This is a genomic window from Rhizobium sp. P28RR-XV, assembly GCF_012641385.1.
Classification (GTDB): Bacteria; Pseudomonadota; Alphaproteobacteria; order Rhizobiales; family Rhizobiaceae; genus Rhizobium.
Map to the genome: position 1 here is coordinate 56895 of NZ_JABAIG010000015.1, position 96606 is coordinate 153500.

A 96606-nucleotide genomic window follows, 5' to 3' on the forward strand; every position below is an offset into this window, starting at 1 on the left:
TGGGCTGAGCGCTACATGCTCAGCACACTGGATCTGATGAGCCGTCGCCGTGACATTCTGCGACAAATTACTCTTTTCGTGGCAGGGCGCATCGAAAGCCATCAGGTCACCCGACTCTATTTCGAGCGAAGCGCGGCCGCGTACCATCGCTACCTTGTTGGTCGTCACTATCTCAATCGACTGACGCTTCCGAACCTACGGCGCTCGCGGAAGGAACTGAAAAGCGCCTTACAGGAAGACGCAAATTTTGCGCCGGCCTTGAGTTCGATTGCGCGAACCTATTCAAAGGAATGGCTTCTAACCGCCCGCGGCGATCTCGATCTTCTGCAGGCTGCGGCGGAATACGCCACACGCGCCATCGAGGCTCGAAGAGACTCGGCGGATGGTTACCGCGAACTGGGGGTTGCAAAGCTTCTTATGGGGGCAATAGATGAAAGCGTGCAGGCGTTGGAAGTGTCTGAAACGCTTAGCCCCAATTATGCCGACATCATCGCCGACCACGCCGATACGTTGAATCATTTTTCGCGGCCAGACCTTGCATTGCAGAAGCTCGAACGAGCGATCGAGCTTAATCCATTGACTCCGGACTCCTATTTATGGACTGCGGCAGGAGCCAGCTATAGCCTCGGCAATTTCGAGGGTGCACTCGGGTACATTGACGAGATGGTCGACGGCGATCTCGCGGACCGGCTTTCGGCGGCAAGCTGGGCAATGCTCGGCGATGAAAAGAAGTCGCGTTTCTTCGTGCGTCGGGCTCTTGAGGCAAATCCTCAATTCGATATCGATAAATGGCTAACTATCGTTCCATTCAAGGAACAATGGCAAAAGGACATTTATCGGGAAGGCCTAAAGAAAGCAGGATTCTAGTTCTTTAACAGAAAGGAATTATCGGAATGGCAAAAGTTGTCGTGATCGGCGTCGCCGGTGAGCATGGTCTTTGGGTTGCGGATCTTGATGCGGGGACGGTCACACCATTGCCGCATGCAGCAACCGGACATCTGAGGACCGTCGTTGACCTCCGGGGGGCTGGAGCCTCCGTGATTAAGGGGGTTGATGTGGCGATCGCGGTGAGGTCCACGGCGTCTGTCGCGAGCGGCCATATGGAAGGCTAGTAAGGGGGGCTTTGCCAAGCTGCGCGCCATCATGTGTTACTTTCGGAAACTCCGCGCCGATCGCCGTCCATAGGCCTCTACCTGTCGCACCACGTTTCGCCGCTCTCCTATCGCTGAGTCCAGAAATGGGCGCCCGAGACCGAGAAACGATTGCGCTGTCAACGAGCTGGCGTGTCGATGAAACCTTGTGAAAGTTCGCGGTAGATGGACATATCTATACCGAGCCGTAGACAAGTTCGGCAACACGATCGATTTCTATCTGTCTCCGACGCGTATTTCTGGACTAAGCGCCTTGACAGAAGCCGTCGCTCTGCTCGCATGGAATCTCGATGGTCAGGCCGCGTAATAGCAGAGACAATAGGATATTTCAAACCAACCGGAATTTTTGTAACAGGGCCCGAATTCCTTCGTCTCCATCGTTAAGGCCTAGCGTAGTATTAGCCTACCGAAAGTAGCATTCTCGTAGAATCGGTGTGCGCTCTTCTGCTTGTTGACGTAGCACCATCAGCAGCATTGTGCCTTATCCTTGCCATTCGGGCGCAAAGTCGGTGCTTGCCAAAATCGGTCGTCCGTTCAATTTCGCTGCTGCGGCTGTCGGATGCTTTCCTTGGCGCCGCATCCGCGCATAACGAGCAGGCGGCGCGCCCGCATGGCGGGCAAAGGCAATGCTGAAGGTGCTTGCGGAACTGTAGCCCACGCGCGCGGCAACCTGATCTATGCTGAGTTCGCGCTCGCACAGCAATCGCTTCGCCAGCGCCATCCGCCAAGTCAGCAGATACCCCAACGGCGGTAGGCCCACGGCGCGACCGAAACGTGCAAAGAAGGCCGAGCGCGATAGAGCTGCTTCGGCGGCCAGTTCCGCCACGGTCCAGGGATATTCGGGCCGTGCATGGAGGGCGCATAGCGCGGCCGCCAGGCGATTGTCGGCAAGGCCACGGGCCAGGCCAGGTACGGAGGACCCGGTCTCGGCGCCGCATCGCAAAGCTTCGATCAGCAGCACCTCGAGCAACCGCTCGAGCATGAGTTCACGCGCCGGACGCCGCGCCCGGGTCTCGTCGCCGACCAGCTGCATCAGCGTCGCGAGCCGGGGCTCGCGCGCGAGAACCATCTGTGGCAGGAGCGGCACGAGGAGTTCCGCGTCAGCCGAACCAAAGCTGCAGTGACCGATCCGCATCCGCAGCTCGGCGGGTCCGTTCTTGCCGCCGACGCGAAAACAGCCCTCACTGATCTCGATCGGTCTCGTCGTCACTCCGTCCGGTGGCGCGTTGAGGCTTTCATTGATGAGATCATGCATTGCTGGCACCAGCACGAAATCGCCGGCCTCCAACACCATGAATGGCTGCCCGTTTATCGACACTCGGCAGCACCCCTCCAGCACCGCGCAATAAAATGGCTGGCGCGTCATTTCACGATGGATCCTCCAGGAGCCGGCGCACTCCACCAGTTTGGAGAAACGCGCGGTTGGCTGGAGCAGTGTTACGATCTCGGCGAGCGGATCAACGGTCATTACAGGACTTTCGCCAATGAAATTCATACTCTGAACGATATCAAGTCCTGTGGCGACAATCTACCTTCTGGGCGGTTTCAACATTTTTCCGGAGTTCCCCATGTCTACGATCCTCATTACCGGCTGCTCTTCCGGCTTCGGCCTGGAGACCGCACGACTGTTTCTCGATCGCGGTTGGAATGTCATCGCGACGATGCGTGCGCCCCGCGCCGAGTTGCTGCCCTCCTCCGATCGCCTGCGCATCCTGCCGCTCGACATCACCGATCCCGACAGCATTAGCAGGGTCATTGCGCAGGCCGGTGTGATCGACGTTCTAGTCAACAATGCCGGCTTTGGGGCGCCAGCGCCAATCGAGTTGACCGCGCCCGAGACATCACGTTCTTTGTTCGAGACCAATATGCTGGGCACGCTTGCGATGGTCCAGGCGGTCCTTCCAGCTTTCCGCAAGCGCCAAGCAGGCGTTATCATCAACGTCACCTCGACGGTTACGCTCAAGCCGCTGCCTCTCATTGGCGTGTACCGGGCCAGCAAAGCCGCGGTTAACGCCTTCACTGAATCGCTGGCGATGGAAGTGGAGCCATTCGGCGTGCGCGTTCACATCGTCCTGCCGGGCCGTTCCCCCGAGACGCGATTCGGCGACAATGCACGGCCGCATCTGCGCGGTCTTGATCATCCCGCCTATGCTCCGATGATCGAGCGCTTCGTTGCGAGCGTCCGCGACAGCTCCGGTCCGGTGACCCATGCACCCGACGTGGCAGAAGCGATCTGGCGGGCAGCCACCGATCCATCCACCCCGCTGCGTATCCCCGCTGGGGCCGATGCCGAAGCATGGATGGCTGAGGCAGGCTAATTACTCGGCACCGCGATTGGCGCAGCCGTTCCCCATCATCACCCGCGATCAGGTTAAATACGCTAAGCCCGATCCTGACCTCTTCATTGCGGCTGCCGAAGCTTTGGGCGTGTGGATTGAAAACTCCGTCGTCATCGGCGACAGTGTGTGGGGCATGCTGGCGGCCACCCGCTGTAGGGCACTGGATGTCGGTCTTTTAAGCGGCGGATATGGCCGCGAGGAATTGCGCGACGCCGGGCCCATGCAGATCTACGAGGACCCCGCCGATCTGCTCTATCACAACGACGAGGTCGGAGGCCGACGGTAGTTTGCACAAGGTTCAAGGTCCCGCCAAGGATGCACCGGTCGCTCAGCTGAGCTTTCCGCCAGCGGAAAATCGCGCACTTGCGCTGGGCGAGGTGCACGCCCGCCCCTTCGTGGCGGTGTCGTCCCCGCGCATCATCTTGCAGCTCGCCTTCCTGATGGATGCCGGGCAGGCGCCGCACAACGAGCTGATCGAGGAGTTGGCGCGCGCGCAGGGTGTTCCCGTACCCGACCGAGAAACCCGTCATTGCGCGATCCCCTGGGGCTGCGGAACCCTGCGCTGGGAGCGGCATACGGAATTCTCCACCTGGTTCTGGGATGGCCCGGCCATGACGGAATTCGGCGAACCCATGCCGCTTCATCCCTTCGGCGGCAGCTTTCGGCCACCGGGCAAATTCATTTCCGGCATTCGACTGGAGATTTGGCCTGATGGCGCGCAGGCGACAAAAGCAATCACAACCTTCGGGCCGACGAGCCTCTGTCGCAGCCGTGTTCGCGAAGGGGCCGCTGAGGTTGCCACCGACTTCCGACAGGATGGCGACGGGCTGACCCGAATATTGATCGTCGACAAGGGATTGACCGACCTGGGGCGCGGCGCGCTCGTCCAGTGTCTTTTGGACATCGAAACGTATCGCACCCTGGCTATGCTGGCGCTTCCGCTCGCTCAGACGCTCTCTCCGGAGATACGAAGGATCGAGGAAGGCCTGAGATCCGTCACCCAGAAGATGCGCGACCAGGCATGGAAGGACGCGGATGATACGCTTGGGGAGATCAGCCGTCTTTCCGCCGAGCTGGAGGCGAATGCCGCGCAATCCCTTTATCGGTTCGGCGCGAGCAAAGCGTACGATTCCATTATCGGAGAACGCATCGCCTCCCTCAATGAAGAACCTCTCGGAGGCGAGACGCTTGGCACCTTTCTTGAGCGAAGGCTTGCGCCTGCCATGCGGACCTGCAAATCGGTCGAAGAGCGACAGCAATATCTGTCAATGAAGCTGTCGAGGACCACCGAGCTTTTGAGAAGCTGGGTCGATGTTGGGCTTGCCAGGCAGAACACCGCGCTTCTGGCCTCGATGGATAAACGAGCCAAGCTCCAGCTTCGTCTGCAGCAGACCGTCGAAAGCCTTTCGGTGGCTGCGATCTCCTATTATGTCATCGGACTGGCAAGCTATCTGGCGAAAGGGCTAGACCATTCGTTTTCCCAGCCCGTGTCCACCGTCGGTATTGCCGCAGCGGTGCCTTTCGTGGTGATCATTGTGTGGTTCTTCGTCAGGAAAATACGACGCCATCACAGCGACGATTGAGCACCCCCTTTCTGCCTGCCGCCTGCCGGCAGCCACAGTTGCGACCTCAGTGATGCAATAAGAGGCGGCCGATTATTCGAAATATATGCGCCAACTGCAGCAGGCAGAGGCGGACAATACGCAAGACGCCACTCGGCATTGCACTTCGTCCGGCCTATCCGCGGCCAGCCCGGAACGCTATCGAGACCCTGAGGTCAGTCGCTCCCGCAGTTGGCCGACATCGCTCGCTTCGACCGGCTTGGCGGCGTTGCCCCAGCTGTTGCGGATATAGGTGAGCACGTTAGCGACGTCGTCATCGCTCAGGTTCCACGCAAAAGACGGCATCGCCGGACCCGTTGGTGCGGCATCCGTTGCACCGGCCCTGCTTCCTGCCAATACCACCCGCATCAGGCTGGTGGCGTCATCTCCGTTGACAAGCGGCGCCTTTGCAAGCTGCGGGAAAAGTTTCGGCACGCCTTCCCCGTTCGGCGTGTGACAAGCCGAACATCGGTCAGCGTAGATCTCCCTGCCCGCGACCATGCGGGCGTCGGTTGCAGCGAGCGCGGCCGGAGATTTCGCATCGGCTCCCGCGCTCTCCTTCAGATAGGTAGCCACAGCCTTGAGATCAGCATCCGTCCAGTGACGACTGGAGTTTTCGACTTCTTCAGCCATCGGTCCCGATGCTGTGTCGAAGCGGTTGGTGCCAGTCTTCAGATAAGTGATGATGTCCTCATCTGTCCACGCCCCGATACCCTTGTGGGGGTCTGCCGTGATATTTGGCGCATACCAATCTTGCAGTGTGGCACCCGTTAGAAAATCGCTGTTCTCGTCACCGCCGAGAAAATTCTTCGGTGTGTGGCAAGTGCCGCAATGACCGAGCCCCTCAACAATATAGGCGCCGCGGTTCCAATCTACCGACTTTTCCAGGCTGGCCTTGAATTCACCCTTCTCGAAGTTGAGGGCGTTCCAGACCGATAGGCTGGCTCTGACGTTGAACGGAAACGGCAGCTGATTGGTTTCGACCTGGTTTTTCACGGGCTCCAAGGTTTGCAGATAGGCGTAGATGGCTGCGTTGTCCGTCTTTGTGACCTTCGTATAGGCCGTGAACGGCATTGCGCCATAGAGATGATATCCGCCCTTGCCCTGCCCGTCGGACATAACCTTCTGGAATTCTTCTTCGGTCATGTTCCCGATGCCGGTTTCAGGATCGGGGGTGATATTAGCGCCGACGAGAGACCCGAAGGGCGTCTTCAGCACAACACCGCCGGCAAATGGCCTTCCCCCCGGAACAGTATGGCATGCCGCACAGTCGCCGACTGTCGCCAGATAACGCCCCTTCTCGATCTGCTCGAAAGAGTCCTCGCGTGGGGATTGAGCGGCGGCGGAACTCCCGATAAGCGCGAGAGCGCCAGCCGCAATCAAAGGAAGATGTCTCATGCTCGCACCAAAGGACCCGGATTTTTCAGATATTGCGTTCGAATTGCGTTCGCTGCCTTGAACGCCAGGGCGCCCACCGTTCCGGTCGGGTTGTAGCCGGGATTTTGCGGGAAAGCGGAAGCGCCGACGACAAAGAGGTTCGGAACGTCCCAACACTGAAGATACTTGTTGACCGCGCTGGTCGTCGGATCCGCGCCCATCACGAATCCGCCGACCACATGGGACGATTGATAAGGTGCAGTATTCCAGTGGCCTTTGGCGGGGTTCGAAACTACCTGCTTTGCTCCCATGGCACGGGCGATTTCGGCGACCTTGTCGGTACAGTAAGCAGCCATCTTCAGATCATTCTGGGGGAAATCAAAGGTCATCCTAAGCAACGGCCGTCCGAGACGATCGGTGTAGGTCGGATCGAGGGAAAGATAATTGGTACGGGTCGAATAGCTGGATGCCTCGCAGCCTACAGACGCAGTCGACAGGTAGTGCTTGACTGTCGCCTTCTTCCATTCCGCCCCCCATCTGGGCGTACCTGGAGGCGTCGGGCGATAGCCGATCGGGGCGGCACCGATCGGCGTGATGCGGACACTGCCGCCACCGAAAAAGCCAAGGCCCGAGTGGTCGAAGTTGTCGTTGTTGAACTCGTCGATACCCATGCCCACCGCACCGGCACCAATAAATGGATTGAAGTTCTTATCGTCAAAGAACATCTGCACGCCGTTCGCCGTCTGGTAGGCGTAGTTGCGTCCGGTCGTGCCGACATTAGATGCCGGATCGTAGGGCGTTCCGACCCCCGACAGTAGCATCAACCGCACGTTTTCGAAGGTGAACGCGGTGACGATGACTAGTTCTGCCGGCTGCTCCCATTCCTCGCCGGAGGCGTCCACGAAAACAACGCCGATGGCGCGCTTGCCGGTGGAATCGAGGGTCACGCGCAGGACTTCCGAATTCGTGCGCGCCGTGAAGTTGGATTTGCGAATCAACGCGGGAAGGATAGTGGTGACGGCGCTCGCCTTGGAATAGTTGGCGCATCCGTAGTTGGTGCAGAAGCCGCAGAAGGTGCAAGGTCCCATCGTAACGCCGAGTGGATTCGTATAGGGCTCGGAAATCAGCGCCGACGGCACCGGGAACGGCTTATAGCCCAAATTGCGGGCAGTCTCGGCAAACAGTGTCGGACCATAGGGCTGCTTTAGCGGCCGGGTTGGATATTCGCTCGAGCGAGGACCTTCGAAGGGATTGCCGCCATCCTGGATGTTGCCGCCTAGGTTACCGGCCTTTCCGGAAATGCCTGCGATCTTTTCGAAGGCGTCGTAGAACGGTTCCATCTCGCTCCAGTCGGTACCCCAATCCTGCAAGGTCAGCTCTTCTGGAATGGCGCTTGCACCATATCGTTCAGCCAGATGGCTCTTCAGGCGGAACTCTTCTGGTTGGAAACGGAAGGTGATGCCGGCCCAATGATTGCCCGCGCCACCCGTCCCATTGCCCGGATGGAAAGAGCCCCAGTTGCGCATCGGCAGCGCCGTCTGCGAAGGGTTGTTGCGTACGGTGATGGCGTTCTGCGCCGTGCGGACCATGAGATCCTGCCGCTGAGCGTAGCGGAGCTCGTCTGCGGCGGACGCCACATTGAAATCCGACGCCGTGTCGCGCCAGGGACCCCTTTCAAGTGCCACCACGTCGAGGCCCTGATCCGTGAGTTCGGTGGCGATGATAGATCCCGCCCATCCGAGACCGATGATCACAACATCTGTCGCCGGTAGTTTACGCGCCATGATCTTAGTTCCTTGCTGTCCATTCGGGCCGGCCAGCGATGCTGAGCGGCGGCAGGTCAAATTTCTCGTTGTGGCGTTCGACGTAGTCGCGGTAATCGTAGCGAGCACCGGGGAAACCGATCATCTTCCAGGAAACCATGTCGCGGTTCCCCCCGTAGATCGGATCGGCGAAGAAACCTTCCATGGTGTTGGCAAGCAACTGGCCGAAGAACATCTTCGAATCGATGCCGTCGAGCGCGATCTCTCCACTCTCGATCCCGGAAATCGTTTTGTCCTGCTGTTCCCCGGGCAGTTCCACAAAGCCTTTGCCGACGGTGGAACGACAGTATGCGTTGAGCGCCGCAATCCCGATCCTATAACGCTGTCTCGGCGCAAGTTCGGACTGGTCGCCCTGTTCCGGCGTCCCCTGCAGAAACGGGCCTTTCATATAAAGGCGTTCGGAGGTGCCGTAGGAGCCCGCCAGCTGGCGGTCGATAAAAACGGCGCACCCGGCGTCCTTACCGCTGACGCTCAACTCGTCGGCAGGTATTATTCTGGAGACCAGCGCCTCGACGGTTGCGGCTTCGTCTGGCGTGAAAAAATACCAACCGCCCGGCCCAAGCGTTTCCGGCGGGTTGTAGTCGAAGGGTTTGAAGGGTGCCGCGCCTCGAATGATGGTAGCGTTGGCACGCCCGGTTGCAACGGCAATGAACGCTGCGGCACTCGAAAGAAGAACCTGCCGGCGGCTGAGCCGGGCATTGGTAATCGTTCTCATGACTGAACCTCGATTGTTGTTCGATGTGGTGAGGGCCTGGCGCTTTCGGCCTGATTCGACCTTGACTGGAGAGATGCGGCTGCCGCGTTATTCTCAGCGAAAAAGGCGAACGCGCGACAAGCAGGCGTTGGGAGACTTTGGATATCAAGGCTGGTTTGCAGGTGCCGCACACCTTTCCCTTTAACTGCGAACTACACTTCAACTGCACGTGATGCCAATCACCGGCTATAGGCACGCGCCGACAATTGATCTTGAACGACATAAGATCGCGCTGCCGCTTTTCGGCCCGTAACCCAAGTGGCAAAGGCTGAAGCAGCGTGTCTTGCCGGAGGAAAGTCCGATGGAATTTTACCGTATCAAAACGCCTGCAATAGAAAAATTAGTTTCATTGCTGAAAATCAGCTATTCCACTATCGTTGTCAACGTAAGAGGAGGATTTTACAAATGCAACTTTCGACCGACGAGATCCTGGGAGCCCCAGGTTTTCTCATCCGCCGCTGCCAGCAGATAGCGACGGCCATTTTTCTGGAGGAAGCGGCGGAGTTCGATTTCTCGCCGACCCAGTACGCAGCGCTGGCCTTCATTCACCTCCAGTCCGGTCTGGACCAAAGCACACTCGGTGAGCGCATCGCCTGCGATCGGTCATCCGTTACCAAATGTGTGGAGCGCCTCGAGGAACGCAATCTCATTAGGCGCGAGATCAGTCCGGTCGATAAGCGCGCCAGGCTTCTATATTCGACGCCGGACGGCGCAGCGATGCTTGAGAAGCTTGTCGTTGCGGCGCGCCGAAGCCAGGCGCGTGTCGCGGCGCCATTGGGGGAGGAGCAAAGCAAAAAGCTGTTCAAGCTGTTGAAAGAGCTCGGGGACGCGCTGAATGACTCGAGCCGCGCGCCAGTCACCGGTGATGCAGGACCATAAGCCCTGCATTTGTCCCGGGCATAGCTAGAGATCGACTACTCACCCGTCGAAGCTTGCGCCAGCGATGTAGAACTTCCGATGCGGTCGTGACTTTGTCGCTTGGCAAGGGCTCGTTCCACGACAGTCCTCTTCTAGGGGGAAGAAGGCATGGCCGGGCGTCGCAGGCGGGTCTGGCCGACATCCGCAGGGCGGATCGCGCACCGCCGGCGCCAGGATCGTGGCTTTCGCGGATGCCCGCGAAGAAGGCGCGTATGCTGGTGGCGATCGCACCGGCGAACAAGGCGGCTCGAACAATATGGGCCATGCTGACGTGGCAGGAAGATTATCGAGACCCAGCTCCGGCAATGGCGGCGTGAAAGGAAACTGCCGCGGTTAAACCGGGACTGGGGGCGGCCTAGGTGATCACGTCTCCAAACCACCAGCTTCAATTTTTGGAGGACTGCGTCATTGCCTGGGCGGTCGAACATGGCGCTAGATTGCCCGTGATCGGAATAGATCTGTGAACATTCCAACTCGTGCAGCGCGCAATTGCCTATCAAGTCTTTGATCCTCAGCCGATACGCGCCTATCGCCGATCGGACGAGGCACGGAAACCTGATTTACCTTGCTGCGCCTGAAGCTCGCCGAGTACTTACTATGTCATCATATCGTGGGATACGTATGCCCTGCAGCGCTTCAAAAAAGGGTTTTAGAACCCATTTTCAAAGTGGATTGCACCAGAACGGATGGAGAAGCTGGGTTCGGTCTTGGCTTGTTCATCGTTGCAGATATCTCGCGGTCCCATCGTGACCGCTGACTCTTACTTTTAAAAAACGTCACGGTCTTCGAGCCGAAATGTCTATTCAGAAAGCGAAATGCGCCAGATGGCGGAGAAATAAACTAGACAGGCCGTCGCATTGTTTCGGCTTAGAGAGCAGGCATTGCGCTATTAATGGAGCAGTGAATTCATTTTATCGTAGTTTACGTTGATTTTGTGCGCATTAAAAATAGATTCGGCTGTTTCCTGCGAACAGGCATTTACATCATAGTTTCAAGCAATGCGGAAACGCCACCAATGGGTCGCTGCGCACAACCAGTAGAAACCGCGGCATTTGTGCTTTGGCTTGTCCGCGATGCATCGAGTTTCGTCACAGGTGCGTCGGTGCCCATCGACGGCGGATCCTGGCCGTTTGGTGGCATAGACTGTGCCTGTGAGCCCAGCCATCAGTGGAAAGCTGATTCTGGGCTGTTTACCTTGGGTCGGGGGGCGCTGCCTTTCAAAGGTGCTGTTCCTCAGGCCGATAGTCTGCCGGGCTGGGATGATACATGTGCGATCCGCTAAGGGCTATGTTTACTAACAACACTCAGCAATCGTCACGTTAGGATAGCCCCATGACAAGTGATCCTTTTTCCTTTTCTCTCGGCGACACTCGCATTACAGCTTTTTGCGATGGCGTTCTTGGGGTGCCCGTTGCAACTCTTTACCGCCTTGGCTCTGAACATCCCACTCCAGAACTCTTTAGCGACGCTCCGAGTGAACTATTTGTGAATGCTTTCCTGGTCGAAATAGGAAGTCGGAGGATCATGATTGACGCTGGTTCCGGCTCCCTCTTCGGGCCGGATCACGGCAAGACGAAAGGTTTTCTGGGAGTCCTCGGTTGTGCCGCCCATGACATAACCGACATCATTCTTACCCACATCCATCCAGACCATACGGGGGGGCTGATATCTGACGGAACCCCCGCTTTTACCAATGCAACGCTCCATATTGGTCGGACGGAAGCTGAGTTTTGGTTGGGGGAAGGTGTATTTTACGCTCCTGGCGCCGGTGACAAGCTGAAGGGACAGATTGCGACTGCTCACGCGACTATTGATGCTTACTCGACCCAAGACCGGGTATCTTTGTTCGATGACAACGGCCTAGTTATGCCTGACTTTAGTTCGCGCTTGCGGGCAGGCCACACACCTGGCCACGTCTCCATCAGGTTCGATGCGGGACAGAATAGTATCGTCTTCGTCGGCGATATCGTTCACGGGGATAAAGTTCAGTTTCGCAACCCATCCGTTACGATCACGTATGATTATGATCAGGCGTCAGCTTCGATCGCTCGCGCCCATGCCTTCGAACAGGCCGCAGACGAAGGTCATTTGATTGCTGCCTCTCATCTACCGTTCCCCGGTCTAGGTTACGTTCGCCGCGAGGTTGATCATTATCGATTTGAGGCTTTTCGGACCGGTTCATGACGGCGATCGTGACATCAAGTTCGCAGCGGAGATGCATTCGGACATGATCAAGATTCAAGACAGCGAAAGCATTGACAGTGAATAATCGCTTATGACGCTTTTTCCGGCCGCAGAATTGCGGACGCCGAACGAACACTTCATGCTGACTGAAAGAGAACCAGAGATGATAAATATATGGAACAAAGTTCTCGCGCTTGGATTATTACTCGCCACATTGTCCAATGTCCCGGCCTTAGCACAAACCCCAGCTTCGGATTCAATGCCACCCACCGATGCCGAACGGGGGGATACGCTAACTCCTAGCCTTGCTGGCAGTGAATTCAGCCACCATCGGGTAGTAGTTGGAGATGTGCGGATCCACTATGTTCGCGGCGGAAAAGGCGAGCCGCTGATCCTGCTCCATGGTTGGCCGGCAACATGGTGGGAATGGAAAAAAGTCATGCCGGGCCTCGCGAAGGATTTTGACGTGATTGCCGTCGATACTCGTGGGCTCGGAGACTCAAGTCGACCCGAGGCTGGTTACGATAAAGATCAGATTGGTGAAGATATCGTCAAGCTTGCAAGTCAGCTCGGCCTAACGCGCTTCTCGGTTGCCGGACATGACCTTGGCGGCCAGGTTGCCTTTGCGATAGCACGCAATCATCCGGATATGGTGAAACGGCTCGCGATTTTAGACGTCCCGCTGATGGGGCTGCCGTACGCCGATACACTTGCCCCGTGGCACTTTGCTTTCAATAAGGTACCGGATGTTCCGGAGATGCTGACACAGGGCCGTGAGCGCCTTTACCTAGACTTGTTCTGGACTGGCGCCACCTATAATTCCCGCGGGTTCGACGAAGCGGACATCCAAGAGTTCATGCGCACCTACGCTGCAGCAGGGGCTATGCGAGCCGGGTTTAATTACTATCGCACCTTCGAGCAGGACGGCGCTGCGAACAAGGCTTGGCTAGGGTCAGGCAACAAACTTAAGATGCCGGTATTGTGGCTCGGCGGAGAAGGCACACCAGAAGCTGCAATGGCAACTGTCGGAGTCATCAGCACCGGGGATTTCTTAGGCCGGCAGCTGCAGACGGTTGCAACCGACCTCCGTGGCGAAAGCATGGCTGGTTGCGGTCACTGGCTCGCCTCTGAGTGCCCTGAACGCACCGAAAAGCACCTGAGCCTCTTCTTCAAGGGAGCCGAGTAAATAGGCTTTATTTAGTTCCAAGGCAGGTTTGGCTGCCTCGGGTTCACAGTGCCCAGCCCGGAGTTATCGCGTTGTTGAGAGGTGATAGAATCGGCCCTGCTGCTGACTGAGTTCATGCAACCGCGCCCCGTGACGGCTTTTCGATGCGCCATCGGGCGGATTCGGTGAATGTAAGCAGCCAGCGCGGATCGTTTGTGGTGCGGAGTGACGAAGAGATTTTGTAGTGCTGAGAAGGTCGAGATGAACCGCTGCAAGCTACCGGCGAATAGGAAACCTTGCATTTCGCGCGTTTTCGTAGCGGGCGATTAGAGTTTTCCACTCGGTTATCAGACCTGACGGTGCTGCGCGACGGCTGCCGGAGCGGTCCGACAACCCGGTCGGGAACAGACCGCGCAGCCTATCTAGTTCTTCAACTCGATCCGGGAATATCTCAAAACCCCCTTCGTAGGGGGCAATTATATTTCCGTTGTGAGCTATCATGACGGTTGCATGATCTCGCCCTGCATGATGGCCATACGAAAAGCTCAAACTCAGAGCTATTGATCTCTTTGTCAGCGCCGTAAAGATCGAACGTGACGCCCTCGTCTTCCTCTTCCTCTGTGATGTCGGCGTCGACCAACTTCAATCCAATCGAGCAACATCGCGTCAGGGCGATAACGCCAATTTCCCAATGATACTTGATGACTGGTGCGATACTGCAGCCGGTAAATCATTCGTTTCAAAAAGGGAAAACGCTATCGCCTAGAGACGCCGGAACATTTCTTCTGTTTCGCTCGACACTGTGATTGAACGGTTCCCTGATGGGTGCGCATAAAGCCGAGCCCATCTGGCCGGGAAGGAACTACGCACCTTCCGACCGAGCGGCAGAACTCCCGGCAAACAGCACTGGAAGGTTGATTCACGCCGCCTCATGAGATCAAGTGCTGATTGGTCAAAATTCTGCGATATGCAGGGTTTTGCAAACCACCGCCGTCGATGTACCGTGGACGAAGCCAATTACAGACAAAAACTGCGACGTATCCCGATCCATTATGTTCCTTATATTTTCCTTGAAGTATTGAGACCCTGCCCTGCCCTGAAACAAAGCGTTCCAACCAACATCTACCATCTGCGAAGGCGGTACGTTACCAACGTCCCAAATGAAAATATCGTTGACTATCGAGTCATTCCAAATTTGCCCTAAGCAAATTTCTTGAACACCCTCGTACGAAAGTTTCACTGCCGTTCCATCAACCCTTCTGAAAGTTAAAAGTAGATAGTGACGATTCGCAAACTCCAACGAAATTAATCTGGCATCGTGGACTCTGGCCCCAAGAAGCATTCCGTCGGCATTTTTCCACGCAATTTCTCTCATTATCGTACTCCTAATCCTCACCTGTTTACACCGTGAGGAATCGGTGGATCACCGTCTTGGGGCGCTCTTCCCAGGTCCACGGTCCTCGTGGCTACGGCCGGTCCAATCATGCACATGATCTTCGCTTCCGATACCTTTTTGTATGGATGCGGCGTATCTCTATCTCTAAGGGCATAGCCATCTGGTTCATAAGTTCGGCACTGGTTACCGCCTCTAATAGTTGAACTTGGTGTGTCGGCATATAGTGGTGTATTTCCAGGATAGTCATCGGTGAGCTGATATTTCGGCCGATCCCACATATGTTCGCTGCTGAAAAGATCGTCGTGCCATGTTCCTTGGCGATTGCCCAACAGAGAGGTGAGGATATGACGAAGCTCCGGCTGTTGTTTGATGCAGGGGCTATAGATCCGGACTGGTTCAGCCCCGAGTTTTTGAAACAAGTTTCGTCAGCGCACGTCGAGCAGATCATCAGTCGGATAAAAGGCGCGCTTGGACCGCTAAAAGGTGTACAGGTTAATGACGGAAGCGGCTTTTTGCAGTTTGAAAACGCGCGCGTACCGGTCCGCATCGGGTTCGACAAGGGAGAGCGGATCGAGATGCTTTGGGTTGGGTCGCCCCAGTTGGAAAACCTCTCCCTTGAGGATCTGGTTCAAAAGCTGAAGGGTGTCGCCGCCGGAGTAATATCGGTTTTTGTCACCGTCGATGGCAAACCGGTGCTGGATGAAAAAAGCGAAAAGCCACTGGCCGTCGGTTCCGCTTTCAAGCTGATCATTCTCAAAGCTTATGAGGATGCTGTAAAGGCCGGAGACATCAAACGTGACCAGGTCGTAATGCTCGAGGACCATGATCGTTCGCTGCCTTCCGGAACACTTCAGGTTCTTTCGCCCGGAACACCGGTTACGCTGGAAGTTTTGGCTCAATTGATGATCAAAATCAGCGACAATACGGCGACGGATGCGTTGTTACGCATTCTGGGTCGGGACAAATTAGAGACAATTTCCCCAAGGAACGTACCGTTCATGACGACGAGGGAGCTGTTCCAACTCATTGCTCCTGGCGCGGGAGATATCCGAGCGCAATACAAGGCAGGAGAACTGCAAGAACGCCGTAAAATCCTTTCCAGCCTGAACTCAGAACGCCTTCCTGAGGTTAATAGAATCGCAAGGTTCGCCACCTGGCAGGATGTCGAATGGTATCTCACGGCGAGAGAAATATGCGAATTGCTCGGGGAGCTTGAAAGAACCCCAGCTCTCGATGATTCGTCACAGCCACTGTTCGAAGGCATGGATTGGCAGCATATCGGCTACAAAGGTGGCTCCGAATATGGCGTCCTTAACCTCTCTGCTATCGGGACAACGCGGCAAGGGCATAAAGTCTGCGTCGTCGTCACGGCAAATGGTAACGCACCGCAAGCGGAGGACCAAATAGCGCCGCTGTTCGCAGACCTTCTTCGGGTTGCTGGAACCAGCCCCGGATAAGCGATAGACTGGGCTCCGCGACAGATCCGATTCTCCGGCTCGAAAACGCGAGCTATTGCTGCGACAGAACAACGCCAGACCTGGAGTGCAGACCAATGACGGAAACGGAAGCAGCACGCCGGGTCAGAGAGATTCTCACCACTATCAAGCCGCTAACCGCGGAATACTACCACCTGACCGGAAAGCCCCTCGGCGTCACCAGCGAGGTCGCCGAAGCGGTCACAGCTGAAGCCCTCGGCCTCGAACTTGTGCCCGCGCGCACTGCGGGTTACGACGCCATTCGACGGGACGGCAATGACCACGAGGAGCGTATCCAGATCAAGGGGCGAGCATTCGGCGCGGACGCCAAGCCGGGCCAGCGTCTCGGGCAGATCAAACAGGCCGCAGCCTGCGACACCGTTTTGCTGGTATTGCTCGACAATGCCACCTCGGATCTCCGTGAAATCTGGCAGGCGCCCTATACGGTCGTCGCGAAGCGACTTGCCTTGCCGGGGTCGAAGGCTCGTGAGCGCGGTGCGCGCGGCGTCCGTGAGTTCAAACGCCTTGCCTTCAAGGTGTGGCCGATAGGCTGACGGTCTTCTGTCCTTGGCCCTGTACGCTCCCGCACGTTCGTAGGCGGCCACGAGCTTGTGATTGGCTGTTTCAAGATTTCTCCCATGTTCACCTGCATCACGCGGCCGGAACGGTCGGGGTATGCGTCCAGTCTCTGCCGCCGGCAATCGGCTGCCCACTCCATTCGCTGCGCTCCCGTGTTGCCGTTGCCTCCGGCCACAAATTCAGAGTCTAGGCGCTGAAATCCCCCCACCGGCAGCGATGGAAGCAGCCGGATAACCAACGGGAGAAACCCACCATGAAACAGACCAAACCCAGCAAACCCGATTACGCCGTCTACGTAGTCGAGGGAGAAGGCGACAAGGCGCACTGGACGAAAATCGGATCGTCCTGGAGCCACCGAGACGGGGAAGGAAGGAACATCACCTTGACCGCCCTTTCCCTCACCGGTCGCCTTACCGTCCGCAAGCCCAAGGCCGAACGGGGCGACCAGTAATGGTTCCGGCCCGCAACACAATCCTGTGGGACGACTGCATCACCTTGATGCAGCGTCTTCCGGGCGGGCCGGTGCATTTCATCCTTACCGATCCCCGAATCTGGTTCGCTACCGCGATCGCAGCGGACGCACCATCGCCAATGATGCGGACGCTTCCTGGCTTGTCCCGGCCTTTGCGGAAATGCACCGTGTCCTCAAGGATAACAGCCTGGCCATTAGCTTCTAGAGGGCATCGCGTTGGTTTCCCGCTGAACAACGCTTGATCAGGCAACGACCTTGGTGTCTGAGGGGATCGATATCGTTGCGATGGCCGCAACGACAGAAGCGATACCAGCCATAACGAATGTCGTTGATAGCGATGACGTGATCACCATGCCGGCCAAGGCGGAACCGAGAGGGAAGCCGGCCAGGTTCAGGCTCATCGAAATCGACATGACGCGGCCGAGCTGTTGCGGATCGGTTCGACGCTGGCGAAGCGTCAAAAGAGCAACATCGATCGGACCGGACATGACGCCGGCTAGCATAAGGCCGATCGCCAGCCCGCCAAACCCAAACTCAGCTGCCACGGGCCATGCCGCTAAAGCCGTAATTACCATTCCGATGGCCATAATGTGACGCTCGCGACCGGTCGTCCGCAGGTGCCCTGCAAATAGCGCGCCAATCCCGCCGGCAATGCCCATCGCAGCCCATAGGAAGCCCGTCACCGAACTCCCGATGGAAGTGTCGTAATGGTTGGCGACAAAAACGGGAACGACGACATAGAGAACGCCCCAGGTGATCTGATACATCGAATAGGAAATGGCAAGGCCGCGCAGTGTCGGCTGCCGAGCCACGATCTTGATACCTTCCCACGTCTGTTGCATGAACGACGCCTGCCTTGATGCCAGACCTGGAAGGAGCGGTACGAGGGACATGCATATTGCCGCGCCTGCATAAATGAAGGCAATCACGGACATCGCACTTTCAGGACCAGGCCACGCGACAATGATGCCGGCCATTGCGGGCCCGACGACATCAACGACGGCATAGACTGCCGTATCCAGCGCATTTGCTCGATCGAGTGCGTGAGACGGAACCAATCGAGGCAACAGGGTACGGGTGCCAGCCGCCCCCAGCGGACCGGCGAGGGAAAACAATATCACCAGAAAGAACAGGACCGGTGGCGTCATCCAGTCGAGCCAGCTCACGATACTGATTGCGGCAATGAATATGGCGCTGGCGATCATGTCGATCCTGACGGCTATCGTCGGTCCGACGCGATCAAGCAGAACACCTGCGATCGGACTAACCAACAGGCCGGCACGATTGCCGCGAAGGTCAGCCAGCCGGCCAACGCCGGTGACGAGAACCGCGCCAGCACGAACAGCACCAACGTGAGAATGAACATGCGTCCGGCCAGACGCGAGAGGGTAGCAGCGACAATGAGAGGTGTCAGACCGGGAATTTTGGTGAGAACTCGGTATGAGTTGTGCTGTTCCATCGTGACCTGCTGATGATGGTTGGATTTTTGAACATCAATCAAGTGTGCTCGAGATGTCCGAGTTGAACGCAATGCAAGTATTAGGCAGTTCTCTGAATGCCGAGACGGCCTAATTCCCGATAGACAGTTGAGCGACCGAAGCCAAGCTGTTTGGCGGCGTCGGTCGGGGATGTCTTAGCTTCGACGAGTTTGATCGCCGCGTCTATCTTTTTCATGTCGAGGGGCTGGCGACCGGGGCGCTTGCCCTTGGCTCTCGCCGCGACGATACCGTCCTTCGTCCGTTCCGAAATCAGCCAGCGTTCGAAGTGGGCAATGGCACCGAACACGTGAAAGATCAGCTCACCGGCGGCCGACGAGGTGTCGATCTTCTCTTCAAGGCTTTGCCGTTCAGTTTTTTCCACGAACTCTCCTGACACTTGGCATGTCCGCGCCCTCTTGAAGACAGTCGACCGGATCCTAATCGATCAAGGTCTTGCGGGTATCTTCAGCACCGCCAAAGGTGAGCCTGCCTGGCCAGCGCTCGTTTTGTTCAAGGGATTGCTGTGGTCGATCTGGCCCGACGGTTGCCAGATAACGCGCTGGCCGCCACGTCCCGGAAGTCCAATGCGTCGACAATCGTCACCAAGGAAGGAGAATTGGTCGATCGGCCGGAGGTGCCGTAGCGGGGGCAGCAGCTCAGTGCAGCGACGTCTATTCGGCCAGGAGCAATTCACGTACCGCTGCATCGGCGATTTCCCCGAGCCTGCGCCAACCGTAAAGATCACGCTCGGCCACCCGCTCCTGGATCGTGGCCAGCATCCAACCCGCCGAGGCCGCGTCACCGGCGCTCTTACAAATGTTGAACTGCTTCAGGCATGCAGCGATACCCGGGCGCGCCGAACCGCGATCACGATCTGTCGCTTCTATCAGTGAACGCGCGTCACGATAGGCCTTTGCTATGCGCCGCTTGTCGTGCGCTCCACTCTCGACAATGTTTCTGACGGCAAAGAGCAGAGCCAGCAACAAGTCCGCCGTTTCGTCAGGCACCACTTTATACGCCTCCTGCTCCTTCGGTCTCGTTGTGGTCTGGCTGCAAAGCTATCTCCAAATCACAGCGGGGCGTTACGTGATCGCGTCCCTGTCGGATCTCCTGTAAAAAAGCGGGAGCGCAGCCCGCATCGCGTCAAGGAATATGATCCGCAGCAACCGGGTTCAGGACCCCCGTTGTTCTTAAGCCAATTCGAACTGGCCGCTCACTAAATCGCGTTTGGGACAACAACGATTTATGGAACATAAGCTACCTACTGATGGGATGTCCAAAAACGGATTCTCCTGAGCTGAATACGCACAATCGAACCCTAGCAGAGACAACTCGAACGAAAATTGCGACTTGGGCGTCCTTCATGTGGTCAGGCGACGGCCGTCCGCGTCGAACAGATGCACTTGCATCGGATCGGCTTTGACACGTAGGCCACTGCCTGTGTTGAAATTGGGTTTTCCGTTAAGCCGAACAGTAAGGTCGCCGACGTCGCTATTCAGATACAGTATGGTTTCATTGCCCAGGTATTCGACAGCCTTTACGGTGGCGGCCCAGCCTCCTTCCTCTGTGATCGAGATATGTTCCGGGCGTATTCCAAAGGTAGTGGCGCCTCGCTCCTCAGCGGTTTTTCCGGAAAGTAAGTTCATCTTCGGCGATCCAATAAAGGTTGCGACAAAAACGGTTTTTGGCTTTTCATAAAGCTCTTGGGGGCTTCCCACCTGCTCGATGCGTCCGGCATTCAGGACAACGATCTGGTCGGCCAAGGTCATCGCCTCGACCTGATCGTGTGTCACGTAGACCATCGTAGCAGTCAAACGTGAATGCAGTTCTGCAAGCTCCACACGCATCTGGCTCCGCAATGCTGCGTCGAGGTTCGAGAGTGGCTCATCGAACAGGAATACCTCCGGCTCGCGTACAATGGATCGGCCGATCGCCACACGCTGCCTTTGCCCTCCTGACAGCGCCGCTGGCTTGCGGTCGAGAATCGCATTCAGGTGAAGGATGTCGGCAGCCTTCGCTACCCGTTCGTTGCGTTCTGCTTCCGGCATCTTGGCGAGCCGAAGGCCGAAGTCGATGTTCTGCCGCACAGTCATATGTGGAAAGAGCGCGTATGATTGAAAAACCATAGAAATCCCACGCTCCGAAGGCTCGCTTTGTGTCACGTCGCGTCCACCGATCTGGATAACGCCTTGCGTGGGTGCCTCAAGGCCCGCGATCATGCGAAGCAAAGTCGATTTTCCGCATCCTGACGGGCCGACCAATACGGTAAACGAGCCGTCGGGAATTGTAAGAGACAGGTTCGGGATGATCTCCATGGCACCGAATGTTTTGTTAAGCGAATTGAGCTGCACTTCAGCCATGATAGAGGTCCTTAACTTCGAGTTTGCGGCTCAGCCTTTGACGGCGCCGCCGGTCAAACCTGCGACGATATATTTTTGAGCAGCCAGGAAAAAAGCGATGGACGGTAGGATTGTCAGCGTGATGAACGCGAGCGTCCTATTCCATTCCACAACGTACTCGCCGCGAAACTGCATCATTCCCAGCGGCCATGTGTAAAGCTCTCGCGAATTCAGCACGACCAGCGGCAAGAGAAAGTTATTCCAGCTCGAAACAAAAACGAACGTACCGACGGTGGCCAGGATTGGCGTGGATAGCGGCAGTGTGAACTGCCAGAAGAAACGAGCATAACCACATCCTTCCACCCAGGCTGCCTCGAACAATTCCTTCGGCAATTGCTCAAAGAATGTTTTGAACAGAAGGATAGACAGAGACAGGCCAAAGGCTGTCTGCGGTAGGATCACGGCCCAGTAGCTGTCCAACAACCCAAGGTCCCTGACCTTGATGAAGAGCGGCAGGATCGCTGTTGCAAACGGGAATACCAAACCCAGAAGCAAATAGGCCTGGAGCCAACGAGCGCCGAAAAACCGGATCTGCGCAAAGACATAGGCTGCTGCTGCCGCCACGATCAACGTGAGAACGACGGTCACCAACGAGACGAAGAGCGAATTGCCCAGGAACCGCCAGAAGCTCCAGTCTTCTAGGATGGAAAGAAAGAAACCAGCCTGCCATTCATCGGGAAGTCCGAATGGGTTGGAGCGCAATTCGCCTGCGCTTTTGAACCCGCCTAGAACCGTCACCAGCATAGGCCCGAGGACGAATGCGCTCATCAGCATGAGGGTTACGGCACGAGCGAGACTGGCGAAGAATACCGAACTCTTCATCGCGCGGATTCCTTATTAAGGTAGCGTTGGTAGGCAATCGCGACGCCCATCGCCGCAAGGAAAAGCAGCACGCCAACGGCGCTTCCGAACCCGACTTTCAACCGGGTCAAGCCGAACGCGTAGAGATAGGTGACGATCGTGTGGGTGCTGTTCGACGGACCACCGTTCGTCAAAGGGATCACCACGTCGAAGAGCTGTAGCGAGCCGACGACAGCAAAAAAGCCGGAGACGAGCAAGGCGGGCTTGATCTGTGGGATCAAAACGTGGCGGACCACCGCCCAGCGGCGGGCGCCTTCGATGCGAGCCGCTTCGATCATCTCCTCGGGTACGCTTTGCAACGCAGCGACGTAAATCATCATATGAAAGCCGAAGTACTTCCAGACGACGACGATCGTGATGGCGAAGAACGCCCACTGCTTGTCTGCCAGGATGAAAAATGGCTCAAGACCGAGGGCGTTCGCGATGCCGGCCGCGACGCCGGTATTGCCGTCAAACACGAAACTCCAGATCAAACCTGATGCGATTTCTGCAAGGATATAGGGAAGAAAGAATATCAGCCGGAACGCCGAGTTTGCTGGCGTTTGACGATAGACGAGCAGTGCCAGAAGCAATGCGAGCGGCATCTGCACCAACAGGGAGACAATCAAAACGATGCCGGAATTGCCAACCGACTTCCAAAAGATGTCGTGATTGAGGACCTGGGCGTAATTCTCCAAACCGACGAAGTCTGTCGGAGCGCCATAGCCATTCCACTTGAAGAGGCTATAGTAACCGGCATCCAGAAGCGGCAGAATGACAAACAGCGTGAAGAGTATGAGTGCTGGCGGCAACATCAGTAAAACTGCTGTCACGCGGCCATCCAGGCGCCAACTGCGCGCTTTCGAAGGTACACCTTTGGGCATATCGGACTTCCAGAAAGAGGATATGATGGTGCCAGTCGGCGGATCGTGGATGGATCCGCCGAACGGGACTATCGCATGGACCACGCGTCCTGGATGGTCTTCGCGGCTTCCTCGGGCGTCACGTTGCCCTGAGCGAGGTCTGCGGATACGTCATTGAATGTCGCGCCGACATCTGCGCCCAGCGCTTGATCGAGGAAGATCTGGTGATAAGGCGCGGCAGACAGATGCTGCGACATTTCCTTGAAGAACGGATTTGTAATGGATGTATCCGCACTTTTGGTTGCCGGAATGTAGTAGCCGGCAGCAGCGCCCTTCGACAGGCTTTCCGGACTGTTGACGAATTTCAGGAAATCAATTGCTTCAGGAGAGGCCGTGGATGACACCGCCCATCCGTTCAGTCCGCCAAACGTGTCGGCGGCATTGCCCGCCCCGCCGTCGACCGCCGGAAAGCGGAGAACAGCCATATGAGAGTCTTCGATGCCCTTCCCGCTGGCGGAGGCTTGCTTGGCTGAACCGTAGTCCCAGTCACCCATCAGGTGGAAGAGACCTTTTCCGTCGCCGAACATTCCAGACGCCTGTTCGAAGGTTGTGTCCATAAAGCCGGGCTGGAAAGGCTTGAGATCGATCAGTTGCTTGAAATCTTCCGCGGCTTTCACGAATGCCGGAGCAGCAAACCCATCGCCCTTGTTGGCAATAGCCGACTTAAAGCCTTCGGCGCCTGCCTCCCGCAAGGCGAGATATCCATAGTAGAAGTGCAGCGGCCACTTATCTTTGCCACCGACGACGATCGGCGTCACACCGGCGTCTTTTGCCTTTTTGACTGCTGCAAGAAAATCCGCCCACGTTTTGATGCCGGCAACATCGACGCCGGCTTTCTTTGCAAGGTCGAGGTTCGTCCAGAATACGACCTCGGACGCATTGATCGGGGCTCCAACAATCTGACCATTCACCGTGAACGCATTCACTCCGGTCGGCGAATAGCGCGCAGCCCAATCTTCTGATACGTCTTTCGTCACATCTTTCAGGAAGCCGGCCGCTGCCTGGTCGGCCAAGACACCTCCGCCCCAACTGTAGAAGAGATCTGGGCGCGCGTCCGACTGCAGGAGTGTCGGCAGCTTCTGCTTGAAAGCCTCGGTGGAAAGATATTCGAACTGCACGTGGACGCCCGGATGGCTGGCCTCATAAGCGGAGACCTGTTTTGCGTACAAAGCCTTTTCGCCGTCATTGCCAGGCTCTGAGCGCAGCACCTTGATCGTCGTGTCGGCATAGGCAGACGTCGCACACATCGCCACGGCGATCAGTACCGCTGTTGCGGTTTTCACGGATTTAAACTCCATATCTTCCTCCTCCGGCATCGCGGTGAGCAATTGCGGTGGCGATGCCAGACCAACCGCATGCCTTCATTTATTCGGCTAGGGTGGCGAACGAATAAGCGGGTAGATCGAGCGTGGCCGTCTCTCCGCCGCAGGTCGCTGTGACTCTCACCGCGTCCGGCGTTGGATTGTTCATGACCACCACTTCCTTGCCGTCCGGGTTTCGGAAATAGATCGCGTTGCCCGCCCACCGGCCCTTTGGCCGTATGACCGTGGCGCCGGGCCTGACGAAGCCCGCGAAATGGCGCATCACGTGGAATTCGGGCTGTTTCTGCAGCGTGCCGTCCCGTTCAACGGTCGCCATCGAGTTCTGCTTCCATCCCCAGGTGCTGACCCCACCCTGTTCAAGCACCGCATTCCAGTAGACATAGGCGCTGGCGCCGTGATCGAGATAGTGCCGGACTAGATTGAAAACGTAATGGGCGTATTCCCAGCTGTTATCGCCGTCGCCGCATTCGTTTTCTGTCTGTATCAGTTCAAGATCTGGCGCCGACATCTGAGCCTGGCGGATCGAATGCTTGCCGGCCCATTGAAATCCTACGCCCTTGATGACCGCGCGTGCTTCGGGATCCGCCAGCGTCGGTAGGACAAACTTGTTGAAGTCGCCGCGAATGTCGCCCCGCTCGATCGTGCCGAGCCAGAGTTCTGTCGTGAGCCCGGCGCTGCTAATGGCGGGCGCGAGATAGTCGCGCAGAAAGTCACGCAGCTGTTCGCCCGTCCAACGGCAGGACGGAAACTTCTGATCTGAATCCGGCTCGTTTTGCGGATGAACAGCCGAGATAGAAATTCCTTCGGCTTCATAGGCTTCAACAAACCGGACGAAGTAATCTGCGTACGCTTTCAGGTAACGATCTTCCCAGATTACATGGCCGTGATTGTAGGCCTGTGGGAACTTCATCCACGTCGGCGGGCTCCATGGCGAAGCAAACAGCGTGAGCTCAGAACCTCTGATGGCTTTTGCAGCCTTGATGTAGGGAATGACCGCCTCGTGGTCGCGAGCAATCGAAAAGGCGCTCATATCGAAGTCGCCGTCTGTCTCGTTATAACTGTACCAGCTGGCTGAATAGTCATTCGCGCCGATGGGCAAACGGCAATAGGTAAAAGCCATTTCCTCCGGCGAGAAAAGCAAGCGCAGCATCTCGTCGCGTTCTTCGCTTGAGGTCTTCTGCAGCGCGATCCATCCAAGCTCGTTAAAGCATGCCCCGAACCCCTTGAAGTTCGATGAGACCGTTTCGCCCACCCAGAGGTCATTTTGAGATCTCTCAGAATTCCCGGACACATCGCTCCAGGGTTTATCTTCGGTCGTCACAACGATACGCATTTTTGCTCCGCTCTCCATGAAAGGGGGCAAGCCGCCAAGGTGTCTATGATCGCTCCCCACCCTACGGCTCGTCTCCTCCTGCCAGCCCGGCTGGTCCTCACCATCCGAGCGCTAAAGAGGACCTTAATGGTTAGCGGGCCCGTGGTCAAGATACTTCATTCACTGTATGAAGTATCTTGACCACGGGCTTCATAGTTTGCGACGTGACAGCTAATGGTGTTAGACAGCCGATCAATCAGTGACGGAAGGTGGAGAATGCGAATTAAGGGGGACCAAAGTACCACGCGCCTCATCAACCGCAGGCTTGTGCTGGATTGTCTACGTCGTGCCGGCCAGCTGACGCGGATGGAACTCGTGGGGCGAACAAGTTTGAGTCCTGCCGCAATGTCAGGCGTTGTCGGCGAATTGATCGAAGAGGGCTTTGTCGTCGAGGGCGAAGCCGGCGAAAGCAGCGGTGGCCGAAAGCCAGTGCCAGTGTCGATCAATTACGGGTTCAGGGTATCGATTGGCATCAAGCTGATGCATGATCGTATCGATGCCACGATGACAGATCTCTCCACAAGTCCGATCGGCTTTAGCACCGTTGAAATAGACGATACATCGATCGAGGTCGTGACACGGGCGATGTCGACCGCAATTTCCGAGCTAATTCCAGATCCGTTTCTAAGGGGGGAAAAGTTGCTCGGAATAGGTGTCGCCATGCCCGGCATCATTGACGTCCAGCGGGGAGTTTGTATCGCCTCGCCTCGCTTGGGTTGGCGAGATGTGGAGGTTGCAAGGCATCTTGCTGTGGCCGCAGATAAACCTGTATGGGTCGACAACGACGTCAACGCTTATGCAATCGCCCAAAACCTGTTTGGCGTTAGCCGCCATTACCGCTCCTCGCTGGCCTTGATACTGGGAACGGGGGTCGGCGCGGCGATCATGGTCAATGGGCAGATCTGGCGGGGAGGCCGTTTTTCAGCAGGAGAAATCGGCATCAATCGAATCGATGGCACGCGCACCTGGGATGAGATCTTCTCCCTCCCCGCGATGCAGGCAGACTGGAAGGCTTTCTGCGCACAGACAAATCGGCCAGGGAACACCTTAGAGGAGGCAGTCAATCTCCTCGACACGGACGCCATCGCTTTGCTCGAACAGCGTGGAAATCTCATTGCTCCGCGCGTTGCAGAAATGATCAACCTTCTTGACCCTGAAATCGTCGTCCTCGGAGGAGAGGTTATGCAGTTGGGCTCTGCGCTGCCCGACGCGCTGAAGAGTGCACTCATCCGTTTCGTTCCCGGAAAGATGCCCGACATCGTAATCGATCAAACAAATGATATCTGGTCACGAGGGGCGGCGGCACTCGCCATACAAAGTTTCTTCGATTTCGAAAGCGTCTCGGGCACGCAGGCGGCTTCACCGCGAACATTGGCGTGGGCTTGACCCAACAGCGGAGAATTGGACCCGCACCGTTATGTCTCGTCATATCTGCACATGGGGTGTTGATAGGGATGAGCTTCCGTACCCGGCCGAGGCCCGTTTTGTTAGGCGGGGATCGCACAAACGCGTCTTGATGCCTCGCATGCGAGCACAAGATCCTCGGCCGATGCTGCGTTAGTCGGCTTTCCAAAAAGCCACCCCTGCCCAAGATCGCAGCCCATCTCTCGCAGCGTCCTTGCTTCGCCCTTCGTTTCGACTCCCTCCCCTAGCACTTTCATACACAAAGCATGCCCCAATCCAATCATGGCCTCAACGGTCCGGCGCTGAGCGGCGATCTTGTCTACTCCGGCAATAAAGCAGCGATCGATCTTGAGGTTGTGAAACCGGTGTAATTTGAGTCGCTCCGGATTTGAATAACCTGACCCAAAGTCATCGATCGAGATTGTAATCCCGGCGCGCTCCATGACCTTCAGGTTCGCCACGGCCGCTGCGGAATTCAGGATCATGGACGTTTCGGTGATCTCCATCTCCAAGCGGGAGGTGGGGAAGCCCGAAGATCGCGCTGTAGTCAGGATCCGCTCGGCAGAATGTTCGCAGTTTAGCTGAATTGGCGAGACGTTAAACGCAAGAGAAAAGCCGCCTGGCCACCTCGCGGCTGTTCTGCACGCCACTTCGACGAGCCCCTCTAGCAGAACGTCGATCGCGCCGTTGATTTCCAAGACGGGAATGAATACTGCCGGACTGATCGCGGTATCGGCACTCCCCCATCTCGCCAGAATTTCAAAGCTTGTGATTGCCCCGCTTTGCAAATCGACAATCGGCTGAAACGCCGGCCAAATATGTCCCTCGTCAAGTGCAACCCGAACAAGCTTCTTCAGACGAGTGCCGCTGGAAGTCGAGATCTCGTATCGGCCGACATTGACCGCATTGTGGCTCATGGTTTCTCCAAATATGAATATCGAGAGTCAAACATCGTACAGTCACCAATGCCTGACAGGTGCTGCCGCGCTATCGCCGCATCCGACGCGCTGCGCGTCCTAACACGAGCTGCGGGGCCTATGGTCAGGCGTGAATCTCGGCGGAATGTCCAAAGATATCCAAAGTCCGCCTTAAAACTCCTCCCAGTCGTCATTCGAAATGGCGAGTGCAGTATTCGCGGAGAAGGATGAACCCGACCTTCTGTTCGACGCTCTGAGCAATTGAGCTCTACTTTGGCCACTGGTCATCGCTGGGGCCGGCGCGCGGGAAGGCGCTTCCTCAGCCAAAATAAACTGTGAAAGCAACAAATTAAGCGAGGAAACTTCCCTTGAAAGATGGTGGCTTGCCGCCGTCGACTCCTCAACCATCGCCGCATTTTTTTGCGTGTCCTGGTCCATCTGATTGACGGCACTGTTTATCTGTTGCAGCCCGGACGACTGTTCCTGAGCAGACTCGACGATGGCGCTCACATGCCGGTTGATTTCCTGGACTTCGGAAACGATGGTTTGCAATGCCTTTCCCGTGCTTCCCACGAACTCGACACCCTCGCCGACTTGTAGGTTGGATGTAGTGATCAGGGCCTTGATTTCTTTTGCTGCAATTGCCGATCGCTGTGCCAGCTCACGAACCTCTTGCGCGACAACTGCAAACCCCTTCCCGGCATCGCCGGCACGCGCTGCTTCCACACCGGCGTTCAGAGCCAGAAGATTTGTCTGAAAGGCAATCTCGTCGATGACGCCGATGATGTTGGACACTTCTTTGGCAGACTTTTCGATTTCCTGCATGGCAACAACTGCGCGGCGCACGACATCACCGGACCCCTCTGCTCCAGCCTTGGTCCGAAGAACCAGCTCACCAGCTTCCTGAGCGCGCCGACTTGCATCACCCACAGCCGTGGTGATCTGCTCCAATGCCGCCGCAGTCTCTTCTACAGCTGCCGCCTGCTGCTCGGTTCTTTTCGCAAGATCGTCAGCGGCGGACTTGATTTCATTCGCTCCCGCTTCAATGCCGTGTGCGGTATTGGCGACGCTGGTCAGAGCGTGCTGCAACTTTTCTGCTGAAACATTGAAGTCATTTCGTACGCTATCGAGCGCTGAGACGAAAGAGTGAGTGATCCTATAGGTCACATCACCGGCAGACAGTTTTGAAAGACCCGCGGCAAGATTGTCGACCGCAAACTGGATATCTGCCGCTTCTTCCGCTTTCTGTTTCGCGCGAGAGACGCGGTCCTGTTCCGAGGCTTGCCGGTTGGCGTTTGTTTCCTGTTCGAGACGGACACGTTCGATCGCATTTTGACGAAATACCTCAACGGCCTTCGCCATTTGCCCGACTTCATCGCGGCGTCCCGTTCCGTCGATCGCTTCACTCGTTTCTCCGGAAGCAACCGCCAGCATACGCTCGCGTAAACGGGAGATGGGAGTCGTAATTCCTTTGATAGCGACAAGCAGCGAAAGTCCGATGCCAAACAAGAACATCACAGCGATTGCCGACAATGTCGTCACAATCGTTGAATTAGTGCGGCGGGAAAGAGCATCGCTTTCAGCGACGATGGCTTTTGCATTGCCGTCTGTCCACTTTCGAATATCATCCCGCCATGCGATAAAGCGCGGCTCGACGTCGTTAAGACGTGCCATGGCCTCAGTTGTTTCATCATTGTCGCGCAGGGAAATAATCGTATCCGTCTGCGCGACGATCGTCTTGGCCTTGTCCGTGAAATTCTGCAAATCACGAGCATATTCAGGCATCAGTATCTCCGCCTCGGACAATCGCGCAAAAGTGAGGTCAGTGTTTTGCTTGTAGGCGTCGCGCAGCAGGGATTGACGGGGCGATTTCACGTCAAAAATCATGATTTTATAGACGGCGTTCGATACCGCGAGAAATGAAACGGAAGCACGCAAAACTTCGCCATTCGAGGCGTTGTCATGGGTCACAAAATGGGAATAGCGCCTATCCGCCGACTTGTATTCTACAGAGATCAGAGCGGAGGCTGAGAATCCAACCAGGCAGAGCGGGACTATAAGCGCTAGAATTTTTGCGCGAATGCTTGCATTCCGAAGAAAAGACATCTCACCTCTCAATGAATGTTCACGCAAATTTTTCCTGCGCGCCCGTTCGAATACGGGCGCGCTTACGGCCTTAGCCGGGCGGCATAGAGATCTTTACTTAATAATGGAAATCACAGCGTGGCTTTTACCGTCATGGCAGCCCGATAACCTGCAATGCGATTTATCGGATGGATAAGTTTCAATCTTATTAATAAGCGCTCAACAAAGTGTCGTCATGCTCTGAGGGATCAGATCGTCACACGGTTATCAAATGGCTTTCAATCGGTTGCGAATTCCAACCTTATTTGAGCAGGAGGGCGCTAACCGCCCATACATATGGTCTCATCGCAGGATACCGCGACGTATTGCCTCGGCCACCGCATGGGTGCGGTTTGTCGCGCCGAGTTTCCTGGTCGCAGAGATAATATAGGTGTTGACGGTATCGACCTGATATCCCGTTTGCTCTGCCACCTGTCCGCTTGTATGCCCGAGGCTCGCACACCTCAGACACTCGATTTCTCCGTGAGTGAGCTTCAAGTGGGCTGCAGCGAATTTTTCGACGATCGGCTTGGTGACGATCTTGTGGACGGTGGGCGCTATCAACTCCAAAAAATGTAGTTCTTCACGATCGAATGGTGAAACACGGGTGAAACCCACGGCACTGTAGACCACATCATCACGGATTTGCGGAAAGGCCGTGCGGTTGAAAACACGAAAAGTCTCGTGAAGGTACAGCAGGCGCGCGGGGGGAGGACTAAGGGCGTAAACGTCGTGTTCGATCACCACGGTCTTCGACGTTTTCAGGGCCCTAAAAAACGGGTCGGTTTCGTATAGTCGATCCGCTTCATAGGCTTCCATGTAAGCGGGTGGGAGGTTTGTATCCAAACATAATTCCTGTCCGACACGGTACCGGTCGAAGTCGAGCCCCAGAACCGCAAGATAGTCAAATGGAACGCTTCGACGAAATCTTTCGATCACATCGTTTTTTCCAAAATGTCGCAAACGGGGCAATGAGCGCAGGTCACCGTAGCGGTCTAACCTGTGAGGGTCGTAGAAAGGAAGCTCGCTGACTGTCATATTTCTCCCGCCGAATTCGGCGGATCCCTGACCGTCTGTTCTGTTCAGTCCAGAATGCACGCCTCCCATGTCCCTCTATATAGTTCGCCAGTGCGCTCTGCGGAAGTCGGTATCGAGGCAAGATCTAAATCCCGCGAGCTAAGAAGTCCGATCTTGCTCAAACGGGGCCTGGTGATCGCGATGCCAAAAGTGGTGTCGGTCATTGCCCGTCACACCAGTCCGATTGAACAAGATCACGGCCTTACTAGGATCGAGGGTCCGATACGACGGAGCTCACATCGATAGTTGGTTGGACCGACATGCCGACACGTAATCTCGCCGTGTCTTTTTGACCGGGATCGAGGTGGATGCGCACCGGCAGTCGCTGGGCGATCTTGGTAAAGTTACCTGCTGCATTGTGGGGTGCAACTGTCGAAAAACTCACTCCGCTAGCTGGACCAAGGCTTGCGACGCGTCCGGCCAATACGACCCCCGGAAGTGAATCGACAATCAACTTGACGGGCTGGCCAACAGCGACCCTCGCCAATTGCGTTTCGCGAAAGTTGCATCGACATATAGCGCATCTAAAGGTACCAGAGTTAACGAGGGGTCCCCGATACTGGCAAAGCCCCCGACGCGAGCCCTCAGTTGGGCGACCACACCAGAGACTGGCGCTGATAGACGAGCATAGGAGAGGTTCAACTCCGCACTCGCTTTCCCTGCCTGCGCCTTGAGCAAATCCGACCTGCCACTTTCGAGATCAGCGTTCAGGATGCCCGTCTGCTGCTCCGCGGAATGCAGACCAGCAGTATCTCGTTGGAGGGCAGCACGTTGCGTGTCCCATTGTGCCTGCGCTTCTTCTCGAGAGCGAACCGAACCGGCGGCAGCAAGATTGGCTGTACGGTCACGGTCGATTTCAGCGAATTTGACATTCGCTTCCGACGCTGCGACCACTGCGCGCGCCTGCTCAATAGCGCTTTGCTGGCGGATGATCTGGGCCCTCAGGCTATCGAGATTGGCTTCGGCACCAGCAATTTGGGCCTCCGCATTGTCGACGCCAATACGCAGACTTCGGTCGTCGACCTCCGCAACGAGAGTGCCTGCCTCTACTGGCTGATTATCGGACACAGCGACACGTGTAATGATGCCCGCTACCTGTGGTACGATTACCGTAAAGTCAGCCTAAATGTAGGCATCCGTCGTGCTTTGTTCGAAAGCTTCTGCTTCGGACTGGTTGAGAAAGTAGTATCCGGCAACCAGTCCAGCCAGCGCAAGAATACCGATCGAAACGCGGAAGGAGGTGACAAGGTTCACGAGGGCGTCATTTCAGGTTTGGAGTCAATCGGATGGCTCTATCATCGGTCGGCCCAGGCGGGGTTATTACAGCGATTTCCGGTGCTGGGATGCGTTGAAGGCAAAGGACGAGCGGTATCAGCAGCATCGCCAGAGTGCCAAAAATGCGATAAATATCTGCCGCAGCGAGGACACTCGCCTATTGGGTAACAGTGTCAGCCAAGGTGTTTGACAAAGCGTCCACTGTCGGTAGCCGGCCAAGCCGAATTCCGGCGTAATCAAGCAGCATTTCGGAGCGAAATTTGCTCCGCCGAGCGGTCATCTGTCCGATAAACGCGCTGCTGAGAGTGGCACTGAACACGCGAAGGATGTTAACCAGACCGGCAACAAATGGTCCTTCCGTCGGCTGCACCACACTTGTCGCCAAAAATAAGAGCGAGATGATCGCCATGGGTTGGCCAATCGCATGTAACACCTCAACTGGCAAGAACTGCTGTACCATCCATCCATCGGTGATCTCGGACGCGAGCCAGCGGGCCATAGAAATGCAAAGCAATCCTGCTGCAAACGCATGGCGGGCATCAACCCACCTCTGATAGAGCAGGAAGGCAACCAGCGGGCCAAGGACCAGTTGTGGCAAACCCACGATCAGACCGAGAGGGGCGCTTTGCTCCGTCCGAAAGCCCTGCAGGCCTGACAGGACATTGGCAGGCAAAGTGACTCCGGTGGACAGCGTCACCAGCAAAAAGACGAAGACCAGGAAACTCAACCATATGTTTCTGCGCTCGAGGAGGTTTATGAAGGGAGCGGGGTGGAGCCATTCGCTGAACAGATATAAAACCGTAAATATCCCGCCGACGAGCAGAGCAGAAAAAATCACTTGCGATTGGAGCCACTCAAGTAGAACGCCTTGATCGACGCCGACGATTAGCAGAGCAAGGCCAGGTACGCCCAGTGCCATGCCTAGCCAGTTTCCCTGTTCCAGTCGGGAGAGAATGGGTGGGGATTTCGGAATTCCCCACGCGACAGGGATACCCGCGAGAATGCCAGGAGGCACGACATTCCAATAGACCCACTTCCAATCGTCGCGACGATCAACGCAGAACGCTGCCAGCCATAACGCAATGTTTGGTGAGCAGGTTGCCGTCAATGCGAAGAGCGCGAGGGCGTAAAGCTTGATTGAAGCTGGCAGGAAGCGTAGCGCACGCCATCATGAGCACAGGGATCAGCGCTCCGGCCACCATACCTCGCACCAGCCGCAAACCAAGCAACAAGCTCAGATCTTGAATAAACGGGATAACGGAACTGATCGCCAGTGCGCAGGTCAGCATCGTCAGATGGAAGCGCCGCATGGAAAACGTCGTCGCAAATCAGGTTGCAAATGGCATCGCCGCGAGCTCGCCGGCGGAGTATGCCGTCGTCAGCCGTGAACCCTCGTCTTCTCCGACACCGAGTGCGCCTTGCACATCAGCCAGAACAGGGGCGGGCACGCGGCCCATGAGCCCGGCAATCATTGCCGCCAACAACACCCCGAGCAAACCTATCGCAAGACGAGCGTCAGATACTGGCTGGGAAGCGGGCTCGTCGGTCCGACGTCTTGCACGGGTTTGGCTTGGCTCATATTAACTTTCAAAGTTGACGGCTAATTGCGCAAAAAAACAAGACTGAGGATCTTCGCCCACCAATGGCTCATTTAGACGTAGGCTCATTTAGACGTAGCCAGAAAATAGCCGTTCAGATGACATGCCTGGACTGGGTGCCGGTGTCAGAGACTTCACGATCAAACTGGAGGCCATTACCGCTACCTACGGTCAAGAACATTGCCGCTGAACATCCCTGCTTTGAAGGTTGGGGCCGCGCGATTGGTGGTAAACAGAACCAGGTCCGTCTGTTGATCCGCAACGATTGTCAGTTCGTCAGCTGCGACGAGTAGACTTTCACCGGTGCTAAGCCCGATGTCGCCCACAGATGCCTTTCCGGAAAAGACGTAGATTAGCCGCTGGATATCGCCCTCGGGAGCAGATGGGAGCTCAGCAGCCATTCCCGGATCGAGTCGCATGTCGTGGATCCAAGCCTCGGCACGGAAGATAAGCGGCGCATTCTCGGGGCCGGCAATCAGTCGCCAGTCGTTCTCGCTGTAGGCGATCGCGAAGTCATGGAACTGTACCATCGGCTCCAGATCGGCCTCGCGTGGGCGCACGAAGATCTGCAGCCCTTGCAGAGCGCCGCCATCGACCTGAACCTGCTCCTCATGCTGAAACGTATGGCCGGCATTCATCAGCATTAGTCGCGTATTGGAAAGTTGTTCCGAACGTCCGACAGTGTCCAGATGAAGGACCCTTCCACCACGAAGATAAGTGAGAATCTCGTCATCCTTGTGCGGATGCATGGACACGACCGTGCCAGGAAGAACTTGCGCGTGATCGATCCGGCCGATTGCACCGATGCCGCTGTCGCCGTTTTCCCGGTCAACAAGTCCTGGCCACAGGATTTCGATGCCGAAGCCACCGGATCCGTGCCTTCGTTTCATCGAACGGTCGAGTTTGACAGGTTGGCTCATGATCATCTCCTTCAAGGTTGCGCCGGTGGGCTTCAGCCGCACCGGCGCCAGCCTCCTTAGAGGGTTGGGTAATCGACGTAGCCCTGGGCACCGCCGGCATAGTATGTGTTGCGATCGCCCTCATTCAATGGAGCGTCAGCCTTGATACGGGCGATGAAATCAGGATTGGCCAACACAAATTGGCCGTAAGCCTCCATATCAGCCGTACCAGCCTGGATGTCAGAACCGACAAGATCGCGCGACCGCCCTGGTCGATTGACAATCAGCACGTTTCTCCAGCGCCTACGAATGTCAGCCAACAACTGCTCGTTTCCGACATGCAGGAGGTGAAGGTATGCAAGATTCAATTTGTCCAGCTCTTCGACGAGATAACGGTACAGATCAGGACCTTCCGGTCCCTCATCGATGCCATTCATGGGCACACCTGGCGACAACCGAATGGCTGTTCGCTCGGGTCCGATTTCTTCCGCGATCGCGGCGGCAACCTCAATGGCGAAGCGGGCACGATTTTGGATCGAACCACCATATGCATCACCTCTGCTATTCGCACTTGGAGCAATGAACTGGTGGACCAGGTAACCGTTGGCACCGTGAATTTCTACCCCATCTGCGCCGGCGTTGATTGCACAACGTGCCGCCTGGCGGAAATCTTGAACTGTCGCCTGGATCTCTTCGGTTGTAAGAGCCCTAGGCTCGGGAATGTCGAGCATGCCCTTCACCGTGAACATCTGAGCGCCGGGCGCAATAGCTGACGGAGCAACAGGCTGCCTGTGGTGAGGCGTGTTGTCGGGATGTGACACGCGCCCGACATGCATCAGTTGGATAAAGAGATGACCTCCCTGCGCCCTCACAGCCGAAGTCACTGCGCGCCAGCCGGCGACATGAGCATCGTTGTAAATTCCTGGCGTAGCGAGGTACCCCTGCCCGTCATCGGACGGCTGCGTCCCTTCACTGATCAAAAGTCCGACCGTTGCGCGCTGGGCGTAATACTCTGCCGCAAGTTCGCTTGGCGTACCGTCTGGCTTGGCACGGCTGCGGGTCATAGGCGCCATCGCCAAGCGGTTGGCCAGTTGGATAGAACCCAAGTCTATAGGCTGCCAAATGTCTGTCATGTTTCAAACCTCTAAAGTCTGGATAATGGGCTCACATACGGGCTTGTGAGAGGAGCCATATTGTCCTGGGCGCGGCAGAGCGGCGCGGCCAGGACGCGGCGGGTCAGCCCAACATCAAAGCCTGGGCGAGTTGGCCGCCTTCTGGCGTGCTCCAGGTCCCAGCGAGCTCAGCAATCAACTGATTGGTGCTAGTCAATGTGACGCCCGCCTTCTCCATACGGCGCAAGGCAATGTCGTCTGCCATCTTCGTCGGCGATCCGCCGGCATCAGCGACGACCTGCACTTCGTAGCCCATGTTGATCAGCGTCAGGGCCGGGTAAACCGTGCACACATCATTGGTAACCCCGGCAACGATCAGCTTCTTGCGACCTGTCGTCTTCACTGCTGCGGCGAACGCTTCATCGTCCATCGCATTCACGATGCCGGCACGCTTAATGCGGGCGGCGAACTCAGTAGGCAGGATTTCCTCCAGTTCGCTGAGAAGCGGTCCCTGGGGAGCGTCTTCCATGCTGGATGTGAGCACGGTCGGCATGTTGAGGATCTTGGCGGCCTTTGCCAGGATAATTGCGTTCTTCTTCATTTCGTCGAAGGTGGTGGAGCCGACCCAGCCCATCGTGCCGACCTGGTGGTCGATTAGGAGAACTGCAGCATCTTCAGCTTTCAATCTTACATAATTCATCATGCTTCTCCTTGGATACAGAGCGGTTTGAGGTGGGTGAACCCGCTCGTTGAATGATCACCTTGATAGACGCATTCTTTTTTGAGATAAATCGGCGAAGGTGGAACTCAATATACCATTTATGGAGCAATACGAATGACCTCGCTGGATGATATGGCTTTATTCGTGGAGGTTGCCAAAGCGCGCAGTTTCAGGGGCGCTGCGGAAATTCTAGGAATGCCGAACTCCACCCTGTCGAGGCGCATTTCAGTGTTGGAAAGCGCAATCGGGCTTCGCTTGCTGCATCGCACCACCCGAAGGATTGAGCTTACGGAAGCAGGAGAGATCTACTACGAGCGCTGCAAGCGCATCGTGCAGGAAGCGAGACTGGCCCATGAACAACTCGGAGAGATGCTGGCGCAGCCCACTGGTCTCTTACGAGTTGCCCTGCCTGTCGATTTCGGACAATTCTTCCTCGCACCATTGATCGCCGAGTTTGCCAATCTTTATCCCGGCATTACATTCGATTTCGATCTATCCCCGCGCAGGGTCGATCTTGTCGGGGAGCCGTTCGACGTAGCGCTACGCATGGGGGAGTCACCAGACTCGAATCTTATTACCCGGCTTCTCTTTCGTCTTCCGCGCATGCTTTACGCCTCACCGGCATATCTGGCAAAGGCGGGCGAGCCTTCGCATCCAGGTGAGCTCATCAATCACCAGTGTCTGCGACTTCGAACGATAGAAGCAGATGTCTGGAAACTTCAAAGCCAGAAGGAAACCGTTGACGCAAAGGTGCAAGGGCGTTTCCTGATGAACAATGTCGGAATGGTTCAGCGCCTCTGTAAGCTCGGCTTAGGCATAGCAGTGCTTGCTGAGCGCGTTGCCGAAACGGATGTTGCCGAAGGCAGCCTCCAAAGAATTCTGTCTGATTGGGAAGCGACGCCTATTGCCATAAATGCCATCACCGAAACAAGGTTATTGCCGGCAAAAACTCAGCGCTTCGTAGACTTCCTGAAAGAAAGATGGCGGTAGCCCCGCGATCGTGCATACCGTTCTCGACCTATGCCCTCGTTTGCCGCGGAACTGGCTAAAAAGCGCGGTGAGCGCCGATGCGAAATGTCACGATATACACCCGCAGGGCAGGATGCTGCGGGACGATGCACTCACCGAACTCACGGAGCAATACACCGAACTTTGCATCCGCATCCGCCAAGCCGCACCGGCTAACGTGCATGTCGTCCCTGTTGCCGTTCACCACGGTCTGGGCCATGCGGCCTTTGCGGAAATCCAATACCTTGAGCCATTTCGAACACAGTCATGGACCGGTTCGTGGAAGAGTTGGACGACGCCATAGGACCCAATACCGACCTCATCGCACGCATCTGTTGCTTCGGCGATCCACAACCGCGCTTCACGAAAAGATTTTGGAACCATTTTTCAAAGTCGATTCCGCGAGAAACAGAGAGAAAGGCAGGCTTCAGTCTTAGTCTATCCATATGGAAGCTTACGCCTACGTTCGTATAAGCCCCACAGTCTTCGAGCCGAGATAGATATTCCGCAGCTCAACACCTCGGAAGAGACAAAATCAATACCTCACTGACCGATAGGCCGTCGCACTGTTCATCTTTTAGCGATCATGCCGAACGCTGCTGCAAAAATGGAGCAGTGAATTCACTTTATCGTGCTTTACGTCAGTTTTCGGCAAATCCATGGTGCTGCCCTTGGGTGCTAGCGAATGCTGTTTGGTTTGGGCACGAAGAATGAAACCCAGTCCTGTCGCATAATTGCGCGTACCAGGGCGCGCGTCGGTGAGTGCGAGGGCTCGCCATTATAGGCATCCGTGTTGCAAAAAATGTAGATAATTCAACCAATGGGGATTGATCGTGGATTCCATCGGAGAACGCAAGAGACCACACGCTCAGGTTAATGAGCGGCTATATGGGAGCGTAGACAGCGATGATCTAGTCAGACTTCTCAAGCGCGAGCAGAATGAGGATTGGGTGTTTCTTTGCCAGGAGTTGGCCGATGCCGACCTGCAATATGCAGAAGAACAACTCGTATTGGGCAACGGGGCGACAGCGCGATATTTCTTCTGGGCGGCGGGAGCGATGTATGGCCTTGCGCAGTATGGCTTGACCGATGTTACAGACGAGAAACTGGCTCTCTATCGCAAGATGAACCAGTGCAACAAGCAATATGCCAGACTCGGCACTCCAGCTTGGCAGGAAGTGAGTATTCCCTACAAGGACTATGTCATGGATGGCTGGCTCGCTCTACCGAAATCCCTCGAGCCGGAAAATCCGATCGTCATTTCAATCGCCGGAGCGACCGCATTCAAGGACCAGGCAATTCATGGCGTGGACAGCCATCTGGCCAACGGCAGGGCAGTGTTGATCATCGACGGGCCCGGTCAAGGCACGACGCGATTTTTCAACAACGGTTTTCTCGAGGTCGAGCTCGAAAAGGCCTATTCGAAAATGGTCGATTTCGTCAAGGAGGATGGGCGCTTTGGCAAGATCGCAATTACTGGTGGCAGTACCGGCGGCTATTATGTCGCCCGGGCTGCGGCGACCGACAAACGTATCGATGCCTGCATCGCTTTGGGGGGCTCCTATGCACCGCAGGAAATAGTCAACTATGCGCAAGAGTATCGGCATAAATTTGCGGTTTTAAGCGGTGTCAACGATGAGGAAATGGATTTGATCTTTCCAAAGATGACACTTCAGGGTCTCGCAGAGCAAATCGAGTGCCCGCTTCTGGTCGTTCATGGCCAGGCCGACCCGATTTTCAACGTGTTCAGCGCCAAACGCATCTACGATGAGGCAGCTTCGAAGGACAAGACTTTCGTTTCTTACCCAGGAGCGTGGCATTGCGCTGCCGGTTACGGATCGCGTGCCGGCCGCCTGATGGCAGACTGGTTGACGGAACGCCTGAAATAGCGGCCATTGCGGATCACCAGAGTGAGTTGTCGCACGGGCGGGCAAGGCTTGTAGTGCGTCGTCGGCTGCCACCTTACCCGAGACAGTCATCGTAAAGCGATAAAAGAGATGAAGATCAGCACCCGATTAAAGACGGTTCTTATTATCTTAATCATCGCGGTGGGCGTTGGCTCAGTGACTTGGTATTGGCGGCAAAGTCAGTCGGGGAAGATCCCTGCTGGGCTGCTGTCGGGCAATGGACGTATCGAGTCTGATCAGATCGATATCTCGGCGAAATCCTCAGGTCGTGTGCAAGATGTCCTGGTGCAAGAAGGTGATCTCGTCAACACCGGTCAGGTTCTCGCCAAAATGGACGTGACCGAGCTTGAGGCACAACGGGCAAAATATGTCGCGGATTGGACAACAGCAGACGCGTCGCGGCTGGAAGCCCAGGCCACTCTTATTCAACGGAAAGCGGAATTGAGGTTCAAGGAAAGCAACCTGCAACGTGCTAATTCTCTTGCCGATAAAGATGCCATTAGCCGTCAGGCACAGGACGAAGCGCAAAGCGAGCGTGATAGTGCTCGAGCCATTCTGGAGGCGGCCGGGCAGGTTGTAGTTGCCAAAGAGCGGTCGATCGATGCCGCCAAGGCACTGGTCGATCAGATCGATGCGCAGATCGCAGATGCGACTCTGCGGGCGCCCGTCGACGGCCGAGTCCTTTATCGTCTGGCAAACCCGGGCGAAGTTGTTGGCGCCGGCGGAAAAGTCCTGACGATCGTCAATCTTTCGGAGATCTATATGGAAATTTACCTTCCATCCGAGCAGGCGATCCGTGTCTCCACCGGCTCTCAGGCACGCATCGTGCTCGACGGCGCCCCCTTCGCCCTGCCTGCAAAGGTGACGTTTGTTTCACCTGACGCACAGTTTACTCCAAAGCAGGTAGAGACCCGCAGCGAACGAGACAAACTCATGTTTCGCGCCAAATTGCGCATTCCTCCTAGTCTCGTGTCGCGACATATCGAACATGTGAAGACCGGCGCCAGGGGTGTCGGTTACGTCCGGTTGGATCCCAACCCACCTGAATGGCCGGAATTCCTGCAGGTGCGATTGCCTGGGGATCCCGCTGACGCAGGCAATTGACGATGCCTGGTTCTGAAGAGTTCATTACTCGTATCGTCGGAGTGACGCATCTATATGGCAAGGTCGTTGCCCTTGACGACGTGTCACTTGATATCCCGAGCGGTCGAATGGTTGGCGTTATCGGACCGGACGGCGCTGGCAAGTCGACTTTGCTCGGTTTGATTTCAGGCGCACGCAAGCTCCAGACCGGCACCGCAGATGTTTTGGCAGGCAGCATGGCTGACACAAAGCATCGGCGAGTAATCTGCGGCCGAATTGCATATATGCCGCAAGGCCTTGGCAAGAACCTGTACCAAGAAATCAGCGTGGCAGAGAATCTTGCCTTCTTTGGCGCGCTATTCGGCCTTTCCTCTGGGGAGACCGAGGCGCGAATTCAGCGACTTACGGCGGCAACAGGGCTGTCTCCTTTTCTGGGCAGGCCAGCGGGTAAACTGTCGGGCGGCATGAAGCAAAAGCTGGGTCTGTGCTGTGCCCTCATTCATGATCCAGACCTGCTAATACTCGATGAGCCGACGACCGGTGTCGATCCACTATCACGTCGGCAGTTCTGGACCCTTATCGCAAATTTGCGCAGTGAACGCCCCGCAATGAGCATCGTTGTTTCAACCGCGTACATGGATGAGGCTGGCTATTGCGATTGGCTAGTTGCCATGGATCATGGCAAGATATTGGCCGCCGGAACGGTCAATGAACTGCGACAGGCGACAGGAGAGCAGGATCTTGAGGCTATGTTCGTAGCACTGCTGCCCGGAGATAAGAGCAGCCGACAGCCTCTGGTCGTCCCGCCCCGCAAACCCAATACGGAATCTCCGGTGATCTTGGCGAAAGAATTGACGTGCCGGTTCGGCGACTTCACCGCCGTGGATAGCGTCAGTTTCACCATCGAAAGAGGCGAGATATTCGGTTTCCTCGGATCGAACGGCAGCGGTAAGACCACCACGATGAAAATGCTGACCGGCCTGCTGGCCCCAACTTCAGGCGAAGCGCAGGTTTTCGGCAGTCCCGTGGACGCGAACGATATGTCCGTCCGCCGACGTGTCGGGTTTATGTCCCAATCCTTCTCGCTTTATGGCGAACTGACCGTCCGTCAGAATCTTCTCTTGCACGCCCGGTTGTTTAGCCTCAACGAGACTCAGGCAGCCGCTCGCACCAAAGAACTCGTCGATGAAATGGGTCTTGTTGAATATGCCGACAGCGGAGCGAACTCTTTGCCGCTTGGCGTGCGCCAGCGTCTGTCGCTGGCGGTCGCGATCGTGCACGATCCGGAAATTCTTATTCTCGATGAGCCGACTTCCGGCGTGGACCCCCTGGCGCGGGATGACTTCTGGAAATTGCTGATCGATCTCTCGCGAAGCCGAAATGTAACAATCTTTGTCTCGACACATTTTATGAACGAGGCGATGCGTTGTGACCGCATCTCGCTGATGCATGCAGGACGTGTCCTGGTTTCGGACGCACCCGAGAAAGTGATCGCATCCAAAAATAGCCCGGATCTCGAGGAAGCCTTTATCACATATATTGAGGATGATCAGGCTCCTGTTCCCGAGTTGAGCCCTACGGAACCCTCATCCGTGGCTTTCTCTCAGGAAAGACAAAGCTCCGCTTCAACGCCAGAGCGGTTTATATCCTTCCAGCGCCTTTGGGCTTATTCGAAATGTGAAACGCTTTCACTGATGCGGGATCCAGTCAGGTTGACCTTCGCCTTCCTGGGTTCGTTCCTGATATTGCTGATCTTTGGCTTTGGCATCTCTAGCGACGTTACCAACCTGACTTACGCTGCCTTCGACCAGGACAACACGCCCGAAAGCCGGGCCTATCTCGCAAATTTCTCCAGTTCCCGCTACTTCACGGAGCGAACGCCCATTCGCAGTGCCGAGGAGATGGAGGACCGCCTGAAATCCAACGACGTCACTCTGGTCCTGGAGATTCCACCCAAATTCGGCCGCATGGTCAAAAGGGGCTCCGGTTGGCAAGTATCCGCCTGGATCGACGGGGCAAATACGTTGCGCGCAGCCACCATCGAGGGCTACGTGCAGCAAGCTCATAACCTGTTTTCCCAGCAACGGGATCGCGAGGCAAGCACACCTGGAACCCACAGCGCGGTGACCACCCTTCAGGTCCGAAACCGCTACAACCCGACAGCGGAGAGCATCTATGCCATCGGACCATCCGTGCCAGCCATGGTCATGTTGCTGTTTCTCGCAATTCTCACGGCGGTCAGCGTCACGCGGGAAAAGGAAATCGGCACCATTACCAATTTCTACGCTACCCCGACCACCAGGCTCGAATTTCTTATCGGAAAACAGTTGCCTTACGTGGGCATCGGCATCATCAACTTCATTGTCATGACGGCGGCTGTCCTTTTTCTGTTCGATGTTCCGATGAAGGGTAATGGGATTGCGTTGGCGCTTGGGGCACTCCTCTACGCCGCGGCTGCGACTGGTTACGGCCTGCTCATTTCGACGTTTACGTCAAGCCAGGTCGCTGCGGTTTTTGCCGGCGCCATTCTATCCATGCTCCCGACAATGCAGTTTTCTGGAATGATGCAGCCTGTGTCGTCGCTTGAAGGCGTTGCTCGACTGATAGGTTCGATCTGGCCGACGACTTACTACATGCATATGAGCGTAGGTGTATTTACCAAGGAATTGGATTTTCCGGACCTGGCCGGGGATCTCTTCGCGTTGGGCCTGTTTCCACCGGCTTTCCTCGCAATTTCAGCATTACTTCTGAAAAAGCAGGAGAAATAGCGATGCGCAGTCTCCTGATTATCTTCTGGCTCGGAACTAAGGAATTACGTGCCCTGGCAAAAGACCCGACGATGATTATCTTCATGATCTGGGCTTTCGGGGTTGGCATTTATGTACAAGCGACAGGAGCGGGCGAAACCGTCAACAACGCCTCGATCGCCGTCGTGGATGAAGATCGATCCCAGCTCTCGCGTTCCATCGCCGACCTGTTTTACCCTCCATACTTCCAAGCCGCCAAGGCTATCAGTGTTGCAGATATCGACCAGACCATGGATCAGGGGCAATATATGCTGGTCGTCGTTATCCCGCCGGGCTTCGAAAGAGACGTTCGCAAGGGCCGCGAAACCGCCATCCAAGTCATTGCCGATGCGACGGCCTCCCAGCAGGCAACACTCGGCGCTGCATACATTCAGAGCATGATTACAAGCGAGATCAACCGCTACACACAAATCGTTGGCCAAACGGAAGGGTTGCCGTCGACCATTGTCATACGCCGTGCCTTCAACTCCAATGGCACTCAATCCTGGTTCAGGGCGATCGCCAGTCTGGCGGATCAACTGTCGATGCTGATCATTATCCTGACGGGTGCGGCACTTCTTCGCGAGCGTGAGCATGGGACCATAGAACATCTGCTTGTTATGCCGCTCACAGCTTTCGAGATCGCGCTCGCCAAGGTTTGGGCGAATGGCCTTGTAATTGTCGTGGCATTCTTATGCTCGCTGGTTTTTGTTGTGGAGGGCGCGCTTCACGTTCCCGTCGCCGGTTCAATCGGATTGCTCCTGCTGGGAACGACTATTTATGTCCTAGCGGCAGCGGCGATTGGGATTTTTCTCGGAACAATCGCGCGAACAATGGCTCAGTTCGCACTGTTAATGATGATGACCGTCATGCCGATGATGATGCTCTCCGGGGGCATGTCGCCCGTCGAAAGCCAGCCGCAGTGGGTGCAATATATTACCTGGCTGTTGCCATCGCGCCATTATGTGAATTTTATGCAGGCAATTGTCTATCGGGGTGCAGGGTTCGAAATCGTCTGGACGGAATTCGCGACCGTCTTGATCATGGGCGTGACGTTCCTTACGGCAAGCTTGATTCTATTTCGGCGTTCGATCGCCACCTAGCGGTAGAGCCTATCTGGCGTGTGACCTGCACTGCGAATTTGCTCCACAATTGATTAGAGAGTCCGTCACAAGTGATCGCCGTTCCTCCGCCGTACTTACGCCTCGGTCTGCGAAAATTGCAGACCGAGGACGCAACGTCCGTTAAACCGCAAACCATGGCCGGCTTGGGAGTGTTTCGGTCACTGGCCCGGGCACGGACATTCCGAGACGACCCACGACTTTCTGCCTTTCGATTTTTGCGGGCCGATCGTGGATCGGAAGGAGGAACGTGTAGTTGTTCAGGAGTTTCTTGATCGCACCTTTCTCTTCCCGCTTAGTTTGAGAATGGTTCCCGGTGACGCGCGGTTCCATCTCGTTGATGGTGTGCACGTGGTTTACGATCTGGTCGTTGAAATCATAGATGACGTCGCCACAAATGCATGCCAGCCCCTCTGTCGTTTCGACAATGACGTTCATACTTCCTTCGGTATGTGCGCCAGCGCGTTCGCACCATACGCCGGGAATAATCTCTTCTGCTCCCGTGATGTCGAGATCGAGAAAGCGGAGTGCCGCGGGTTCGTATATGCGGTCGACCAGGTGCTTGATGTCCGGCTTTGGATACTGGGGGAACATGATACCAGAGACAGAGAACTCCATTTCTTTGCGGTTAACCACCACAGTTGTGTTCATTGGGAACTTGTCATCTTGCCCGGCGTGGTCAATGTGTAAGTGGGTGTGGAGGATATAGCGAATATCGCCGAGTTTAAGACCGTGCTTGGCGAGTTGGCTTTCGATCTTGTTGTCGTGGAACTGTAGCCCCCGCATCCCAAGCGACTCCATAATGGCATTGTCGCGATAGCCGGTATCCACGAGAACCGGATATTCACCCCCGGTAATGAGAAAGCCGTAGACCGGTACTCGCCTGACGCGGCCGCATTCGTGGCCAAGGACAAGAAAGCTGGTCTCCAACTCAATATCCCCAAAGTCCAGTACGTGAATTTGCAAGGCCATTTTGGTCCTCCCTTTCGTGTTGATACAGTCTGAAGTTGATGTTCCGGGGTCGTTACTGCGTCTCACTGCTCTTTGACAGAGTCGCAGTGGCGTTCTAAAATTACTGGAATGGTCCAGGACTGATCCGAAGCTTCTCGGCTCGTGAAATTCGATCTGGATTTGGATCGCCTAACCGAAGTCTTTCGTGGTCGGTTGGTCGTCTCATTGGACATCCTCGTCCAACCCGAACACTCTCGGTCCTCCGGCCTCGCAAGAGTCTGCTCTTGCACTTCAAGATATGATGGTGGACATCGATCATGAGCGCCTCGCCATCGAAAGGATATGATCAACAATGGATGCGCTTGTCGCCCCGTCGCCAAGGCGGTCGATATAGGGAAGGATACCCTTAAGGCCGGCGGTCTCGGGTTTGAAGCTTGGGTCTATGGCGAGCGGGGTTAGCCACTCAATTCGCCAAGCGCCGCGAGAAAGCTTCCTCACCGCTTCGATCATTGCGTCTGGAGAGCCTCGTTCCAAACCGTCCGACATGAGGACGACCGCGGCGCCTCTGGTGAAGACCGCATATCTAGGTATCGCTAGATAGGCTTGCAAAGCCTCGCCGATGCGCGTCCCCCCGTCGAAGTCGGCGATCGCCTCGGCGACGCGTGCCAACGCGAGACCGGCATCGGCAGGCTGCATAGCCGCGGTAATTCGCGTTAATCGAGTTCCGATTGTAAAAACCTCGGCGCGGTCGGCGGCCTGAACCACTGCGTGCGCAATTCTCAACCTTTCATCCGTCCCATCCTTCATGGAACCAGACACATCAATGAGCATCAGCAATCTGCGCTGGCGGGTTTTGCGTCGTGTTCGGAACAGCCGGGCTACATCACCGTCGCGCCTTGCGGCCTCACGCAGGCTGCGCCTCAGATCCAGCCGATTGCCATGCTTGGCGCCGGTCCGGCGGTAGGACAAGCGTCGCGGGAGTGCCGATGCCTCACGCATCATCCGATCGATAGCGGCACTCGATGCAGATCTTGTGAGGTTCCGGTGGGAAATCCTCTCGGCGGACACAGCTTCAGCACCCACTTCACTGCGATCATTGGGGGCTTCAATTTCAATGGTGGCCAGGCTTGGCTCGTAAGCCTCTACTGCATTATCGCCTTTATCGCCTGAGGGCGGCACCACGGTTTGCCCAAGGAAAATTGCGCGAAACAATGCGTCGTATTCCAACTTGCGTTCGACCGGTATGGCAAACAGAGCGCGACCGGCTCTGTAGACGTCAATAATTGTTCGCGGACCGAGGACGCCAACACCTTCAATAAAGTCCAAGGTCTGGCTGGGGGACACGGCAAAGCCTGCTCCTCGCAGAACATGAGCGAAACGAAGGAATGGATCGAGGGCGCGGGGTATTCTCATGCCGCCTCGCCCGGCAATATCGCGTCTAGATGGTCAGAGAGATAAGTCAGATCATCTTGATCTTTGATGGCGACCCCGATTGCCCGTCGGAACGCGTCAGGCCATCGGGCTCCCTGCGTATTCAGGAGCGTTGCAGCCTCCGCCCACTCCACCGTCTCCGCGACGCCTGGCGGTTTGGCGAGCGGCTCTGCGCGTAAAAGTCCTACGGACATGACCACCGCGTCAGCCGTGGAACGCGCAACCGTACTCGCTCTTGCCATCACGATACGAGCTTCGAGCTCGGCGTCCGGATAGTCAATCCAGTGATACGCGCAACGCCGGCGGAGAGCTTCGTGCAGGTCGCGGGTTCGGTTCGACGTCAAGACAACGACCGGCGCTTGTGTGGCTCGGATTGTTCCGGTTTCAGGAATCGAGATGCTAAAGTCGGATAGGAATTCCAGAAGAAAGGCCTCGAACTCCTGATCGGCCCTGTCGATCTCGTCGATAAGCAGGAGCGACCGTGTTGGATTGCGCAACGCCGCAAGCAAAGGACGTGCAAGTAGGAAGTCCTCTGAATAGAGATTTAATGCTCCGTCACTGGCTTGCCGAATAGCGAGCATCTGGCGCGGGTAATTCCATTCGTAAAGCGCCGCGGCCGCGTCGATGCCTTCGAAACACTGGAGGCGGACCACCTCCCGGCCGAGAACGCCTGCCAAAGCCTTGGCAGCCTCTGTTTTTCCAACTCCGGGAGCGCCCTCTAGAAGGAGCGGCTTGCCGAGAGCCAAAGATAAGTAGGTTGTAGTCGCCAATGCATCGTCCGCCAGATACTGCGCATCGATGAGAGCGCGTTGCAGTTCCGTCGGGTTAGAAATCCCCGCGATTCTGGTTCTGACGGTCATCAGGCGGACATCCGTTTTGGCTTCGCTCCGCCGTTCTCACGGAGGCCGCGAAGGATTTTTTCCGGGGTGATCGGGAGGTAGTCACATCGCACGCCGACAGCGTCGTAGATCGCATTGGCAATCGCGGGTAAGACCGGGTTCGCGCACATTTCTCCCGGCCCTTTGCCGCCGAATGGCGCGTCTTCAGCAGGGCGCTCCAAAACCGCCAGGTTATGAGGAACGATCTGCCCGGGCCCGGGCATTAGATAGGTATTGAAATCCTCGGGCCCGTGATCGCGAACGGGGTAATAAGGTTCGGTCGTCTCATAGAGCGCATGGCTGACGCCCATCCATGCGCCGCCGATCAATTGTTGTTCAACGAGCTTGGGATTGAGGGCGCGCCCTACTTCGTAAGCGGAATGGATTTCTTTGACTTCGACCTCGCCCGTCTCGTCATCAACTTCCAGATCGATAACCAACGCCGCATGTGCAAAGCACGTGACGGGTGTCATTTCTCCGGTTTCGGGATCGGTCGGAGACGGTGGAATCAGAAAAATGCCCCGCCCCGACAACGTTCGGCCTTGCTTAAACTGCGCGGCGATTGCGGTTTGGGTAACGGTGATGGTGCGGCCCGGAGCACCCTTAACATGGATATTGCCCTTGCCGTCAGTATCGAGGTCGCTCGCGTTTACCTCGAGCTCCTCGGCGGCGGCCTCCATCATTTGCTTGCGTGCCTCGGCAGCAGCCCTGATAACGGCATTACCAACGCGATGCGTGCCTCTGGAGGCGAAGGAGCCCATGCAATGAGGGCCCGTGTCGCTGTCGGCGGTGTCGACGTAGACATCTGCGACCGGAACTCCGAGGGTTTCGGCGGCGATCTGCCGTGTGACAGATTTCATCCCCTGCCCCAGATCGATGGATGAGAGGGCGACCATAAATTTGCCATCCGGCGTCGAATGGACCAGAGCTTGCGATGGATCGCCTCCAAGGTTCATTCCGATCGGATAGTTGATGCATGCAAAACCACGACCCTTGTAAATCGCCATTTTCAACGCCTCCTTATGCCCGATGTGAAAGGAGAACTGCCGGGGCGTTTGACGCCGCGTGAAAAAGATTCTGGAGCGGCGCTGGCAGGTATTTCCGATGGGGAATTTTTTGCCGTTGTGGCAACAGGAGTGCTCGCCTCATGGGACACCGGAACGGGCCGCGCCGCTCGAATGGTGGCGGCCGCCGGCGCCCGCGCCAACCGCGGTTCCGGTGTCGCGACTATGTTTGCCCCCATCTTGTGCCCAATCCGCTCCGCTTCAATTTGCATATCCGGGCTTTGAACAGGCGCGCCGACCTTCGCTTCGCCATGGGTTCCGGCCGGAACACGCCCCGCTCCCCTGGTTGACGGCGATGCGCTCGCGGTCTTTCCAGCGCGCCGCTCGCCAAGCCGCCCTTCGTAGTCAATAACTGTTTCGGGAATCGCGACACGATCCGGTGTGCCACCGCCCTTCAGTGAGGACTGAGCGGCCGATTGCGATGACATCGGCCACCCCGCCTTGCCCGCGGCAACTTGGCAACACTCGATCAGAGCCGTGTTCTTAGCTTTGCGGCGATGAGCCTTCATGTCGCCGTCCCGGTACGCGTTGAGAATCCGCAAGTCTATCGGGTTCATGTTCACGACCTCGGCTACCCGGTCCATTTGGCATTCGATCGCAAAATCAACCGCGGTGATGCCGAAGCCGCGCATGGCGGTTGCGGGGGTACGGTTCGTGATGCAGCAGAAGACGTTGGCCGCAACATTCGGAATGCTGTAGGGGCCAGGCAAGTGACCTACGCATTTGAGGATGGCGTAAGGCGACAACCGCATGTACGCCCCGTTGTCGAAGAAGCCAGTGAATTCGCGCGCGATGATCGTTCCGTCACGCATCACGCCGTCTTTAAGGCGCCAGCGCTCTGCTCCGCGCGGTGCGCCCACCTGCATTTCTTCGTAGCGGTCCCAGGCGAACTTCACTGGACGACCTGTCAACATTGCACCAAGCACCGCCGTCGGCTCCACGACAGAATCGACTTTGCCGCCGAATCCGCCGCCCGCAGTCCCTCCCACGAAATGAAGACGCGACGATGCAATATTGAGAATCTTGGCCGTAGTTCCGAGTGAGAAAAACAGCGCCTGGGTATTGGTGTAACACACAAACCGATCATTGATTTCTGGTGCGGCAATAGCTCCGCACGTTTCAATGGGCGCCTGCTCGATCGGAGACATTTGATACTCGGCTTCGATGACATGATCGGCCCTTGCAAAGGCCGCATTTACGTCGCCAAAGCGTAGTTTCTGGTGATCGTACTTCTCGTGGAACTCAAAAGTATTGCCCGGGTACACCTCGTTCACGACAGGCGCGTCGGGCCTTAGCGAGTCTTCGACATCGAGCACATGAGGGAGAACGCCGTAGTCCACCCGTATCGACGCGCATGCGTCTCGCGCCTGGCGCTCGGTATCTGCAATCACCCACGCGACTGCTTCGCCCTTGTAGCGGACCTTGTCACGGGCACAGAGGGGTTCGTCATCGCGCCCAAAGTTGATGAGTGAAAGGAGCGTGTTGAGGTTAACAGGGACGTCCTTTGCCGTGACCACTCTACGGACGCCGGGCATGCGCTCTGCTGCAGATATGTCTATCGATCGAATCTGCGCATGGTGATGAGGCGAGCGAACTGCTCTCATGTGTAGCAATCCGTCAAACAGACGGTCATCATAGTAAGGCGTGCGCCCGGTAACGTGACCTAGTATATCCTGCCTGATCGTTGGTTGCCCGATCTCCTTGAGTGTATCGTCGCGTTCGTCGGCGAACAGATCTTTACGAAACTCGATTGATGACATCAGACTGCCCTTCCTTGCATTCGTGCGGCGGCGGAAAGAATTGCGTCGACGATCGGCTCGTAGCCCGTGCACCGGCACAGGTTTCCGGATATAGCGTCTATGACCTCTGTCCGGCTCGGGTTTGGGGTTCTGTCCAGGAGCGCCTTACCTGCCATCAGCATCCCTGGCGTACAGAAGCCACACTGAGCGGCAAATCCTTCCATGAACGCCACCTGCAGGGCATGCAGCCTAGGACCGTCCGCTAGGCCGCCCACCGTCACGACGGCACGGCCGTCTACGGTTTCTGCCATCGTCAGGCATGAGAGATGAGGCACGCCTTCAATCAACACCGTACAGGCGCCGCACGTTCCCTGCGCACACCCTTGTTTGGGGGTCAGGTCGCCGATGCCGCGGCGCAGCACATCGATTAGGGATGCGCCGAGGTCCACAAACACGGCGGCCTCGCTATTGTTCAGGTTGAATGTAACGGGCACCTTGGCCATCAGGAGCGTCCTCCATCCAGCAGCAGGTGTTTTAGATAGATGGGCGCAACCTCGCGGCGATACCACGCAGTTGCCAACGCATCATCAAATGGCTGGAGGTCCTGCGCACACACGGCGATCGCGGGTGCAATGCCAGATTCGTCCAGCGACGCGTGGTTCAGAAGACGCTCTGCGGCCTTTGAGCGAAGTGGCGTTCGCCCCATGTTTCCCCAGGCAATGCGTGCTTCGCCTCGGCGAAGCCACGCAGCAATCGACAGCATGGCGACACCCTTAGGCTTGACGCGGCTCACTTTAAGAAAACGAAAGTCCGCCTCCTTACCGGTCGGGATATGGACAGCCGCGACCAGCCCTCTCGCGTAATTTCTCGCTGCCAGAAAGCCCTCGATCGGCTCTTCCTGGCCATTCGTCATCATGACACGTGCGTCCAATGCCAACAGGGCGGTCGCGAAGTCACCGTAGGGGGGTGGAGCGAACAGATTGCCGCCGACGGTTGCCATGTTCCTAATCGCGGGGCCGCCGATAACCCGTGCAACGGGATGCAGGAACGGGACGTCCCGTGAAGCAAGAATGTCCGTCATCGTGGCGGCAGCGCCAATTCTGACGCCACTGGATTCGGCCTTGATTGTCCGGTCCAGTTGGCGCGACCGAACAATCCGGTCAAAGCTCTGATCCCCATAATTTACGGCCCGCATGATCAATGTGCCGCCACCAAGGAAGCGGGACCTGTCGGTCATGGCACCTGCCGCCTCTGCCATCGTCTGGTATGTTTCGACCGAAAGCATGTTAGCCTCCCAATCCCATATGTGCCCGGATTGCTCCAAAGCCTGCTTCGTAAATGTCCGTGCCAACTAACAGCGACATGGCTTCCTGCTGATCCGAAGTGGTGTCGAATCTTCCTTCACACTGCCAGAACGTGTGATCCACATCCGTTACCGGGATCAGCCGAACATGGCTGACGTAGTTAAACAACGGAACCGGCGTATCGAGCAGGCAGTATGAATAGGCGGTATCGGGCTCGCTCAAGGTGAGCAGTTGTTCCCGCAGTTCGGATCCATCGACCAGCGTGAGCTTGCGGATAGAACCAACTTGGCGTGCATCACGACCGCGCTCGGTTTCGCTCTTGGCAAAAGCTGGGTGCCAGCGATATTGCCCGTTGAAATCGCGCAATACATTCCACACTTCCTCTATGGGTGCGGGAAGAATTGTGCTTCGAATAACCTTCACCATGACGGCTTACCCGCCGAAATGACGTTTGAGGGCATCGAACCCACCCTGGAACACGCTCGATCCGATTGTGTTTGTCAGGTCGGCCTCATTCGCAGGATCACAAGAAAACTCCGCCGACCATTCCCCGAATGTCCTGGCCCCGTCCGTGACTGGCGTCAGTCGCAATGTCGCCATGTAGTCAGTCAAGGGCATCGGGCCTTCCAGCATCGCGTAGCTGTAGAACAGGTCGTAGTCCGACATCGCCACCAGCTGCTCGCGGATCATGTCTCCGCTCTGAAGATGTATGCTGCGAATGCACCCGATCTTGTCCGCGGGCAAAGCGTCTTCAATCCGGCTGTCACGGATGCGGGGATGCCATTTTGCTAAGGCGTTGAAGTCGCGGATCCGAGCCCAGACACTCGCAGCGTCCGCGTTTATGACGGAGGAAACATACACACGCGCCATCAGTTGCTCTCCTTCTTCGTGATCGCTTTCGAGCGGTTGGAATCGGAGACTGCGCGGGTGAGATCACTGGCGTTTCGGAAGATGTCGGAGCGGGCGATGTTGGAACCATCAATACCGATGTCGCTGAGCAGACTGTCGATAAATGGCGCCTGAACGCGGTAGCGGAGTGCCGTATTCAGAACTTCGTCCGTGGGGCTTGGCGCGCCGCCGCCGCCATTGCTCCCGCTGTTGCCGTTGCCGCCATTGGCCCAATCGAGCCCCTGTGTGCCTGAGCCACCAAGCTGCATGATCTTGATCTCGTTGATCTTCTCAAGCGGCTTCGCGGAGGCTGCGACAATCCCTTCTACGTGCTCGAGCATCTTACGCTTGAAGAGGCTGGCCCGAGCACTGTCAGTGAGTATGTTCTCGGCTTCGTTGATCAGGCGATGCGCTTCTGCTTCGACGGCTGCGCGAATCTTCTCGCTTTCTGCTGCAATACGGATCCGCTCGGCGGCAAGTTCGGCCGCGGTGACGCCAATTGTCTTGGCACGGCTTGCAATCTCCCGCTCACCGACGGTCTTGGCTTTTTCAGCAGCCTCCACCGCGTGGGCACGGGCATTTTCGGCCTGCACCGCCGCTGCACTTTCGTCCAGAGACTTCTGATAGAGAGCAATGGCTTTATCCATGGAAGCAACTTCGACGGCCTGCTCGCGGGCAATCTCGAGGCGTCGTCTTTCGGTCTGATGTCCGATGCGCGCGTCGTCGAGTCCGCGTTCGGACGCGATACGGGCGCGTTCCACCTCTTCCTGGCTGGCGATCTCGGCTTCGCGTAGAACCTGCACCCGGGCGATTTCCAGCTGTTCGAGAACCTTCTTGCGTTCGAGCTTCTTCTTGTCGAGTTCCTGTTCGGCGAGAATCTTCTCGGCGTCGATGGTCTTCTGCTTTCCAACCTTGGCGGCTTCGATAGCCTCATCGGCAGCGATCTGACTGGTGTCGAGGACCTTGTTGCGCTCAATTTCGAGACCGCGGATCTTCTGGTCGCGCGCGATTTTCTCCGCTGTGGTTGCCGCTTCCTTCTCAATCCGCTGGCTCTCGACCAGGCGACGGCTTGCAATTTCAGCGGCCTCGATGGTTTCCTGCTTCTCGATCTCCCGGTTGCGGATTTGCGCATCGCGGGCGATTTCACGCTCTCGCATGTCCTGCTCATAGGCAATACGCTCGGCCGCGACCTTCTTTTCCTTGGCGATAACCGCAGTCTGGATAACTTCGGCCGTTGCATTCTCCGCCTGGCCGATAACCTGCTCACGAACCAGATCCCGTTCTTTCGTCCGCTCTTCGTTTTCGATGCGTTCGAGCGCGGTTCTGGCTTCGGTTGCGATCCGTGACTTTTCGATCAGTTCGCGGCTGGCGATTTCCGCCTGATCGATGGCCTCGTTGCGGGCGATTTCCAGGCTCCGTACCCGCTCTTCCTGAGCGATACGCTCGCGGGCGGTCGCCTCCTTCGCAACGATTTCGGCCGTATCGAGAGTTTTGCGACGCTCAATTTCCAGTGTACGGGTCGCAAGTTCAGAGGCGATCCGTTCTGCAGCCAAGGCTTTTTCGCGGGCGATCTTGGCCGCTTCGGTTGCCTGCTCCGAAGCGATCTCCACCGCCTCCAAAGCCTTGCGGCGCTCGATTTCAAGGGCGCGCGTTGCTTGATCGGATGCGATCCGCTCTTCGCTTACCGATTTCTCCCGGGCAATACGCAATTTTTCCGTCGTTTCACGCGCTGCGATTTCCGCTTCTTCGATCGCCAGGTTTCGGGCGATTTCGAGTTCACGGGTGTTTCGCTCAAGCGAGATTCGCGCGTCGGCAACCTCGAGCTGCTGTGCGATCTTCGCTTTTTCTATCGTCTCGCTCGAAGCAATCTCCGCAGTCTCGATGGTCCGCTTGCGCTCAATCTCGCTCGATTGCGTTTCGAGGTCCTTTGCGATTCGCGCCTGTGTGAGAATGCGATCCTGCGAAATCCGCGCTTTTTCGATCATTTCCTTGGCCGCAATGTCGGCGGCTTCCGTGTCGCGGCTTGTCTGGATGCGGGTTTCCGTCAAGACCTTCTCTTGCGAGATACGGGCCTTCTCGATGACCTCGCGTGTTGCAATTTCGGCTTCGTCTATGACTTTCTGCCGCTCGATCTCCTGCTGACGGATACGCCTTTCGGAGGCGATCCTTGCTTCGGCGATCTGTTCCTGATTGGAGATGCGCGCGCGCTCAATCGCCTCTCGGCTGAGAAGGGTCGCCTGCTCCGCGTCCTTCTCACGTTCGGAGCGTTCGCGCGCCAGTTCCGAACGCTGTAACGCGCGGCGAAACTCGATTTCACGCTCCTGCTCGAGCCGCGCCCCCTCACTCTCGCGTTCAATTTCGAGAGACTGCTTTTCGGCTTCCAGATTCCGCGTACGGATCTGCAACATCGTGTTCTGTTCGATGTCATTGCGGATCTTACGCCTACCCTCGATGGCCTCGATGACGCTGGTCAAGCCCTCGGCGTCGAACTTGTTCGACGGGTTGAAGTATTCGATTTCCGACTGATCGATATCGAGGATCGCGACGCTTTCCAGTTCAAGGCCGTTTTTGTCGAGTCCCTCCTGCGCCATTATCATCACGCGCTTCACGTAGTCGCCACGCTGCTCGTGCAACTCGTCCATTGTCATCTCGGCGGCAACCGACCTGAGAGCCGATACGAACTTTCCGGACAGCAACTGGTGAATCCGCTCCGGTTCCAGCGTACGTCGCCCCAAGGTCGAGGCCGCAAGAGTGACAGCTTGCTTAGTCTGCCCGACGCGAACATAGAATGATGCTTCGATATCGACGCGCATCCGATCCCTGGTGTTCAGCGCATTGCTTTTCTCGCGGATCACGTGCAGATCCATGGAGTTCATGTTCACTGGCGTGATTTCGTGGATGATCGGCCAGACAAACGCGCCGCCATCGATGACAACCTTTTCCCCGAGGAACCCGGTTCGGACGAAGGCTATTTCCTTACTCGATCGGCGATACAGCCAGTTCATCACCCAGTAGAGGATGAAGATTACGATTACAGCCGCGATGATCCATAAAACCAAATTTCCTATCAATTCCCCGGTCATGTCTATTCTCCTGCGCAGTTGCGCTCGACTTTTGCCTTAACGGCTGATTTGCTTGAATTTTTTGGTTTGAGCCGTCAGCGCCACTTCGGTGGGCAACCTTTCCATCGAGGAGGCGCCGTAAAATCCGTGGCAATGGCTTGTATTCTTCAGGACATATTCGGCGTCCTCCGGCGTCGCGACCGGCCCGCCGTGCACCAGTACGATGGCGTCGGGATTGACGGCCAGCGCCGCTTTGGCCCAGGCATCTGTCAAGGTGGGAGCTTCCGCCAACGTCACTGCCGTGTCCGCTCCGATGGAGCCGCCCGTGGTTAAGCCGAGATGCACCACGATGATGTCGGCTCCAGCACGGGCCATCGCGGCTGCATCGCCCTCGGAGAAGACATAGGGCGTCGTCAGCAGGCCCTTCTTGTGGGCCATTGCGATCATGTCCACTTCCAACTGGTAGGACATGCCGGTCTCTTCGAGATTTGCACGGAAATTGCCGTCGATCAGGCCAACGGTGGGAAAATTCTGCACACCGCTGAATCCAGCGCCCTTGACCTGATCGAGAAACTTCTCCATCAGCCGGAACGGATCCGAAGCGCACACACCCGCCAGTACGGGCGTGTGCTTGACGACGGGCAAAACTTCGCCTGCCATTTCCATCACCACGGCGTTGGCATCCCCATAAGGCATCAGGCCGGCAAGTGAGCCGCGCCCGGCCATCCGATAACGCCCGGAATTATAGATAACGATCAGGTCGATCCCGCCGGCTTCCTCGCATTTAGCCGACAGGCCCGTGCCTGCGCCGCCGCCGATAATTGGTTCGCCTGCATCACGCATCGCACGATATTTTTTCATCAAGATCTCTCGGTCGAACATGGTTCAGGCTCTCTTGGTTGACTTGGAAGGACAGGCGTGGAGCGACCGGAACGTCTTGACCACGAGTTCGGCAAAGGCCGGATCATTGATGTTGTGCGGGACTCGGAGCAACTGGCGGTTTGCGGTCTGACGCACGGTCTGCTCGAGCGTTTCGAATAGAGCCTTGTCAGCCGCCGGATCCCAGAACGGCTTTCCGGGGGCATCGAGTGCCGACACGCCACCCTCTGGCAGAAAGAACCGCACAATCCCGTTCATCCGATTCAGCTTTTCCCCGATGAACCGACCGATTGCGATGTTTTCTTCCACGGTCGTGCGCATAAGGGTGATCTGTGGATTGTGTTCGTAGAACACTCGCCCGCGATAGCGGTCAGGCACGGTTTCCGGCGCGTTGAAGTTCACCATGTCCAACGCGCCACATGCCCCGATGTACGGCAGATTGCTGGCGATCATCGCATCGAAACGGGTGTCGTCGGCTGCAAAAACGCCGCCGGCTACCATGTCGCAGACCTCCGTAGTCGTGAGGTCCAGAACGCCGCGCAGCATGCCAGACGAAAGCAGTTTCTCCATAGCCCGCCCGCCCGTGCCCGTGGCGTGGAAAACGAGGCAATCGTAATCAGCGCCAAGCTGCCCGGTGACGGCCTGCACGCACGGCGTGGTGACGCCGAACATCGTCAGACCGATTGCCGGCCGATCAACTGCCGGCTTGGGTGCTTGCCGGGCTTTGGCCATGCCGGCGACAGCGTTGGCTGCGTTGCCCAGAACCTCGCGCGTGATCGAATTGATCCCCTGTACGTCGGCGACGGAGTGCATCATCGTGATGTCGGCGGCGCCTATATACTGGGCGGTATTGCCCGACGCGACGGTTGATACGATCATCTTCGGAACGCCGACTGGCGGCACACGAAAAGCCGGGGCAACAATTGCCGTTCCGCCTGAACCGCCCGCGGCGAGCAGTCCAGCCACATCGGTGCGGCTCTTCATCCAGCGTTCAAAGGCGATTGTCATTCCAGCCACCGCCGTGCCACGGTCGCCCGTAAACACGCCCGACGCCCCGCGCGGGTGGAAACCCGCCACAGTCGCAGGCGAAAAGTCGGCACCGGAGGGCTTGCCGCTGGTGGACAGATCAACCAGAGCCACTCGCACACCATGGGCCTTGACGATATCCCGCATGTAGCGCAGTTCGTCGCCCTTGGAGTCGAGCGTACCGCAAACGTAAACGACGCCACCGCGGGATGCCGCCATTGGCGCGGGAGCCGTTCCGAGGGAGGCGGCAACTGGCGTGACAGTCCGGGCCGACTGCGCGATTAAGCTCACCGGAACCGCCGGGCTCCAGCGGTTCGGCACTTTTGGATTTGAAACGTAAATTCTGGTCGCTGCCTGCGGAGCCGTCTCCGATGGCCGGCCACTGGATTCGACGTTATCAGGCGTCTCATCGTGGGCATGACGACCGACGCCGAGAAGCGCCTGCTGCAGGTCGCGGTCAGCGGACAACAGCGCGGCATCGATAATCCTGTTGACCTTGCCGTTGACCATGATCGCAACCTGGTCGGCAACGGAACAGGCCACGCCGATATTCTGTTCGATCACGAGTACGTCTATGTCGCCTTCCTGTCCGAGCCGGACCAGCATCTCTGCGACTTGATTGACAATAACCGGAGCCAGTCCCTCGGTCGGCTCATCCATGACCAATAGTTTTGGATTGAGCAGCAGCGCCCGGCCAATTGCCAGCATCTGCTGCTCACCGCCGGATAGCTGCGCGCCGCCGTTCGTCTTGCGCTCTGCTAGCCGGGGAAAGACGCTGTATATCCGCTCCGGGGTCCAGGCTCCGCCCTTGGTCGCAACCAGCTTGAGATGTTCGTCCACGGTCAACGATTTCCAGAGACGTCGCCCCTGCGGAACGTAGCCGATGCCCAAGCGGGCAATCTCTGCCGACGAAAGCCCGGATATGTATTGTCCGTTGAAGGTGATTGAGCCTGATGACGTCGGCACTAGCCCCATTATCGACTTGCAGAGCGTCGTTTTGCCCATACCGTTGCGGCCGACTACGGACAGCACGCCGGATTGGAGTGTAAGATTTACCCCTTGCAACGCATGGGACTGACCGTAATAGACATTCAGGTCCCGCACCTCGAGAGTCGACGAGACATTGCGTGGCTTAACCATTTGCCGAACCCCCCAGGTAAAGCGCCTGGACTTCTGGATCGTTCTCGATCTCGGCGGGTTTGCCTTCTTTGAAAATGCGGCCGTTATGCATCATCGTTACGCTGTCGCTTACCCGCAGCGCGACATCCATGTCGTGCTCGATGATGACGAAACCGACATGGCTTGGCAGTCTGGTCAGAATTCCAATCAGTTCCCGCCGTTCCGTCGGCGAAAGGCCAGCGGCCGGTTCATCGAACAGGATGAATCGTGGAGCGCCGGAGAGAGCCATCGCGATTTCCAGCTGGCGCTGCTGCCCGTAGGAAAGATCGTCGACGTTGACATTGCGCACATCGGCGAGATTGACCGTATCAACCAACTCCTCCGCCGTTTGCATCAAGGCATCCGAATGCTGCGGCCTCCTGAAAGAGAACCGGCCCCGCGACACGCCCCGGCAAGCGAGGTAGACATTGTCCAGCACTGACAAGCCGTTGAACAACAGCGAGATTTGATAGGTCCGACGCAGCCCCCGGCGGATACGCTCCTGCGCCGGGAAAGCGGTGACATCCTCGCCAAAAAACCGGATGGCGCCGGTCGTGGGCAGAAAGTCTCCGGTTATGCAATTGAACAACGTCGTCTTGCCGGCACCGTTTGATCCCAGCACTGCGCGGCGTTCTCCCGGAGCGACACGCATGTTGATCCCGCCCAAGGCTTGCAGCGCCCCGAATTTTTTCGAAACGTCGCGGAGCTCCAAGGCATATCCGGCGCTGTTTAGGTCGGCTTGGGAAGCTGTCCGAATTGGTTCGACGGTCATTATGAACGCCCTCCCCGATCTTTGCCTGTCAACGGATCACGCTTGCTGTGTGAGCGAAGACGCTCCCAAAGACCCAAGACACCGTCTGGCGAGAAGAAGACAATCATGAGAAAGCCAAGGCCGATGAGCAACTGAAACCGCTCACCACTGAGACCAAGTGCAACAAGCGCGTCTACTGCAAAGGTCTTGAGGATGACGAAGATAAACGCGCCGATGAATGCACCGATCGGATGACGAAGGCCGCCGATAACAGCCACTACCAGAATATCGATAGCCGCTCCGATGCTGACAGTGCCCGGCGAGATCTGCGACGATTGCCACGTCAGCAGAATTCCGCCAATTCCCGCTATTAGTCCTGCGAGCGCATGTGCGGCGACGCGGTGTGATGTTACGCTATAGCCCAGGGCCGCCATCCGGCGGGGGTTGTCGCGGACCCCCTGCAGGGCAAGGCCAAAAGGGGCGCGGCTGATGTAAAGCACACCACCAAAGCCAAGCGCCGCCCAGAACAGTGACAGATAGTAAAAGGCGATCGGTCGCCGCCAATCGATGCCAAAAAGCTGTGGAGGCCGTATAGAGTTAAAGCCTTGGAAACCGTTGAAAAGCTCGTAATTCTGCCTTGTGAAGTAAAAGAAGGCTGCCGAGATCGCCAAGGTAATCATGATCGTATAAATTCCCGCAGTACGAACTGCCAGCCAGCCGATGGCGGTCGCGACGACCATGGTCAGGGCGAGTGCAATCGGGATGACCATCCACCAGGGCCACCCTTGCGAGATATTAACGACGGCGCTGTTGCCGAAGATCGCAACCATGTACCCTGCAAAGCCCGCGATCGCCATTTGGCCTAGGCTGACCATGCCCCCGTATCCGGCAAGAAACATGAGGCTGAGCGCGATAAGGCCGGTTATGTACGTCCATCCCATGATCTGGAACATAACGAAGTCGCTTACGAATGCTGGAAGCGTCAGTAAAACGGTGGCTAAGGCCCAATACGCCGGAGCTACCCGCTCCAGAAACCGCGGAAATTCGCTGCCGTGTACTTCTGTCTTTTCGAGGGTTGCCATGGGCTTATGCTTTCCCCATCAGACCCTGCGGTCGGAATGCAAGAACGACAACCATGATCACGAAAGTCAGAACGACGGCGTACGTCGGGAAATAGACGGAGCCGAATTGCTCAGCCAATCCTATTAACAATGCGCCGAGCGCCGCCCCTGGAATGGAACCCATTCCGCCCACGATCACAACTACCAGGCTTGCCAGCAGGAACCGCGTGTCCTCGCCCGGCGCGACGGATTGAAAAGTCCCCCCGACGACGCCTGCCATTCCGGCGAGTCCGGCCCCAAACGCAAATACACCGATGAATACGATTTGGATCCTCGCGCCCGTCGCCGAAAGCATGTCGCGATCGTCTACACCAGCTCGGATCATCATTCCGATCCGCGTTCTGTTGAGCGCAAGCCACATGGCTATGCCAAGAAGTACGGCCGCCGCAAAAATAACGATGCGCACCAGCGGGTACTTCAACATGATCAATTCGCCCGAGCTGCGCTGAGCGAGGATCAGAAACGTATCTACTGGCCCGGCCAGCCAGTTCGGCGGGGTGATATTGACGAAGTTCCCTCCGAACTCCCAAAGCATAAGGTCTGCCATTACTATGGAGATTCCGATCGTAACGAGCGTCTGGCGCAAATCTTCCCCTTGAATCCGCTGAAAGACAAAGACCTGAAGAAGAATCCCAAATGCGCCCACCGCGATGAAGGCCACCGGAAATGCTAACAGCCAATAGCCCGTTATGTTTACGGTATGAAAGCCAACATAGCCCCCGAGAAGGTAGAGCGTGCCGTGTGCGAGATTGACGTTGCGCATTAACCCAAAGATCAGCGTGAACCCGCTGGCGACCAAAAAATAAAGGCCTCCGAGGGTTACGCCGTTGAAAAGAGCGTTCAAGAATATCTTCTTGCCGCCGATCGCCTGTACGAGACCTTGTGGCCAGATTGCAAACACGAGCCAAAGAAGCGCCGCGACCAACAGGGCGATACTCGCCGACCAAATAGGGTGACGATAGGTGAAGGTTCTTGACCGCCCGAATTCCATTGCCGTCATCGGCGCGAGGCCGGCCGCGGGACCATTTCTGACCAACTTATCCTCCCTTGCCCCACGAGAGGAGCTCTGAGGGAGGAGACTAAACCGGTCCGCTCGGTAAGGGCGTACCCCGAAGTCTTCTCGGTTTTCACATGATCGGAAAAGAGGTTCGGTTTACATGAGCGACGCGGCGATAATCGCTTGGAGCAATCCCGACATTCGACGAGAAAAATCGCGTAAAGCTCGCTTGCGAAGAAAACCCGAGATCGAATGCTATATCGGTGATCGTCTTTTTGCCGGTAAGCAGGAAATCGATCGCCCTTTCAGATCGCAGTGTGTTGATGTACACGTTTGGGGTCACGCCGATATTTTGCTTGAATAACTTGAAGAAATGCGGTCGGGACAGACCTACGAGCCGCGCGAGCTCCTCCATCTCCATCGTCTCGCCCACGTAATCCTGAATGATCCGAACCGCTCGTCTGACGCGGAAGTCGTTATAGCGGAGGAAAATATCCTTTCGACACTCTGTGTGCGATCTTTCCCATGACTGATCGAAGCTAGCTTTAGCCAATCCGAACAGAAGCTCGTCGAACTGGTCATGATCCTCATTATCGAGCAAAAGTGCAGTCAAACGGCGTACAAAGTCCGTAATTTCTGGAGTCATCGCCAATAGCGGACTTCCGAACTTGAGCGCGAACTCCGAGGACGCGCAGTTCTGGAGAAACCAGAGGGGTTTGATGTAAAGTACGAGGCATAATTGCCGCTGTCCTGCTGGCAGGTGGAAACTGTGAGGCTCCCAAGGGCTAACGGCCGCGCCAAAACTATGGCTTACATGCGCCACCTCGTTTCCAACCTCCATCCGTGCGTCTGCTCCGCGGATATAGAAAATCAAATGCCCTTCCCGGTGCGCGTGTGTAATGATGGTGTTGTCGAGTTCATAAATAGCCGCGCGTCCGAACTCTCCATGACTTACTGAAATTGCATTGCTCACCGAACGATCCTCCCAAATCGTACTGTTTGCTGTTTTGCGCCGACAGTAATGTGCGCATAACCCGTCTATAAAGTTCCCCCAAAAGCGATTTGGCAACGGCCTCGGCGATTAAATCAGACGCAAGGTTATTTTTGGTCGCTATAAGGTATCTAATAATAAACGAAACGCTACTTTAAGCAGAAGTATAGGATGTTTTCACAACGCTAAAGAACTCGGATGCGTATGTCCCCTGTTCTCGGGGCCCGTAGCTAGACGCCTTCCTGCCCCCGAAAGGGACATGATAATCGACGCCGGCTGTTGGTACGTTGACCATGACCATTCCAGCCTGAGCTTTTCTTTTGAAATCTACAGCGTGCTTCAGACTCGTCGTACAAATACCAGCGCTAAGACCGAATTCGGTATCATTAGCCACATGAAGGGCGGCGTCGTAATCCTTTACGCGAATAACCGACGCAACGGGTCCAAATACCTCCTCGCGATTAATCCGCATATCTGGGGAGGTTTCGACAATCAACGCCGGGGCAAGGAAATGCCCTTCTGTCTCTCTACGCACGAGCTCACCGCCGAATCGCAGATGACCGCCCTGTGATCGAGCGATGGCGATATAGTCGAGGTCCTGCGAAAGTTGGTTTGCATCGACGACCGGGCCGATGTCCGTAGCCTTATCCAATGCGTGCCCCACTCGCAAGGTCGCCAGTCGATCGACAACGCCGCTCACAAAACGGGCATGAATTCCCTCCGTAACGATCAGACGCGAGGATGCCGTACAACGCTGTCCTGTCGAGAAGAAAGATCCGTCCACAGCACATTCGACGGCCACATCGAGGTCCGCATCGTCAAGCACGACCAAGGGATTCTTGCCGCCCATTTCCAGCTGGATTCGTCGAAGAAACGGCACGCTGGCGTTTGCCACCCGCGCTCCGGTCGACTGCGAACCGGTAAAACTGATTGCATTGACTCGTGGGTCGTCCAGTATAGCCTGGCCGACAACGGATCCCGGACCAATTACCAAATTGAAAACGCCCTTCGGCAATCCAGATCGATGGAGAATGTCGGCTAAGGCCCAGGCGCAGCCCGGCACAAGTTCGGCGGGTTTGAAGACCACGGTATTGCCATAACAGAGGGCAGGCGCAATTTTCCATGCGGGAATAGCAATGGGAAAGTTCCACGGCGCGATAATTCCGACGACGCCAACGGGCTCCCGGGTTATTTCAATACCGATCCCCGACCGTGTCGAGGCGAAAACATCCCCCTTCTGACGAAGTGCTTCAGATGCGAAATAGAGGAAAATCTGAGCTGCACGCATGACCTCTCCGATACCTTCCTGCAGTGTTTTGCCTTCTTCGCGGGCCAGGAGGGCTCCAAGCTCTTCTTTTCGTGAAAGTATCTCCACCCCGATCCGATGCAAAATATCATGACGCTGCTGCAGATTGCTCATGCCCCACGCCGTGGCGGCCTGGCTCGCCGCTTCAATCGCCGTTTGTGTCTCCGCGCGACCAGCTTGTGCATAGATATCAATAACATCGCCTATATCCGATGGGTTTACGTTCTTCATTCCGTGGGACGTTGTTACCCATTCGCCCCCTATCAACAACGGCTTCATACGCAGATATCCTTTAGGGTCATTGTCGGCGGAGCTTCCTATCGAGATCGTCTGTTGAATTGGTCCCAGTCGGTCAAGAAAACGCGTCAGGGCCGGACGGGGAGCGGGCGGCGCTGCGCACCGCCCGATAAACTCTTAATAGGAAGGCTTGCAAGCTGGCGTATCGCGGCTCGGGAGACCGATCTTTGCAAATGCCACGGGATCGATACCCAAAGTTTCGTTCACCTTTTCGACCATTTTCACCATCTTGGTCGAGAGCGTTCCGTCGCTGTTTTCGACGACCTCCGAAATGAAATTTGCGCCTATGGCCTGACGGTTCTTGTCGAGGGTAATGTCGCCGTTGGGAGCCTTTAGCGTGAGCGTGCTAAGGCATTTGCGAAACGCAGCGTGCCCGTCGGACAAATTGCCGTTTACAGTTCCCATGCATTGTAGCATTGCGTTGGTCGCATTATAATAGCTCGTGGCAAGCAGTGAAGGCGTCGGGAAGCGTTTATCGGGAGAGAATGCGTTCTGGTATGCTTTTACATAATCCTTCCAAGCCTGATTGTCCCACGAATCGGCTTGCGGTCCGGCGGACGGTGTCGCGATGAGAGTTCGTTTTGCCGATCCTTCAGAGCTCAAAACGGTGCCATCGACCATTAGTGAGCCGCCGATTAGTCGGGCTTCACCACCTGCCTGTTGATACTGGTTTAGAAAGTTGACTGCATCGCCGCCGCCCAGCCCGAGGTAGATCGCATCAACGTCGACGGGAAGAGCTGCAATGATGGATCCGAAATCCTTGGTGCCAAGCGGCACCCAAAGCCGTTCGGCAACCTGGCCGCCGGCCGCGCAGAATTCTGTGACAAGACCGAATACCTGTGTATAGACGAAAGAGTAGTCTTCGCCCACAGTCGCGATTTTCCGATAGCCCTTTTCATTGTAGATATAAGATCCGAGCCCGGCAGACCACTGCGCCCCGTCAGTGTTGAACCGGAAGAAATTTTCAGAAGGCTCAACGTAAGTGGTTTCCATTGCGGCCGAGCTGCCGTTGATGAAAGTCACCTTTGGTTGTGTCTTCGAATAGTCGCGGATCGCTATGCCTTCCGATCCTGAAAGAGGGCCGATTACTATTTCAACTCCATCCTGTTCCACCAACTTTCGCGCACCGCGTAGTGCGCTATCTGGCGATGCATCGGTGGACTGGATGACGAGTTCTATCTCGCGACCACCTGCCTTATTGCCGGCCGCCGCCAAGGCCGTCTTTATTCCTCGGACGCCGTCTTCACCAAGAGCGGTATAAGTCCCCTCAAGCGTGGCCAGTACCCCAACCTTGAGGGGGCTCGCAGCATTTTGCGCGGAAACGTCGGTTGATGTGGCTGTCAGGAGAGCAAGTACTGATAGCGAACTCAGAAGCAACTGTTTCATAGACATTCCTCCCTTATGAAACCCCGCATCACGCCCATTTCGGGCAAAGCGGTCCCAAGAAGGTTGGCTCAAACGTTGCCTTTCCCTGATCTCCAGTAGTGCGGCAGCGTATCTAATCGTCTCTTTTTTGCAGGCTTGATTGCTCAATGGTGGGGCCACATTCGGGCCAGTAACGCAACGCAGCAAAGATTCCACTCATTGCCCCGAATAAGACCAGCACCGTCAACGAGAAATACCATGTTGCGCCAGCGACATTCATGCCTGTCAGCTGCTGGAGCAGTATACCCGTTAGTGCGAGGAGCAAAGGTTCCAGCAGAAGGTGCGGTCTTTCCGTAAACATAAGTGCCGCTAGACGGAATCCGGCAAGGGTAATCAAGAACTGGGACATCAGAATTAATGTCGGTGTGCAGCGGATCATGTTGCCAAGTGTTGCGCCGTTGGCAACACAGACCTGATCCGTGAAAACAATCATATACATCTTCAGGACCAGTGTAACTGCCAGGCCGGCGCCAAGAAGCATCTGACAAGTAATCGTCAGCGTGACAATTGGCTGCTCCAGGGCATATATCAGCATTCTGGAGGTATGATTTAATTTCGTTTCCATGACGCGGCCCTTTTTGATGCACTATGCCAAATTCGCGAGAAGAGCCTGCGGATTGAATGGCGCGAAGGGTGATCGTATTACCATTAGTATCTATTTTTGAAGTCGAGGGACGCGGGACCAAGTAGTAAGGGTTCAAGATCCGCCGGACCCTTGCGCGCGACGCTCTCCCCTATGATGTTTAGAGCAGATTGTAGCTCCGGTGATCGACGTGCGTTCCGGATAAGATCGGGAGGTCAGCTCGCCTTGAAGCCGGATGATATTTCGTTTTTTGGTTTCACATTGGCCACGCGCTGGACAAGCCGCTCGGCAGTCTACTTCAGAACGCAGTGCGCTCCTAGGTTTTGACGATGGCCTCCTTTGGGAGAACGGACAAATCCACTTATTCGCTTGGTTTTTCTCGTTCAATCGCTCGATTGGTTCGTCCTTCGCAGCTTGGCCCGGCGCTGATCGAGAGAGGTCCAGTACCCGTTTAAATCCATTCTCTGGGCAATCATCGCCTAGCTTAGCTGGCCCTAATCTCAGTCGCCGCAGCTCGGCTCTCAGAAGAGCAAGAAAGTTTCCGTTAATTTCGATGGGTCAAGCGCTTCCTGACGTTCATCGATTCTGTTGGCAGTTCCCACTGTTTGCCCAGAGGAGGCGTCAGGGGTCAGAGAAATATCCGTTGACGAGATCTTTTTATCGTGTGTCCCAAACCGGTCGAGGATCCCTAAAGGTGGGCTTGCGCAGCCCACCTCCCGCCTGTACCCGCACTAGCGCTGACGCGCTCAGGGCTTGACCCGAAGCACTATAAGCGCTCTGCGTTGTACGACGCGGTATGCTTTATTTGAATTTCATGTCTGCCGGGTCAAATGTCGTTACCTGAGTATACATCAGGCCGTCTTGAGTTACGTACGCGTCGCCTCCCTTATAGGGCTCAGCTAACCACGGTGCCTCGACCCGCCAAGACACGTTCACCGTGTTGCCGACAGTCTTGACTTTTTCAGCTATGAATTTCGCGCCTCGGAAACCACCTGCGCCCCGGTCCTTGCAGAAGCCCGCGAAAACGCCACCGATTGCCGACCGCCCTTCCACCCACGTTCCGTTGGGCAATATGAAAAGAATTTCCTCGGGATATTGCGCCATCAGTCTATTCCAATCACAGGCGTTCAACGCGTCAATATGCTCGAACGCCACCATCTCCGCGTTCGGCTGGGTATGAAGGGGCGGAAGCGTCGGTGCATCCTCCGCGAAAGCCTCTCCCATCGTAGCCAGTCCGAGCGCTGCGATTGCGATATTCAATGTGCATCTCATGTTCCCACTCCCCATTTTATTTGGCTTTCGCGTCAGCAACGGCCAGGCGGCTTGAATGCGTTGCGAGACCGGACACCCGTAGTCGTACCTTCAACTCCCGCCTTGGAGACCAAGCTTATGACTATTGGACCGTGCCGTATTTATCCGAGGGTCTTTTGAAAATGCCCGAGATCGGAAATTTCAGGTTATCAATCCGCGCAGCGTGAATATCTCCAGGAGTTGCCGAGTTGTAATGCCATTCATTTCGCAGATTTTCGGCCAACGGAAAAATGTAGGGGCATCCATTGGACGAGAACCGGTCACTTTCTGATATTGCTGCGCCCAGCGGCGAATTGTATCGCTGAGAATTGCGCCTAAGCGGATGGTTGTCTGGGAGAATGGCGATCACTGTATCTACAACCATACAAAGCACTGACTTGTTGCCGACTGGGTTACCGGCAAAATGGTTCACTGGTTACGACAATACAACTTGCGATCACGGACGCGGTTACACAGCGCAAGCGCCATCAGGAGCCCATAGAATGCGATAGAACGTACGCATCCGAGTTGGGCCGCATTGTGCAGTGAGTGAGAGTGTGGATGCTCTGTCTATATAGACGGCAATATAGACGGTGCTTCACACATGGACTTGACGAATGATCTCACCGGGCATTTCAGCCGGATGGAGATTGTCGATAGCGGGCGTCGCCGGCGTTTCACGGATGAAGCGAAGCTGGCGATCGTGGCTGAGAGTTATAACGGCCCGCGACAGGTGACGGCCACGGCGCAGCGTCATGGGATCACGCGCTGGCAGTTGAATGCCTGGCGCAGGGCCGCGCGGGAAGGACGGCTTGTCCCCCGCTCGGCGAACGGATTTGTTCCAGCGATCGTTGTTGCCGAGCCTGATGTTGCGAATACGCCACCTGCGGCGACTGTCGCTGTGCCGCCTTCTGTCACCGCGCCCGGTCGCATGGAGGTGGTGAGTGCGAACGGCCGGCGTGTGATCGTCGGTCGGGATGTCGACGTGGACGTCCTGCTGCGGCTCATTTGTGGTCTGGAGACGTTGCGATGAACCCGTTTCCGATGGGAACGGGGGTCAAGGTGTGGCTGGCGACGGGACATACAGACATGCGGTGCGGCTTTCCTTCGCTGGCCCTTCGGGTGCAGGAGGTGTTGAAGCATGACCCTCTGGGCGGTCATCTGTTCTGCTTCAGGGGTCGACGACGTGATCTGGTAAAAATAATTTGGCATGACGGCCAAGGCGCCTGCCTGTTCACGAAAAAATTGGAGCGCGGGCGGTTTATCTGGCCCAATGTTGAAGGCGGCGCCGTCGCGATCTCGGCCGCACAGCTTTCTTATTTGCTGTCGGGAATTGACTGGCGGGCGCCGCAGGAAACCTGGCGTCCGACACGGGTTTGAGCGCCTTCGTCATTGAATTTGTTCAGGAAATATGCTCTAAAATTTGCATGTCATTGCCACCGCTTTCCCTTCCGGACGATCTTGCCAGCGCCCACGCCGCGCTGCTGGCGGAACGCGAGGCGCGGTTGCAGGCGGAGGCCGAAGCGACCAAAGCCAAGGCAGAGCTTTCCAGCATCGAGGCGCTCAACGCCCATCTGCAATTGCTGATCGCCAAGTTGGAACGCGACAAACACGGTCCGAGCCGGGAGCGCACCCAGCGGCTGATCGACCAGATGGAATTGGAGCTCGAAGAGCTGGTCGCCGACGCGACCGAGGACGAGCTTGCGTCCGAAGCGGCCTCTGCCAAAAGCCAGACCGTTCGGGCCTTCACTCGCAAGCGGCCGGTGCGCAAACCCTGGCCGGACAATATCGAGCGGGAACGTGTCGTCATCGAAGCTCCTGGCGCCTGCACCCATTGCGGTAGCGAACGGCTGTCGAAGCTGGGCGAGGATACTACCGAGACGCTGGAGGAGATCCCACGCCGCTTCAAGGTGGTCGAGACCGTCCGGGATAAGTTTACTTGCCGGGAGTGCGGCTGCATCAGCCAGGCGCCGGCGCCGTTCCATGCCACACCGCGCGGCTTTCTCGGCCCCAACCTTCTCGCCACTATAGTCTTCGACAAATTCTCCGAGCATCAGCCGCTCAACCGCCAGAGCCGGCGTTTCCGCAGCGAGGGAATTGATCTGTCCACCCAGACGCTTGCCGACCAGGTTGGCTACGTCAGCGCCGCCGTCAAGCCGCTCTTCGATCTCATCGAGACGCACGTGTTTGCGGCCGAGCGATTGCATGGCGACGACACCACTATCCCGATTCTCGCTAAAGGGCAGTGCATCACCGGCCGGATCTGAACCTACGTTTGCGACGATAGGCCCTTTGGGGGACAGTCGCCACCGGCCGCCGTCTTCTACGCCTCCAGCGACCGGCGTGGCGAACATCCACAAAAGCATCTGGCCGAGTTCAAAGGCATTCTGCAGGCTGACTGCTATAATGGCTTCAATCCGCTGTTCGATCGGACAAAGAAGCAAATACCGGTGACGCCGGCTTTCTGTTTTGCCCACGCGCGCCGGAAGTTCTTCGAGCTGGCCGACGTCTCTCGCAGTGCTCGCCGCGGTAAAGGCGCACGGCCTGTCTCGGCGACGGCTTTGGAGGCGGTTAAACGCATCGATGCGTTGTTTGCCATCGAGCGCGATATCAACGGCAGAAGCGCCGAGGAACGGCTTGCCGTGCGCCAGGAAAAGAGCAAGCCGCTGCTCATCGAGTTGGAGGCCTGGTTGCGCCAGGAACAGGAGGGCTTCTCACGCTCCTCACCGGTCATCGAACCGATCAACTACATGCTGTCGCGCTGGGTCGACTTTGCCAGATACGCCGATGACGGCAGGATTTGCATGACGAATAACGCGGCGGAAAGAGCCCTGCGCGGCGTGGCTTGCGGCAGAAAAAATTGGAGCTTCGCCGGTTCCGATCGCGGTGCGGACCGGGCCGCCATCATGCTGACCCTGATTACGACGGCTCGCCTCAACGACATCGATCCAAAGGCCTGGCTTGCCGACGTGCTGGCCCGCATCGCCGAGCTTCCCGTCTCCCGCCTGCATGAGCTCTTGCCTTGGGAGTGGAAGGCGATCAAGGCGATGGAAATCCCGGCTGCCGCGTAAACAGTTTCCGAAACAGCTCTTCCGACCGGCGCAGACCCTCGTCCGTCAGCACCAGTGACTTCGACTTGTTCACCGGATCGCCGATCAGGCCTTTCTGATACAAGCGATCAGTCGTCGCCCAGTCAAACCCCTTCCAGGCGCAACGCTCGTTGTGAAGCGTCAGCCATAGCAACGCCAACACCGCGTCGTCGATTTTGTCCTCGTCGATCTCCATTCCGCAAGCTTACCACGCGCGACCGCAAAGATCCCTGCGGCCTACCTCGGATGGATACGATAGAACGGTTGATGGGAGGTTGTTCATCGGAGGCCACGGCCGGCCTCGGTATCAAGACAGGTCAGGACTCATCCACCAAGGATATTGTCGCAAACTGGTTGCTGCAATTATGGAGCAGTGAATTCACATTTTACGCCTTGAGCATAATCGTCGACGGATCCAAGTCTTGTTGACCTCTTATTGGAATTCCGAAGCAAGCAGGCGCAACGAGCCCAAATCGGACGTCGCCCCAACGACGGAAACGGCTTCTGCATCGCTTTATCACTTTGATCCAGTCTGAATAGGAAAGGGAGAATGGCGTGAACGCACTTCAAGACAAGATTATTTTGGTCACAGGCGCTTCAGGTGGCATCGGACAGGAAGCCTCGTCTATGTTTGCGGCTGCCGGTGCCAAGGTTATGATGCTCGACCTCAACGAACAGGCGCTGACGGAAGCTGCGGCAACAATTTCTGCCGCGGGTGGCGTTGTCGAGCCGATTTCGATTAATATCACCGATGAACATCAAGTATCTCAAGTGATCGACGGCATTGTTGAGCGACACGGTCGTCTCGATGGTGCATTCAATAATGCCGGTATCGAGCAAAGCAACAAACCACTCCATGAACTTCCACGGGCGTCATGGGACAAGGTGATAGCAGTCGACTTAACAGGCGCATTCTTATGCATGAAACACGAGATTCGCGTCATGCTCAAGACAGGGGGCGGATCGATTGTAAATACAGCCTCGGGTCTTGGTGTCGTAGCCGCCGAAGCAGCGAGCGATTATATTGCCGCCAAACATGGCGTCATTGGTTTGACCAAGGCGGCGGCCATCGACTATGCAAAGCTGGGTATCCGGGTCAATGCTATTCTTCCGGGTATCGTTGAGACCCCGATGATCATGCGCCTCTCTGGTGAACCGGCGTTCACTTCCCAGTTCGAAGCAATGCGCGAGCGCCACCCCATGGGTCGCTTCGCACAGCCCGCGGAAATTGCCGCAGGTGTTTTGTGGCTTTTGTCTGACGCATCGAGTTTCGTGACCGGCGCATCGATGCCGATAGATGGCGGCTTTCTGGCTGTTTAATTTTACCAGTTTACCGCACTTTTCGCTGGCCAAGTCCGCTATCGTTCGTTGATATGCCATTTTCTCGCTGAAATCTGGCCGGCGAAAACCCCCAGCTTCGGAGGCGGCAAGAAAAGCTCTGATTACGAGTCCCGCGAGCCAACCCGCGGGCCTCCTAGTCCTACTTGGCTATCGGATAGCGTTCTCGAAGGTGCTTGCAGAAACCAGGTAGTGAGCGCGACGAACAGCCCACCTTTGCTTTTGTGATTGGGGCGGTGAGCTCAGCGACACGCTTTCGCTCCAGAACAATGTGTGCAATGCCCATTTGTGTGAGGTGCTCACTCATCGCGCTCCCCGCCTGCCCTGCGCCAACGACTACTGTATCGATTTTTTCAGCTGACATTTGTAGATTCCGTGGAGGAGGCCGAAGCATCGACACCCGGCACGGACGGGGTTAGGCGATGACGGCCAACTTCAGTGTTGAATGAAGACCTCGCCACGGTTCCGACGGACGTCAAGGTCGCTTGTCGGAGCCTTTCCCCGGTCGCCAGCACGTACGAGGAAATCACCGCCTTCCCGTGGCCATGTCCGACAGCATGGAAGATCCCGTATAGGGAAAGATCAGCGTTCTGCCATCGCAGCTATTCGCTCTGTGCATGGCACACCTGCGCAGATCTTTCTTTCGCCAAATCGTCACTGGTTTAAATCGATTCATATGAATTCGTACATTCTGCTCCCAACTGCAGATCATCGATCTTTTTAGTTCATCCGCGCCAGACGCATAACTTCCGGAACAGCTACATGATCGAACGAAAATCCCTGGATGAAACGCCGGCAGGTTTCGCGGCACAAGCAGTGCCTATCTCCCGCCGGGCGCTGCTGACCGGTACAGCCCTGCTACTGGCACTGTCTCAGGCGCCCTTCGCTTTCGCGACAACGCCTTCTGAAACGGAAGCAGCGTTCTACAGGATTTCGAGCGTGCTGACCGACAAGAGCAACCTGTCGGCCACGACCTCCCGGCGCATTCTGGAAGCACTTTCTTCGGACGATCCTGGCATTGCCGACAAGGTCCTGCGGCTTGCCGTGCTGGCGCAGGTAAACCACACGGGTGCTGCTCTGAAGGCCGCTGCCAGGGCCGAAGGGCTCGATGCGAACGTGATGAAAATCGTTACAGCCTGGTATACCGGCACGATCGACACAGCAAATGGGCCGGTCGTCATCGCCTACAAGGACGCGCTCATGTACGGGCCGGTCGCCGACGGACTGACGGTGCCGACCTATTGTAACAACGGTCCGATCTGGTGGAGCGGCCTGCCGCCAGAGATCACCCGGGCGCCCGTCAACATTCCGAAAGTGCTTTGATCATGAAGTCTCCGATATTTCACGATGGCGATGCAACAGCCGATGTCGTCGTCGTCGGCTCCGGCGTCGTCGGAGGCCTGATCGCCGACCAACTCGCGGGGAAAGGAAAGTCGGTGCTGATGCTCGACGCGGGCCTTCGCATTGAGCGCGGCCAGGCGGTCGAAAACTGGCGCAACATGCCTTTCGCCAACCGAGCCGGCTCCGATTTCCAAGGCCTCTATCCGCAATCGCCGATGGCACCAGCGCCGCTCTACTGGCCGGAGAACAATTACGTCGCCCTGTCTGGCCCGGATGGCAAGGGCTTCAAGCAGGGTTATCTCAAAACGGTCGGAGGCACCACTTGGCACTGGGCGGCCTCGAGCTGGCGGCATCTTCCGGTCGATCTGAAGATGCGCTCTACCTATGGCGTCGGTCGCGATTGGCCGATCTCCTATGACGAACTGGAACCCTATTACTGCCGCGCCGAGGAGGCGATGGGCGTGGCCGGTCCGAACGATCCGGCCCTGCAGTCGCCGGCGGAGCGCTCGCGTCCCTACCCGATGGACATGGTGCCCTGGAGCTATGGCGACAAGCGCTTTGCCGAAATCGTCAATCCACATGGCTATCGCTCGGTTCCGATCCCGCAGGCTCGCAGTACTAGGCCTTGGAACGGCCGACCGACCTGTTGCGGGAACAACAATTGCCAACCCATCTGTCCGATCGGCGCCATGTATAACGGGATCCATTCCGTCCAGTCGGCGGAAGCCAAAGGGGCCGTGGTGCTGGCGGAATCTGTTGTTTACCGGATCGACACCGATGAGAACAACCGCATCACCGCCGTCCATTGGTATGACAATGAGCACCGTTCGCATAAGGCGACCGCCGATGCCTTCGTGATTGCCTGCAATTCGATGGAATCGCCACGCCTGCTTCTGGCCGCCGCCAACGAGCGTAACCCTGCCGGCATCGCCAATTCCTCCGATCAGGTCGGCCGCAACATGATGGACCACTCGGGCTTCCACTGCTTTTTCCAATCATCGGAACCCCTGTGGATCGGCCGTGGACCGGCACAGTCGAGCTGTCTTGTTGGACCACGCGACGGCGCCTTTCGCTCGGACTATTCCGCCAACAAGATGATCCTCAACAACATTACGCAGGTGACGTCGGCGACGACTGCGGCACTGAAGCAGGGGCTTGTGGGCGCGGAACTGGACGCTGAGATCCGCAAGAGGACCATTCACGGTGTCGACCTGTCGATCAGCCTTGAACCGCTTCCCGATGCCAAAAACCGCGTGACGCTCAGCAAGACGCGCATGGACCCGCACGGCATCCCCTGCCCGGACGTTTACTACGATGTCGGCGAATACGTCCGCAAAGGCTACGACGCCGCCGTCGTGCAGCTCAAGGAAATCGCCGCGCTGTTTGATGCGACGGATATCCAGATCACCACTGCGCTTAATGCCAACAATCACATCATGGGCGGATGCATCATGGGACGCGACCCCACGGATTCAGTCGTCGACAGCTACTGTCGTGCGCACGATCATGCCAATCTCTGGGTCGCAGGCGGCTCCGCGATCCCGTCGGCCAGTGTCGTCAATTCCACGCTGACCATGGCCGCCCTCGGCATCAAGGCCGCGGACGATATTACCAAGAAACTTGGCGGTTGAGGGAGATCGGAGGATGAAAATCGCGCTTCCCCTCGTTCTTTTCGCCGCCGGGCTTGTCGCGCTCGGCCTCCCCGGCTTCGCTTACGCCCAATCGGATGACATCGACGCTCTGGTGAAGAAAGGACAAGCCATTGCGACGGCGGCGGACTGCATGGCATGCCATACAGTCCCGAAAACCGGCAAGCCCTATACCGGCGGTTATGGCATCGTCTCGCCACTTGGCACCATCTACTCTTCCAATATCACGCCTTCGTGGCAATATGGCATCGGCGATTATTCCGAAGCCGATTTCGAGCGGGCGGTGCGCAAGGGGATCCGCAAGGACGGTTCACATCTTTATCCAGCCATGCCCTACGATGCCTACGGGGCGATTACTGATACCGATCTCCACGCACTTTACGCTTATTTCATGCGCGGCGTTCAGCCCGTCGATGAAGCTCCGAAGGACTATACGGCCCTGCCCTTCCCCTTTAACATGCGTATCTCCATGGCGGGATGGAACCTGCTCTTTGCCAACCGCAAGCCATTTACGCCCGACCCCGCAAGGAGCGAGGAAATCAATCGGGGCGCATATCTTGTCGGTGCCCTCGGTCACTGTGCCTCATGCCATGCGTCGCGCAACATCCTTATGGGCCAGGGCGCTGGTGCGCCGCTCGCCGGCGGTGAGGTCGGCCCCTGGTATGCGCCCAACATCACCTCCGATCCGATCAGCGGGATCGGAGGCTGGACCGAGAATGAACTTGAGCAGTATTTCCGCACCGGCAAGGTTGAGGGCAAGGGCCAGGCGGCGGGCGGCATGGCGGAGGCCATCGACAACAGCCTGCAACATCTGCCTGATAGCGATCTGAAAGCGTTGGCCGCCTATCTGAAATCCACCACTCCGGTACGCGACCCGGCAGAGGCCAAGCCCCGCTATGCGTTCGGCAAGCCGACATCCGGTGAAGCGGAAATTCGCGGCTTTTTCCAACAGACCGCCCATGATAGCCTAAAGACCGGCGCCGAACTCTACAGTGGATTTTGCGCGAGCTGTCATCAGCCGGACGGCGCCGGAAGCGCCAATCAGGCCTATCCCTCGCTATTTCACAATACCGCGACAGGCGCGGCCAGTCCCGCCAATCTCATTGCCACCATTCTCTACGGAGTACAGCGGGATGTCGGCGATCATGCCATTCTGATGCCAGGCTTCTCGAAAGGATCATTCGTCGCGGAACTGACCGACGAGCAGATCGCGGATATCGCCAACTACGTCCTGACCACCTATGGCAACCCCGACACTAAGGTCACACCGCAGGATGTGGCCAGCGCCCGTAGGGGCGGTCCGATGCCGTTTCTAGCGCGCGTCCAGCCCTATGTCTTACCAGCGCTCGCTGTGGCCGGCGGAACTGTCGTCCTTGTTTTCGCAGTGATTATCGCCACCCGTCAGACGCGGCGAAAGTCACTGGCCTGATTTGAGCGTTTCACCGATACACGCGCTATGTTGCGGAAGTATACGACCGGCATAAGCCAAGTGCTGACGTCTTGGTTCTCGGACCCAGGAGCGTTGGCCAAAATGGATGACGAGCGCCGGCATGAAGTTCGCAAGGATGCGAAGAAATTCAGGCATGCCGCCGAATTTTTTACATCGCTCTTCGACGACAAGCGCGGCCGCGACGGCCCTAAGATTTTCTGCCTGCCATGGAGACACTGTAGGACCAATTGAGCGCGCTGAACGACGACCTTGCAACAGGCCGGAAGTATTAAAAAGCATGGGATGTCCAAACCAGCATAGTATTTCGTCGGCGGCGCTCCTGTGGTTTCAGTCGCACCAGTGGATCATTGAGGAGGCACAGCAGCAATCACGCCATCTATCGTATGGAACACAAGAACTGGGTCGCGAATTGGGCCTAGGACGCTGAAAGCCTGATCAACCTGATCGGCCTACCAGGTGAACCCCGATTAGACCGGGCCGATCGTCCGCAATACCGTTGACGGGAAGAAACAACTGGTCCATTCCCGCTGTGGGACGCCCTCCCCGTGCGTGGCACGCGAGAAGGCCGTCAAGGCGAAAGCGGGCAAGCATTTGACCTCGAAGAACTGATCCGCATGGAGGCCGACCGCTGCACGACCAATGTGCAAGCTCAATATTCCGCACTGTAAACGATGGTTCGGTTTCGAAAACAGATGCCTCGCCCCAGTCACCAGCTTCGCCGAGCCTGATCCGGCCAGCCAGGACGAATGCGGCAAGGTGCCCAATGCCTGGTTGGTCACGACCAGGAAACGTCGCTGATGTTCTTTGCCGGTCTCCATGTACTGCAATGGTAGAGTGTGCGAAAGGTCAAGGACGGCCTGACCACCGACGACCTCTATGGGTTTCCGACCACGGGTTCCAACGATCTCGTAAAGCCAGTCCATGAGAAAGCCATGCCGGTCCTGTTGTTGACGGAGGAAGATACCGACACGTGGATGCGGGTGCCATGGGGTGAAGCCAAGGATCTGGTCCGCCCGTTACACGATGACGCGCTGGCTATTTCGTCGCGCGAACCCTACGGCTACTCAATCGTGTTGAAATCCGGAGAGCCGATGGAACAGGGCAGCCTGCTTTAACGCCCTGAACTCAGAGCTTGATTATATCGGAAACGAAAAAGCCTGCCGCGGGAGGAGGTGCGGCAGGCCTTTCGAAGGAATTGAACAACGGCTGGGAGGAGGAGTGCCGTTGTTCCGTCAGGCGCCCCTTGGGAGGAGGAGGTCGCCTGAAACACGAAGCTTTGCGGGGGGGCGTGCATCGCTTCGACGACCTGAAGGTACCAGAGACTGCGCCGACCGCCAGCGCTCAGGTCGCAGCGCAGCTATGCGTATGGTGCAATGCAATATGAGCCTAATGGAGCCTCTGTCTGTTCCGCAGAGCTCCTCGCCAAGCTGGCGTCGCGTCCGCCACGATTTGGTGCGGTGCTGAGTGTCGCCGGCGGCGTCGTGGACTCGCTCGTTCTAGAGTCAAATCCAAAAAGCGCCCGCCGTTTTGCCCCAGACTTCAGATTGCTGAAGAATGTCGGCCCTATGGCCCAACGTTGCGCGGAGGCTCGGCGAAGGGCTGCCCCCACCTCTACCCAAGGAATTTCTATGAGCACCAGCACCATGCCACTCGCACAACCGAAGCGGGGCATCGACGCCGATACGGGTTTCGAGGCCGTCGATTTTTTGCGCATCCAAAATATCTGTGTTGATGGCGCGGGATGTTTTGGTTTTGTCCCGAAAGACCAAAACCCCAGAACTGTTGCGTAATCAGGCGGGTAAACTGAAAGGCTGTGGTTGACGTGAGCACTTCAAGACAAGGTTATTGCGGTCACCGGCGCTTCGGCATTGGACGGAAAGCGTCGTGCATGTTTGCAGCAGCCGGCGGTTTAGTCATGATGCTCGACCTCAACGAGGACGCGCTGAAGGAAGCGGCTGCGGAGATTTCCATCGAAGGCGGCACCGTCGAACCCATCTCGGTCAACATTACTGATGAAAATCAGGTTCACGAGTCATGAATGGCATTGTTGAACGACACGCCCGCTTGGATGGCGCCTTCAATAATGCCGGTATTGAACAAAGCAGCAAGCTCCTCCATGAACTTCCCCTATCGAGATGCCCCTGATCCTCTCGTCCGAGCTGATGATGTCACAGCCTGCCGACTTCAGCCCGGCAATTTGTATATTTTTGATCCGGTACGATTTCACATTGATCTCAACTTCGTGAAGCGATTCATCTTTTTCACGGTGAAATCGAACATAGCCGTGCCGGCTCAATACGTCAGTGGGCAGCACTATCGGTAATTTGACCGGGCTTTTTAAGAAGCAGGCTAGCGACGAGAGCCACAAGAAGTGCGACCCCCAGAAAATAAAAAGTATCACTGTATGCCATAATGTTGGCCTGCTTCCTCACGCTGGTGGCGATGGCGATGATCGCCTGGTGCTGTGCAACAGCCTGGTCAGTGACACCGTGATTTAGGAAGTAATTCGTCAATTGGGCGATCCGCGTGCGCGTCGCCTCGTCAAACATGGTTATTGAATCGGTCAGAATGTTCGAATGAAACTGCTCCCGTTTTTGCTGGAAGGTCTGCAGCATAGCGATGCCCACGGCCCCCCCGAGGTTGCGTATCATGTTGAAGAGGGACGAAGCTGAACCCGCGTTCTCCCTCTCTATTCCGGCGGTGGCGACCGCAGTCAGCGGAGTGAAACAGATAGCTTGCCCGATCGCCCGCACAATATTCGGCCAGAAGAGCTGATCTGTGGCGTAATCCGCCGTCATATAGACATTCATGAAATTGCTGGCGGCAAATAGGCCGAATCCTCCCACGATCAGGACACGGACGTCAACGCGCTTCATCAGTCGAGGAACAAGCGGGATCAACAGCAACTGCGGTATTCCGGTCCACGCGAGCACCGTCCCGATCTGCTCGGAATTATAGCCCTGGATGCGGGTAAGGTAGAGCGGCAGGATGAAGACCGAACCGTACAAGGCGACACCCATAAGGCAGTTGGCGACGATGCCGAACCCGAAGTTGCGACGGATCAGCAGACGGAGGTTCAGGAGCGGCTGCGCCGCCTTGAGTTCGATGATCAGGAACAGTGTCAGCGAGACGACGGCGATGATGGACAGGCGCACAATGAACGGCGATCCAAACCAGTCGTCCTTGTTGCCCTCTTCGAGCACAGTTTGCAGCGATGCCAATCCGATTGCCATCGTGATGATACCCGGCCAGTCACCCTTTGCTAGCAGCCTGAGGTTCATCGGCGCGCTGCCGAGTGACACCCACAGCATTCCGACCATGATCACGCCTGGAACTAGGTTGACGTAGAATATGTATTCCCAGCCGAAGTTCTCGGTGAGGTAGCCTCCGATCGTCGGGCCGATCGCCGGCGCGAAGGTGGCCGATAACGCAAAAAGGGCAAGCCCGACCGACTGCTTGGCTTTCGGTAGCATGGTGATGATGATGGTAAAGGCCATTGGTATCAGCACTCCGCCGGAGAACCCCTGAATAGCGCGCAGCACGATCATCTGTTGCAGGTTGACCGCAAAGGCACAGGCGATAGAAAACACCAGAAAGAGGATTGCGTTGGCGAGCAGATAGTTGCGCAGCGAGAAAACCCGAGCCAGCCAGCCGGTCAGGGGAATGACGACGATCTCGGCAATTAGATAGGACGTCGAAATCCAGCCGCCGTCGTCCGTCCCGGCACCGATCGCCCCCTGAATGTTGGCGAGCGAGGCGTTAACGATCTGAATATTCAGGACGGCCATGAAGGCACCCAGCGTCGAGCCTATAACCGCAATCCACATCTTGAGCGTGCCGGCACTGTCTTCACCTGTGCCACCCGATGCAATACTCGCGCTCGGCTTTGAAGCCGCAGATGCTGCCGCCGCGTTACCGTTTGCTGCTGAGTAACTGTTAGCCATGACGTTCTCCTTCGGCTCTTGAAAGAGCTTCTTCGCGAGCCTTCGCTGCGTTCTTGCAAAGAAATTAAGATTCAGTCAGCTTTGGCCTGCGCGGAGGCCCTCGTGTCGATGTCCGGTTCGACCGACATGCCGGAGCGCAACAGCCCCGCAAGGCTTGCATCATCGATCGTGATCTTCACGGGGATGCGCTGGACAATCTTGGTAAAATTGCCTGTCGCGTTGTCAGGTGGTAAGAGCGAAAATTCCAGACCGCTCGCCGGCGAAATGCTATCGACGTGACCCTTCATCGATATATCCGGGAAACTATCAACCTTGATATCGACCGACTGATGTGGCCGAACATAGGTGAGCTGGGTTTCCTTAAAGTTCGCGACCACATAGACGGTATTGAGTGGAACGACGGCCATGAGTTGTGTGCCAGATGCTACATACTGCCCGACACGTAGCGTCCGTGCGCCGATGGTACCGTCAACCGGCGCGATGATCTGCGTGTAGGAAAGGTTCAGCTCTGCCTGTTGAGTGGCGGCGGCACTATTATCACGCTGCGCCAACGCCTCGTTACGCTGTGTCTGCAGAACACCGATCTTCTTTTCTTCTGCGACGAGTGCTGCCTGGTCGCGCTGCACCTCGGCGGTGGCTTCGTCTCGGGTCGCCGCAGACTGTTGGGCGTGCTGCAAGTTGCCCGCCCCCGATTGGATCAGGTTCTGGTAGCGCTCGTTGTCAGCCTCGGCAAACTTTAGCGACGCCTGTGCGGAAACGATTGTCGCCTTAGCCTGTTCGATTGCGGACTGCTGTTCGACGAGTTGAGCGTCGATATTTGTAATGGAGGCTTCCGAACTTTTTAGGCCAGCCTTTGCCTGATCCAGAGCTGTCTTGTAGTCGCGGTCGTCGATTTGAGCAAGTATTTGCCCCGCCTTAACTTGCTCGTTGTCGCTAACCATAACAGCTGCAATATAGCCGGATACCTTCGGCGCGATCGTCGTATAATCGGCCTTCACATAAGCATCATCTGTAGATTCGATGAACCGTCCGACGGTCCAGTACTGATAGCCGAATTTCGCGCCAATCATCACGACGCCCAGTAAGACAACAGCTAATGCGCCACGCTTGATAATCTTGCGGTCGGCTTTATTCTGCCGTGCGCCATCAGGTGGTGTCGCGGCATCAGCTGCTGGGCCTGAAGGAGCTTGTGAGATTTCCGCCGTCTCGGGCGTTTTGACGGCATGTCTCCGAAGTAATTCGGCCATGTCATTCTCCTTCATGCTTGGCTTCACCGCGTGAAGCCCACAATTCCATTTAGAGCAGAATAAGCCATGGAATATTGGTTGATAATCTGCTTATATCGGGCAGCATCTTCAAGTCAGACTGGATAATGAGGCAAACAGATGGATAGACTGACGAGCGTTGCGGTGTTCGGTCACGTCGTAGAGTGCGGCGGGTTTTCGGCTGCAGCCCGGCGATTGAACATGTCGGCGACGATGGTGGGCAATCACGTCCAGTTTCTGGAAAAGCGACTTGATGTGCGACTGCTCAACCGCACGACGCGCAAGGTGAGCCTGACTGAATCAGGGAAGTACTATTACGAGAGATCGAGCCAGATTCTTGACGATCTCGATGAGGCGGACAGCGTCGTCGCGGCACTGACGACGACACCACGAGGAACTCTTCGGCTCTACGCCAACACCCACCTGACGCCCTTTCTAGCACCGGTGGTTTCAGAATACCTGGGGATCTACCCCTTAGTCACCATCGACCTGAGGACAGGTGAACGCGCCGTTGACATGGTGGAAGAGGGTTATGATCTGGTAATACGAACATTATCTCTCCATGACGATAACTTGATTACCCGGCGCCTGACACCTTGGCGGCATATCCTTGTCTGTTCTCCTGAATATCTGGAAAACCATCCGGTGCCTCGCGCGCCGGCCGACCTCGCAGGCCATAATTGCCTTCGCTACACGTACTACCCCTATGGTGACAACTGGCATTTCCTGGATCCGCATGGCGAGCGAGTCAGCGTCAAGATCGGCGGCAACGTCGTCACCACGAGCGGCGAGACACTTCGTCACATGGTCCTCAAAGGCCAAGGGATATGTCTGGCAGCAGGCTTCGTGGTGAGCGACGAACTGGAAGCGGGCAAGTTCGTGTGCCTTCTACCGCAATACAAACCGCTTGAATTCAGCATCAGTGCTGCGTATCCCAATCGAGCGCATCTTACGACAAAGACACGCCTGTTTATCGATCTGTTAGCCGAGCGCTTTGCAGTACACCGACAGACTATCTAAACCCAAATATCATGTGGACGTGTGTGCTTCATGCACGGAATTTGTCAGCCAAGTGATTTGTTAAGCGATCCGCAGGGTACGAACCGGCGCCGCCCTACAACAGCGCCCCCGCAGCTGTGCTGACCCATCCCTCGCTGAAATGCTGGTAACAGCAGCAGATCGTACATTGAATTTTTTATTCGTAGTTTCTTGCTGGAGCTTTCTTCTGCGCATTGCGAATAAATTCCAAGGTGCCGTCTTTGATCGCAAAGCGTGAACATAGATTGCCGAAACAACTAAAATCCAAAATGAAATATTCATCCATCATAGACCGCTGTTTTGCTATCTGTCCCAGGCGCTCTTCGGCTTTGCCGTTCAGTTTTTTCCACGAACTCTCCTGACACTTGGCATGTCCGCGCCCAGCAGTATCGAAGCGTTTAAAGCGTCGCTTTTCTGGAACGTTTTGCAATTTTCCCTTGCTATCTTCGGAACAGGACTAGCGTTCCTGGTATTGACTGCCGCACTGACCGACGTCGTCCATGACCTTCGAAGAGAACGTGACAGTGATCCGCTAACCGGCGCTTTGAACCGGCGCGGTTTTGAAGAGCGGATGGGGCATCTTCTGCGCAGAAGGTCAATTGTCACCATCAGCGCAATTGTCTGTGCCGTGGACCATTTTAAGAGCGTCAATGATCGCTTCGGTCATAGCGCCGGCGATCAGGTCCTGCAGCGCTTCGCCGAGCTTCTTAAAGCCAGTGTGCGAGAAGAAGATCTGCTCGTTCGAACCGGCGGCGAAGAATTCACGATTGTTCTTCCGAATGCGATCGAGGACGACGCCGCGGGAATTGCCGAGTATATTCGTGCCCAGTTGCAAGCCATGCCCTTTGAATTCCAACGCGGAACCCGTGTGGTGACGGCGAGCTTCGGAATAGCGCAACTGATGGCTGAAGAAGATTTTGAAGCCATGATAGCAAGGGCCGACGCGAGGCTTTATGAGGCGAAGACCGGCGGGCGAAACAAAGTGGTAAGCGCCAAGAGCGGGACCTCAAGTGCCGCTTCGCTTGCAGATGACCAGGTGCGCAATTTGCGTAGCTTATTGGCATGAGCGGCGACACTGCCGGTCAGCGTCAGAGCCAATCGGCAGAACGTGTGCCCTGCACCAAACGTAACGCGAGATTTCGACGACGATGGATAGTCGAAGACCGAACCCGCCAAGCCGCCATGTGAGAGATTATTGCTCGAGGCCCGAGGAAATCCTGAGCCTCGAGGGGCTCGCATTAACTGCCAGCAGGTGCCAATTTGACCTCCCACCCACGATAGGAGGGCTCGTCCGTCGGCGCGATTTCGGTCGCGAGCAGGACATAGCACTGAGGGCAAAAGACTTGGCGTAGTCCGATTGGCCTGTCGGTGAAATGCGATGCAGGCGCCCGCACTCCCGGCCCGGCGGCTTGAGAGGGTTGCTCGCGGCGCGTGGCGGTGGCGAAAGGATCGCCTGGCTGCGTTCCCAGTTCATTATCGCAATGGACGCAGACGACAGTTCCGTCCTCCTGCAGCATGACATTGTCATTGATCTTCATCGCTTCACTCCGCTGCTTGGTCCGGGACCGGCTCGCCTACACGTTCGCACCGGACCCGGGTGCGGTGGCGGCGGGTTGCCGGTTCGTTTGCGCTACCATCCGCATTCAGCAAAACGCCATAGATGTCGTTCGCCGCTTCTACAGAAACTTTGCGCGCCTCCACATCGCGTGCGACGACGACCGGATCGCGCAGCAGGGGATCGCCATAGCCGCCACCGCCCTGCCAATGAGTGTAGTAAACGTCATGCTCACCGAGATTTGTTTCAAGATGGGATTCCAGGATATCCTCCGTGCCACCGATTTGCTCCAGTGTCGCGGGTATCCTGCCAGCGGCGAAGAGCTCCGCGATACGCGCATTGCGTTTGAGGACGTCATATTGGGTACCGGCTGGGTAGCCACCGCTGCTTCCCGTTGCCTGTGGCAGTGCCTTCCCAGTCGCGGAAACTACGAGATGAACACCGCCGATCGGTGAATCGTGCGCAATGAAGCAGCTGGAGCCACCCATGCCACCGCGAAAACGGCCTGGTCCGCCCGAGTCGGTCTCCTCCCGTCGCCAAAGGTAGAGCATCGGGAAGCTGAATTCATTGATCTCGACGTCAGCAACACGCCCCATCGGAATACAGTTGAGCCCCCCTGTGTCGACGCCATCCTGATCGACACGCGCACCTAGGCCGCCTGCCATAGAATCGCAGATCATCGTCACGAAAGGATTGCCACGCTGGTCCAGACCGGCAAGGAGTGCAAGGTCCCAGGTGCCGCAACACACGCACATCAACGACTTGCGGTGTTCGGGGTGAACGTCGAGCATCCCCGCGACGCATTCCGAGACCACGTTCTGTGTCGCCCACGCCGAGGCGACCGAGGCTTTGCCGATGCCAGCGGGGAAGTTGCAGTTGTTAATCGTTCCAGGTTCGCTCACGATGTCTATGCATCGATAGAGGCCGCCGGGCGACCAGGGGATATCACCGCAAAGCATAGTCAGCACGATCGGCATGATGCCGCCGCGCAGGCCCGCGAACGTGCAGTTGGCAAAGCCTTCCGTTTCCTTGTCCGTGCCAGTGAAGTCGAATTTCAGCCGGTCCCCCTGCTTTGTCATGGTCAGAAGAATTTTGTAGATGTTGCGGTCGCTGTGACGGAACGAGTCTTGGTGGGCGACGCCGCTCCAGACGCCGTCCGGAAGGGTCTGCAGTTTGGCGCGGAGGCGGGCCTCGGAATCATTCATCATTCGCTTCATGACAGCTTTGAGCGTAGTCGCACCATACTTCGCGATGAGGGCGGCAAGCCGTTCCTGTGCGATATTGTTGGCCCCGATCTTAGCTCGCAGATCGAGTGCGATGAGGCGGGGGACGCGCGAGCGGCGCAGGTACATATCCTCGATATCGGGGCGGATGCTGCCGCCCTCTACGATCTTCACCGGCGGGATCGGCGTGGATTCCCAAAAGACGTCGCGGCCTTCCACCGACCAACTTCCCGGCGACACACCGCCGAGATCGACCTGGTGGCAAACGACAGCCGTCCACGCGAAAACCTCACCGTCATGAATAAGCGGCGCAAAGACGGTCACATCGTTCTGATGAAGCCCCCCGCCGACCCAAGGATCGTTGCAGAGGAACATGTCGCCCGCTTGAAAGCCGGGCTGTTTCGATCGATTTTCCAATGTCCATTTAACGGCCATGTCGACCGATGCGGCAAGCTGCGTATTGTAGAGGCCTACTACGACAGAATCCCCGCATTCGTCCAGAATCGTTGCGCCGAAGTCGTTGCAATCTGTTACCACGACAGAGCCAGACATGCGTTTGAGGCCGTCCCCCATTTCCTCCGTGACGGCGGCGAGACGGTGGCGGATCACCTCGTAGGTCAACGGATCGACCGCATCGATGTCCTTGTCTGAAACACTGTGGAGCCTAGCATCGGATGCGAGTTCCTTGGTCTTGTCGGTTGCCTTCGGGTGATATGCGAAGCGTTCCGACCCTGCGATTTGAATAAGTGGCATGGTTTCTCCTCCCTCAGCCGTGATCGGCAACGCGAATGATGAGATTACCGAATTCGTCCACCACACCACCGAATCCCTGCGGCAGCGCGACAGTCGTGGTCGGCGTTTCGATCACGGCCGGTCCCGACAGTTTAGATCCGGCACCCAGAGCGCGATAATCGTATATCTTGGTGTCCTGCCACCCCTTCCGCGTATCGAGGAATACCTTACGGACTGATGACGGATCCGGATTGGCTAACGACGTCTGGTGAACGGCAAGGTCACCGCGAATGGGTAAGACGCCAATGGCGCGCACGCGGTAAGTGATGATCTGCAGACCCGCGTCGCTGAAACCTGACCCCTTGCCGTAGATGCGCTCATAAAGGTGTTCGAAGCTTCTGCCGATCTCGGCGATCCCTGTCTCGTTGAGTGAGCCGGCAGGCACGGGCGTCGTAACTTCCGCCATCTGCATAGTGTAGCGCAACTCGGCCTCGCGTTCGTATACCACGTTAGCGAAGCGTAGTTTCTGCTGTACCAGGCGCTCGGCAAGTTCCGTCTCGAGCTTTGTGAAATTCTCATTCAATTTCGCAGGATCGACCGGGAAATTGCTCGGATCCGACATTTCCGCAGTGAGCACGATGTCGGAAGAGGCAAGGCCATAGGCCGAAAATACGGCAGCCGTCGAGCCCAGCGGTACGACAACTTCCGAAACACCGAGGTCAGCCGAATAGTTGACGGCGTGAACCGGACCGGCTCCTCCGAAGGAATAGAGCACAAAATCGCGGGGATCATGGCCACCATTGACTACAACGCTGCGCACAAGATCAGCCGTCTGGGCGTTCTGGATGGCGTAGATGGCGGCGGCGCCTTCTTCGACGGTCAAGCCGAGCGGGTCTGCAATTTTGGTGCGGATGGCCTCGGCCGCTAGGTCCTTGGAAAGCTTCTTGCGGCCGCCGAGAAAATTGTCACCGTTGATAATGCCGAGCACGAGGTCGGCGTCGGTTACGGTCGGCTCGACGCCGCCCTCACCGTAGCAGACCGGGCCTGGCCGTGCACCGGCGCTACGCGGACCGACGCGTAGATTGCCGCCGCCGTCGATCCAGGCGATCGCTCCGCCCCCTGCACCGATGGTGCGAACGTCGACCATGGCCGTGTTGATCTGGTGCTGGTGCAGAACCGTGGTCGTCGTTGTGCTGGGCTTGCCGTCGCGAACTAGCCCAACAAGGAAAGTGGTTCCGCCCATGTCGGTGGAGATAATGTTCTTGTGCCCGAGCCGTTCTGCAAGACGTAGGCAACCAATAATGCCACCAGTGAGAACCGAACCCAGCGTGCTGACGGCATGCTTAGGCGCATCCGCCGCCTGGACGCACCCACCGGACCCCTGCATGATGAGCAGCGAGCCATCGAATTTCTTGGCGCGCAATTCTTCTTCGAGCGGTGTCAGGTATCTCTTCAGCACCGGACCAATCTGGGTGTTGATAATGGTGGTGGCGCTGCGGGTATATTCACGAATCCGCGGGCTCGTCTCGTGTGAGAGGGCAACATAGAGTTCCGGGGCTTCCTCCTGAATAATCTCGCGAATGCGCTGCTCATGGACAGGATTGCGAAACGCCCAGAGCAGGGAGACCGCAATAGCCCTTACCCCATCGTCGTGAAGTTTCCTAACCGCATCTCGTACGCCCTTTTCGTCGAGCGGAACGATGACAGCGCCTTTGTGATCAATACGCTCGTCGATCTCAATCACATCCCGGTGCGGGACGAGGGGTGCCGGTTTGTTGGTGCGGGCAATATTCTGCACGGCGCTCGGATCGAGGCCCGCATACCGACCTTCGAGGTTCATGATACGGATGGAATCCGCATGTCCGCGGGTGGTCAAGAAACCGACGCGGTCCACGTCGCCCGTAACGACAGCGTTCAAAGTGGAAGTCGTGCCGTGGACAATATATTCCGTTTTCGAGAGCAGCTCCTCCACGCTGGCACCGATAGTGTTGGCGAGTTCGGCCAACACGTTGATGAAGCCGCGCGAGAAATCGGGCGGTGTCGAATGCGCCTTGGCCGATACCAGGACGCCCTCAGTGCTAGCCAGGAAGCCGTCGGTAAATGTGCCGCCGGTATCCACGCCGATTACGTAAGTCATAACTCCTCCTCCATTGTTCTCCTCAACGCACCGCCGCACCCGCGAGGCGGTCCGCTCGCGTGGTGTTCGTCGCGTGAAATAGTCTTGTGGAAGCGCTCCATCCGAAGGCTGTCCACCCTCCTCTACCGCGCGCCGAAAGGCGGGCAGAAATTTCCTCTCCAATGTAGACAGTATACTTATAGTCCGTATACGGTCAATATGCAAATCCCATTTCTGATCTTAAATTGGCGCGTCATTTTGGTTCTCTGACATCATCAACACGTAAATCCAGCTGCTCATCGCTTCGCGAGCATGATGTTGATCGTCTTCGTCTCCGCGTAGCTCAGCATTTCCTCAATCCCCTCCTCTCGCTCAACGCCAGAACTCTTCATTCCGCCAAACGGAACGCCGATAAAATGGGCTGACGATCCGTTGATCCAGGTGTGGCCAGAGCGAATCCTGCGCACCATTTTCAAGGCGTCGTTGATATTGTTGGTCCAGATGGCGGCGGTCAGGCCATATTCCGTCCCGTTGGCCTTCTCTACCGCCTCTTCAAACGTAGTCCATTTTCCGACCGACAAAATCGGCCCAAATACTTCCTCCCTCCAAACCCTCATATCGGGCTCGACGTCGGCGTAGACAGTCGGCTCAACCCAGAAGCCTTTCGCGAACATTTCGCCGTCAGGGCGTTTGCCGCCGGTCATCAAGCGGGTCCCCTCGGCCGTGGCGCTGGCGAAGAACGAGAGTACCTTCTCCAACTGGGACCGCGAATTGAGGGGTCCCATGCCGGTTTCAGGCAATTGTGGAAGACCTACGCGGATTGCCTGGACCTTCTCGACGACACGCGCCAGTACCTCCTCATAGATATCCGTGTGAACGAGAAGTCGGCTGGTGGAACCGCACGATTGTCCCTGCCATGCGAAATTCATTCCACGTACGGCGGCGTCTGCGATCTCGCCCGGATCGACATCCGGGAAAGCCACGAACGGGTTCTTGCCGCCCAATTCGAGGCTAATATGCTTGACAGCAACGTCCGCGGCGGCGCGTTGGATCGCGCGGCCGGTCTGCGGCGAACCGATGAACGCTATACGCTTGATCAGCGGATGCTGGACGATGGCATTTCCGACTGTCCTGCCGTCACCGGTAACAATATTAAAGACGCCCGGCGGCAAGGCGTCCCTGGCTATTTCCGACAAAATCATGGCGGAGAGAGGACTTGTCTCTGGAGGCTTGACGATAACGGCGTTACCCGCCGCCAACGCCGCCGCCGTTCGTGCCACCGCGAACATCAAAGGATGGTTGAAGGGAGCGATGCGCGCTACAACGCCATAAGGCTCGCGTATCGTCATGTGAATATTTTCATGCGTCGAGGGAATCGTCTGTCCCTTCATTTCATGAGTAATGCCCGCATAATAATCGAGACTGTCTACAGCGAAGCCCACATCGCCGCGCATGGGCGTGATGGTATTGCCGGTGTCGGCGACTTCCACCCGCAGAATTTCCTCCGAGCGGGAAAGCAGCGCCTGACCGAAATCGCGCATCGCGCGGCCGCGAGCAAGCGGGGTCAACGCGAACCAATCCGGCCAAGCAGCATCCGCCGCCTTGACGGCACGGTCGACATCATCGGCTGTGCCGCGTGGCACCCGGCCGATGACCTCCTCCGTCGCGGGACTGACGGACAAATCGAATTCGCCGCTGCGCGCGTGAACGAGTTCTCCGCCGATCAGCATGCGGTCCGCCTGGGTAACGTAATTCATCGGATAAAGCTCCTCCTGTTGGCAACCCGTGACCGGGTCGGCACTTCCCTCTAAAGAGCCGCCTTGGCGCCTTGCCCGCTACCGCTTCACTCCCCATGGCAGCCGCCGGCGGTCTCACCATTTCAATATTGACAGTATACTTACTATCAGTTAACTGTCAAGTATCCGGTGCCAGCCCCCGCCCTTGTGTCGCGAGCAGCCTGTTCGCCGTCAATAAAGGACGGCGGCCGGATTTCTGGGCAAGATCGCAGCGGCTTACATTCAATTCGAGGAATGGAGGAGAGAGGGAAATGCAGGAAAAAATTGTCATAGCCGGAGCCGGGATCGGGGGACTTGCGGCTGCACTGGGCCTGGCGCAGAAAGGATATGCGACGATCGTCCTGGAACGCGCGCCAGTCCTTGGTGAAATCGGCGCGGGCATCCAGCTTGGCCCGAACGCTTTCCATTCCTTCGACTATCTGGGTGTCGGCGATGCGATGCGCAAACTCGCCGTCTATATCGATCGGCTGCGCTTGATGGACGCGCTGAGCGCGGAGGAGATCGCGTCCATCGACTTGACCGGGCCGTTCCAGTGCCGCTTTGGCAATCCCTATGCCGTTATCCACCGCGGCGACATGCATGGCGTTCTGGTCAATGCCTGCCGTGCGCATCCGCTCATCGATCTGCGTACGGGCTGCACCGTCGTCGCATACGAAGAGAGCGAAACCGCGGTTGCTGCCGTTCTCGACACTGGCGAGCGCATTCCGGGACGACTCTTAATCGGAGCCGATGGTCTGTGGTCGAACATCCGCGCTCAACTCGTTGGAGACGGCAATCCGCGAGTTACAGGACACACCACCTACAGAAGCGTCATCCCCACGGAGGAGATGCCGGCGGATTTACGTTGGAATGCGGCGACGCTTTGGGCTGGTCCCAAATGTCATATCGTCCATTATCCGTTGTCCGACTGGAAGAGTTTCAATCTGGTCGTAACCTACCATAACGACGCTCCCGAACCGGTCGCTGGCAAGCCAGTCAGCAAAGACGAGGTTCTCGCTGGTTTCGACCACGTCCACCCGCGAGCCCAGGACATCATCCGTCATGGTAAGGACTGGAAGCTTTGGGTTCTATGCGACCGCGATCCCACAGACAACTGGACAAAGGGAAGGGTTGTTCTCCTGGGCGATGCAGCCCATCCCACGCTCCAATACATGGCGCAAGGAGCCTGCATGGCGTTGGAGGATGCCGTCTGCTTGTCTCATGAGGTCGGCGACCATCCTGACGACGTGTGGACCGCTCTTGATTCCTACCAGCGTCAACGTCTGTCGCGCACTGCGCGAATTCAGTTGATGTCGCGCGCGGTCGGTGACCATATCTACCATCCCGCAGGCGTTCACGCGAAGTTGCGCAACGAGATTATGTCTTCGAAATCGCAGGAACAATGGTACGACCATCTGCAGTGGCTCTACGGTAGCAACGGCCTTGGGACAAGCGCCCCCGGCGCCATCCCTGTCAGCAACATTTAAGGAACGATCCGATGTGTCTCGATAACTCCCCTGACCGTGACGATGCGGGCGTGTTGGTTGATAATGCCGCAAAGGAAGGTGCCCGCCCCTCGCCGTCGCTTATCGAAGACTTGGTCAATGCTAATCACATCCTGTTCGATCAAGGTGTAGTGGACGCGTTTGGCCATGTCAGCGTGCGACATGACTCCAGACCTGACCGGTTTCTCCTCGCCCGCAATATGGCGCCTGGGCGCGTTACCGCGGACGATATCGTCGAATTCGCGCTCGACGGCGAGGCTGTAAACGCGAACGGGCGCCGAGTCTATCTGGAACGCTTCATTCACGGCGAAATCTATCGCCGGCGTCCCGATGTCTTGGCCGTGGTCCACAGCCATTCCCACTCGATCGTGCCCCTTAGCGTTTCGAAGACCATGCGGCTGAGAGCTCTGTTCCACATGGCTGGCTTTATCGGGCAGGAGGCGCCGGTGTTTGAGATCCGGGAAGTTGGGGGCGATTGCACCGATCTGCTTATCAGCAACAATGCACTCGGCCAGGCCCTTGCCGAAAAATTCGATACCAGCGATATCGTTCTGATGCGCGGCCACGGCTCGACTGTCGTCGCCCCCACGCTCAAGCAGGCTGTCTACCGGGCGATCTATTCCGAGATTAACGCGCGCTACCAGCTTGAGGCTACCCGCCTCGGCGACGTAGTCTATCTCACAGAAGAAGAAGGACGGACCGCTGCGCAGAATGTCGAAGCGCAGGTTCATCGCCCCTGGGACCTCTGGGTCGAACAGGCACAGGCGCGTCGGAGCAAAACTTAGCCGCACTGTGGGAGGCGGCTTCAAAAGGAGCCGCATCCATCTCGCCGCTGGTGATGCCCCTCTTTGATTTGTCAGGCCGATGATTTAACTATCGCCGGGAGAAAATCAGGTGGCATTTCAATGACAGAACTCTCCAGTATGCCCGGACATTTGTTCCGCCGGGTGCAACAAATTTCAACCGGCATCTTTGCTGACGAATGCGACGGCTTCAATCTGACATCCGTGCAATTCGCAGCGCTGTTCACCATACGCGCCAATCCAGGTCTTGACGCAACGCGGCTGTCAAGTCTGATCGCTTTCGATCGCTCCACCATCGGAGACGTGCTTGAACGTCTCGAAGCGAAAAAATGGATCCGCCGAAGGCCAAGCGCGCAAGATAAGCGCGTGAAGCTGGTCTATCTTGCTTCGGAAGGCGAGAAACTCCTCCAGGCGGTCGAGCCGGCCGTCGAGCGCGTGCAGCAACGCCTGCTTGCCCCCCTTTCGCCGGAAAGCCGCGAAACCATGATGCGGCTCCTTACGGAACTGGTCAGCCTCCATAGCGACCCGCCCGCCTGAATGTCGGTCGCGATCCGACGAGAATAGACCGGATGGATATTGACAGTATACTTATCAACCGTATACTTACTAATTGGGAGGTTGTGGAACGGCGAGTGCGCTTACGGCGCCAGATCCTCGCCCGCAGACTTCCATACATCACGGGACGGGAAAGAGGTCGGCGCTCCAAACGGGGCGTTCGGCTTTCAGGGAGGTACGACAATGGCGACCCGAGCGCTTAATATTTCACGTATCATAGACGAACGACCTTTCAGCAGATTGCAGCTCATGGTCGTCGCCTTTTGCGGCCTTATAAATTTCTTCGATGGGATGGATACGCAGTCGATCGGTGTTGCGGCACCGTTCATCGCCAAATCCCTTGGCCTGGCCATTCCCCAGCTCGGTCCAGTCTTTTCAGCCGGCCTACTCGGCGCGGTAATCGGCGCCATAGGCTTCGGCGCAGTCGCCGACAGATTCGGTCGCAAGCGCCTCTTGGTTCTGGCGTCACTCCTTATTGGCGTGTTCACTCTATTGACTGCACTTGCCGGGACGTTTGAGACCCTATTGTTGTGCCGCTTCCTCGCCGGCATCGGCCTTGGCGGTGCAACGCCATGCTTCATTTCGCTTACAGCGGAATATACGCCAAATCGTTACCGGGCGAGTTGCGTCACACTGATGTGGTCATCCTTCCCGCTTGGCGCCATGGTCGGTGCATTCGTGAACTCGCGTCTGATCGAGCATTTCGGCTGGCAGGCGATCTTTTTTATCGGCGGCCTGCTGCCGGTGTTCACCACCGTCGCGCTTGCGATCTGGCTGCCCGAATCGCTTAGGTTCCTGATCATCCGCAAAGACGATACGGCTGCCGCGCATCGTATCTTGCGACGCATGGGCGTTCCTGCGCTTCCGGCCGGTATGCCGATGACTACCGATGGTGACGAGACCGAACGTGCCTCGTTCGGTGCCGTCTTCCGTGACGGCCGCACGTTCGGCACATTTCTGCTCTGGGTTCCCATGTTCGCCGGTTTCGGCATCCTCACTCTCGTTGTCTTGTGGACACCTTCTCTTATGGGAATGAACGGTGTCACGCCGGCCGACGCTGCCTTCGTCGTCGCCTTCAATGGGCTCGGAGCCTTCTTCGGCCAAGCAGTCGCAGGCCGTTGCATAGAACGCTTCGGCGTCGTGCCCACGATGGCGCCAGCCTTCGTGTTGGGGGCAGTGGCGACCGTCGGCCTCGGATACAGCGTAGCTTCTATACCCCTCGCGTCCCTGAGCATCGGCCTTATCGGCCTTTTCCTCGGTATCGGGACGGCCGGGGCCATCGCGCTTGCTGCTGAGATTTACCCGACCTCGATCCGGGCGACGGGCGTAGGCCTTAGCATGGCCGCCGGCCGGTTCGGGCAGGTATGCGCGCCCTATGTCGTTGGCCAAACCCTTGCTGCAGGAGTATTGCCGAGCCAAATCATGTTCGGTGCAGGTGGTGCGGCGCTGGTCGGCGGTGGTTTTATTCTTCTGTTCAAGATTTGGCTGTCCCGGCGACCGTCTGCGCCGACACTTGACGCCAAGGCGGTGTCCTGACCATGGCCAACAATGCATCCATCCAGGACGCCGGCACCTACGACTTCGTCATTGTCGGCGGCGGGTCGGCCGGCTGCGTGCTGGCCAATCGATTGACGGAGAGTGGCGTGAGCGTACTGCTACTCGAAGCGGGAAAATGGGATCGTGACCCCCTTATCCACATTCCAGTGGGAATCGGCAAAATCTTTCCCGAACGCCTGCACGACTGGGGCTATTTCATGGAACCGGATCCCGGCATCGACGGACGCGGGATCGAGTGTGCGCGCGGCCGCGTGATCGGCGGTTCTTCGTCCATCAACATCATGGCTTACGTACGCGGCCATCGCGAGGACTATGACCGCTGGGCGCGATCTGGCCTCGACGGATGGTCCTATGCCGATGTGTTGCCCTACTTCCGTCGCTCGGAAACCTGGGAAGGCGGCGTCGATGCGTTTCGCGGCGGAGCAGGACCGCTGCACGTGCAGCGCACCCGCTACCGGGACGGCATCCTCGGTGATTTCATCGAAGCGGGCCGCCAAGCCGGCTACCCCGTGACGGCGGACTATAACGGCGCTCACCAGGAAGGTTTTGATTATATCCAGGAAACCATCCATGGCGGGCGGAGGAACAGTGCTGCCACCGCCTATCTTCGGCCGGCGATGCGCCGACCAAACCTGCGCATCATCGTCGGGGCTCGCGCTGACCGCATTGAAATGACGGAGGGCCGCGCGACCGGCGTCCACTTCACCGAGGCTGGACGCCGGCAGCTTGCCCATGCTCGGCGGGAGATCCTGCTTACGTCTGGGGTCATCAATTCGCCAAAGCTTTTGATGCTCTCTGGCATCGGCGACCCCAAACAGCTAACCGCCAATGGCATTGGAGTCGAGCTCGCCAACCCCCATGTCGGTGGCAACCTGCGCGACCATCTCTCTGTCATGGCAAGCTATCGCCGCAAGAGCCCAAGCTGGTTTCAGCAGCAGATGCGCTACGATCGATTGGCAGTTGCCATGCTGAAATCCTTACTCCGTATGGACGGTTTTGCATCCGATGTGCCGATCGGCGTCACGGCTTTTCTCAAGACCCGGCAAGGACTAGCGGCGCCGGACGTTCAATTCCTCTTCCTCGCCGCGCCCTTTCCCGCCCGTCCTTACCTACCGCCCTTCACGCGTCCTTTCGCGGATGGATTTGGTTGCCGGGTCGCGCTCCTGCGACCGGAAAGCACCGGCTCGGTCATACTCGCGTCGGCCGATCCCGATGTTAAGCCAAAGATTATTCCGAATTTCCTATCCAGTGAACGAGATCGCGAAACCCTGCGCGAGGGCCTGCGTATACTGCGTAGCACGATGAGGCAGCCGGCGATGGCAAACCATATTTTGCAGGAGAATGCTCCGGGCACAGCCGTCGAGGACGATGAGGCGCTCGACGCCTTCATTCGGGCAACATCAGTGACGGTCCATCATCCGGCCTGCACCTGCCGGATGGGGAGCGCCACGGATTCGCGGCGCGTCGTGGACGAGGCACTTCGGGTCGTAGGCACCGAGGGGTTGCGCGTAGTCGATGCATCGGTGATGCCGGACCTCGTCGGCGGTAATATCAATGCCGTTGTGATGATGATTGCCGAAAAAGCTTCAGACATGATCCTCGGCAAGGCGCCCCTTCCCCGCGCCGATGTTGCGGCTTGATCCAACAGGGGGATCCAGATTGAATAGGAGCAGGGCGCCAAGTCCGGTCCGGCACTGTCCTTGAAGCGCCATGAAAGCCCGTGGTGCGCGTCAGTCAGCGCACCACGGGCTTTCAGTCTTCGTCGCTGGATAAGCGCGGCGGAGATTGGCTCTGTTGATGGCATGGATTGAGCGCAGACAATTTGCAGCGAGATTTTTGATGAGCGATTTCAAGTGGCGCCATTTTCAGGGTGAGATTATCTTTTGGGCAGTCCGCTGGTACTGCCGCTACCGTGTCAGTTACCGCGATC

At 57.0% G+C, this 96606-nt stretch carries 85 protein-coding genes and 9 pseudogenes (1 of these 94 cut by a window edge); 38 read left to right on the top strand and 56 right to left on the bottom strand.

The genetic code is table 11. From position 1 onward, the window contains the following. The 3 genes and pseudogenes from HGP12_RS27390 to HGP12_RS27400 all read left to right on the top strand — a co-directional run. Positions 1 to 867 carry the end of a hypothetical protein gene (locus HGP12_RS27390; RefSeq protein WP_168879881.1) on the top strand. 1092 nt of this gene lie to the left of the window's left edge, so only the last 867 of its 1959 coding nucleotides appear in the window; its start codon lies beyond the left edge, outside the window; the stop codon is at positions 865 to 867. A gap of 26 nt (positions 868 to 893) precedes the next feature. After that, positions 894 to 1112 (top strand): hypothetical protein, encoded by a 219-nt coding sequence (locus tag HGP12_RS27395; protein WP_168879810.1) that lies wholly within the window; start codon positions 894 to 896, stop codon positions 1110 to 1112. A 161-nt stretch (positions 1113 to 1273) separates the two neighbouring features. Continuing rightward, positions 1274 to 1386 (top strand): annotated as a pseudogene (locus HGP12_RS27400) (DDE-type integrase/transposase/recombinase); the annotation flags it as partial. Positions 1387 to 1632: 246 nt separating this feature from the next. Here HGP12_RS27400 and HGP12_RS27405 read toward each other — a convergent pair. Continuing rightward, a complete protein-coding gene (locus tag HGP12_RS27405; protein WP_168879811.1) occupies positions 1633 to 2619 on the bottom strand; it encodes an AraC family transcriptional regulator in 987 nt (328 codons plus the stop codon). Between the two features lie 100 nt (positions 2620 to 2719). Between HGP12_RS27405 and HGP12_RS27410 the strand changes: the two genes are divergently transcribed. The 3 genes and pseudogenes from HGP12_RS27410 to HGP12_RS27420 all read left to right on the top strand — a co-directional run bounded on the left by HGP12_RS27410 (position 2720) and on the right by HGP12_RS27420 (position 5073). Further along, entirely contained in the window at positions 2720 to 3469 is a 750-nt protein-coding gene (locus HGP12_RS27410) for an SDR family oxidoreductase (protein WP_168879812.1), read from the top strand. A gap of 31 nt (positions 3470 to 3500) precedes the next feature. Then, positions 3501 to 3776 (top strand): annotated as a pseudogene (locus HGP12_RS27415) (HAD family hydrolase); the annotation flags it as partial. Between the two features lies 1 nt (position 3777). Next, on the top strand, positions 3778 to 5073 hold the full coding sequence (locus HGP12_RS27420; RefSeq protein ID WP_409527231.1) for a DUF3422 domain-containing protein: 1296 nt from the start codon (positions 3778 to 3780) through the stop codon (positions 5071 to 5073). Positions 5074 to 5250: 177 nt separating this feature from the next. Here HGP12_RS27420 and HGP12_RS27425 read toward each other — a convergent pair whose 3' ends face one another. The 3 genes from HGP12_RS27425 to HGP12_RS27435 are packed head-to-tail and all read right to left on the bottom strand — an operon-like array spanning position 5251 to position 9006. Beyond that, positions 5251 to 6489, bottom strand: coding sequence for a cytochrome c (locus tag HGP12_RS27425; protein WP_168879815.1), 1239 nt, complete (start codon positions 6487 to 6489; stop codon positions 5251 to 5253). Next, positions 6486 to 8252 (bottom strand): GMC family oxidoreductase, encoded by a 1767-nt coding sequence (locus tag HGP12_RS27430; RefSeq protein WP_168879816.1) that lies wholly within the window; start codon positions 8250 to 8252, stop codon positions 6486 to 6488. The genes HGP12_RS27425 and HGP12_RS27430 overlap by 4 nt, the downstream gene beginning before the upstream one ends. A 4-nt stretch (positions 8253 to 8256) precedes the next feature. Beyond that, positions 8257 to 9006, bottom strand: a complete 750-nt coding sequence (locus tag HGP12_RS27435) for a gluconate 2-dehydrogenase subunit 3 family protein (protein ID WP_168879817.1) — start codon at positions 9004 to 9006, stop codon at positions 8257 to 8259. A gap of 444 nt (positions 9007 to 9450) precedes the next feature. Here HGP12_RS27435 and HGP12_RS27440 point away from each other — a divergent pair, with 444 nt between their 5' ends. The 4 genes from HGP12_RS27440 to HGP12_RS27455 all read left to right on the top strand — a co-directional run bounded on the left by HGP12_RS27440 (position 9451) and on the right by HGP12_RS27455 (position 13333). Beyond that, complete coding sequence (locus HGP12_RS27440) at positions 9451 to 9924, top strand: MarR family winged helix-turn-helix transcriptional regulator (RefSeq protein ID WP_168879818.1); 474 nt, start codon at positions 9451 to 9453, stop codon at positions 9922 to 9924. A gap of 973 nt (positions 9925 to 10897) precedes the next feature. Continuing rightward, a complete protein-coding gene (locus HGP12_RS34895) occupies positions 10898 to 11245 on the top strand; it encodes an SDR family oxidoreductase (protein WP_409527232.1) in 348 nt (115 codons plus the stop codon). 50 nt (positions 11246 to 11295) lie between these two features. Then, positions 11296 to 12147 carry an MBL fold metallo-hydrolase gene (locus HGP12_RS27450; RefSeq protein ID WP_168879820.1) on the top strand — a complete coding sequence of 284 codons (852 nt, stop codon included), beginning with the start codon at positions 11296 to 11298 and terminating at the stop codon, positions 12145 to 12147. A gap of 91 nt (positions 12148 to 12238) precedes the next feature. Beyond that, positions 12239 to 13333, top strand: coding sequence for an alpha/beta fold hydrolase (locus tag HGP12_RS27455; protein WP_168879821.1), 1095 nt, complete (start codon positions 12239 to 12241; stop codon positions 13331 to 13333). Positions 13334 to 13458: 125 nt separating this feature from the next. On the opposite strand, the pseudogene HGP12_RS34260 reads toward HGP12_RS27455, so the two are convergent. Together HGP12_RS34260 and HGP12_RS27460 are read right to left on the bottom strand one after the other, a co-directional pair. Further along, positions 13459 to 13658 (bottom strand): annotated as a pseudogene (locus HGP12_RS34260) (IS6 family transposase); the annotation flags it as partial. A 606-nt stretch (positions 13659 to 14264) separates the two neighbouring features. Next, positions 14265 to 14687 carry a hypothetical protein gene (locus tag HGP12_RS27460; protein ID WP_168879822.1) on the bottom strand — a complete coding sequence of 141 codons (423 nt, stop codon included), beginning with the start codon at positions 14685 to 14687 and terminating at the stop codon, positions 14265 to 14267. A gap of 299 nt (positions 14688 to 14986) precedes the next feature. Between HGP12_RS27460 and HGP12_RS27465 the strand changes: the two genes are divergently transcribed. From HGP12_RS27465 to HGP12_RS27475, 3 genes are all read left to right on the top strand, one after another. After that, positions 14987 to 16165, top strand: a complete 1179-nt coding sequence (locus HGP12_RS27465; protein ID WP_168879823.1) for a serine hydrolase — start codon at positions 14987 to 14989, stop codon at positions 16163 to 16165. 95 nt (positions 16166 to 16260) lie between these two features. Next, positions 16261 to 16737: a DUF6998 domain-containing protein gene (locus HGP12_RS27470; protein ID WP_168879824.1), complete on the top strand. Its 477-nt coding sequence runs from the start codon at positions 16261 to 16263 to the stop codon at positions 16735 to 16737. 278 nt (positions 16738 to 17015) lie between these two features. Next, positions 17016 to 17213, top strand: coding sequence for a hypothetical protein (locus HGP12_RS27475; RefSeq protein ID WP_168879825.1), 198 nt, complete (start codon positions 17016 to 17018; stop codon positions 17211 to 17213). 263 nt (positions 17214 to 17476) lie between these two features. Here HGP12_RS27475 and HGP12_RS27480 read toward each other — a convergent pair whose 3' ends face one another. The 10 genes and pseudogenes from HGP12_RS27480 to HGP12_RS27515 form a co-directional block, all read right to left on the bottom strand. Then, a complete protein-coding gene (locus tag HGP12_RS27480) occupies positions 17477 to 18505 on the bottom strand; it encodes an MFS transporter (protein WP_246703561.1) in 1029 nt (342 codons plus the stop codon). Next, positions 18454 to 18735 (bottom strand): hypothetical protein, encoded by a 282-nt coding sequence (locus HGP12_RS34270; protein ID WP_246703562.1) that lies wholly within the window; start codon positions 18733 to 18735, stop codon positions 18454 to 18456. The genes HGP12_RS27480 and HGP12_RS34270 overlap by 52 nt, the downstream gene beginning before the upstream one ends. Before the next feature lie 38 nt (positions 18736 to 18773). Next, positions 18774 to 19073 (bottom strand): annotated as a pseudogene (locus tag HGP12_RS34695) (recombinase family protein); the annotation flags it as partial. A gap of 310 nt (positions 19074 to 19383) precedes the next feature. Continuing rightward, positions 19384 to 19719: a hypothetical protein gene (locus tag HGP12_RS27490; protein WP_312862948.1), complete on the bottom strand. Its 336-nt coding sequence runs from the start codon at positions 19717 to 19719 to the stop codon at positions 19384 to 19386. Positions 19720 to 20073: 354 nt separating this feature from the next. Continuing rightward, positions 20074 to 20559 carry an ABC transporter ATP-binding protein gene (locus tag HGP12_RS34900; protein WP_409527237.1) on the bottom strand — a complete coding sequence of 162 codons (486 nt, stop codon included), beginning with the start codon at positions 20557 to 20559 and terminating at the stop codon, positions 20074 to 20076. Between the two features lie 90 nt (positions 20560 to 20649). Beyond that, positions 20650 to 20988, bottom strand: a pseudogene (locus tag HGP12_RS34905) (ABC transporter ATP-binding protein); the annotation flags it as partial. A 114-nt stretch (positions 20989 to 21102) separates the two neighbouring features. After that, positions 21103 to 21933, bottom strand: coding sequence for a carbohydrate ABC transporter permease (locus HGP12_RS27500; RefSeq protein ID WP_168879828.1), 831 nt, complete (start codon positions 21931 to 21933; stop codon positions 21103 to 21105). Further along, entirely contained in the window at positions 21930 to 22835 is a 906-nt protein-coding gene (locus HGP12_RS27505) for a carbohydrate ABC transporter permease (RefSeq protein ID WP_205926670.1), read from the bottom strand. Before HGP12_RS27505 ends, HGP12_RS27500 begins: the two co-directional genes overlap by 4 nt. A gap of 68 nt (positions 22836 to 22903) precedes the next feature. After that, positions 22904 to 24172, bottom strand: coding sequence for an ABC transporter substrate-binding protein (locus HGP12_RS27510; RefSeq protein WP_168879829.1), 1269 nt, complete (start codon positions 24170 to 24172; stop codon positions 22904 to 22906). A 67-nt stretch (positions 24173 to 24239) separates the two neighbouring features. Further along, complete coding sequence (locus tag HGP12_RS27515) at positions 24240 to 25529, bottom strand: glycoside hydrolase family 30 protein (protein ID WP_168879830.1); 1290 nt, start codon at positions 25527 to 25529, stop codon at positions 24240 to 24242. Positions 25530 to 25784: 255 nt separating this feature from the next. Here HGP12_RS27515 and HGP12_RS27520 point away from each other — a divergent pair, with 255 nt between their 5' ends. Then, a complete protein-coding gene (locus HGP12_RS27520) occupies positions 25785 to 26954 on the top strand; it encodes an ROK family transcriptional regulator (RefSeq protein WP_168879831.1) in 1170 nt (389 codons plus the stop codon). 101 nt (positions 26955 to 27055) lie between these two features. On the opposite strand, the gene HGP12_RS27525 is transcribed toward HGP12_RS27520, so the two are convergent. The 11 genes from HGP12_RS27525 to HGP12_RS27560 form a co-directional block, all read right to left on the bottom strand. After that, positions 27056 to 27889, bottom strand: a complete 834-nt coding sequence (locus HGP12_RS27525; protein ID WP_168879832.1) for an EAL domain-containing protein — start codon at positions 27887 to 27889, stop codon at positions 27056 to 27058. A gap of 171 nt (positions 27890 to 28060) precedes the next feature. Next, positions 28061 to 29995 (bottom strand): methyl-accepting chemotaxis protein, encoded by a 1935-nt coding sequence (locus HGP12_RS27530; protein WP_168879833.1) that lies wholly within the window; start codon positions 29993 to 29995, stop codon positions 28061 to 28063. A 321-nt stretch (positions 29996 to 30316) separates the two neighbouring features. Continuing rightward, on the bottom strand, positions 30317 to 31051 hold the full coding sequence (locus HGP12_RS27535; RefSeq protein WP_168879834.1) for a helix-turn-helix transcriptional regulator: 735 nt from the start codon (positions 31049 to 31051) through the stop codon (positions 30317 to 30319). A gap of 244 nt (positions 31052 to 31295) precedes the next feature. Beyond that, positions 31296 to 31577, bottom strand: coding sequence for an HlyD family secretion protein (locus HGP12_RS34910; protein ID WP_205926671.1), 282 nt, complete (start codon positions 31575 to 31577; stop codon positions 31296 to 31298). Further along, positions 31541 to 32158, bottom strand: coding sequence for an HlyD family secretion protein (locus HGP12_RS34915; protein WP_409527233.1), 618 nt, complete (start codon positions 32156 to 32158; stop codon positions 31541 to 31543). The genes HGP12_RS34910 and HGP12_RS34915 overlap by 37 nt, the downstream gene beginning before the upstream one ends. A gap of 54 nt (positions 32159 to 32212) precedes the next feature. Further along, positions 32213 to 32344, bottom strand: coding sequence for a hypothetical protein (locus HGP12_RS34920; RefSeq protein WP_409527234.1), 132 nt, complete (start codon positions 32342 to 32344; stop codon positions 32213 to 32215). Positions 32345 to 32522: 178 nt separating this feature from the next. Next, the gene (locus HGP12_RS33855) at positions 32523 to 33284 is read right to left on the bottom strand and encodes a hypothetical protein (protein WP_205926672.1); all 762 of its coding nucleotides are present in this window, start codon (positions 33282 to 33284) and stop codon (positions 32523 to 32525) included. 133 nt (positions 33285 to 33417) lie between these two features. Next, positions 33418 to 33675, bottom strand: coding sequence for a hypothetical protein (locus HGP12_RS33860; RefSeq protein WP_205926673.1), 258 nt, complete (start codon positions 33673 to 33675; stop codon positions 33418 to 33420). Positions 33676 to 34124: 449 nt separating this feature from the next. Continuing rightward, complete coding sequence (locus HGP12_RS27550) at positions 34125 to 34883, bottom strand: pirin family protein (RefSeq protein WP_168879835.1); 759 nt, start codon at positions 34881 to 34883, stop codon at positions 34125 to 34127. 56 nt (positions 34884 to 34939) lie between these two features. Continuing rightward, positions 34940 to 35995, bottom strand: coding sequence for an alkene reductase (locus HGP12_RS27555; protein ID WP_168879836.1), 1056 nt, complete (start codon positions 35993 to 35995; stop codon positions 34940 to 34942). A gap of 103 nt (positions 35996 to 36098) precedes the next feature. Further along, the gene (locus HGP12_RS27560) at positions 36099 to 36674 is read right to left on the bottom strand and encodes an isochorismatase family protein (RefSeq protein ID WP_168879883.1); all 576 of its coding nucleotides are present in this window, start codon (positions 36672 to 36674) and stop codon (positions 36099 to 36101) included. 135 nt (positions 36675 to 36809) lie between these two features. On the opposite strand from HGP12_RS27560, the gene HGP12_RS27565 reads away from it, so the two are divergent. The 5 genes from HGP12_RS27565 (at position 36810) to HGP12_RS27585 (ending at position 44582) form a co-directional block, all read left to right on the top strand. After that, positions 36810 to 37685 (top strand): LysR family transcriptional regulator, encoded by an 876-nt coding sequence (locus tag HGP12_RS27565; RefSeq protein ID WP_168879837.1) that lies wholly within the window; start codon positions 36810 to 36812, stop codon positions 37683 to 37685. A gap of 851 nt (positions 37686 to 38536) precedes the next feature. Next, positions 38537 to 39592, top strand: coding sequence for an alpha/beta hydrolase family protein (locus tag HGP12_RS34700; RefSeq protein ID WP_168879838.1), 1056 nt, complete (start codon positions 38537 to 38539; stop codon positions 39590 to 39592). A 108-nt stretch (positions 39593 to 39700) separates the two neighbouring features. After that, the gene (locus tag HGP12_RS27575) at positions 39701 to 40714 is read left to right on the top strand and encodes an HlyD family secretion protein (protein ID WP_168879839.1); all 1014 of its coding nucleotides are present in this window, start codon (positions 39701 to 39703) and stop codon (positions 40712 to 40714) included. Positions 40715 to 40716: 2 nt separating this feature from the next. After that, positions 40717 to 43461: a ribosome-associated ATPase/putative transporter RbbA gene (gene rbbA, locus HGP12_RS27580; protein ID WP_168879840.1), complete on the top strand. Its 2745-nt coding sequence runs from the start codon at positions 40717 to 40719 to the stop codon at positions 43459 to 43461. A gap of 2 nt (positions 43462 to 43463) precedes the next feature. Continuing rightward, complete coding sequence (locus HGP12_RS27585) at positions 43464 to 44582, top strand: ABC transporter permease (protein ID WP_168879841.1); 1119 nt, start codon at positions 43464 to 43466, stop codon at positions 44580 to 44582. Positions 44583 to 44723: 141 nt separating this feature from the next. Here the strand turns inward: HGP12_RS27585 and HGP12_RS27590 are convergent, their stop codons facing one another. The 20 genes from HGP12_RS27590 to HGP12_RS27685 form a co-directional block, all read right to left on the bottom strand. Next, positions 44724 to 45572: an N-acyl homoserine lactonase family protein gene (locus tag HGP12_RS27590; protein ID WP_168879842.1), complete on the bottom strand. Its 849-nt coding sequence runs from the start codon at positions 45570 to 45572 to the stop codon at positions 44724 to 44726. 294 nt (positions 45573 to 45866) lie between these two features. Further along, positions 45867 to 46895: a VWA domain-containing protein gene (locus tag HGP12_RS27595; protein ID WP_205926674.1), complete on the bottom strand. Its 1029-nt coding sequence runs from the start codon at positions 46893 to 46895 to the stop codon at positions 45867 to 45869. 65 nt (positions 46896 to 46960) lie between these two features. Beyond that, on the bottom strand, positions 46961 to 47842 hold the full coding sequence (locus tag HGP12_RS27600; protein ID WP_168879844.1) for an AAA family ATPase: 882 nt from the start codon (positions 47840 to 47842) through the stop codon (positions 46961 to 46963). Then, entirely contained in the window at positions 47842 to 48867 is a 1026-nt protein-coding gene (locus HGP12_RS27605; RefSeq protein WP_168879845.1) for a xanthine dehydrogenase family protein molybdopterin-binding subunit, read from the bottom strand. Before HGP12_RS27605 ends, HGP12_RS27600 begins: the two co-directional genes overlap by 1 nt. Before the next feature lie 2 nt (positions 48868 to 48869). Further along, positions 48870 to 50684, bottom strand: coding sequence for a xanthine dehydrogenase family protein molybdopterin-binding subunit (locus HGP12_RS27610; protein WP_168879846.1), 1815 nt, complete (start codon positions 50682 to 50684; stop codon positions 48870 to 48872). Continuing rightward, positions 50684 to 51166 (bottom strand): (2Fe-2S)-binding protein, encoded by a 483-nt coding sequence (locus HGP12_RS27615; protein WP_168879847.1) that lies wholly within the window; start codon positions 51164 to 51166, stop codon positions 50684 to 50686. Before HGP12_RS27615 ends, HGP12_RS27610 begins: the two co-directional genes overlap by 1 nt. Further along, entirely contained in the window at positions 51166 to 51948 is a 783-nt protein-coding gene (locus HGP12_RS27620; protein ID WP_168879848.1) for an FAD binding domain-containing protein, read from the bottom strand. The genes HGP12_RS27615 and HGP12_RS27620 overlap by 1 nt, the downstream gene beginning before the upstream one ends. Before the next feature lies 1 nt (position 51949). After that, positions 51950 to 52393 carry an SRPBCC family protein gene (locus HGP12_RS27625; RefSeq protein WP_168879849.1) on the bottom strand — a complete coding sequence of 148 codons (444 nt, stop codon included), beginning with the start codon at positions 52391 to 52393 and terminating at the stop codon, positions 51950 to 51952. Between the two features lie 6 nt (positions 52394 to 52399). Further along, a complete protein-coding gene (locus HGP12_RS27630) occupies positions 52400 to 52837 on the bottom strand; it encodes an SRPBCC family protein (RefSeq protein WP_168879850.1) in 438 nt (145 codons plus the stop codon). Further along, a complete protein-coding gene (locus HGP12_RS27635) occupies positions 52837 to 55938 on the bottom strand; it encodes a flotillin family protein (RefSeq protein WP_168879851.1) in 3102 nt (1033 codons plus the stop codon). Before HGP12_RS27635 ends, HGP12_RS27630 begins: the two co-directional genes overlap by 1 nt. A 36-nt stretch (positions 55939 to 55974) precedes the next feature. Further along, complete coding sequence (locus tag HGP12_RS27640) at positions 55975 to 56799, bottom strand: phosphoenolpyruvate hydrolase family protein (protein WP_168879852.1); 825 nt, start codon at positions 56797 to 56799, stop codon at positions 55975 to 55977. Between the two features lie 3 nt (positions 56800 to 56802). Beyond that, positions 56803 to 58962, bottom strand: coding sequence for an ABC transporter permease (locus HGP12_RS27645; protein ID WP_168879853.1), 2160 nt, complete (start codon positions 58960 to 58962; stop codon positions 56803 to 56805). Beyond that, entirely contained in the window at positions 58955 to 59752 is a 798-nt protein-coding gene (locus tag HGP12_RS27650; RefSeq protein WP_168879854.1) for an ABC transporter ATP-binding protein, read from the bottom strand. The genes HGP12_RS27645 and HGP12_RS27650 overlap by 8 nt, the downstream gene beginning before the upstream one ends. After that, on the bottom strand, positions 59752 to 60813 hold the full coding sequence (locus HGP12_RS27655) for a branched-chain amino acid ABC transporter permease (protein WP_168879855.1): 1062 nt from the start codon (positions 60811 to 60813) through the stop codon (positions 59752 to 59754). The genes HGP12_RS27650 and HGP12_RS27655 overlap by 1 nt, the downstream gene beginning before the upstream one ends. 4 nt (positions 60814 to 60817) lie before the next feature. Next, positions 60818 to 61843 (bottom strand): branched-chain amino acid ABC transporter permease, encoded by a 1026-nt coding sequence (locus tag HGP12_RS27660; RefSeq protein ID WP_409527238.1) that lies wholly within the window; start codon positions 61841 to 61843, stop codon positions 60818 to 60820. 136 nt (positions 61844 to 61979) lie between these two features. Continuing rightward, a complete protein-coding gene (locus HGP12_RS34705) occupies positions 61980 to 62822 on the bottom strand; it encodes an AraC family transcriptional regulator (protein WP_168879856.1) in 843 nt (280 codons plus the stop codon). Positions 62823 to 62994: 172 nt separating this feature from the next. Further along, on the bottom strand, positions 62995 to 64425 hold the full coding sequence (locus HGP12_RS27670; RefSeq protein WP_168879857.1) for an aldehyde dehydrogenase family protein: 1431 nt from the start codon (positions 64423 to 64425) through the stop codon (positions 62995 to 62997). Between the two features lie 135 nt (positions 64426 to 64560). Beyond that, positions 64561 to 65829 carry an ABC transporter substrate-binding protein gene (locus tag HGP12_RS27675; RefSeq protein WP_409527235.1) on the bottom strand — a complete coding sequence of 423 codons (1269 nt, stop codon included), beginning with the start codon at positions 65827 to 65829 and terminating at the stop codon, positions 64561 to 64563. Positions 65830 to 65941: 112 nt separating this feature from the next. Then, positions 65942 to 66433, bottom strand: coding sequence for a hypothetical protein (locus tag HGP12_RS27680; RefSeq protein ID WP_168879859.1), 492 nt, complete (start codon positions 66431 to 66433; stop codon positions 65942 to 65944). An 819-nt stretch (positions 66434 to 67252) separates the two neighbouring features. Then, positions 67253 to 67711 (bottom strand): nuclear transport factor 2 family protein, encoded by a 459-nt coding sequence (locus HGP12_RS27685; protein ID WP_168879860.1) that lies wholly within the window; start codon positions 67709 to 67711, stop codon positions 67253 to 67255. A gap of 634 nt (positions 67712 to 68345) precedes the next feature. Here HGP12_RS27685 and tnpA point away from each other — a divergent pair. The 3 genes and pseudogenes from tnpA (at position 68346) to tnpC (ending at position 70812) form a co-directional block, all read left to right on the top strand. After that, positions 68346 to 68774: an IS66-like element accessory protein TnpA gene (tnpA, locus tag HGP12_RS27690; protein ID WP_168879861.1), complete on the top strand. Its 429-nt coding sequence runs from the start codon at positions 68346 to 68348 to the stop codon at positions 68772 to 68774. Continuing rightward, positions 68771 to 69121, top strand: coding sequence for an IS66 family insertion sequence element accessory protein TnpB (tnpB, locus tag HGP12_RS27695; protein WP_168879862.1), 351 nt, complete (start codon positions 68771 to 68773; stop codon positions 69119 to 69121). The genes tnpA and tnpB overlap by 4 nt, the downstream gene beginning before the upstream one ends. Positions 69122 to 69168: 47 nt before the next feature. Then, a pseudogene (gene tnpC / locus HGP12_RS27700) lies at positions 69169 to 70812 on the top strand (IS66 family transposase). Here the strand turns inward: tnpC and HGP12_RS27705 are convergent. Further along, on the bottom strand, positions 70781 to 71026 hold the full coding sequence (locus tag HGP12_RS27705) for a DUF6429 family protein (RefSeq protein ID WP_164015682.1): 246 nt from the start codon (positions 71024 to 71026) through the stop codon (positions 70781 to 70783). The pseudogene tnpC and the gene HGP12_RS27705 overlap by 32 nt on opposite strands. A 359-nt stretch (positions 71027 to 71385) precedes the next feature. Between HGP12_RS27705 and HGP12_RS27710 the strand changes: the two genes are divergently transcribed. Continuing rightward, entirely contained in the window at positions 71386 to 72150 is a 765-nt protein-coding gene (locus tag HGP12_RS27710; protein ID WP_168879863.1) for an SDR family NAD(P)-dependent oxidoreductase, read from the top strand. Positions 72151 to 72409: 259 nt separating this feature from the next. On the opposite strand, the pseudogene HGP12_RS34290 reads toward HGP12_RS27710, so the two are convergent. Together HGP12_RS34290 and HGP12_RS33865 are read right to left on the bottom strand one after the other, a co-directional pair. Beyond that, positions 72410 to 72532: pseudogene (locus tag HGP12_RS34290) on the bottom strand (FAD-dependent monooxygenase); the annotation flags it as partial. Continuing rightward, entirely contained in the window at positions 72522 to 72770 is a 249-nt protein-coding gene (locus HGP12_RS33865; protein ID WP_205926682.1) for a hypothetical protein, read from the bottom strand. The gene HGP12_RS33865 and the pseudogene HGP12_RS34290, both read right to left, overlap by 11 nt. Before the next feature lie 160 nt (positions 72771 to 72930). Between HGP12_RS33865 and HGP12_RS27720 the strand changes: the two genes are divergently transcribed. The 7 genes and pseudogenes from HGP12_RS27720 to HGP12_RS27750 all read left to right on the top strand — a co-directional run bounded on the left by HGP12_RS27720 (position 72931) and on the right by HGP12_RS27750 (position 78646). Continuing rightward, positions 72931 to 73491, top strand: coding sequence for a sugar dehydrogenase complex small subunit (locus tag HGP12_RS27720; protein ID WP_168879864.1), 561 nt, complete (start codon positions 72931 to 72933; stop codon positions 73489 to 73491). Positions 73492 to 73493: 2 nt separating this feature from the next. Next, on the top strand, positions 73494 to 75140 hold the full coding sequence (locus HGP12_RS27725; RefSeq protein WP_168879865.1) for a GMC family oxidoreductase: 1647 nt from the start codon (positions 73494 to 73496) through the stop codon (positions 75138 to 75140). A 13-nt stretch (positions 75141 to 75153) separates the two neighbouring features. After that, entirely contained in the window at positions 75154 to 76587 is a 1434-nt protein-coding gene (locus HGP12_RS27730; RefSeq protein ID WP_168879866.1) for a cytochrome c, read from the top strand. A gap of 102 nt (positions 76588 to 76689) precedes the next feature. Beyond that, a complete protein-coding gene (locus HGP12_RS27735; RefSeq protein ID WP_246703564.1) occupies positions 76690 to 76839 on the top strand; it encodes a CHAD domain-containing protein in 150 nt (49 codons plus the stop codon). 200 nt (positions 76840 to 77039) lie between these two features. Further along, positions 77040 to 77723, top strand: a pseudogene (locus tag HGP12_RS27740) (SOS response-associated peptidase family protein). Between the two features lie 513 nt (positions 77724 to 78236). Next, positions 78237 to 78398, top strand: a complete 162-nt coding sequence (locus HGP12_RS27745; RefSeq protein ID WP_168879766.1) for a hypothetical protein — start codon at positions 78237 to 78239, stop codon at positions 78396 to 78398. Between the two features lie 98 nt (positions 78399 to 78496). Then, entirely contained in the window at positions 78497 to 78646 is a 150-nt protein-coding gene (locus HGP12_RS27750; RefSeq protein ID WP_168879867.1) for a hypothetical protein, read from the top strand. Positions 78647 to 78908: 262 nt separating this feature from the next. Here HGP12_RS27750 and HGP12_RS27755 read toward each other — a convergent pair whose 3' ends face one another. Both HGP12_RS27755 and HGP12_RS27760 read right to left on the bottom strand, forming a co-directional pair. Next, positions 78909 to 80552, bottom strand: a complete 1644-nt coding sequence (locus HGP12_RS27755) for an MDR family MFS transporter (protein WP_168879868.1) — start codon at positions 80550 to 80552, stop codon at positions 78909 to 78911. Between the two features lie 71 nt (positions 80553 to 80623). Further along, entirely contained in the window at positions 80624 to 81799 is a 1176-nt protein-coding gene (locus HGP12_RS27760; RefSeq protein WP_168879869.1) for an HlyD family secretion protein, read from the bottom strand. 138 nt (positions 81800 to 81937) lie between these two features. Between HGP12_RS27760 and HGP12_RS27765 the strand changes: the two genes are divergently transcribed. Together HGP12_RS27765 and HGP12_RS27770 are read left to right on the top strand one after the other, a co-directional pair. Then, positions 81938 to 82837, top strand: coding sequence for a LysR family transcriptional regulator (locus HGP12_RS27765; protein ID WP_168879870.1), 900 nt, complete (start codon positions 81938 to 81940; stop codon positions 82835 to 82837). Between the two features lie 388 nt (positions 82838 to 83225). Next, positions 83226 to 83921: a GGDEF domain-containing protein gene (locus HGP12_RS27770; protein WP_168879871.1), complete on the top strand. Its 696-nt coding sequence runs from the start codon at positions 83226 to 83228 to the stop codon at positions 83919 to 83921. Between the two features lie 172 nt (positions 83922 to 84093). Here the strand turns inward: HGP12_RS27770 and HGP12_RS27775 are convergent, their stop codons facing one another. The 4 genes from HGP12_RS27775 to HGP12_RS27790 all read right to left on the bottom strand — a co-directional run bounded on the left by HGP12_RS27775 (position 84094) and on the right by HGP12_RS27790 (position 90211). Next, positions 84094 to 84393, bottom strand: a complete 300-nt coding sequence (locus HGP12_RS27775) for a hypothetical protein (RefSeq protein WP_168879872.1) — start codon at positions 84391 to 84393, stop codon at positions 84094 to 84096. Between the two features lie 4 nt (positions 84394 to 84397). Continuing rightward, positions 84398 to 86452, bottom strand: a complete 2055-nt coding sequence (locus HGP12_RS27780; protein ID WP_205926675.1) for a hydantoinase B/oxoprolinase family protein — start codon at positions 86450 to 86452, stop codon at positions 84398 to 84400. Then, positions 86400 to 88502 (bottom strand): hydantoinase/oxoprolinase family protein, encoded by a 2103-nt coding sequence (locus HGP12_RS27785; RefSeq protein ID WP_168879873.1) that lies wholly within the window; start codon positions 88500 to 88502, stop codon positions 86400 to 86402. The genes HGP12_RS27780 and HGP12_RS27785 overlap by 53 nt, the downstream gene beginning before the upstream one ends. A gap of 275 nt (positions 88503 to 88777) precedes the next feature. Next, positions 88778 to 90211, bottom strand: a complete 1434-nt coding sequence (locus HGP12_RS27790; protein WP_205926676.1) for an aldehyde dehydrogenase family protein — start codon at positions 90209 to 90211, stop codon at positions 88778 to 88780. Between the two features lie 317 nt (positions 90212 to 90528). Between HGP12_RS27790 and HGP12_RS27795 the strand changes: the two genes are divergently transcribed. The 6 genes and pseudogenes from HGP12_RS27795 to HGP12_RS27820 all read left to right on the top strand — a co-directional run. Then, the gene (locus tag HGP12_RS27795) at positions 90529 to 91743 is read left to right on the top strand and encodes a 3-hydroxybenzoate 6-monooxygenase (protein ID WP_168879875.1); all 1215 of its coding nucleotides are present in this window, start codon (positions 90529 to 90531) and stop codon (positions 91741 to 91743) included. 11 nt (positions 91744 to 91754) lie between these two features. Next, positions 91755 to 92546, top strand: coding sequence for a class II aldolase/adducin family protein (locus HGP12_RS27800; protein ID WP_168879876.1), 792 nt, complete (start codon positions 91755 to 91757; stop codon positions 92544 to 92546). Positions 92547 to 92609: 63 nt separating this feature from the next. Then, on the top strand, positions 92610 to 93101 hold the full coding sequence (locus tag HGP12_RS27805; RefSeq protein WP_409527236.1) for a MarR family winged helix-turn-helix transcriptional regulator: 492 nt from the start codon (positions 92610 to 92612) through the stop codon (positions 93099 to 93101). A 201-nt stretch (positions 93102 to 93302) separates the two neighbouring features. Beyond that, complete coding sequence (locus tag HGP12_RS27810; RefSeq protein WP_168879877.1) at positions 93303 to 94655, top strand: MFS transporter; 1353 nt, start codon at positions 93303 to 93305, stop codon at positions 94653 to 94655. Positions 94656 to 94657: 2 nt separating this feature from the next. Continuing rightward, the gene (locus tag HGP12_RS27815; protein ID WP_205926677.1) at positions 94658 to 96316 is read left to right on the top strand and encodes a GMC family oxidoreductase; all 1659 of its coding nucleotides are present in this window, start codon (positions 94658 to 94660) and stop codon (positions 96314 to 96316) included. 199 nt (positions 96317 to 96515) lie between these two features. Then, positions 96516 to 96606, top strand: a pseudogene (locus tag HGP12_RS27820) (IS6 family transposase); the annotation flags it as partial.

Excerpts from the sequence above, each read along its gene's own strand:
- HGP12_RS27395 (WP_168879810.1), top strand. The coding sequence starts at position 894 with ATGGCAAAAGTTGTCGTGATCGGCGTCGCCGGTGAGCATGGTCTTTGG.
- HGP12_RS27405 (WP_168879811.1), bottom strand. The coding sequence starts at position 2,619 with ATGACCGTTGATCCGCTCGCCGAGATCGTAACACTGCTCCAGCCAACC.
- HGP12_RS27410 (WP_168879812.1), top strand. The coding sequence starts at position 2,720 with ATGTCTACGATCCTCATTACCGGCTGCTCTTCCGGCTTCGGCCTGGAG.
- HGP12_RS27425 (WP_168879815.1), bottom strand. The coding sequence starts at position 6,489 with ATGAGACATCTTCCTTTGATTGCGGCTGGCGCTCTCGCGCTTATCGGG.
- HGP12_RS27430 (WP_168879816.1), bottom strand. The coding sequence starts at position 8,252 with ATGGCGCGTAAACTACCGGCGACAGATGTTGTGATCATCGGTCTCGGA.
- HGP12_RS27435 (WP_168879817.1), bottom strand. The coding sequence starts at position 9,006 with ATGAGAACGATTACCAATGCCCGGCTCAGCCGCCGGCAGGTTCTTCTT.
- HGP12_RS27440 (WP_168879818.1), top strand. The coding sequence starts at position 9,451 with ATGCAACTTTCGACCGACGAGATCCTGGGAGCCCCAGGTTTTCTCATC.
- HGP12_RS27450 (WP_168879820.1), top strand. The coding sequence starts at position 11,296 with ATGACAAGTGATCCTTTTTCCTTTTCTCTCGGCGACACTCGCATTACA.
- HGP12_RS27455 (WP_168879821.1), top strand. The coding sequence starts at position 12,239 with ATGACGCTTTTTCCGGCCGCAGAATTGCGGACGCCGAACGAACACTTC.
- HGP12_RS27460 (WP_168879822.1), bottom strand. The coding sequence starts at position 14,687 with ATGAGAGAAATTGCGTGGAAAAATGCCGACGGAATGCTTCTTGGGGCC.
- HGP12_RS27465 (WP_168879823.1), top strand. The coding sequence starts at position 14,987 with ATGTTCGCTGCTGAAAAGATCGTCGTGCCATGTTCCTTGGCGATTGCC.
- HGP12_RS27470 (WP_168879824.1), top strand. The coding sequence starts at position 16,261 with ATGACGGAAACGGAAGCAGCACGCCGGGTCAGAGAGATTCTCACCACT.
- HGP12_RS27475 (WP_168879825.1), top strand. The coding sequence starts at position 17,016 with ATGAAACAGACCAAACCCAGCAAACCCGATTACGCCGTCTACGTAGTC.
- HGP12_RS34900 (WP_409527237.1), bottom strand. The coding sequence starts at position 20,559 with ATGCGTGTGGAGCTTGCAGAACTGCATTCACGTTTGACTGCTACGATG.
- HGP12_RS27500 (WP_168879828.1), bottom strand. The coding sequence starts at position 21,933 with ATGAAGAGTTCGGTATTCTTCGCCAGTCTCGCTCGTGCCGTAACCCTC.
- HGP12_RS27505 (WP_205926670.1), bottom strand. The coding sequence starts at position 22,835 with ATGCCCAAAGGTGTACCTTCGAAAGCGCGCAGTTGGCGCCTGGATGGC.
- HGP12_RS27510 (WP_168879829.1), bottom strand. The coding sequence starts at position 24,172 with ATGGAGTTTAAATCCGTGAAAACCGCAACAGCGGTACTGATCGCCGTG.
- HGP12_RS27515 (WP_168879830.1), bottom strand. The coding sequence starts at position 25,529 with ATGCGTATCGTTGTGACGACCGAAGATAAACCCTGGAGCGATGTGTCC.
- HGP12_RS27520 (WP_168879831.1), top strand. The coding sequence starts at position 25,785 with ATGCGAATTAAGGGGGACCAAAGTACCACGCGCCTCATCAACCGCAGG.
- HGP12_RS27525 (WP_168879832.1), bottom strand. The coding sequence starts at position 27,889 with ATGAGCCACAATGCGGTCAATGTCGGCCGATACGAGATCTCGACTTCC.
- HGP12_RS27530 (WP_168879833.1), bottom strand. The coding sequence starts at position 29,995 with ATGTCTTTTCTTCGGAATGCAAGCATTCGCGCAAAAATTCTAGCGCTT.
- HGP12_RS27535 (WP_168879834.1), bottom strand. The coding sequence starts at position 31,051 with ATGACAGTCAGCGAGCTTCCTTTCTACGACCCTCACAGGTTAGACCGC.
- HGP12_RS33855 (WP_205926672.1), bottom strand. The coding sequence starts at position 33,284 with ATGGCACTGGGCGTACCTGGCCTTGCTCTGCTAATCGTCGGCGTCGAT.
- HGP12_RS33860 (WP_205926673.1), bottom strand. The coding sequence starts at position 33,675 with ATGCGGCGCTTCCATCTGACGATGCTGACCTGCGCACTGGCGATCAGT.
- HGP12_RS27550 (WP_168879835.1), bottom strand. The coding sequence starts at position 34,883 with ATGAGCCAACCTGTCAAACTCGACCGTTCGATGAAACGAAGGCACGGA.
- HGP12_RS27555 (WP_168879836.1), bottom strand. The coding sequence starts at position 35,995 with ATGACAGACATTTGGCAGCCTATAGACTTGGGTTCTATCCAACTGGCC.
- HGP12_RS27560 (WP_168879883.1), bottom strand. The coding sequence starts at position 36,674 with ATGAATTATGTAAGATTGAAAGCTGAAGATGCTGCAGTTCTCCTAATC.
- HGP12_RS27565 (WP_168879837.1), top strand. The coding sequence starts at position 36,810 with ATGACCTCGCTGGATGATATGGCTTTATTCGTGGAGGTTGCCAAAGCG.
- HGP12_RS27575 (WP_168879839.1), top strand. The coding sequence starts at position 39,701 with ATGAAGATCAGCACCCGATTAAAGACGGTTCTTATTATCTTAATCATC.
- rbbA (WP_168879840.1), top strand. The coding sequence starts at position 40,717 with ATGCCTGGTTCTGAAGAGTTCATTACTCGTATCGTCGGAGTGACGCAT.
- HGP12_RS27585 (WP_168879841.1), top strand. The coding sequence starts at position 43,464 with ATGCGCAGTCTCCTGATTATCTTCTGGCTCGGAACTAAGGAATTACGT.
- HGP12_RS27590 (WP_168879842.1), bottom strand. The coding sequence starts at position 45,572 with ATGGCCTTGCAAATTCACGTACTGGACTTTGGGGATATTGAGTTGGAG.
- HGP12_RS27600 (WP_168879844.1), bottom strand. The coding sequence starts at position 47,842 with ATGACCGTCAGAACCAGAATCGCGGGGATTTCTAACCCGACGGAACTG.
- HGP12_RS27605 (WP_168879845.1), bottom strand. The coding sequence starts at position 48,867 with ATGGCGATTTACAAGGGTCGTGGTTTTGCATGCATCAACTATCCGATC.
- HGP12_RS27610 (WP_168879846.1), bottom strand. The coding sequence starts at position 50,684 with ATGTCATCAATCGAGTTTCGTAAAGATCTGTTCGCCGACGAACGCGAC.
- HGP12_RS27615 (WP_168879847.1), bottom strand. The coding sequence starts at position 51,166 with ATGGCCAAGGTGCCCGTTACATTCAACCTGAACAATAGCGAGGCCGCC.
- HGP12_RS27620 (WP_168879848.1), bottom strand. The coding sequence starts at position 51,948 with ATGCTTTCGGTCGAAACATACCAGACGATGGCAGAGGCGGCAGGTGCC.
- HGP12_RS27625 (WP_168879849.1), bottom strand. The coding sequence starts at position 52,393 with ATGGTGAAGGTTATTCGAAGCACAATTCTTCCCGCACCCATAGAGGAA.
- HGP12_RS27630 (WP_168879850.1), bottom strand. The coding sequence starts at position 52,837 with ATGGCGCGTGTGTATGTTTCCTCCGTCATAAACGCGGACGCTGCGAGT.
- HGP12_RS27635 (WP_168879851.1), bottom strand. The coding sequence starts at position 55,938 with ATGACCGGGGAATTGATAGGAAATTTGGTTTTATGGATCATCGCGGCT.
- HGP12_RS27640 (WP_168879852.1), bottom strand. The coding sequence starts at position 56,799 with ATGTTCGACCGAGAGATCTTGATGAAAAAATATCGTGCGATGCGTGAT.
- HGP12_RS27645 (WP_168879853.1), bottom strand. The coding sequence starts at position 58,962 with ATGGTTAAGCCACGCAATGTCTCGTCGACTCTCGAGGTGCGGGACCTG.
- HGP12_RS27650 (WP_168879854.1), bottom strand. The coding sequence starts at position 59,752 with ATGACCGTCGAACCAATTCGGACAGCTTCCCAAGCCGACCTAAACAGC.
- HGP12_RS27655 (WP_168879855.1), bottom strand. The coding sequence starts at position 60,813 with ATGGCAACCCTCGAAAAGACAGAAGTACACGGCAGCGAATTTCCGCGG.
- HGP12_RS27660 (WP_409527238.1), bottom strand. The coding sequence starts at position 61,843 with ATGGAATTCGGGCGGTCAAGAACCTTCACCTATCGTCACCCTATTTGG.
- HGP12_RS27670 (WP_168879857.1), bottom strand. The coding sequence starts at position 64,425 with ATGAAGCCGTTGTTGATAGGGGGCGAATGGGTAACAACGTCCCACGGA.
- HGP12_RS27675 (WP_409527235.1), bottom strand. The coding sequence starts at position 65,829 with ATGAAACAGTTGCTTCTGAGTTCGCTATCAGTACTTGCTCTCCTGACA.
- HGP12_RS27680 (WP_168879859.1), bottom strand. The coding sequence starts at position 66,433 with ATGGAAACGAAATTAAATCATACCTCCAGAATGCTGATATATGCCCTG.
- tnpA (WP_168879861.1), top strand. The coding sequence starts at position 68,346 with ATGGACTTGACGAATGATCTCACCGGGCATTTCAGCCGGATGGAGATT.
- tnpB (WP_168879862.1), top strand. The coding sequence starts at position 68,771 with ATGAACCCGTTTCCGATGGGAACGGGGGTCAAGGTGTGGCTGGCGACG.
- HGP12_RS27705 (WP_164015682.1), bottom strand. The coding sequence starts at position 71,026 with ATGGAGATCGACGAGGACAAAATCGACGACGCGGTGTTGGCGTTGCTA.
- HGP12_RS27720 (WP_168879864.1), top strand. The coding sequence starts at position 72,931 with ATGATCGAACGAAAATCCCTGGATGAAACGCCGGCAGGTTTCGCGGCA.
- HGP12_RS27725 (WP_168879865.1), top strand. The coding sequence starts at position 73,494 with ATGAAGTCTCCGATATTTCACGATGGCGATGCAACAGCCGATGTCGTC.
- HGP12_RS27730 (WP_168879866.1), top strand. The coding sequence starts at position 75,154 with ATGAAAATCGCGCTTCCCCTCGTTCTTTTCGCCGCCGGGCTTGTCGCG.
- HGP12_RS27735 (WP_246703564.1), top strand. The coding sequence starts at position 76,690 with ATGGATGACGAGCGCCGGCATGAAGTTCGCAAGGATGCGAAGAAATTC.
- HGP12_RS27745 (WP_168879766.1), top strand. The coding sequence starts at position 78,237 with ATGAGCACCAGCACCATGCCACTCGCACAACCGAAGCGGGGCATCGAC.
- HGP12_RS27750 (WP_168879867.1), top strand. The coding sequence starts at position 78,497 with ATGTTTGCAGCAGCCGGCGGTTTAGTCATGATGCTCGACCTCAACGAG.
- HGP12_RS27755 (WP_168879868.1), bottom strand. The coding sequence starts at position 80,552 with ATGGCTAACAGTTACTCAGCAGCAAACGGTAACGCGGCGGCAGCATCT.
- HGP12_RS27760 (WP_168879869.1), bottom strand. The coding sequence starts at position 81,799 with ATGGCCGAATTACTTCGGAGACATGCCGTCAAAACGCCCGAGACGGCG.
- HGP12_RS27765 (WP_168879870.1), top strand. The coding sequence starts at position 81,938 with ATGGATAGACTGACGAGCGTTGCGGTGTTCGGTCACGTCGTAGAGTGC.
- HGP12_RS27770 (WP_168879871.1), top strand. The coding sequence starts at position 83,226 with ATGTCCGCGCCCAGCAGTATCGAAGCGTTTAAAGCGTCGCTTTTCTGG.
- HGP12_RS27775 (WP_168879872.1), bottom strand. The coding sequence starts at position 84,393 with ATGAAGATCAATGACAATGTCATGCTGCAGGAGGACGGAACTGTCGTC.
- HGP12_RS27785 (WP_168879873.1), bottom strand. The coding sequence starts at position 88,502 with ATGACTTACGTAATCGGCGTGGATACCGGCGGCACATTTACCGACGGC.
- HGP12_RS27790 (WP_205926676.1), bottom strand. The coding sequence starts at position 90,211 with ATGCTGATCGGCGGAGAACTCGTTCACGCGCGCAGCGGCGAATTCGAT.
- HGP12_RS27795 (WP_168879875.1), top strand. The coding sequence starts at position 90,529 with ATGCAGGAAAAAATTGTCATAGCCGGAGCCGGGATCGGGGGACTTGCG.
- HGP12_RS27800 (WP_168879876.1), top strand. The coding sequence starts at position 91,755 with ATGTGTCTCGATAACTCCCCTGACCGTGACGATGCGGGCGTGTTGGTT.
- HGP12_RS27810 (WP_168879877.1), top strand. The coding sequence starts at position 93,303 with ATGGCGACCCGAGCGCTTAATATTTCACGTATCATAGACGAACGACCT.
- HGP12_RS27815 (WP_205926677.1), top strand. The coding sequence starts at position 94,658 with ATGGCCAACAATGCATCCATCCAGGACGCCGGCACCTACGACTTCGTC.